Annotated in this window: 97 protein-coding genes and 1 pseudogene (1 of these 98 only partly in view); 47 read left to right on the top strand and 51 right to left on the bottom strand. The window is 67.0% G+C overall.

Going from position 1 to position 113,297, the window contains the following annotated elements:
* Positions 1-325: 325 nt before the first annotated feature.
* The 3 genes from QM470_RS16545 to QM470_RS16555 all read left to right on the top strand — a co-directional run bounded on the left by QM470_RS16545 (position 326) and on the right by QM470_RS16555 (position 4,791).
* The gene (locus QM470_RS16545) at positions 326-2,806 is read left to right on the top strand and encodes an adenosylcobalamin-dependent ribonucleoside-diphosphate reductase (protein WP_279997901.1); all 2,481 of its coding nucleotides are present in this window, start codon (positions 326-328) and stop codon (positions 2,804-2,806) included.
* A 135-nt stretch (positions 2,807-2,941) separates the two neighbouring features.
* Entirely contained in the window at positions 2,942-3,487 is a 546-nt protein-coding gene (locus tag QM470_RS16550) for a hemerythrin domain-containing protein (protein WP_283340009.1), read from the top strand.
* Between the two features lie 236 nt (positions 3,488-3,723).
* Positions 3,724-4,791 (top strand): AbrB family transcriptional regulator, encoded by a 1,068-nt coding sequence (locus QM470_RS16555; protein ID WP_066541222.1) that lies wholly within the window; start codon positions 3,724-3,726, stop codon positions 4,789-4,791.
* A gap of 148 nt (positions 4,792-4,939) precedes the next feature.
* Here QM470_RS16555 and QM470_RS16560 read toward each other — a convergent pair whose 3' ends face one another.
* The 5 genes from QM470_RS16560 to QM470_RS16580 all read right to left on the bottom strand — a co-directional run bounded on the left by QM470_RS16560 (position 4,940) and on the right by QM470_RS16580 (position 12,397).
* Complete coding sequence (locus QM470_RS16560; protein ID WP_283340010.1) at positions 4,940-7,117, bottom strand: c-type cytochrome; 2,178 nt, start codon at positions 7,115-7,117, stop codon at positions 4,940-4,942.
* 523 nt (positions 7,118-7,640) lie between these two features.
* The gene (locus QM470_RS16565) at positions 7,641-9,782 is read right to left on the bottom strand and encodes a TonB-dependent receptor family protein (protein ID WP_283340011.1); all 2,142 of its coding nucleotides are present in this window, start codon (positions 9,780-9,782) and stop codon (positions 7,641-7,643) included.
* 206 nt (positions 9,783-9,988) lie between these two features.
* Entirely contained in the window at positions 9,989-10,285 is a 297-nt protein-coding gene (locus QM470_RS16570; RefSeq protein ID WP_066541219.1) for a BTH_I0359 family protein, read from the bottom strand.
* Positions 10,286-10,439: 154 nt separating this feature from the next.
* Positions 10,440-11,570 carry a DUF3108 domain-containing protein gene (locus QM470_RS16575; RefSeq protein WP_283340012.1) on the bottom strand — a complete coding sequence of 377 codons (1,131 nt, stop codon included), beginning with the start codon at positions 11,568-11,570 and terminating at the stop codon, positions 10,440-10,442.
* Between the two features lie 11 nt (positions 11,571-11,581).
* Positions 11,582-12,397, bottom strand: coding sequence for an IclR family transcriptional regulator (locus tag QM470_RS16580; RefSeq protein WP_283340013.1), 816 nt, complete (start codon positions 12,395-12,397; stop codon positions 11,582-11,584).
* Between the two features lie 88 nt (positions 12,398-12,485).
* On the opposite strand from QM470_RS16580, the gene QM470_RS16585 reads away from it, so the two are divergent.
* From QM470_RS16585 to QM470_RS16595, 3 genes are all read left to right on the top strand, one after another.
* Positions 12,486-13,535 carry a fumarylacetoacetate hydrolase family protein gene (locus tag QM470_RS16585; RefSeq protein WP_066541209.1) on the top strand — a complete coding sequence of 350 codons (1,050 nt, stop codon included), beginning with the start codon at positions 12,486-12,488 and terminating at the stop codon, positions 13,533-13,535.
* A gap of 22 nt (positions 13,536-13,557) precedes the next feature.
* Positions 13,558-14,631 (top strand): TraB/GumN family protein, encoded by a 1,074-nt coding sequence (locus QM470_RS16590; protein ID WP_283340014.1) that lies wholly within the window; start codon positions 13,558-13,560, stop codon positions 14,629-14,631.
* A gap of 82 nt (positions 14,632-14,713) precedes the next feature.
* On the top strand, positions 14,714-15,712 hold the full coding sequence (locus tag QM470_RS16595; RefSeq protein WP_283340015.1) for a Bug family tripartite tricarboxylate transporter substrate binding protein: 999 nt from the start codon (positions 14,714-14,716) through the stop codon (positions 15,710-15,712).
* A gap of 219 nt (positions 15,713-15,931) precedes the next feature.
* On the opposite strand, the gene QM470_RS16600 is transcribed toward QM470_RS16595, so the two are convergent.
* Entirely contained in the window at positions 15,932-17,500 is a 1,569-nt protein-coding gene (locus QM470_RS16600; RefSeq protein ID WP_283340016.1) for a sensor domain-containing diguanylate cyclase, read from the bottom strand.
* 352 nt (positions 17,501-17,852) lie between these two features.
* Complete coding sequence (locus QM470_RS16605; RefSeq protein WP_283340017.1) at positions 17,853-18,860, bottom strand: zinc-dependent alcohol dehydrogenase family protein; 1,008 nt, start codon at positions 18,858-18,860, stop codon at positions 17,853-17,855.
* 176 nt (positions 18,861-19,036) lie between these two features.
* Between QM470_RS16605 and QM470_RS16610 the strand changes: the two genes are divergently transcribed.
* Positions 19,037-19,432, top strand: a complete 396-nt coding sequence (locus QM470_RS16610) for a winged helix-turn-helix transcriptional regulator (RefSeq protein ID WP_283340019.1) — start codon at positions 19,037-19,039, stop codon at positions 19,430-19,432.
* A gap of 112 nt (positions 19,433-19,544) precedes the next feature.
* Here the strand turns inward: QM470_RS16610 and ycaC are convergent, their stop codons facing one another.
* Positions 19,545-20,174: an isochorismate family cysteine hydrolase YcaC gene (ycaC, locus tag QM470_RS16615; protein WP_280014228.1), complete on the bottom strand. Its 630-nt coding sequence runs from the start codon at positions 20,172-20,174 to the stop codon at positions 19,545-19,547.
* 65 nt (positions 20,175-20,239) lie between these two features.
* Positions 20,240-21,142 carry a pirin family protein gene (locus QM470_RS16620; RefSeq protein WP_283340020.1) on the bottom strand — a complete coding sequence of 301 codons (903 nt, stop codon included), beginning with the start codon at positions 21,140-21,142 and terminating at the stop codon, positions 20,240-20,242.
* A 134-nt stretch (positions 21,143-21,276) separates the two neighbouring features.
* Here QM470_RS16620 and QM470_RS16625 point away from each other — a divergent pair, with 134 nt between their 5' ends.
* Complete coding sequence (locus QM470_RS16625) at positions 21,277-22,188, top strand: LysR family transcriptional regulator (RefSeq protein WP_283340021.1); 912 nt, start codon at positions 21,277-21,279, stop codon at positions 22,186-22,188.
* Between the two features lie 45 nt (positions 22,189-22,233).
* Here the strand turns inward: QM470_RS16625 and QM470_RS16630 are convergent, their stop codons facing one another.
* Positions 22,234-24,300, bottom strand: a complete 2,067-nt coding sequence (locus QM470_RS16630) for a molybdopterin-containing oxidoreductase family protein (RefSeq protein ID WP_283340022.1) — start codon at positions 24,298-24,300, stop codon at positions 22,234-22,236.
* Between the two features lie 497 nt (positions 24,301-24,797).
* On the opposite strand from QM470_RS16630, the gene QM470_RS16635 reads away from it, so the two are divergent.
* Positions 24,798-26,006, top strand: coding sequence for a M20 aminoacylase family protein (locus QM470_RS16635; RefSeq protein ID WP_283340023.1), 1,209 nt, complete (start codon positions 24,798-24,800; stop codon positions 26,004-26,006).
* Positions 26,007-26,189: 183 nt separating this feature from the next.
* Complete coding sequence (locus QM470_RS16640) at positions 26,190-26,444, top strand: acyl-CoA-binding protein (protein ID WP_280014232.1); 255 nt, start codon at positions 26,190-26,192, stop codon at positions 26,442-26,444.
* Between the two features lie 284 nt (positions 26,445-26,728).
* Here QM470_RS16640 and QM470_RS16645 read toward each other — a convergent pair whose 3' ends face one another.
* Together QM470_RS16645 and QM470_RS16650 are read right to left on the bottom strand one after the other, a co-directional pair.
* Complete coding sequence (locus QM470_RS16645; RefSeq protein ID WP_283340024.1) at positions 26,729-27,022, bottom strand: polyhydroxyalkanoic acid system family protein; 294 nt, start codon at positions 27,020-27,022, stop codon at positions 26,729-26,731.
* Positions 27,003-28,184 carry an aminopeptidase gene (locus tag QM470_RS16650; RefSeq protein WP_283340025.1) on the bottom strand — a complete coding sequence of 394 codons (1,182 nt, stop codon included), beginning with the start codon at positions 28,182-28,184 and terminating at the stop codon, positions 27,003-27,005. Before QM470_RS16650 ends, QM470_RS16645 begins: the two co-directional genes overlap by 20 nt.
* A gap of 67 nt (positions 28,185-28,251) precedes the next feature.
* Here QM470_RS16650 and QM470_RS16655 point away from each other — a divergent pair, with 67 nt between their 5' ends.
* From QM470_RS16655 to QM470_RS16665, 3 genes are all read left to right on the top strand, one after another.
* The gene (locus QM470_RS16655; protein WP_066541189.1) at positions 28,252-28,866 is read left to right on the top strand and encodes a hypothetical protein; all 615 of its coding nucleotides are present in this window, start codon (positions 28,252-28,254) and stop codon (positions 28,864-28,866) included.
* Positions 28,867-29,001: 135 nt separating this feature from the next.
* Positions 29,002-30,267 carry a class I SAM-dependent methyltransferase gene (locus QM470_RS16660; protein ID WP_283340026.1) on the top strand — a complete coding sequence of 422 codons (1,266 nt, stop codon included), beginning with the start codon at positions 29,002-29,004 and terminating at the stop codon, positions 30,265-30,267.
* A 14-nt stretch (positions 30,268-30,281) separates the two neighbouring features.
* Positions 30,282-30,629, top strand: coding sequence for a DUF1840 domain-containing protein (locus QM470_RS16665; RefSeq protein ID WP_066541187.1), 348 nt, complete (start codon positions 30,282-30,284; stop codon positions 30,627-30,629).
* Positions 30,630-30,742: 113 nt separating this feature from the next.
* On the opposite strand, the gene QM470_RS16670 is transcribed toward QM470_RS16665, so the two are convergent.
* The 8 genes from QM470_RS16670 to QM470_RS16705 form a co-directional block, all read right to left on the bottom strand.
* Entirely contained in the window at positions 30,743-31,729 is a 987-nt protein-coding gene (locus QM470_RS16670) for a tripartite tricarboxylate transporter substrate-binding protein (RefSeq protein WP_283340027.1), read from the bottom strand.
* A 390-nt stretch (positions 31,730-32,119) separates the two neighbouring features.
* Positions 32,120-33,367 carry a phenylacetate--CoA ligase family protein gene (locus tag QM470_RS16675; protein WP_283340028.1) on the bottom strand — a complete coding sequence of 416 codons (1,248 nt, stop codon included), beginning with the start codon at positions 33,365-33,367 and terminating at the stop codon, positions 32,120-32,122.
* Between the two features lie 110 nt (positions 33,368-33,477).
* Complete coding sequence (locus QM470_RS16680) at positions 33,478-34,287, bottom strand: ABC transporter ATP-binding protein (RefSeq protein ID WP_066541181.1); 810 nt, start codon at positions 34,285-34,287, stop codon at positions 33,478-33,480.
* 164 nt (positions 34,288-34,451) lie between these two features.
* On the bottom strand, positions 34,452-35,774 hold the full coding sequence (locus QM470_RS16685; RefSeq protein WP_283340029.1) for an ABC transporter substrate-binding protein: 1,323 nt from the start codon (positions 35,772-35,774) through the stop codon (positions 34,452-34,454).
* An 83-nt stretch (positions 35,775-35,857) separates the two neighbouring features.
* Positions 35,858-36,934, bottom strand: coding sequence for a branched-chain amino acid ABC transporter permease (locus QM470_RS16690; RefSeq protein ID WP_066541176.1), 1,077 nt, complete (start codon positions 36,932-36,934; stop codon positions 35,858-35,860).
* 34 nt (positions 36,935-36,968) lie between these two features.
* A complete protein-coding gene (locus QM470_RS16695; RefSeq protein WP_283340030.1) occupies positions 36,969-37,898 on the bottom strand; it encodes a branched-chain amino acid ABC transporter permease in 930 nt (309 codons plus the stop codon).
* Between the two features lie 25 nt (positions 37,899-37,923).
* Positions 37,924-38,709, bottom strand: coding sequence for an ABC transporter ATP-binding protein (locus tag QM470_RS16700; RefSeq protein WP_279997876.1), 786 nt, complete (start codon positions 38,707-38,709; stop codon positions 37,924-37,926).
* Between the two features lie 21 nt (positions 38,710-38,730).
* Entirely contained in the window at positions 38,731-40,665 is a 1,935-nt protein-coding gene (locus QM470_RS16705) for an AMP-dependent synthetase/ligase (RefSeq protein WP_283340032.1), read from the bottom strand.
* A 343-nt stretch (positions 40,666-41,008) separates the two neighbouring features.
* Between QM470_RS16705 and QM470_RS16710 the strand changes: the two genes are divergently transcribed.
* From QM470_RS16710 to QM470_RS16730, 5 genes are all read left to right on the top strand, one after another.
* Positions 41,009-41,803 carry a Crp/Fnr family transcriptional regulator gene (locus tag QM470_RS16710; RefSeq protein WP_172591762.1) on the top strand — a complete coding sequence of 265 codons (795 nt, stop codon included), beginning with the start codon at positions 41,009-41,011 and terminating at the stop codon, positions 41,801-41,803.
* Positions 41,804-41,810: 7 nt separating this feature from the next.
* Entirely contained in the window at positions 41,811-43,865 is a 2,055-nt protein-coding gene (locus tag QM470_RS16715) for a pseudouridine synthase (protein ID WP_283340034.1), read from the top strand.
* A gap of 263 nt (positions 43,866-44,128) precedes the next feature.
* Entirely contained in the window at positions 44,129-44,638 is a 510-nt protein-coding gene (locus QM470_RS16720; protein WP_283340035.1) for a sigma-70 family RNA polymerase sigma factor, read from the top strand.
* A gap of 24 nt (positions 44,639-44,662) precedes the next feature.
* Positions 44,663-45,727 carry a FecR domain-containing protein gene (locus tag QM470_RS16725; RefSeq protein WP_283340036.1) on the top strand — a complete coding sequence of 355 codons (1,065 nt, stop codon included), beginning with the start codon at positions 44,663-44,665 and terminating at the stop codon, positions 45,725-45,727.
* Between the two features lie 169 nt (positions 45,728-45,896).
* The gene (locus tag QM470_RS16730) at positions 45,897-48,380 is read left to right on the top strand and encodes a TonB-dependent siderophore receptor (protein WP_283340038.1); all 2,484 of its coding nucleotides are present in this window, start codon (positions 45,897-45,899) and stop codon (positions 48,378-48,380) included.
* 117 nt (positions 48,381-48,497) lie between these two features.
* Here the strand turns inward: QM470_RS16730 and aqpZ are convergent, their stop codons facing one another.
* Positions 48,498-49,202 carry an aquaporin Z gene (gene aqpZ, locus QM470_RS16735; RefSeq protein WP_280012492.1) on the bottom strand — a complete coding sequence of 235 codons (705 nt, stop codon included), beginning with the start codon at positions 49,200-49,202 and terminating at the stop codon, positions 48,498-48,500.
* A gap of 306 nt (positions 49,203-49,508) precedes the next feature.
* Here aqpZ and htpG point away from each other — a divergent pair, with 306 nt between their 5' ends.
* A complete protein-coding gene (htpG, locus tag QM470_RS16740; RefSeq protein ID WP_283340040.1) occupies positions 49,509-51,452 on the top strand; it encodes a molecular chaperone HtpG in 1,944 nt (647 codons plus the stop codon).
* Between the two features lie 86 nt (positions 51,453-51,538).
* Here the strand turns inward: htpG and QM470_RS16745 are convergent, their stop codons facing one another.
* The gene (locus tag QM470_RS16745) at positions 51,539-52,684 is read right to left on the bottom strand and encodes an MFS transporter (RefSeq protein WP_283340169.1); all 1,146 of its coding nucleotides are present in this window, start codon (positions 52,682-52,684) and stop codon (positions 51,539-51,541) included.
* Positions 52,685-52,756: 72 nt separating this feature from the next.
* Positions 52,757-53,245: a RidA family protein gene (locus tag QM470_RS16750; RefSeq protein WP_283340041.1), complete on the bottom strand. Its 489-nt coding sequence runs from the start codon at positions 53,243-53,245 to the stop codon at positions 52,757-52,759.
* Positions 53,246-53,425: 180 nt separating this feature from the next.
* Between QM470_RS16750 and soxR the strand changes: the two genes are divergently transcribed.
* Positions 53,426-53,932 (top strand): redox-sensitive transcriptional activator SoxR, encoded by a 507-nt coding sequence (gene soxR, locus QM470_RS16755; RefSeq protein ID WP_283340042.1) that lies wholly within the window; start codon positions 53,426-53,428, stop codon positions 53,930-53,932.
* A gap of 15 nt (positions 53,933-53,947) precedes the next feature.
* Here soxR and QM470_RS16760 read toward each other — a convergent pair whose 3' ends face one another.
* Positions 53,948-55,153, bottom strand: a complete 1,206-nt coding sequence (locus tag QM470_RS16760) for an MFS transporter (protein ID WP_283340043.1) — start codon at positions 55,151-55,153, stop codon at positions 53,948-53,950.
* Between the two features lie 146 nt (positions 55,154-55,299).
* Here QM470_RS16760 and QM470_RS16765 point away from each other — a divergent pair, with 146 nt between their 5' ends.
* Both QM470_RS16765 and QM470_RS16770 read left to right on the top strand, forming a co-directional pair.
* Positions 55,300-56,025 (top strand): TetR/AcrR family transcriptional regulator, encoded by a 726-nt coding sequence (locus QM470_RS16765; protein ID WP_283340044.1) that lies wholly within the window; start codon positions 55,300-55,302, stop codon positions 56,023-56,025.
* Between the two features lie 71 nt (positions 56,026-56,096).
* Positions 56,097-56,522, top strand: a complete 426-nt coding sequence (locus QM470_RS16770) for a hypothetical protein (RefSeq protein WP_283340170.1) — start codon at positions 56,097-56,099, stop codon at positions 56,520-56,522.
* A 10-nt stretch (positions 56,523-56,532) separates the two neighbouring features.
* Here QM470_RS16770 and QM470_RS16775 read toward each other — a convergent pair whose 3' ends face one another.
* From QM470_RS16775 to QM470_RS16795, 5 genes are all read right to left on the bottom strand, one after another.
* On the bottom strand, positions 56,533-59,358 hold the full coding sequence (locus QM470_RS16775) for an ATP-binding protein (RefSeq protein ID WP_283340045.1): 2,826 nt from the start codon (positions 59,356-59,358) through the stop codon (positions 56,533-56,535).
* A gap of 91 nt (positions 59,359-59,449) precedes the next feature.
* Positions 59,450-60,148, bottom strand: a complete 699-nt coding sequence (locus QM470_RS16780; protein ID WP_283340046.1) for a response regulator transcription factor — start codon at positions 60,146-60,148, stop codon at positions 59,450-59,452.
* Positions 60,149-60,224: 76 nt separating this feature from the next.
* Positions 60,225-61,229, bottom strand: coding sequence for a serine/threonine protein kinase (locus tag QM470_RS16785; RefSeq protein ID WP_283340047.1), 1,005 nt, complete (start codon positions 61,227-61,229; stop codon positions 60,225-60,227).
* Entirely contained in the window at positions 61,226-62,677 is a 1,452-nt protein-coding gene (locus tag QM470_RS16790) for a serine/threonine protein kinase (RefSeq protein WP_283340048.1), read from the bottom strand. Before QM470_RS16790 ends, QM470_RS16785 begins: the two co-directional genes overlap by 4 nt.
* The gene (locus QM470_RS16795; protein WP_283340049.1) at positions 62,674-63,429 is read right to left on the bottom strand and encodes a metallophosphoesterase family protein; all 756 of its coding nucleotides are present in this window, start codon (positions 63,427-63,429) and stop codon (positions 62,674-62,676) included. Before QM470_RS16795 ends, QM470_RS16790 begins: the two co-directional genes overlap by 4 nt.
* 205 nt (positions 63,430-63,634) lie before the next feature.
* On the opposite strand from QM470_RS16795, the gene QM470_RS16800 reads away from it, so the two are divergent.
* Positions 63,635-64,300, top strand: a complete 666-nt coding sequence (locus tag QM470_RS16800) for a 2'-5' RNA ligase family protein (RefSeq protein ID WP_283340050.1) — start codon at positions 63,635-63,637, stop codon at positions 64,298-64,300.
* 120 nt (positions 64,301-64,420) lie between these two features.
* On the opposite strand, the gene QM470_RS16805 is transcribed toward QM470_RS16800, so the two are convergent.
* The 4 genes from QM470_RS16805 to QM470_RS16820 all read right to left on the bottom strand — a co-directional run bounded on the left by QM470_RS16805 (position 64,421) and on the right by QM470_RS16820 (position 67,305).
* Complete coding sequence (locus tag QM470_RS16805) at positions 64,421-64,837, bottom strand: organic hydroperoxide resistance protein (protein ID WP_283340052.1); 417 nt, start codon at positions 64,835-64,837, stop codon at positions 64,421-64,423.
* 62 nt (positions 64,838-64,899) lie between these two features.
* Positions 64,900-65,364, bottom strand: coding sequence for a MarR family winged helix-turn-helix transcriptional regulator (locus QM470_RS16810; protein WP_066541143.1), 465 nt, complete (start codon positions 65,362-65,364; stop codon positions 64,900-64,902).
* Positions 65,365-65,482: 118 nt separating this feature from the next.
* On the bottom strand, positions 65,483-66,304 hold the full coding sequence (locus QM470_RS16815) for a crotonase/enoyl-CoA hydratase family protein (protein WP_066541141.1): 822 nt from the start codon (positions 66,302-66,304) through the stop codon (positions 65,483-65,485).
* Between the two features lie 152 nt (positions 66,305-66,456).
* A complete protein-coding gene (locus QM470_RS16820; RefSeq protein ID WP_218334165.1) occupies positions 66,457-67,305 on the bottom strand; it encodes a 3-hydroxybutyryl-CoA dehydrogenase in 849 nt (282 codons plus the stop codon).
* 119 nt (positions 67,306-67,424) lie between these two features.
* On the opposite strand from QM470_RS16820, the gene QM470_RS16825 reads away from it, so the two are divergent.
* From QM470_RS16825 to QM470_RS16850, 6 genes are all read left to right on the top strand, one after another.
* On the top strand, positions 67,425-69,023 hold the full coding sequence (locus QM470_RS16825; RefSeq protein ID WP_283340053.1) for a GMC family oxidoreductase: 1,599 nt from the start codon (positions 67,425-67,427) through the stop codon (positions 69,021-69,023).
* Between the two features lie 217 nt (positions 69,024-69,240).
* Positions 69,241-71,031, top strand: coding sequence for a PHA/PHB synthase family protein (locus tag QM470_RS16830; RefSeq protein ID WP_283340055.1), 1,791 nt, complete (start codon positions 69,241-69,243; stop codon positions 71,029-71,031).
* Positions 71,021-71,401 (top strand): hypothetical protein, encoded by a 381-nt coding sequence (locus QM470_RS16835; protein ID WP_218334168.1) that lies wholly within the window; start codon positions 71,021-71,023, stop codon positions 71,399-71,401. The genes QM470_RS16830 and QM470_RS16835 overlap by 11 nt, the downstream gene beginning before the upstream one ends.
* Before the next feature lie 112 nt (positions 71,402-71,513).
* Positions 71,514-72,293, top strand: a complete 780-nt coding sequence (gene fabI, locus QM470_RS16840; protein ID WP_218334169.1) for an enoyl-ACP reductase FabI — start codon at positions 71,514-71,516, stop codon at positions 72,291-72,293.
* A 69-nt stretch (positions 72,294-72,362) separates the two neighbouring features.
* Positions 72,363-73,802 carry a bifunctional enoyl-CoA hydratase/phosphate acetyltransferase gene (locus QM470_RS16845; RefSeq protein ID WP_218334170.1) on the top strand — a complete coding sequence of 480 codons (1,440 nt, stop codon included), beginning with the start codon at positions 72,363-72,365 and terminating at the stop codon, positions 73,800-73,802.
* Positions 73,803-73,867: 65 nt separating this feature from the next.
* Positions 73,868-75,106: an acetate/propionate family kinase gene (locus QM470_RS16850; protein ID WP_283340058.1), complete on the top strand. Its 1,239-nt coding sequence runs from the start codon at positions 73,868-73,870 to the stop codon at positions 75,104-75,106.
* Positions 75,107-75,253: 147 nt separating this feature from the next.
* On the opposite strand, the gene QM470_RS16855 is transcribed toward QM470_RS16850, so the two are convergent.
* Positions 75,254-76,708, bottom strand: coding sequence for an AMP nucleosidase (locus QM470_RS16855; protein ID WP_283340171.1), 1,455 nt, complete (start codon positions 76,706-76,708; stop codon positions 75,254-75,256).
* A 244-nt stretch (positions 76,709-76,952) separates the two neighbouring features.
* On the opposite strand from QM470_RS16855, the gene dtd reads away from it, so the two are divergent.
* Both dtd and dbpA read left to right on the top strand, forming a co-directional pair.
* Positions 76,953-77,417: a D-aminoacyl-tRNA deacylase gene (gene dtd / locus QM470_RS16860; RefSeq protein WP_283340059.1), complete on the top strand. Its 465-nt coding sequence runs from the start codon at positions 76,953-76,955 to the stop codon at positions 77,415-77,417.
* 95 nt (positions 77,418-77,512) lie between these two features.
* A complete protein-coding gene (gene dbpA, locus QM470_RS16865) occupies positions 77,513-78,922 on the top strand; it encodes an ATP-dependent RNA helicase DbpA (RefSeq protein ID WP_283340060.1) in 1,410 nt (469 codons plus the stop codon).
* 121 nt (positions 78,923-79,043) lie between these two features.
* Here the strand turns inward: dbpA and QM470_RS16870 are convergent, their stop codons facing one another.
* The 4 genes from QM470_RS16870 to QM470_RS16885 all read right to left on the bottom strand — a co-directional run bounded on the left by QM470_RS16870 (position 79,044) and on the right by QM470_RS16885 (position 82,713).
* Positions 79,044-79,538: a GlcG/HbpS family heme-binding protein gene (locus tag QM470_RS16870; protein WP_283340061.1), complete on the bottom strand. Its 495-nt coding sequence runs from the start codon at positions 79,536-79,538 to the stop codon at positions 79,044-79,046.
* Positions 79,539-79,692: 154 nt separating this feature from the next.
* Entirely contained in the window at positions 79,693-80,322 is a 630-nt protein-coding gene (locus QM470_RS16875; RefSeq protein ID WP_066541544.1) for a response regulator transcription factor, read from the bottom strand.
* Between the two features lie 8 nt (positions 80,323-80,330).
* Positions 80,331-81,836, bottom strand: coding sequence for a sensor histidine kinase (locus tag QM470_RS16880; protein WP_283340062.1), 1,506 nt, complete (start codon positions 81,834-81,836; stop codon positions 80,331-80,333).
* A gap of 97 nt (positions 81,837-81,933) precedes the next feature.
* The gene (locus tag QM470_RS16885) at positions 81,934-82,713 is read right to left on the bottom strand and encodes a sulfite exporter TauE/SafE family protein (protein ID WP_283340063.1); all 780 of its coding nucleotides are present in this window, start codon (positions 82,711-82,713) and stop codon (positions 81,934-81,936) included.
* Between the two features lie 234 nt (positions 82,714-82,947).
* Between QM470_RS16885 and QM470_RS16890 the strand changes: the two genes are divergently transcribed.
* The gene (locus QM470_RS16890; protein ID WP_283340064.1) at positions 82,948-83,931 is read left to right on the top strand and encodes a Bug family tripartite tricarboxylate transporter substrate binding protein; all 984 of its coding nucleotides are present in this window, start codon (positions 82,948-82,950) and stop codon (positions 83,929-83,931) included.
* 178 nt (positions 83,932-84,109) lie between these two features.
* Here QM470_RS16890 and ybeY read toward each other — a convergent pair whose 3' ends face one another.
* Positions 84,110-84,568 (bottom strand): rRNA maturation RNase YbeY, encoded by a 459-nt coding sequence (gene ybeY / locus QM470_RS16895; RefSeq protein WP_218334178.1) that lies wholly within the window; start codon positions 84,566-84,568, stop codon positions 84,110-84,112.
* A 134-nt stretch (positions 84,569-84,702) separates the two neighbouring features.
* Complete coding sequence (locus QM470_RS16900) at positions 84,703-85,647, bottom strand: PhoH family protein (RefSeq protein ID WP_283340065.1); 945 nt, start codon at positions 85,645-85,647, stop codon at positions 84,703-84,705.
* A 74-nt stretch (positions 85,648-85,721) separates the two neighbouring features.
* On the opposite strand from QM470_RS16900, the gene ruvA reads away from it, so the two are divergent.
* Positions 85,722-86,303: a Holliday junction branch migration protein RuvA gene (gene ruvA, locus QM470_RS16905; protein ID WP_280012470.1), complete on the top strand. Its 582-nt coding sequence runs from the start codon at positions 85,722-85,724 to the stop codon at positions 86,301-86,303.
* A 55-nt stretch (positions 86,304-86,358) separates the two neighbouring features.
* On the opposite strand, the gene QM470_RS16910 is transcribed toward ruvA, so the two are convergent.
* Positions 86,359-86,907 (bottom strand): peroxiredoxin, encoded by a 549-nt coding sequence (locus tag QM470_RS16910; protein WP_066541107.1) that lies wholly within the window; start codon positions 86,905-86,907, stop codon positions 86,359-86,361.
* A gap of 159 nt (positions 86,908-87,066) precedes the next feature.
* Here QM470_RS16910 and ruvB point away from each other — a divergent pair, with 159 nt between their 5' ends.
* Positions 87,067-88,134, top strand: coding sequence for a Holliday junction branch migration DNA helicase RuvB (gene ruvB / locus QM470_RS16915; RefSeq protein WP_066541105.1), 1,068 nt, complete (start codon positions 87,067-87,069; stop codon positions 88,132-88,134).
* Between the two features lie 42 nt (positions 88,135-88,176).
* On the opposite strand, the gene QM470_RS16920 is transcribed toward ruvB, so the two are convergent.
* Both QM470_RS16920 and QM470_RS16925 read right to left on the bottom strand, forming a co-directional pair.
* On the bottom strand, positions 88,177-88,866 hold the full coding sequence (locus tag QM470_RS16920) for a lysoplasmalogenase (RefSeq protein ID WP_283340068.1): 690 nt from the start codon (positions 88,864-88,866) through the stop codon (positions 88,177-88,179).
* 186 nt (positions 88,867-89,052) lie between these two features.
* Complete coding sequence (locus QM470_RS16925) at positions 89,053-90,402, bottom strand: MFS transporter (protein WP_280012467.1); 1,350 nt, start codon at positions 90,400-90,402, stop codon at positions 89,053-89,055.
* Between the two features lie 456 nt (positions 90,403-90,858).
* Here QM470_RS16925 and cyoA point away from each other — a divergent pair, with 456 nt between their 5' ends.
* The 7 genes and pseudogenes from cyoA to QM470_RS16960 all read left to right on the top strand — a co-directional run bounded on the left by cyoA (position 90,859) and on the right by QM470_RS16960 (position 97,886).
* Positions 90,859-91,905 carry a ubiquinol oxidase subunit II gene (cyoA, locus tag QM470_RS16930; RefSeq protein WP_066541099.1) on the top strand — a complete coding sequence of 349 codons (1,047 nt, stop codon included), beginning with the start codon at positions 90,859-90,861 and terminating at the stop codon, positions 91,903-91,905.
* Positions 91,906-91,966: 61 nt separating this feature from the next.
* Positions 91,967-93,970 (top strand): cytochrome o ubiquinol oxidase subunit I, encoded by a 2,004-nt coding sequence (gene cyoB, locus QM470_RS16935; RefSeq protein ID WP_272970966.1) that lies wholly within the window; start codon positions 91,967-91,969, stop codon positions 93,968-93,970.
* The gene (gene cyoC / locus QM470_RS16940) at positions 93,963-94,595 is read left to right on the top strand and encodes a cytochrome o ubiquinol oxidase subunit III (protein ID WP_280012466.1); all 633 of its coding nucleotides are present in this window, start codon (positions 93,963-93,965) and stop codon (positions 94,593-94,595) included. The genes cyoB and cyoC overlap by 8 nt, the downstream gene beginning before the upstream one ends.
* Positions 94,596-95,018: pseudogene (gene cyoD, locus QM470_RS16945) on the top strand (cytochrome o ubiquinol oxidase subunit IV); the annotation flags it as partial.
* Positions 95,019-95,086: 68 nt separating this feature from the next.
* Positions 95,087-95,875 (top strand): SURF1 family protein, encoded by a 789-nt coding sequence (locus QM470_RS16950; protein ID WP_283340069.1) that lies wholly within the window; start codon positions 95,087-95,089, stop codon positions 95,873-95,875.
* A 177-nt stretch (positions 95,876-96,052) separates the two neighbouring features.
* Complete coding sequence (locus tag QM470_RS16955) at positions 96,053-97,381, top strand: ATP-binding protein (RefSeq protein ID WP_227657834.1); 1,329 nt, start codon at positions 96,053-96,055, stop codon at positions 97,379-97,381.
* The gene (locus tag QM470_RS16960; protein ID WP_218334183.1) at positions 97,350-97,886 is read left to right on the top strand and encodes a response regulator transcription factor; all 537 of its coding nucleotides are present in this window, start codon (positions 97,350-97,352) and stop codon (positions 97,884-97,886) included. Before QM470_RS16955 ends, QM470_RS16960 begins: the two co-directional genes overlap by 32 nt.
* Positions 97,887-98,120: 234 nt before the next feature.
* Here QM470_RS16960 and cyoE read toward each other — a convergent pair whose 3' ends face one another.
* From cyoE to QM470_RS16980, 4 genes are all read right to left on the bottom strand, one after another.
* Complete coding sequence (cyoE, locus tag QM470_RS16965) at positions 98,121-99,026, bottom strand: heme o synthase (protein ID WP_066541085.1); 906 nt, start codon at positions 99,024-99,026, stop codon at positions 98,121-98,123.
* Positions 99,023-100,189, bottom strand: a complete 1,167-nt coding sequence (locus QM470_RS16970; RefSeq protein ID WP_280012463.1) for a COX15/CtaA family protein — start codon at positions 100,187-100,189, stop codon at positions 99,023-99,025. The genes cyoE and QM470_RS16970 overlap by 4 nt, the downstream gene beginning before the upstream one ends.
* A gap of 639 nt (positions 100,190-100,828) precedes the next feature.
* Positions 100,829-101,020 (bottom strand): YqaE/Pmp3 family membrane protein, encoded by a 192-nt coding sequence (locus QM470_RS16975; protein WP_066541081.1) that lies wholly within the window; start codon positions 101,018-101,020, stop codon positions 100,829-100,831.
* Positions 101,021-101,116: 96 nt separating this feature from the next.
* Positions 101,117-102,166 (bottom strand): alpha/beta hydrolase, encoded by a 1,050-nt coding sequence (locus QM470_RS16980; protein ID WP_283340072.1) that lies wholly within the window; start codon positions 102,164-102,166, stop codon positions 101,117-101,119.
* 265 nt (positions 102,167-102,431) lie between these two features.
* Between QM470_RS16980 and QM470_RS16985 the strand changes: the two genes are divergently transcribed.
* Positions 102,432-102,932 carry a YbhB/YbcL family Raf kinase inhibitor-like protein gene (locus QM470_RS16985; protein WP_283340073.1) on the top strand — a complete coding sequence of 167 codons (501 nt, stop codon included), beginning with the start codon at positions 102,432-102,434 and terminating at the stop codon, positions 102,930-102,932.
* Positions 102,933-103,045: 113 nt separating this feature from the next.
* On the opposite strand, the gene QM470_RS16990 is transcribed toward QM470_RS16985, so the two are convergent.
* A complete protein-coding gene (locus QM470_RS16990; RefSeq protein WP_066541073.1) occupies positions 103,046-103,687 on the bottom strand; it encodes a histidine phosphatase family protein in 642 nt (213 codons plus the stop codon).
* 489 nt (positions 103,688-104,176) lie between these two features.
* Here QM470_RS16990 and QM470_RS16995 point away from each other — a divergent pair, with 489 nt between their 5' ends.
* Genes QM470_RS16995 through QM470_RS17010 form a run of 4 tightly spaced genes read left to right on the top strand, consistent with a single transcriptional unit; the run spans position 104,177 to position 109,440 of the window.
* On the top strand, positions 104,177-105,766 hold the full coding sequence (locus QM470_RS16995) for an ABC transporter substrate-binding protein (RefSeq protein WP_066541070.1): 1,590 nt from the start codon (positions 104,177-104,179) through the stop codon (positions 105,764-105,766).
* 6 nt (positions 105,767-105,772) lie between these two features.
* On the top strand, positions 105,773-106,738 hold the full coding sequence (locus QM470_RS17000; RefSeq protein ID WP_283340075.1) for an ABC transporter permease: 966 nt from the start codon (positions 105,773-105,775) through the stop codon (positions 106,736-106,738).
* Between the two features lie 9 nt (positions 106,739-106,747).
* Positions 106,748-107,695 carry an ABC transporter permease gene (locus tag QM470_RS17005; protein WP_066541067.1) on the top strand — a complete coding sequence of 316 codons (948 nt, stop codon included), beginning with the start codon at positions 106,748-106,750 and terminating at the stop codon, positions 107,693-107,695.
* 2 nt (positions 107,696-107,697) lie between these two features.
* Positions 107,698-109,440: an ABC transporter ATP-binding protein gene (locus QM470_RS17010; RefSeq protein WP_283340077.1), complete on the top strand. Its 1,743-nt coding sequence runs from the start codon at positions 107,698-107,700 to the stop codon at positions 109,438-109,440.
* Positions 109,441-109,520: 80 nt separating this feature from the next.
* Here QM470_RS17010 and QM470_RS17015 read toward each other — a convergent pair whose 3' ends face one another.
* Positions 109,521-110,162 carry a TetR/AcrR family transcriptional regulator gene (locus tag QM470_RS17015; protein ID WP_283340079.1) on the bottom strand — a complete coding sequence of 214 codons (642 nt, stop codon included), beginning with the start codon at positions 110,160-110,162 and terminating at the stop codon, positions 109,521-109,523.
* Positions 110,163-110,306: 144 nt separating this feature from the next.
* On the opposite strand from QM470_RS17015, the gene fabF reads away from it, so the two are divergent.
* Entirely contained in the window at positions 110,307-111,590 is a 1,284-nt protein-coding gene (fabF, locus tag QM470_RS17020) for a beta-ketoacyl-ACP synthase II (protein WP_283340080.1), read from the top strand.
* A gap of 112 nt (positions 111,591-111,702) precedes the next feature.
* On the opposite strand, the gene QM470_RS17025 is transcribed toward fabF, so the two are convergent.
* Together QM470_RS17025 and QM470_RS17030 are read right to left on the bottom strand one after the other, a co-directional pair.
* Complete coding sequence (locus QM470_RS17025) at positions 111,703-112,224, bottom strand: YjjA family protein (RefSeq protein ID WP_283340081.1); 522 nt, start codon at positions 112,222-112,224, stop codon at positions 111,703-111,705.
* A 212-nt stretch (positions 112,225-112,436) separates the two neighbouring features.
* Positions 112,437-113,297 carry the 3' portion of a hypothetical protein gene (locus QM470_RS17030; RefSeq protein WP_283340082.1) on the bottom strand. It continues 285 nt past the right edge of the window, so only the last 861 of its 1,146 coding nucleotides appear in the window; its start codon lies off the right edge, out of view; its stop codon occupies positions 112,437-112,439.

Below are 113,297 nucleotides of genomic sequence, written 5' to 3' on the forward strand. Positions count from 1 at the left end.
GGCACTGGCCCGCGGCAGGTCAAACAGCGGCACAATAGCGGCATCATTTCAAGCCTTGCCCCCTGCTGCCTTCAGCAGGCCGGATGCAGGGCTTTTTCTCGTTCATTCCCCCTTGTTTGCCCCGCGTGCTCCGCTGTGAGCAGGCTGCGCCGCTGCGTTGCGGAAATGGTACAGGGCGGCCGGAAACGGCCCCTGCGCCCTGTATGGATTCGCAGATGTAGGCGCCCAAAACTTGGGGCATGATGGACAGAATTTGACGGTTATTTTGGTTTGGCAATCGCTGCAGGCCCCGGGCTTGCAGATCCCCTAAAGGGTGTGAGAAACAATGAAGCGCGAAGACATGAACGTGGCTGCACAAAACGGTTTGACGGAACAACCCATCAGCCTGGATGTGCTGAAGGAAAAGTACCTCAAGGCCGGTGAATCCGGCATGGAAGACCTGTTCCGCCGTGTGGCCCGTTCGCTGGCCTCGGTCGAGAACGAAGACCAGCGCGCCGCGCAGGAAGCCCGTTTCCTGCAGAACCTGCGTGCCGGCGGCATCGGCGCCGGCCGCATCATGAGTGCCGCGGGCACCAACATCCAGGCCACGCTGATCAACTGCTTCGTGCAGCCCGTGGGCGATTGCATCCAGGGTGTGGACGACGAGGGCTTCCCCGGCATCTACGAAGCGCTGCGCGAAGCCGCCGAAACCATGCGCCGCGGCGGTGGTGTGGGCTATGACTTCTCGCGCATCCGCCCCCGCGGTGCCGAGGTCAAGGGCACGGCCTCTATGGCTTCCGGCCCCTGCAGCTACATCAATGTGTTCGACCAGTCCTGCTCCACCGTGGAGTCGGCCGGTGCCCGCCGTGGTGCCCAGATGGGCGTGCTGCGCATCGACCACCCCGATGTGCAGGAATTCATCACGGCCAAGCGCACCCCGGGCCGCTGGAACAACTTCAACGTGTCCGTGGGCGTGACCGGCGGCTTCATGCAGGCCGTCGAGCAGGACGCCGACTGGGAACTGGTGCATGGCGCCAAGCCCGGTGCCGGCCTGATCGCCAAGGGCGCCCACCAGCGTGCCGATGGCCAGTGGGTCTACAAGACCGTCAAGGCCCGCGCCATGTGGGACAGCATCATGAAGTCGGCCTACGACTTCGCCGAACCCGGCATCCTGTTCATCGACAACATCAATACCGACAACAACCTGTCGTATTGCGAAACCATCAACGCCACCAACCCCTGTGGCGAGCAGCCCCTGCCGTCCTACGGTTGCTGCGACCTGGGTCCCATCATCCTGACGCGCTTCGTCAAGAACCCCTTCGGCATCCACGGCACGGCCGAGTTCGACTTTGCCGCCTTCGAAGAAGTGGTCGCCACCGAAGTGCGCATGCTGGACAACGTGCTGGATGCCACCTTCTGGCCGCTGCCCCAGCAGCGCGACGAAGCCATGGCCAAGCGCCGCATCGGCGTGGGCTTTACCGGCATGGGCAACACCCTGTGCATGCTGAAGCTGCGCTATGACAGCCCCGAAGGCCGCGACATGGGCGCCCGCATTACCGAAGTGATGCGCAACGCCGCCTACGCCGCTTCGGTGGAGCTGGCCAAGGAAAAGGGCGCCTTCCCCAAGTTTGACGCCAAGGGCTATCTGAAGGCCGGCACGTTCGCCAGCCGCCTGCCCAAGGCCCTGCAGGACGCCATCAAGAAGCATGGCATCCGCAACAGCCACCTGCTGTCCATCGCGCCCACGGGCACGGTGTCGCTGGCCTTTGCCGACAATGCCTCCAACGGTATCGAGCCGCCGTTCTCCTGGACCTACACCCGCCGCAAGCGCGAGGCCGACGGCTCCACCAGCGAGTACACGGTGGAAGACCACGCCTGGCGCCTGTACAAGGCCATGGGCGGTGACGTGAGCCAGCTGCCCGAGTACTTCGTATCGGCCCTGGAGATGAGCGCGGCCGACCACATCGCCATGATGCAGGTGGTGCAGCCCTTCATCGACACCTCGATCTCCAAGACCGTGAACATCCCCGAAGACTACCCCTTCGAGGACTTCAAGAACCTGTACCTGGGCGCCTGGAAGGCCGGCCTCAAGGGCTGTGCCACCTACCGTCCCAACTCCATCCTGGGTGCGGTGCTGGAAACCACCAAGCCCAAGGAAGAAGCCAAGCCGGCTGCCGCTCCCGCCAAGGAAGAAGTGCAGGTCGTGATCGACCCCATGCGCACGGTGATCGAAAGCCGTCCCAAGGGCTCGCTGTCGGCCGTGACCGACAAGATCGAGTACTGGACCCAGGAAGGCCAGAAGCGCCTGTACCTGATCGTCTCTTTCCTGCCCGTGGAACGCCCCGAAGGCGGTACCGTGGACCGTGCCATCGAGTTCTTCATGCCCGTGGGCCAGAACGGCGAATCGCAGCAGTGGATCACCTCCAGCATGCGCCTGCTGTCGCTGGCTGCACGCGGAGGCTTCCTGGAGCGTGCGCTGGAAGACATGCGCAAGGTGGTCTGGGATCGCGGCCCGGTGCGTCTGGGCACGTTCGAGCGCCCCGACGGCGCCCGCGTGCCCATGTGGCACGACTCGGAAGTGGCGGCCATCGCCTACGCCATCCAGCAGATCCTGGCCGAGCGCGCCCGCTCGCCCGAGCAGCTGCAACTGGCGCTGACCGATGCGCAGGAAGCCGTGACCCCCAGCGTGCACGAGCAGCACAGCGACAAGGCCGGTGCCCAGCTGATGGCCGGCAAGAAGTGCCCCGAATGCGGTGCCCACGCCATGATCCGCAAGGATGGCTGCGAATACTGCACCTCCTGCGGCCACCTGGGCAGCTGCGGCTAAGCCCGGGCCCGCGGTGAAGCCCCTGCGCGCAGTGGGCTTGTCGACACGAACGGCGGCTTGCATCAATGCAGCCGCCTTTTTTTTGTGCACCATGGCGGACAGCGGCGGATTGCAACCGCCCCGAAGGATGAACCCATGACCAGCCGTGTGGCCCTGCCCGGCCTGCGCTCCCCCGGTGCGGGCTTTGACCAGCCGTTCGAGATGCTGGGCGCCTGCCATGAGCGGGTGCAGCGCACCCTGGATCTGCTGCAGCGCCTGCAGACCTACCTGGCCGAACAGGGCGTGGACGACAGCGCCCGCCAGGCCGCGCGCGATGTGCTGCGCTATTTCGATGTGGCCGCGCCCCTGCACCATGAGGACGAGGAGCTGCACATCTTCCCGCCCTTGCTGCAGCCCGGTACCGACGCCGGCACCCAGGCCGTGGTGCGCCAGCTGCAGCGCGACCATGTGGCCATGGCCGCCTGCTGGGCCCAGGCCCGCGTGCCGCTGCAGGCCCTGGCCGGTGGGGGGGAACAGGCTTTTTCGGCGGCGGACCAGGCGCTGCTGCAGCGCTTTGCGGGTCTGTATGCCGACCATATCTGGCACGAGGAAGGGCAGGTCTACCCCGCGGCCCGGCAACTGGTGGACGCGGCGGGCCAGCAGGCCATGGGCCGTGAAATGGCGTCGCGTCGCGGGGGCTGAACCCCACCGTGCAGGGCCCGCCCTGCTGCACATGCGACAGGGCAGGGGCCGCGTACTTCGGTTTTGAGAGCGGCTTGTAACCAGGGTGCAGGCGCTAGAGAGCAATCCGGCGGAAAATTTGCTGCAGCGCACAAGCCGGTGATACTGGGCGCTTTGTTGCTTTCGCCACCCCGCGCGCTGCATGCCTGGGCATGCACGCCCTGCGCCGGGGCTGCTTTTCGCCCCGCCTACCTTCCATGCCCCGACTGAATTTTGCGACCCGCGCGGCGCTGACCCTGGCCCTGGCCTGGGCCGCCGCACTGCTGTGCACGGCGCTGCACACCCCGCTGCCCTGGATGATCGGGCCCCTGCTGGCCACGGCCCTGTGTTCCATGACCGGCGCCCCCACGGTCAGCTGGAACGTGCTGCGCAACCTGGGCCAGTGGACCATGGGCACGGCGCTGGGCCTGTACTTCACGCCCCAGGTGGCGCGCATGGTGGGCAGCCTGTGGTGGGCCATCGGCCTGGGCATTGTCTGGGCGCTGCTGCTGGGCTGGGCTTTCAGCGCCTGGCTGTACCGGCACAATGCCGCACGCATGCCCCAGGTGCCGGCGCCGCAGCTGCGCGCCACGGCTTACTTTGCCGGGGCCATTGGCGCGGCGTCCGAGATGACCTTGCTGGCTGAACGCGAACATGCCCGCACCGACCTGGTGGCCGCCAGCCACAGTCTGCGGCTGGTGATCGTCACGGTCAGCATTCCGTTTGCCTTGCAGTGGCTGGGCGCGCAGCCACTGCCCGACCTGATGCCGGCCGCCATCCGCACCGTGCAACCTCTGGGCCTGGCGCTGCTGGCGGGATTGACGCTGTGCGGGGTGGCGCTGATGCAGCGCACCGGCCGGCCCAACCCCTGGTTCCTGGGGGCGCTGGGCGTGTCCGTGGGGCTGACGGTGGCCGATGTACAGCTGTCAGCGCTGCCGGTCAGCTGGGTGAATGCCGCGCAGCTGGTGATCGGGGTCAGTCTGGGCGTGCGCTTTCGGCGGGAATTCCTGCGTGCCGCACCACAGTGGTTGGGGTCGGTCGCCGTGGGCACGGTGGGCCTGATGGTGGTGTGTGCCGGCTTTGCCTGGCTGCTGCACTGGGCTACGGGCCTGCCCTGGGTCACGCTGGTGCTGGGCACCTCCCCCGGCGGCATTGCCGAGATGGCCATCACCGCCAAGGTGCTGCAGCTGGGGGTGCCGGTGGTCACCGCCTTTCAGGTGTGCCGCCTGATTGCCGTGCTGCTGCTGGTGGCGCCGATGTACCGGCGTCTGTATCCGCAGCACTGAGGCCTTGTGAGCTCCGCGGGGCCGAATACCGCGCTTCGCGGGAGGATCTGGCGCCGCCCGGGGCGCAAAAAAGCCGCAGCAGCCCGAAGGCTGTGCGGCGGGAAGCCCATGCGGACATGGGCGGTACCGGATGGATCCGATGTGCTAATCAGTACCGTGCATCGGCAGGCTTCTTGCCGTTGGGCCAGTCCTTGAGCTTGGGGGCAAAGTCCGGGCGCGGCTGGTGGCTGAAGTACTCGGCCACGTCCACGGCGTCCTGGTCGGAGAGGCCGCCCTGGCCCAGCGGGAAGTTGCCGTGGAAGGCGATGGGCATGTTGCGCTTCACAAAGGCGGCGGCGGTATAGGTGCGGGCCAGGCCGGCGCCGATGTTGAAGGACTCATCGCCCCACAGCGGCGGATAGACCCACTGGCCCTTGGCGTTCTTGATGCCTTCGCCGTCGGCGCCGTGGCACAGCGCGCACTGCTGGGTGTAGATCTGCTTGCCGTTTTCCGCATTCGGGATGATCTGCTGGCTGATCTTGCCCACGCCCCGGCCTTCTACCTTGTCTTCGGGCTTGGTTTCGTTGCGCATCCAGTCGAACAGCGCGACCATGGCCTTCATCTCGTCCGAATCCAGCGGCAGCGGCTTGCCATTCATGGAACGCAGGAAGCAGCCGTTGATGCGGTCTTCCAGCGTGATCACCCGGCCGGCGCGCGGCGCGTAGCTGGGGAAGAAGGCCGAGATGCCGATGTAGGGCGAGCCGTCGGCCACGGTGCCTGCGTTCAGGTGGCAGCTGGCGCAGTTCAGCGCATTGCCCACGTTCTTGGGCAGCAGGTCCCGCGTTTCGATGTTCAGGCGCGCGCCATAGACCAGCTGGTCGGCGTTCTTCTCGTCCAGCATGCTGGCCAGGCGCGGGGTTTCGAAGGGGCGGCTGTTCTCGCCCTTGGCGTCCAGCGTCTTGCGCAGCGACTGCACGTCCTTGGCCTGGACCTCGGGCGCATCCTTGCGGCCCCAGTTGCGGCGGGTGAAGTTCAGGATGTCGGCAATCTCCTGGTTGCCCAGCTGGGCGAAGGCCGGCATGGTCAGCGGGCGGCTGTGGGCCTGGGTCACGGGGGTGGTCCAGCCGGTCAGCATGATATGGATCAGCGTGCTGGCGTTGTCCGACTGCAGCGAGCGGTTGCCGGCCAGCGGCGGGAAGATGCCGTCCACGCCCGCGCCGTCCGAGCGGTGGCAGTCCGCGCAGAACTGCAGATAGCCCAGGCCACCGCGGGTGCGGTACAGATCGGCCGGCACGTTGTAGTGCGCGGCGGCCGTGGTGGCCAGCGCCTCGGTGCTGCCCACGCTGCGTGCGGGAATGGCGATCACCGGCGCCGGGCCCTGGGCTACCTGCATGGGCAGGTCGTTCTTGCCGGCCGGCAGGGCCTTGAGGTAGGTGCCTATGGCCAGCAGATCGCCGTCGCTCATGTACTGGGTGCTGTGCTGCACCACGTCCACCATGTTGCCGGAGACCGAGCCATGGCGGTTGCGCCCGGTCTTCAGCAGCTCGGCCGTTTCCTGGGGCGTCCACAGGTCGCGCAGGCTCAGTGCGCGCCAGCCTTCCACGGTTTCACCGGCCAGGAACAGCGGTCCGTTCGGACCTTCGCCGCTCATGGTCTTTTCCTGGAAGGCGATGCCGCGCGGGGTGTGGCAGGCGCCGCAATGGCCCAGGCCCTGGACCAGGTAGGCACCGCGGTTCCATTCGGCGCTCTGGCCGGCCTGAGGCTGGAAGGGGGTGTCGTCCAGGAACAGCCAGTTCCACAGCGACAGGCCCCAGCGCTGGTTGAAGGGGAGGCCCATCTCCGACGGCTGGTTGGCCGCCTGCACTGGCGTCACGCCTTGCATCAGGTAGGCATACAGGGCCTGCATGTCGTCCTCCGTCATCTTGGCGTAGGAGGGGTAGGGCATGGCCGGGTAGAGGTTGCGGCCGTCGGCCGCCACGCCCTTGCGCATGGCGCGGTCGAACTGCGCAAAGCTGTAGCCGCCCATGCCGGTGGCCTTGTCGGGCGTGATGTTGGTGGAATAGAGCTTGCCGAAAGGCGTCTCCAGCGCCAGACCGCCGGCCATGGGGGCGGTCTTGCTGCCGGTGTGGCAGGCCACGCAGTCGCCCAGACGGGCCACATAGCGGCCACGCTCCACCAGGGTGCGCTGCTCGGCCGTCAGGTCGGCGGCGTAATCGGCGGGCAGGTCGTCAATGACCTGGGGTGCAGGGGCGGGGGCGTGTTCCTGCACGGCGGCGGTGGCCAGGTGCCAGCACACGCCCAGTACGGCGGCCAGGGGGACAAGGCCATATTTGTAGGTGATTTTCATGCCATTTTCTCCACGCGGGATAAGGTGGTGGGGTGATATTGCCTTCACTGCATGTCATAAAAATAAAATCATGCGTTGCCACGTTGATGTGCATCAGCCAAATAATGCATTTTTCACGTGCCATGAAAATCAGCCACCCAGGGCATCAACACCTCGCCGTGCTAATGGCAGGTTGTGCTGTGGGTGGCTTCGGAGGGCGCGCTGGAGGCACCGAATTCAGTGTGGATGCAACAGGGCTGTGCTTGGCGTGCTATGAAGAGTGAAGGCGTATCGCTCCCGATTATCGGCAGTCGGCGCGAGAATAAGGCGATTGGTGCAGCGATATTCTCAGAAAAATTGCATGCTTAATGTTTGGTTAATTATTCTGATTTAAGAAAATAAATAATACCTGTTTGAATATCCCAATGATTATTGGGCACGGGCGTGCCGACCGGTATCCCGGTAAATACGGGCGCCATGAAAAAAGCCACAGCCCCGGGATCGGGACTGTGGCCATGTGCAGTGGCTGGAAGGCGGCGCAGGCTCAGAAGCTGTAGGCCAGGTTCATGCCGGTGCTCCAGTTGCGGCCGGGGGCGCCTTCGTAGTAGCGGCTGTTGCCGTCGTTGACGATGACCGAGCCCACGTACTGGCGGTCAAACAGGTTGTCCACACGGGCAAAGGCACGCAGGGTCCAGGGGCCCATGACCTTGCGGTAGCCCACGCTGGCGGCGGCCACGGTGTAGCTGGGAGCGGCTTCGCTGTTGGCGTCGTTCACGAACACCTTGCCCATGTGCTCGGCGGACACGCCCACCGTCCATTCGGGGGTGATGCGGTAGTCCAGCCCCAGCCACAGGTGCTGCTTGGCCAGGCCGGGCAGGAAATTGCCGGCTGCGGCAGTGCCCGATGCCTGGCGGAACGTCGCGTCCAGGTAGGTGTAGGCGGCCTGCAGCTGCAGCTGCGGCGTCAGGCGCAGGTCGCCCTGCAGTTCCACGCCCTGGCGGCGGGTATCGCCGGCATTGCGGTAGCTGGTGCGGCCGTTGGCCGAGGCGGCGGTCACGATTTCGTCGCTGGTGCGGGACTGGAACAGCGCGGCGCTCCAGCTGCCCTTCAGCGCGCCGTTCAGGCGCTGGCGGTAGCCCACTTCGTACTGGGTGCTGACGCTGGGCTGCAGGCCCAGGTTCAGGCCGCCGATGCTGTCGGGGCGGTAGGACAGTTCGGCAAAGGTCGGCGTCTCGAAGCCGCGGCCCACGCTGGCGTACAACGTCTGGTCCGGCGTCAGCTGGTGCGACAGCGACACCACCGGCAGGGCCTTGCGGTGGGTCACATCGCCCGAATCGTCCGGGTTGCCGGCCACGATGTAGCGGTCATCCGATTCGAACTTCACGCGGCTGTAGCGCAGGCCGGTGTCCAGGTTCCAGCGGGGGGCCAGCGTCCAGGTGGCCTGCACATAGGGGTCGATGTTGGTGACGGTGTTCTTCTCGTCGCGGCGCAGCGCGCCCTTCACGCCCAGCTGCGTGGGGGCGGCAGCGCTGCCGGTGAAGCTGTTGTAACCCTGGCGGTCTTCCTGCACATAGTCCATGGCCAGACCGGCCGTCACCGTGACGGGAATCGGGGCCTCGCTGAACTTGCCGGTCCAGCGGGCATCCACGCCGGCGTAGTCGCGCGACATGTCGATCACGCCTCCGGCATGGCCGGCGGCTGCTTGCGTGGTGCTGGGGATGGACTGGTACTGCGCCATGGAGCGGTGGCCGGCATAGGCGGTCAATGCAATGCTGTGCACGGCGTCCAGGCGGCGTTCGTAGGTGGCTCCCACCTGGGTCTGCTTCAGCGACTTGCGGGTGTTGTACAGCTCGGCCACGGCCTGGCCGTTGTCGGCGCGGTAGGAGGCGCGGCGCGGGTCGGCCTGGTACTGCTTCCAGGTCAGGCCCTGCGGGTCCTGCGCATCCGACTCCATGGTGTTGGCGACGATGGTCAGCTGCGCGTCGTCCCCGATGGCGGTGCTCAGCTTGGCATTGGCGATGTTGCGGTCGGCAGCGCTGTGGTCGCGGTAGCCGTCGGTGAGAAAGCGGCTGGCGCTGAGCACATAGCTCAGGCCCTGGGCCGTCTGGCCGCTGGCCTTGGCCGACAGGCGCTTCTGGCCGTTGCTGCCCACGGCGAAGCCACCTTCCACGCTGGGTGCGCCGGTCGGGGTTTCGGTGTACATGCTGACCACGCCGCCGGCCGAGTTGCCGTACAGCGCCGAATACGGGCCGCGCAGCACTTCCACGCGTTCCAGGCTGGCAATGTCGATGTGCGAGAGCGAACCCTGGCCGTCGGGCATGGTGGCGGGAATGCCGTCCACATACAGGCGCACGCCGCGCAGGCCGAAGGTGGAGCGCGCACCGTAGCCGCGCACCGACAGCTGCAGATCCTGGGCGTAGTTCTGGCGGTTCTTGATCTGCAGGCCGGGTACGCTGGCCAGGCTTTCGGACAGATTGACCTGCAGCTGGCGGTCGCGCAGGGCTTCGCCGTCGAGCACAGTGGCGGAGGTGGGCAGGGCCTGCAGGCTGGGGCTGCCGGCCGCAGAGCGCACTTCGGTGGTGGCCATGACCGCGTCTGCGGTCGGGGGCGTGGTCTGGGCGGAGGCAGCGGCGCAGCACAGGGTGCAGGCGGCCGCAATCAGGGAGGGGGACGTGGTGAGGTGCATGGGGGAGTCAGGGTGGGCACCGCGCCATGCCTGCGAACCCCAGGCGGGCCGCTTGCCGCTGCCTTCATGGTAGTAACCCTTGGTCTTGTGTGCAGACGTTGCCCGCGATAAACGCGTTGCGGACAGGGTCGGTGCCTTGGCAGCAGGCCGGGTGCCGGGCATAAAAAAGGCCGCTGGTGCGGCCTTGGGGGAGGTGGAATCAGGGTTCAGTGCACCAGCACCGGGTTCTGGGCCAGGCCGGAATACAACTCCAGCGTGTCCTCGACTTCTTCCTGGGTGGGCGATTCACGCTGCCACTCCAGGATGACTTTCTGAAACATCTCGGCCCAGGAGCCGTCCAGGTAGACCTCCTTGCCCGAGCGTTTGTCCACGATCTCGAAGCCGTGGCGGGGCATGGGAGGTGCCGGGGTCTTGCCGTCGGCGAGGGTGATGGCGGAGGGTGTCTCCAGCTCGGGCTGCATGTGCAGGACCACAAAGGAATCCGAGTCGTAAAGCATTTGCATAAATAGCACCTCCTGTTGCCTGTTGCAGGCTCTAGATGGCCGCCGTGGCGGCGGTTTCAAGGGGGAGTCCCTTGGTCCGGTCGTCACAGGCCCAGTATTCCATGGAAATGCCCTGGCGCGCAGGGCGCATCGGCAACACCCTTGTGGGCGGTATTCAAGGGCTGCTGTGGGATTGCAGCCGCAGGTCGGCGTAGTCGCCGTTGCTTTCGCTCAGCCGGATGCGCACCGGCAGATAGCCCAGTGCCGGGGCCAGCCAGATTTCGGCTTTCTGGTCGCGGCCGTTGCGCGGCAGGCGTTCAAGGCGCAGCGTGTCCAGCGCGCCGCCCGGCAGCTCCAGTGGCTCGGCGCCGTGCATCTGGAAGGTCCAGGGTTCCACGGCCTTGGTGCTGGCCGTGGGCAGGGTGATTTCAGCGCCGGCGGGGTAGCGCTGCGGTGCGGCGGCCAGCAGGCCGGCCAGTTGCAGGAACACGCTGAGCCGGTCCTGCGTGCCGGGGGCAATGTGGGCCAGCGGGGCTTCAGGCTCGAAACGGGCCAGGCCGGCGACCCAGTCCATGCTGGCGGCGCGCAGCTTCTTGCGCGCCCGGTCTTCAAAACGGTCGGGCTGCAGGCCGCCGGCGGTGATCTGCCCGCGGCTGGCCTGGGAGCGTGTGCCCAGCAGAAAGGCACTGATCTCCTGGCTGGCCTGGTAGGACGGGCCCTGGGGCTGCCACCGCAGCCTGGCGCTGGCGCTGTAGCTGAAGCCCTTGACCTGGCCCTGCACCTGGAACACCAGCAGCTGGGCCGGAGGCGCCTGGTAGGCCAGATCGGTCTGCCGTGGCTGGCCGGGGGCGGCGCGCAGGCTGATGCCCTGGGGCGGGGCATTGGTGGTGCCCGGCTGGGGGCTGGCGCTGTCCTCGTTGTCTTCGTCGTCCGCCGGAGCGGGCGTGGTGGGCGGGGCTTCGGCGGGCGCGGGATCGGTTGCAGCCGCGTTCACCGCAGGATCCGGCACTGGCGCTGCCACCGGCTCCGGTGCGGGGTCCGGCACGGGTTCCGGCGCAGGCGGTGGAGCGGGCTGGGGGGCGGGTGCCGGAGGGCGTGGCTTGGGCGCCGGGGTGGGCTTGGGAGGCGGCGGCGGAGGTGGGGGAGGTGGGGGCGGTGCAATGCTGCGGGTGTCGAACACCGGCGCAGCGTCGGGGGTGGGGGCTTTGGCGGTGGTCTGCCCCCAGGGCAGATCGTTCAGCAGCCACCAGTGGGCGGCGCCCACCGCCACGGTCAGCAGCAGAATCACCAGGATGCGGCGGCGCATGCTCGGACCTTTCAACCGGCCGCCGTGGGCGTAGGCGGCACGGGCGACGCCGTGGCGCGGTGGCCGAGGTCGTGCGACAGCTGCTGCGCCATGGACTGCAGCGGGTTGTGCACGCTGCCGCCCCAGGCGGCGTCGAAACAGGCCGTGGCTCCCAGGCTGAGGATGCCCAGTGCCAGATGGCCGCTGGCGTTGAACACCGGGGCGCAGAACGCCGCAGTGCCCGGCAGCAGGGTGTCGATCACGCGGGCGCAGCCCTGCTGGCGCACGCCGGCCAGCAGCTGCTGCAGTGCGGCGTCGGTGCGGGGGAGGTCGCTGCGTGCGCTGCTGCAGGCCTGCTGCAGTTCGGCGGCCAGCAGCGGCGCGGTGAGGGCGGGGGGCATCCAGGCGGCAAAGCAGCGGCCGGTGGCAGAGCTGAGCAAGGGCATCACGTCGCCCAGGCGCAGATGGACCACCAGGGCCTGGGGGCTGGGCTCCCAGTGCACCAGTGTGGGGCCGTGGTTGCCCCAGACGGCCAGGGCCAGGGTGTGCGGAATCTGCGCCTGCAGTGCCGGCAGGCGTTCGCGGGCCAGGCGTACCGGGTCCTGGCGCTGCAGCGTGGCCAGGCCCAGGTGCAGGGCGGCGGGGCCCAGGTCGTAGCGGCCGCGTGCGTCCTGCACCACCAGGTCCAGGCGCAAAAAGCTCACCAGGTAGCGGTGGGCCTTGGCGGCACTCATGCCAGCGGCGCCCGCCAGGTCCTTGAGCATCAGCGCGCCGCCTGCGCCGGCCAGTGCCTGCAGCAGGGTGAAGCCAACTTCCACCGATTGGATGCCCGCGCGTTCCTTGTCCATTGCACTAGAATTTTTGTTTAGTTAAATCCATTTCACTGAACGTAATTCTGGCAGACCGCAGCGGTCTGCGGCATGGAGGCACAGGCCAATGAAACTCGCCACCTACAAAGATGGTTCCCGTGACGGCCAACTGGTCGTCGTCTCGCGCGATCTGCGGCTGGCCCATTATGCGACCGGCATCGCCAGCCGGATGCAGCAGGTGCTTGATGACTGGGCCTTTCTGGCCCCGCAGCTGCAGGACCTCTACCACCAGCTCAACCACGGCAAGGCCCCGCATGCCTTTCCGTTCGACCCGCAGCAGTGCATGGCGCCGCTGCCGCGCGCCTACCAATGGGCCGACGGCTCGGCGTACATCAACCATGTGGAGCTGGTGCGCAAGGCGCGCAATGCGGAGGTGCCGGCCAACTTCTACACCGACCCGCTGATGTACCAGGGCGGCAGCGATGATTTCATCGGCCCGTGCGACGACATCGTGGTGCCCAGCGAGGCCATGGGCATCGACTTCGAAGCCGAAATCGCCGTGGTCACCACCGATGTGCCCATGGGCAGCACGCCGGCCCAGGCGCTGGACGGTATCCGCCTGGTGATGCTGGCCAACGATGTGAGCCTGCGCAACCTCATTCCCAACGAGCTGGCCAAGGGCTTTGGTTTCTTCCAGGCCAAGCCGGCCACGGCCTTCAGCCCGGTGGCGGTGACGCTGGACGAGCTGGGCGACAGCTGGAAGAACGGCCGCCTGCACCTGACGCTGCAATCCACCTGGAACGGCCGCAAGGTGGGCATGTGCGATGCCGGTGAGGACATGACCTTCCACTTCGGCCAGCTGATTGCCCACATCTGCAAGACGCGCAATGTGCGGGCCGGCTCCATCATCGGCAGCGGCACGGTCAGCAACCCCGGGGTGGAAACCGGCAAGGGCAAGGCCAAGCGCATGGAATGGCCCAAGGGCTACAGCTGCATTGCCGAGAAGCGCTGCATCGAAACCATCCAGGACGGGGCGCCGCAGACCGAATTCATGAAGTTCGGCGACACCATCCGCATCGAGATGAAGGGCAAGGACGGGGCCAGCCTGTTTGGTGCCATCGACCAGAACGTGGTGCCGCCCGGTGCTGATCGGGGTGATGGTGCCGATGACGAATAAGCCCGAAAGGAAGCTACACCGCATGCAACACGGCAACCCGATGCGGTCCCCCTGGAAGCGCCGCATGGCGGCCGCGCTGCTGGCATGGGGCGCAGGCTGGGGGCTGGCACAGGCTGCTGCGCCCCCGTCCGGCAAACCGGCCCCCGCGGCGCAGGGCTGCCCGCCCACGCTGGTGGCGCCCAGCCAGCAGGAGCTGGTGCTGTTGCAGCGCCATGCGCGCGACCGCGGCATGCTCTGGAAGCTGGAGCATGAAGGCCGCACCAGCTGGCTGTACGGCACCATCCACGTCAACAAGCTCGAGTGGATGATGCCCGGTCCCCGCACCATCCGGGCGCTGATGGGCGTGGACCGCTTGGCGCTGGAGCTGAACCTGCTGGACCCGGCCGTGCTCCAGGCCTTGACCGAAGGCCTGCGCGCCCGCAAGGGGGCACCGCCGCTGCCGCCGGCGCTGCAGCAACGCCTGGACCGGCAGCTGCAGGCGGCCTGCATGCCCGAGGCCCTGGCCCCGCTGCGGCCCGAGGCCCAGCTGGTGACGCTGCTGACCATGGTGGGCCGCCACCAGGGCCTGGATCCGCAACTGGGGGTGGACCTGGTGCTGGCCGGTGCGGCCCATGCCCAGGGCAAGCCGGTGATCGGGCTGGAAACCCCGGAAACCCAGCTGCGTGAGCTGGTGTCCGATGACCCGGCCGAAGTGCAACGCAGCGTGGACAGCGGCTTGCGCCAGCTGGAGCGCGCAGATGCGTCACAGCAACTGGCGCGCCTGGTACAGGCCTGGGCCGATGGCGATGTGCGCCAGCTCGAACGCTATCCGCAGTGGTGCAACTGCCTGAACACGGCGGAGGAGCGCGCCGATTACGCCCGCCTGATCGACGGCCGCAACCCGGGCATGGCCCGCGCCGTTGCCGAGCAGCTGCGTGCCGGCCACACCCTGTTTGTGGCCGTGGGCGCCATGCACCTGGTCGGCCCCCAAGGCCTGCCTGCGCTGCTGGCGGCCCAGGGCTTTGACGTGCAGCCGGTGGCATGGGGCAGCAGGACGCTGGGCGGCGCTGCGGGCGCTGCTGGTGCTTCTGGCGCAAAAAAGGCGCCCGCGCAATAGCGGCAAGCGCGGGCGACGGGCCCGCGCGGATTGCGGCAGCATGGAGACCAGAGCGGCTTCCGCCGCCCACAGGAGGCAGAGCATGGATCGCAGACAGTGGCTGGCCGGCACCGCAGCGGTGGCGGCCGGTGGACTTCTTGGTACACGGGCGCTGGCGCAGACTGCTGCCCCCGGCCCCTCCGGCTGGCCGCGCCAGAGCATCCGGTGGCTGGTGCCCTATCCGCCGGGCGGCGGCACCGATGTGCTGGCCCGCACCGTGGCCGAGGCCATGCGCCCCGCACTGGGCCAGCCCATCGTGATCGAGAACAAGCCCGGCGCCTCCACCAACATCGCGGCCCACCAGGTGGCCACGGCGCGGGCGGACGGCTACACCCTGATGTCCGCCGACAACGCCGTGCTGGCCTTCAACGAACACCTGTTTCGCAAGCTGCCGTTCGAGCCGGCCCGGGACTTCAGCTACATCGGCGGCATCAGCCGCTTTCCGCTGGTGCTGGTGGTGAACCCGGCCTTCCCGGTGCAGACCGTGGCCCAGCTGCTGGAGCGGGCCCAGGCCCAGCCGGGCGGCATCCATTACGCCTCACCGGGCAATGGGTCCCCCCACCACCTGGCCATGGAGCTGTTCAAGCAGCGCACCGGGGCACAGCTGACCCATGTGCCCTACAAGGGCGCGGCCCCTGCCGTGGCGGATGTGATGGGCGGGCAGGTGCCGTGCATGTTTCTGGACCTGGCCGCCGGCCTGCCGCTGATGCAGACCGGCAAGGTGCGCCCGCTGGCCAGCGGCTCGGCCCAGCGCCTGGCCGCACTGCCCCAGGTGCCCACGCTGGCCGAAGCCGGGGTGAGCGGTGCCGAGGTCTATGCCTTTCAGGGCGTGCTGGGCCCGGCCGGCATTCCCACGGCGGTGGTCGAGCGGCTCAATGCCGAGCTGAACCGCGCCCTGGCCAGCCCGGCGGTGGCGCTGCGCCTCAAGGAACTGGGCATGGATGCGCTGGCCGGCAGCCCCACCCAGTTCTACACCCAGGCGCGCGAAGAGGCCCGGCGCTGGGGCGAGATCATCCAGCGGGCGGGCGTGCAGCTGGATTGAGGGAGCAAGGCCTGCCGCCCTGGGCGCTGGAACGCCCAGTCCTGTGGTGGCCGCGCTTGAAAAATTCTTTGCAGCCGCGGGCCGGTGAAGGGCGGTGGCGCCAGGGCGTGCACGCTCCGGTCTGGCGGGGCTGCAAAGCGCTTTTCAAGGTGTGCACTGCCGCAGCGTCGCAGGGGGCGGGCGCTGCGCACGGGCCACCACGCGCCGGGGGCTGCCGGCCTAGACGGTCTCCGCCACTTTCCTGCCCGGCATGAAGACTTCCACCCGGTTGCGGCCGGCGCGCTTGGCGGCGTAGAGCATGTCGTCGGCCTGCTTGAAGACCGTGGGCATGTCGGTGCTGCCATCGGGCCAGCTGGAGACGCCCTGCGAAATGGTGATGCGGCCCACATTGGGCAGTTCGGTGCTCTCCACCAGCAAGCGCAGGCGTTCGGCCACCTGGGCGGCAATGTGGCGGGGCGCACCGGGCAGCAGGATCACGAACTCTTCGCCGCCCACGCGGCAGGGCAGATCGTCGATGCGGGAGACATCGCGCATCTGCAGGGCCAGGTGCTTGAGCACGGTGTCGCCCACGTCGTGGCCGAAGCTGTCGTTCACCCGCTTGAAGTGGTCGATGTCGATGGCCAGCACCGCAAACGGCGTGCGGTTGGCGGCAAAGCTGGCCAGGGCGGTATCCAGGTGGCGGCGGTTGCCCAGGCCGGTCAGCGGGTCGGTGTGCACGTCCTGGCGCAGCTTGGTGATGTTCTTGTGCAGCAGGCCCAGGCCAACCAGCATGGCTTTCTTCAGTTCCTGGGCCTCGTAGTACCAGGACTGGACGGACTGGATGTTCTGCGCCGTCTCCGGGTGGTCCATGGTGTGGGCGCCGTTGGCCAGCTGGCGCAGCGGCTGGGCGATGCGGCGTGCACCCCACCAGATCAGCAGCAACAGCAGCACGGTCAGCGGCAGCGTCTTGTAGAGCATGGTGCGCATCAGCGCATCCAGCGGTGCCAGGGTGGCGCTTTGCGGGCGCTGGGCCACGATGCCCCAGCCCGCGGACGGCACGGGGGCGTAGCCGGCCAGCATGGACACGCCCTGGCTGTTGACGACGGCAATGCGCCCGGAATGGCCGCTGAGCACTTGGTCGATGGCTTCGTTGCCGGTGACCGTATCGCCCACCCGCTGGCTTTGGGGGTGGTAGATGATGCGCTTGGTCTTGTCCACCACGTAGAGGTAGGAGCCGTCTTCGTAGAAATGCTCGCCCAGCAGCTTGTCCAGCATGCTTTCCTGCTTCAGGTAGATGCTGCCACCCACGGCACCCAGGTACTCGCCCTGGGCGGAAAAAATGGGCTGGGACAGAAAGACGATCAGATTGCCCGCGGTGGACATATAGGCCTGGCTGATCACCGGGCCCTGGGTGCGCAGCGAGTCCTGCACGGCGGTGCTGGTCAGTGTCTTGCCCTTGATCTGCAGCGTCTCCGGTGAGGTGGCCAGCACGGTGCCCAGCGGGTTGTAGATGGTGACGGAATTGAAGCTCTTGGTCTGCAGGCGCAGGCGCGTGGCTTCGTCCATCAGCTGGCGCTCATCGTCCATGTGCTCGGCCAGCAGCTTGGCCGTGTAGGCCAGCTGCTGCAGCGCGGACTGCAGAAAATCCTCGGTGCTCCCGGCGAGCTTGCGGGCGTAGGCCGCATTGCCGTCCTGGGTGGTGTCGATCAGCTGCTGGCGCTGCACCGTGTAGCCCGCGTAGAAGGTGTTGGCAAACGGCAGGAGGGCGCTGCACAGTGTCAGGCCCAGGATGAGGCGGCGTAAGTCCATGGCGGAGGGGCAGGGCGAAGGTCCTGCCCGTCAAAAAGCGGCTACACGGTAGCCAGACGGAGGCTGCGACAGGCAGCGTGTGCGGGGGGCGGAGCGACCTGGGCCGTGTCTGCGGAACGCAGTCCCCGCCGATGAACGGATTATGCGGGGGACCGGCGACGAACGGTGTCGGCTTGCCGCCACGCCGGTGCGGCATTGGGCTGCGGCCGGGTGCGCTGCGCAGATGCAGGTATGCACGCGCGCACGGGACGTGCCCTGCCGCCGAGGGGCACCCCCGTCGCGGGTCGTGAAAGCGCTTTCCGAAGCACCACCCCGGCAGCGTGCCCGCAGGCTGCCGGGGTGGTGGGGCCGATCAGTAGTGCACGACGATCTTGCCGAAGTGCTGGCCGGACTGCTGGTGGGCAAAGGCGGCAGGCAGTTGCTCCAGCGGGTAGCGGCTGTCGATCACCGGCTTCCAGGCAAACTGCTCCAGCGCACGCACCATGTCCTGCTGGTGTTCGCGGCTGCCCACGATCAGGCCTTTGAGCGTTTGCTGCTTGCCCATCATCTCCGCCGTGGGCACGGCGCCGGCAAAGCCGGTGAGCACACCGATCAGTGCGATGTGGCCGCCGGGCGCACAGGCGCGGATGGACTGCGGCAGCGTGCCGGGACCACCCACTTCCACCACGATGTCCGCACCGCGCCCGCCGGTGGCGGCCAGCACGGCATTGCCCCATTCGGGCTGGTCCTTGTAGTTGATGACCACATCGGCGCCCAGGGCCGTGAGCTGTTCGGCCTTGGCGTGGCTGGAGGTGGTGGCAATCACGCGCGCACCCATGCTCTTGGCCATTTGCAGCGCAAAGATGGAGACTCCGCCCGTGCCCAGCACCAGCACGGTCTGACCGGCCTGCAGGCCGCCATCCACCACCAGGGCGCGCCAGGCCGTCAGGCCGGCCGTGGTCAGAGTGGCCGCTTCTTCGTGGCTCCAGCCGCGGGGGGCATGGGTGAAGGCGGTGGCCGGCAGGGTGACGGATTCGCGTGCAAAGCCGTCTACGCCGTCGCCGGGCACCAGCTTGAAGTCGGATGGGACATGGCGGCCGGCCAGCCACTGCGGGAAGAAGGTGGAGACCACGGCATCGCCCACGGCGAACTCCGTCACGCCCGCGCCCACGGCGGTGACCACGCCCGCGCCGTCGGCCATGGGGATGCGACCGTCGGCTGCGGCGCCGGGCCGGCTGGCGACCAGCAGGTCGTGGTAGTTGAGCGAGCTGGCGTGCACGCGCACCTGGATCTCGCCGGCGGCAGGCGCGGCAGCAGCGGGCAGTTCCACGGGGACCAGGTGGTCGAGGCCGCCGGGGGCGGCAATGTGCATGGCTTTCATGGCAATCCTTGGGTGAGAAATACGATGGGGTGTATGGTGCAATGCAGCGGCTGACAGCGCCAGAACCGACATATTTGTGGGGTAGTATTAAAAATGTAAGTAATGCGCCAGCACAGGCTTTGCGCTACGCTGCCGGGCTGCGGCATGCCTGACCCGCACCACCCAGGAGGACCGTGATGAAACGTTTGAATCGCAAGAGCGGCTGCGCCGTGGAGGTGACGCTGTCCGTGATGGGTGGCACCTGGAAGCCCATCATCCTGTTCCATCTGCTGCATGGCAAAAAACGCTTCAGCGAGCTGGACCGCCAGATCGGCGGCATCACCCAGCGCATGCTGACGCTGCAGCTGCGCGAGCTGGAAGAGGCCGGGATTGTGGAGCGCACGGTGCACGCCGAAGTGCCGCCGCGCGTGGACTACGCGCTGACCGCGCTGGGCCAGACGCTGCAACCGGTGCTGCTGGCCATGCGCCACTGGGGCGAGACCTATGCGCGCGAGCACCTGCAGGAAGATGCCGTCCCTGCGCACTGCACCATGGACACCGAGGCCGCCGCGCCGCTGCAGCGCGCGGCATAGGCGCCAGAGGGCCAGCGGAACAGAGGCCAAAGAAGCGCGCAGGAACGCTGGCTCCTGCGCGCTGGCTGGATGGGGGGAGGACCGAGGGCCGCCCCGTGGGGGCGGCATTGGCTTACTTGCCGGCGGTCAGCGTGGTGTAGCTGTGGATCAGGTTGCGGTAGTCGGGGATGTGGTTGCTGAACAGCTGGCCCAGACCCTCGATGTCATTGCGCCAGTCGCGGTGCAGCTCGCAGGCCGCGCCGAACCAGGTCATCAACTGGGCACCGGCCTGCTCCATGCGGCTCCAGGCGGCCTGCTGGGTCATGCTGTTGAAGGTGCCCGAGGCATCGGCGATGACGAAAACCTCGAAACCTTCTTCCAGGGCCGACAGCACCGGGAAGGCCACGCAGACTTCGGTCACCACACCGGCGATGATCAGCTGCTTCTTGCCGGTGGCCTTGACGGCCTTGACGAAGTCTTCGTTGTCCCAGGCGTTGATCTGGCCAGGGCGGGCAATGTAGGGGGCGGTGGGGAATTTTTCCTTCAGCTCGGGCACCAGCGGGCCGTTGGGGCCGGTTTCAAAGCTGGTGGTCAGGATGGTGGGCAGCTTGAAGTATTCCGCCATGTCGGCCAGGGCCAGGACATTGTTCTTGAACTTGTCCGGGTCGATGTCGCGCACCAGGGACAGCAGGCCGGTCTGGTGGTCCACCAGCAGCACGGCGGCATTGTCTTTGTCGAGGCGAACGTAAGGCTTGTTGCTCATGGGAGTCTCCTTGGGAACGGGGGGAAGAATCCGGCGGGCGGGCCCGCCGGAGGAAAAAAGGATGGTCAGTGGGCCAGGGTGGCGCCGGGGCTGCGTGCGGCTGCCGGCATCCGCCCGAAGCGGCCGCTGCGGAAGTCGTCCAGGGCCTGGTCAATCTCGGCCTCGGTGTTCATCACGAACGGGCCATGGCCGACCACGGGCTCGTCAATGGGCTCACCCGACAGCCACAGCAGCGTGACTTCGTTGTTGGCCTCCAGCTGCAGCACATCGCCGGCACGGTCCATGTGCACCAGCTGGCCGGCACGCACCACGTCCTGGCCGTTGACCATCACCGTGCCGTGCAGCACCACCAGGGCCAGCGTGTGGCCGGGCTGGGCCTGCAGCTGCGTGCTGGCTCCGGCATTCAGGCGCACATCCCACACATTGATGGGGGTGAACGTGCGGGCCGGTCCATGGGCGGCGGCAAAGTCACCTGCAATCACGCGCACCGAACCGGCACCGTCGGGCAGCGCCACGCGGGGAATGTCGGCGTTCAGCAGGGTCTGGTAGCCGGGGGCGGACAGCTTGTCCTTGGCCGGCAGATTGACCCACAGCTGCACCATCTCGAAGGCGCCGCCCTGTGCGGCATAGGCTTCGGAGTGGTACTCCTCGTGCAGGATGCCCGAGGCCGCCGTCATCCACTGCACATCCCCGGGGCCGATGGTGCCGCCGGCGCCGGTGGAGTCGCGGTGGGCGACTTCACCGTCGTAGACGATGGTCACGGTCTCGAAGCCCCGGTGCGGGTGGGTGCCGACGCCGCGGCGGCCGGTGGTGGGCGTGAACTGGTGCGGGCCGGCATGGTCCAGCAGCAGGAACGGGCTGAGGGCGCGGCCGTGGTCGCCGTAGCTGAACAGCGAGCGCACCGGGAAGCCATTGCCCACCCAGTGGGGACGGGGGCCGTCGTATACACCCAGAATCTTCTTCAGCATGGCGCTCTCTCCTTGGTCGGTACCGCTGCAGCGTGGGGCTGTCGGCGGTGCGTTGAACATGGGTGAAGTATGGAATCGGAACGATGTTCGCGGTAGACTGCAAAAAATCACTGCAGCGTTCTATTTTTGAAACGATGAAACTGCCCGACCTCAACGACCTGTACTACTTTGCCCTGGTGGTGGAGCACGGCGGCTTTGCACCCGCCAGCCGTGCCCTGGGCATCCCCAAATCCAAGCTCAGCCGCCGCATTGCCCAGCTGGAAGAGCGCCTGGGCGCCCAGTTGCTGCTGCGCTCCACGCGCAGCTTTGCCGTGACCGAGGTGGGCAAGCGCTACCACGAGCACTGCCGCGCCATGCTGACCGAGGCCGAGGCGGCCGAGGAATCCGTGGCCATCACCCATGCCGAGCCCTGCGGCGTGGTGCGCATGAGCTGCCCGGTGGCCCTGCTGGCGGCCCAGGTGGGCAAGATGCTGGGCGCGTTCATGGTGCTGCATCCGCGCGTGCAGCTGCAGGTGGATGAAACCAACCGCCGCGTGGATGTGGTGGCCGAAGGGCTGGATCTGGCCATCCGCGTGCGTCCGCCCCCGCTGCAGGACAGCGATCTGGTGCTGCGCACCCTGGCCGAGCGGGGCCAGTGCCTGGTGGCCAGTCCGGCGCTGCTGGCGCAGTGCGGCCAGGCCGCAGGCCCCATGGATTTATCGCACTGGCCCAGCCTGGAGATGGGGCTGCCCCAGGAGACCCACCGCTGGGTGCTGCTGGGGCCGGGGGGAGAGCGCGCCGAGGTGCGCCACCAGCCCCGGCTGGTGACCCAATCCATGCTGGCGCTGCGCGATGCCGCCCTGCAGGGCGCGGGCGTGGTGCAGCTGCCTCGCATGTTCATCCAGGCCGAGCTGGACAGCGGTGCCCTGGTACAGGTGCTGCCGGGCTGGGCACCGCGTGTGGAAATCATCCACGCTGTCTATGCCTCGCGCCGGGGCCAGCTGCCGGCGGTGCGGGCACTGCTGGATTTTCTGGTGCAGCAGTTCCAGGCGCTGGAAGAGGGCTGAGACAGGTTGCACGCACCTTCTGGTGCGTGGGCCGGGTGCGGTGCGTTACGCTAGCCGTTCGACCTGCACGGCACAGTCGTAGAAGCAGGGCGCGCGGCCGATGTCGGTCAGCTGCTGGTGTGTCAGCTCGTTCACATTCGTGCCATTGGCGCCGTGCTTGCGCCACCACAGGCCCAGCCCCACCACCACGCCGACACGGGCGCGGCCGTTCAGGCTGGCGTGGCAGACATGTTCGCCCCGGGCGTTGAAGACGCGCAGGGCATCGCCGTCGGCAATGCCGCGCGTGGCGGCATCATCCGGATGCAGCTCCAGCAGCGGGCGTTCTTCCATGCGCTGCAGGCTGGCCACATTCGCAAAGCTGCTGTTCAGAAAGTTGCGCGCCGGGGGCGAGATCATGGCCAGCGGGTAGGCGGCAGTCGGGGTCTCGTAGTTGGGCAGGTAGTCCGGCAGGGTGTTGATGCCCCGCTGGGCCAGCAGCGGGTTGTCGAATTCGCACTTGCCGGAAGGCGTGGCAAAGCCGCCTTCGGCAAACGGCGCATCGGCCACCGGAATGCGGGCAAAGCCGTGCTGCAGCAGGGCGTCGAAATCCACCGCCGTCTGTGCGACGGCCGTGCGGCACAGCGCTTCATCGGAGGCCTGAAAGTGCGGGGCGGCAAAGGCCGGGTCGAGCCGGGCCATGTGGGTGGCCAGGGCGCTGAAGATCTGCGCATTGCTGCGCGCCTGGCCTTCGGGGGCAATGGCCGGGCGGTTCAGCAGCACATCGGTGTGGCCGTAGCTGCCGTGGATGTCCCAGTGCTCCAGCTGGGTGGTGGCGGGCAGCACATAGTCGGCATGGTCGGCGGTGTCGGTCAGGAAATGTTCCAGCACCACGGTGAACAGGTCTTCGCGGGCAAAACCGGCGGCCACCTTGGCCGACTCCGGGGCCACCGCCACGGGGTTGCTGTTGTAGACCACCACGGCCTCGACCTGGGGGCCCCAGTGTGCGTCGCCCGGGTGCAGCAGCACATCGCCGATGGTGCTCATGTTCAGCGTGCGCGGACGGCGGTCACCCAGCAGCTGCGGCAGCTGCAGCGCTGCCTTGTGGAAGGGGGACACGCCCGAGCTGGACAGCAGCAGGCCGCCGGCACGGTGGCGCCAGGCGCCGACCAGGGCCGGCAGGCAGGCGATGGCGCGCACGGCATTGCCGCCTCCGCGCGCACGCTGCATGCCGTAGTTCAGGCGGATGGCGGCGGGCCGGGCGGTGCCGTAGGCGCGGGCCAGCGCCGTGATCTGTGCTTCCTGCAGACCGCAGATGGCGGCGGCGCGTGCGGGCGGCCATTCCAGGGCCCGGGCCTTCAGCGCATCCCAGCCCAGGGTGTGCTGGGCGATGTAGTCGTGGTCCAGCCAGTCGTTGCGGATCAGCTCGTGCATCAGCGCCAGGGCCAGCGCGGCATCGGTGCCGGGCAGCAGCTGGAGGTGCTCATGGCATTTGTCGGCGGTCTCGCTCTTGCGCGGGTCGATGCAGACCAGTCGGGCGCCGTTGCGCTTGGCCTCCTGGGCGTAGCGCCAGAAATGCAGGCTGCTGGTGATGGCGTTGCTGCCCCAGATCAGGATCAGCTGGCTCTCGGCAAAGAACTCCACCCGCATGCCCAGCTTGCCGCCGTAGGTGGCGGTCAGGGCCTCGCTGCCGGCGCTGGCGCAGATGGTGCGGTCCAGCAGACTGGCGCCCAGTTGGTGGAAGAAGCGCCGGTCCATGCTTTCGCCCTGTACCTGACCCATGGTGCCGGCGTAGCTGTACGGCAGGATGGCTTCGGGGTTGCGCTGGGCAATCGTGTGCAGGCGCCGTGCGATGTCGCCCAGGGCCTCATCCCAGCTGACCGGGGTGAACTGGCCGCTGCCTTTGGGGCCGCTGCGCTTGAGCGGCTGGCGCACCCGGTCCGCATGGTAGGTGCGCTCCGTGTACTTGCTGACCTTGGCACAGAGTACCCCGCCGGTGTGCGGGTGGTCCGCATTGCCCTGCACCCGCGTGGCCACACCGTCGATCACGGTGGTGCGCAGCGAGCAGGTGTCCGGACAGTCGTGGGGGCAGGCGCCGGTGACGGTGGTGACAGCAGAGTCGGGGAGAGCAGACATGGCGGTGGGGGCGGTCGTGGGGAGGAGGCGGGGCAGGCCGGGGCGGTCTGGCCCTGCACAGGTTTTTTGCGCATTTCACCACGTCCTGTGCCGTGCGCCGTGCATATGCATATCTGCTGCAGTGCAGCAGGCTGGCGCGGTGCACAGCCGTGGCCGCATGCCACGCAGCACCCGGGCTTGGGCTGTGGCCCGGGCGGCGGCGGAAGGGGCGATACTGTGCGGAACCGGAGGCGGTTCCTCCGCAGGGGAGTGGTGAGATGGGCAAAGCCATGCGCATTCTGGCGCTGCTGGGCGTGCTGGCGGCGGCCTATTTCGCGTACCGCTACGGCGTGCGCTGACGGTCGTGCGGTACACGATGGCATGAAACATGCACGCAGCGTGCGCAGGGTGAACCGGTGCTGCTATGCTTTTTGTCGCAGGCCCTGCCCGCTGTGCGGGTGGCAGTCCCTGGCTGTGTGCCAGCGCTGCCCGCCCTGGATTTTTGGAAAGACCGCTGTATGTCCCTGACCGCATTCCTGGCCGACCAGGCCCCCCAGATCACTGCCATCCGCCGTGACCTCCACGCCCACCCCGAGCTGTGCTTCGAAGAAGTGCGCACCGCCGATGTGGTGGCGGCCACGCTGACGCAGTGGGGCATTCCCGTGCACCGCGGCCTGGGCACGACCGGGGTGGTCGGCATCCTGCATGGCAGGGACGGAGGCACCAACGGCAAGGCGATCGGGCTGCGCGCCGACATGGATGCCCTGCCCATGCAGGAGTTCAACACCTTCGCCCACGCCAGCCAGCACGCCGGCAAGATGCACGCCTGCGGCCACGATGGCCACACTGCCATGCTGCTGGCCGCAGCCCAGTACCTGGCGGCCCACCGCGACAGCCTGGACGGCACGGTGTACCTGATCTTCCAGCCGGCCGAAGAGGGCGGTGGCGGCGCGCGCGAGATGGTCAAGGACGGGTTGTTCACCCAGTTCCCGATGCAGGCAGTGTTCGGCATGCACAACTGGCCCGGCATGCGCGAAGGCACGATGGCGGTGGGCCCCGGCCCGGCCATGGCGTCCAGCAACGAATTCAAGATCGTGGTGCGCGGCAAGGGCGGCCATGCGGCCATGCCACACATGGTGCTGGACCCGGTGCCGGTGGCGGCGCAGATCATCACTGCGCTGCAGACCATCGTCAGCCGCAACGTCAAGCCCATCGAGGCGGGCGTGGTGTCGGTCACCATGGTGCATGCCGGCGAGGCGACCAATGTGGTGCCTGACAGCGTGGAACTGCAGGGCACGGTGCGCACCTTCACGCTGGAAGTGCTGGACCTGATCGAGCGCCGCATGGAAGAGGTGGTGCGCGGCACCTGCGCCGCCCATGGCGTGCAGTGCACGTTCGAGTTTGTGCGCAACTACCCGCCGACCATCAACACTGCGCCCGAGGCCGACTTTGCCCGCCGCGTGATGGCCCAGGTGGTGGGCGAGGCCAATGCCCTGCCCCAGGAGCCTTCCATGGGCGCGGAGGACTTTGCCTTCATGCTGCTGGAAAAGCCCGGCGCCTACTGCTTTATCGCCAATGGCGACGGCGATCACCGCGCCCTGGGCCATGGCGGCGGTCCGTGCACCTTGCACAACCCCAGCTATGACTTCAACGATGCGCTGATCCCGCGCGGTGCGGCGTTCTGGGTGCTGCTGGCCCAGCAGTGGCTGGAGCAGCCCACACGCTGAGTATCGGCGCTGCCCGCAGATGCAGTCTGCCCATCTGCCCTGGCGGTGGGCGGTCCTGCGGGGCGGAGGCGGCCGGAGCATCCTAGGGTAAAGCCGGATATGGTGAATGTGAACGACCGTGCTTTTTAAGCCGGTTTGTCGCTACACTGCAGGTATTCCATGACCCGCGAGGAGATGCTTTCCATGTCCGATCTGAACGCCACGTTCGAAGCCGCCGTTGCCAATTCCAAGACCCTGAGCGAGCGTCCCGACAACGCCACGCTGCTGAAGATCTACGCGCTGTACAAGCAGGCCACCGATGGCGACAACGAAGCCAAGAAGCCCAGCTTCTCCGACATGGTCGGCCGCGCCAAGTGGGATGCCTGGGAAAAGCTCAAGGACACCTCGTTGGACGATGCCAAGCAGCAGTACATCGACCTGATCGAATCGCTGCGCTGAGCAGCGGCGTCCCCGCACTGCACACACAGCTTCAAGGTAGGCGGCCCGCCCGGGCCGCTTTTTTTATGGCCGCCGCAAGGGGGGCGGGTTGGGGGGCGGGTGGCTGGACCGGCATCGGTGAGCCAGGCCTGACCGCATGCGGGCGCCGAGGACCGGAAAGCCAGTATGACCCCAGCGCCCCTGCTGCGTTGAAAGGGCCTGCGGTGCAGGCCATGGTGCGGGTGTCCGGCCAGCCGCCGCGTGGTAGGGCGGCACGGCGGCAGCGGCCCTGGCCCCGATATCGCTCAGGCCGCGGCGGCCATGTCGTCGAACTGGGCGCGGAGCTTGGCTTCGATCTGGTCCTTGAACATGGCGGCCAGAAAGCCCAGCGAGGCGCGCAGCTGCAGCGCATCGGCGCTCACCTGCAGCTGGCCGTCGATGCCGTTGCCGCTGAAGTGCAGCACATCGCGTTCGGCCCCTTCCTCGTAGCGGCATTCCACCCCGAACTTGGCCTGGGCCTTGTCGGCCCACAGACGGGCGTGCTGGCGGGCGGTGGGCAGGCCCAGGGTGTGGGGGCGGTCAATCTGGATGTCGGACACAGTCGGGATGCGGTGAAGTGGGGGGAAGCGCGGCGCACAGCGCCGCCTGGCGTTGCGCCGCAGGCAGCCGGGCCAGCGCGCGCACGGCATCATAAAAGCGCGGCCAATCCCCGCCGGCCTGCTGGTGCATGGATACGAAGGCCGGCACCCAGTCCTCGTAGGCGCCCAGTGCGGCAAAGCTGGCATTGTTGGCCTGGGCCACCCAGGCATCGGTCAGTGCCCAGGGATCGGTGGGCGTGGCCACGGCCGGTGCCGCAGCGGCGCGCTGGGCCAGCACGGCCTGCCATTCCTGTTGCCAGCCGGCCCGCAGCCGGGCGTAGTGCTGGTGAAAGTCCGCCAGCACCATCTGTTTGCGTGCCGCCAGGGATTCGGCCGTCCACGGAGAGCGGGCGTGTTCGGCATAGAGCTCCACCAGGGCGGCGCGGGTGCTGCGTGTCAGTTCGCGCCACTCCTGGCGGCGCAGTTCGGCCGCCGCAAAGGCGGCCTGCAGCGCGGGGGAGGCCTGCGTGCTCAGCCACTGCTGCGTGCCCAGGCGCTGCACGGCGGTGGCGAAAGATTCGTTGAAGGCCGTGTCGTTCTGCACATACAGCAGCTGGTGGGCCAGCTCGTGGAAGACCAGTCCGGCCAGTTCGGGCTCGCTCCAGCGGATGAAGGTGTTCAGCAGGGGATCCCCGCCCAGCCAGTTGAACCAGCCCAGCGTGGAATAGGCGGGCACGCCATAGACGTGCACCTCCAGCCCCTGCTGGCGCAGCCGGGTGGCGTGTCGCTGGGCGTCGGCTTCGGCAAAGTAGCCGCGGTAGCCGACGCAACCCAGCACCGGGTAGCACCAGCGGTGCAGCTCCAGCGCATCGACGGGGGCGGCCACCACGTTCCACACCGCGCTGCTGCGGCCCAGATCGGCGTAGCGGCGGTAACTGGCGTTGTCGGGCAGGGCCAGCTGCTGGCTGGCAAAGCTGCGGATCTGCTGTGTGCGCAGCAGGCGCTGGCGCAGGGCGTCGGGCAGCAGCGGGTCTTGCGCGGCCTCGGCCACCGGGCGGGCTGCGGCCAGCATCCGCACCTGGCCGGCCGCTGCCTGCCAGTAGTAGCCCAGCGGGCTCTGGGCGGCACAGCCCGCCAGCAGCAGTGCCGCAGCCAGGCTGGCGCCACTGCGCCGCCAGGGCATCGTGCGGCAGGGTCGGTCCGGGCTGACTACACTCTCAGCTTTGTTGCTTTGCGTATGGCGCACTCTGATGGATTGGTTCACGCTGTTTTTGGTGGTTTCGGTAGCTTTGTACCTGCTCAAGGTGCAGGAGCAAAGGCAGCGGGTTTTGCTGCTGGCCTCGTTTCTGGGCGGCACGCAGATTGAAAAGCTGCTGGGCACCTTGATGGATGGCTATCTGCGTGCGGCCGGAGAGCAGGATCCGCAGCGCCAGGCCCAGGTCTGGGCCGTGCTGGCGCAGAACGAAGAGAAGCTGGTGGGCCAGTTTCAGCGCTTTGCCGACGATTTTGCCCAGGTGCCGGACAACCGGGCCCGGGTCAGCACCCTGCCGCTGGCCTTGCCCTATTTCGACCGCATCGTGCCGGCGGCGTCTTTCGACATGCGCGAGGCGCTGCAGCTGCACGCCCAGGCCATCCGCGCCGCCTGTGGCGACGAGAGCATGACGCCGCAGCAGCGCAAGGAACGCGCCTTCACCATGACGGCCGAGCTGATGCTGATGCAGCACACCTGCCACTGGTTCTGCAAGTCGCGCACCGTGGCATCGGTGCGGCTGATGGCTCGCCACAAGAGCAGCTACGAACAGGTGTTGCAGTCTGTCGCACCCCAAACGTTGTACGCTTACAAAAAGTTGCTTAAAACTGCATAAGCTGCAGAATGGGTGCAGCCTGTGCCGCACCCGCATCCGCCAAGGCTGCGCAGCCGGAAATGTGCGCCTGCGCAACACGGCCGGGTCGGACATTTGCCATTGACGCACTGCAATGCGTGCGAAGAATGGAGCGCCATGAAAGTCATGCTCTCCCAGCTGGAGGCGCGTCTGGCCTCACTCTCCACTCCCGTCTACGTACAGCTGCCCGCCGGGCAGTGGATCGGACCGGAGGATGCCCCGGTGCGCGTGCGCGTGCATTCGGCCCTGGCCCTGCCGTTCCTGACTGATGGGCAGATCGGTTCGCTGGGCACGGCGATCGTGGAAGGACAGGTCGATGTGGAAGGCACCATGCGCGACGTGATGGATGCCGCCGCCGGCCTGCTGGACGGGGAGGACCCTCTCAAGCCGCAGCCCGGGCGCTGGACCAGCGCGGTCGGCAAGATGCGCTCCATGGCCATGCACACGCTGGTGCGGGATGCGCAGCAGATCGAGTTCCACTACGACCTGTCGGATGACTTCTACGCGCTGTGGCTGGACCCGCGCCGGGTCTATTCCTGCGCCTACTACCGCGACCCCGGGATGACGCTGGCCCAGGCCCAGGAGGCCAAGCTGGACCATATCTGCCGCAAGCTGCAGCTGCAGCCGGGCGAGCGCTTTCTGGACATAGGTGCGGGCTGGGGCGGGCTGCTGCTGTGGGCGGCCGAGCATTACGGGGTGGAGGCGCATGGCATCACGCTGTCGCACAACCAGTACCGCCATGTGCAGCAGCTGATTGCGCAGAAAGGCCTGCAGGGCCGGGTGCACGTGGAGCTGTGCGATTACCGCCAGAAGTCCGCGGCGGACCCGTTCGACAAGGTGGCGTCGGTGGGCATGTTCGAGCATGTGGGCCGGGCCAACATGCCGGAGTACTTCCAGACCGTCAAGAAACTGCTGCGGCCCGGCGGCATGGCCCTGATCCACGGGATCACGGCCGGCGGGGTGGACAACCACGAACTGGGCGCCGGCATGGGCGAGTTCATTAGCCGCTACATCTTTCCCGGCGGGGAGTTGCTGCATGTGAGCACCGTGCTGCACGACATGGCCGGCAGCGGCCTGGAGATGGTGGACACCGAAAACCTGCGCCCGCACTATGCGCGCACGCTGTGGTCCTGGTCGGACGCGCTCGAGGCGCAGCTGGCGCAGGCGGCGCAGATCCTGCGGCAGCAGGTGGCGCCCGAGCGAGCGGACAAGGCCTTGCGTGCCTACCGCCTGTATCTGGCAGGCTGCGCCATGGGATTCGAGCGCGGCTGGATGGCGCTGTACCAGATGTTGGTCATCCATCCGGACGGTGATTTGCGTCAAGGCAAGCTGCGTGGAGCACAATCGGCTTACCCTTTCCAGCGTGACTATATGTACCGATAAAAGGAGCAAGCACCATGGCCTATAAATTCAAATCTCGCGCAACCGCCGACCTCACCATGCTGGATGCCCCCGGCAAGCAGATCCTGCTGGTCCTGGGCAAGACACCCGGCGAGCCCGGCATCGTGACCGTGGAACAGATCCCCGGCGCCATCAGCGCCCTGGAAACTGCGGTAGTGGAAGACGAAAAACGCCGCAAGGCCCTGGAGGAAGAGGTCAAGAACGGCAACCCCAAGGCCGGCGAGGCCCTGGCCAAGCTCAGTGACGAGCTGGGGGCCGTCAGCCTGCGCCAGCGCGTCAAACCGCTGGTGGACATGTTCCGCGCCAGTGCCCAGGAGGGCAAGGACGTGACCTGGGAGCGTTGACCCGGGTTTTCCCCGCCTGTGCACCCGGATGCACAGGCCCAAAAAAAACGGTGCCAGAGGCACCGTTTTTTGATGGTGGCAGGCTCTGCGAGGGCAGACCTGCCATGCCTGGCTTAGTCGGCAAACTGGCCGGCGGCCTTGATGACCTTGCCCCAGGCGTCGATTTCCGACTTCACGAATTCCTTGTGGCCGGCGCGTTCCACGCGGTTGTCGGTGGCAACGATAGCACCCAGGCCTTCTTGCTTCTGGATGAAGGTGGGGTCCTTCAGGGCGGCCTTCAGCGCCGTGTTGATCTGGGCCAGGACGGCTTCCGGCGTACCCTTGGGCGCGTACAGGCCATGCCAGACGGTGACGTTGAAGCCCTTCACGCCCGACTCGTTCAGGGTGGGCAGGTGCTTCAGGGCCGGGGTCGTCAGGCGTTCCTTGGTGGTGACGGCGTAGCCCTTGACCTTTTTGGCTTCGATCTGCGAGCTGGTGTTGGTCGTCTGGTCGCACATCAGGTCGATGGTGCCGCCCATCAGGTCGGTGATGGCAGGCGCCGCGCCCTTGTAGGCCACGGTGGTCATCTGCACGTTCACGGCGCTCTGGAACATCAGGCCGCACAGGTGGCCGGCCGAACCCAGACCGGAGTGGCCCAGATTGACCTTTTCCTTGTTGGCATTGATCCACTTGCTCAGCTCGGCGTAGTTGGCGGCTTCCAGCGTGGGGCGGCCCACCACGGTCATGGGCACGTCGTTGACGATGCCCAGGTACTCGAAGTCGTTGAGCACATTGAACGACAGCTTGCGGTACAGCGAGGGGATGGTGGCCATGCCGATGTGGTTCAGCAGCAGGGTGTAGCCATCGGGCTGGGCGCGGGCCACCTTGGCGGCTCCGATGGTGCTGCCGGCGCCGGCAGCGTTCTCGATCACCACCGTGGCGCCACCCAGGGGCTTGCGCAGGGCTTCGGCCAGATCGCGTGCGACACGGTCGGTCGGGCCACCGGCCGCGAAGGGCACCACGATGGTGATGTTCTTGCCAGCAGGGAAAGCTTGGGCGTGGGCACCGCAAGCGGCAGCGGCGGCAACGGCCAAAGTGGCCAGACGGATGGTGTTTTTCATTGACTCAACTCCTACGAAAACAAGGGCGCCATGGTGTCGAACATCTGCCGTTATCGGCCTAGTACTAACCCGAGCGATTCAGGGGCTGGTTTTAAGAACTACAAGCCGTTACACATTGCGCTGCAAGCCTCGAATGCTCCTTTTTTTGAAGTCAAGAAATTGGAAGAAAGCAGGGGGTAGCACCACCGTGCGTCAGCAAGTTGTCAACAACTGTCGCATTTGCGTCAGCAGTGGCCGGGTGTTGATCTGGGGCATTGCGCAGCGGCCGTTGCAGCGTGCGGATTGGGTGCGGAAAACGGCCGGTATGGCCTGTGGGGCCAGGGATGGGCTAAAAAAAACAGCATGGAACCCGCCTGGGGGCGGTCTCCATGCTGCCGGGCGGACCGGGGTTCAGCGGTAGCTGCGGGCGTCCTCGATCACTTTGCCGTCATTGGGCAGGCTGCCGGGCGGCAGCAGCTGCACATCGCCGCGCAGCTTGGTCACGTCGCGGATGGCATCGCCAATCAGCCGGGCCAGGCCGTCGGCGGTCTCGGTGGTTTCCACCTGCAGCGCCATCTGGTCGTTGGCCATCTCGCCGCTGACCACCAGGCGTGCTTTCAGAATCTGCGGGAAGCGCTTGGCCACCTCGGCCACCTGGGCGGGATGCACGAACATGCCGCGCACCTTGGTGGTCTGGTCGGCACGGCCCAGCCACCCTTTGATGCGGGTGGCGGTGCGGCCGGTGGGGCAGTGGCCGGGCAGCACGGCCGACAGGTCACCGGTGCCGAAGCGGATCAGCGGGTAGTCGGTGTTCAGCGTAGTGATCACCAGCTCGCCCACTTCGCCTTCGGCCACCGGGTCGCCGGTGCCGGGGCGCACGATTTCCACGATCACCCCTTCGTCCAGCACCAGGCCTTCGCGTGCGCTTGTTTCATAGGCGATCAGCCCCAGATCGGCCGTGGCATAGGCCTGGTAGGCGGCCACGCCCCGCTCGGCCAGCCAGTCGCGCAGCGAGGGCGGGAAGGCCTCGCCGCTGACCAGGGCCTTGGTCAGCGTGGGCAGCGGCACTGCCTGTTCGGCGGCCTTTTCCAGAATGATCTTCAGAAAGCTGGGCGTGCCGATGTAGCCGGCCGGACGCAGCTCGGCCATGGCCTGCACCTGCTGCTCGGTCTGGCCGGTGCCGCCGGGGAAGACGGTGCAGCCCAGGGCATGGGCACCGGTCTCCATCATCGAGCCGGCGGGCACGAAGTGGTAGGAGAAGCAGTTGTGGATCAGCTCGCCGGGGCGAAAGCCCGCCGCGTAGATGGCGCGGGCCATGCGCCAGTAATCGCCCCGCGTGCCTTCGGGCTCGTAGATGGGGCCGGGGCTGCTGAACACGCGGGGCATCTGCCGACCGAAGCCGTGCGTGGCAAAGCCGCCGAAAGGGCTGTGGGCGAGGTGGTCGCGTTGCCGTTGCAGCAGCTCGTACTTGCGGGTCACGGGCAGCTGGGCCAGCGCTGCGCGGCTGGTGATGCGGCTGGCATCCACGCCGGCCAGGATCTGCGCAAAGGCCGGGGAATGCTGCTGGGCCTGGGCAATCTGCGTGGGCAGACGGGCCAGCAGATCGGCCTCGCGCTCGGCGGGGCTGCGGGTTTCCAGGGCGTCGTAGAACGAACTCATCTCAGGCTCCTGCATGCGGGAAGAAGTTTTCGGAAAAAACAGGCTCTACCGCCGAAAGCAGGCGCGGTAGCAGCGGTGGATGCAGCCGCGGTGCCCGGCACCGCTGCGGATCAGGCCAGCCAGCGCTTGCGGCGCTTGTAGCTCTTGGCGTCCTTGAAGCTCTTGCGCTGGTCGCCGCCCACGCCCAGGTAGAACTCCTTGACGTCTTCGTTGCTGGCCAGATCGCTGGCCGATCCGTCCATCACGATGCGGCCGCTTTCCATGATGTAACCGTAGTCGGCGTACTTCAGCGCCATGTTGGTGTTCTGTTCGGCCAGCAGGAAGGTCGTGCCTTCCTTGGTGTTCAGGTCTTTGACGATGTTGAACACCTCTTCCACGATCTGCGGCGCCAGGCCCATGGAGGGCTCGTCCAGCAGCACGATGTTGGGGTTGCTCATGATGGCGCGGCCGATGGCACACATCTGCTGCTCTCCCCCCGAGGTGTAGGCCGCCTGGCTGGTGCGGCGCGTCTTGAGGCGGGGGAAGTAGTTGTAGACCTTCTCCAGGTTGGCCGCGATCTCGCCCTTGTCGGTGCGGGTGTAGCTGCCCGTCATCAGGTTTTCTTCGATGGTCAGGTGGGCGAAGCAGTGGCGGCCTTCCATCACCTGCACCACGCCGCGCTGGACCAGTTCGGCGGGCGACAGGTTCTGGATCTGCTCGCCGCGCAGCTCGATGGAGCCTTTGGTGACCTCGCCACGTTCCCCCTTGAGCAGGTTGGAGATCGCCCGCAGCGTGGTGGTCTTGCCTGCGCCGTTGCCGCCGAGCAGGGCGACGATGCCCTTTTCCGGCAGTTGCAGCGAGACGCCTTTGAGCACCAGGATGACGTGGTTGTAGATGACTTCAATGCCGTTGACATTGAGGACGATGTTCTTGGGTTCCATGTGCGTGCCTTTCAACCAATCGGCAGGCCTGCATGCCGCCGGAATGCGGGGAGCGAGCAGGACTGTCGGCTGGGCACTGCCGCACGGGGGCGGGCAGTGCCGGTGCGCAAGCGCGGGCGGCCGCGGCATGCAGCACAGAGGGCCGCATGCCGGGCCGGAGGCCCTTACTTGCAGTCAGCCGCGGCGCGGCGGGTGTGCTTCTTCTCGGCCAGGTACTTGTCGCCCTGTTCCTTGATCAGCGGCTCGATCACCTTGTCGTCGGACTGGTACCAGTCGGTGCCCATGTTCCACTTCTTGCCGTCCCAGGTGTGGATGCGGGCCGAGGTGGAGCCCATGTGGTCGGCACAGCTGGTCTTCAGCGGGCGCATCACCTGGTCAAAGCCCAGTTCCTTCAGGCGGGCTTCGGTCAGGTTCAGGTTTTCATAACCCCAGCGCACCTGCTCGCCGGTCATGGGCTTGCCCTTGCCGAACTTCTCCTGTGCCGTGCGGATGGCTTCCACCGTCAGCATGGAGATGATCATGCCGCGGGTGTAGAGCACGGAGCCGACTTCGTCGCGCGGGCCGGTGCCGACCTTCTTGTCGTGCACATGCTTGAGTACGTCCAGGGCCACCTTGGTGCTCTGGCCGTAACCGTTCAGTGCCAGGGTCTGGTAGCCCTTGGCGCCTTCGCCCACGTCACGGACATCGGGTTCGGCGCCGGCCCACCACACGCCATACAGCTTGTCACGCGGGAAACCGGTGGCCTGGGCTTCCTTCAGCGCGGTGGAGTTCATCACGCCCCAGCCCCACAGCAGGGCATAGTCGGGACGGCTCTGGCGCAGTTGCAGCCAGGTGGCCTTCTGCTCCACGCCCGGGGCGGTCACGGGCAGCAGCTGCAGCTCGAAACCATGCATCTTGGCGCGCTGCTGCAGCACCGGGATGGGTTCCTTGCCGAAGGGGCTGTCGTGGTAGATCAGCGCGATCTTCTTGCCCTTGAGCTTGTCCAGGCCGCCGGCCTTCTTGCCGATGTGCTGGATCAGGATGTCGGCGCCGGTCCAGTAACTGCCCATGAAGGGGAAGTTCCACTGGAAGGCGTTGCCGTCCTTGGCGATGGACAGACCGTAGCCCAGCGTGATCAGCGGGATCTTGTCCACGGGTGCTTTTTCGGTCAGCGCAAAGGTGATGCCGGTGGCCTGGGGGTCGAAGGCAGCGACATTGGGCTTGCTCTTCAGGCGTTCGTAGCATTCCACGCCGCGGTCGGTGGCGTAGCCGGTTTCGCATTCTTCGTAGGTGATCTTCACGCCATTGATGCCGCCATCGCGCTCGTTGATCAGCTTCAGGTAGTCCTGCTTGCCGTTGGCCCATGGAATGCCATTGGGGGCGTAGGCGCCGGTGCGGTAGGACAGCAGGGGGATGAACTGCTCATTGGCCTGGGCCGATGCGCTGCCGGCAAAACCGGCGCCTGCTGCAACCAGGGTGGCCGCCAGGGCCAGACGGGTGAACTTCATGGTTTGTCTCCTTGAATGGAATCGATCTAACGTCACCGAAAGCGCGCTGTGCGCGCACACACACCTTGCAAACTCAATCCGCATCAATGCGGGAAAGGCCAGACACGCATCTTTTGCTTGCCAATCGACCACAGCTTGGCCAGACCATGGGGCTCCACAATCAGGAACCACACGATCAGCCCGCCGAAGATGATGAATTCCGCGTGCGACACACCGGCCGTGGAGATTTCAAAGCCGAACAGACCGGCCACGGCAGGCAGCAGCAGGCTCAGGAAGATGGGCAGCACCACGATGAAGGCCGCACCGAAAAAGCTGCCCATGATGGAGCCCAGGCCGCCGATGATCACCATGAACAACAGCTTGAAGGACACGTCCACCGAGAAGGCGGCGGGCTCCCAGGCCCCCAGGTGCACAAAGGCCCACAGCGCACCGGCCACGCCGATGATGAAAGAGCTGACGGCAAAGGCGCTGAGCTTGGCGTACATGGGGCGGATGCCGATCACGCTGGCGGCCACGTCCATGTCGCGGATGGCCATCCATTCGCGGCCGATGGCGCCGCGCACCAGGTTCTTGGCCAGCAGCGCGATCACCACCAGCACCGCCAGGCAGAAGATGTACTTGGAGGTGGCCGATTCGATGGGCATGCCGAACACCTGAAGATTGCTCACCGACACCGAGCCCGAAGGCGAATCGTTGGTGAACCACTTGATGCGCAGGAACATCCAGTCGCTGAAGAACTGCGCCGCCAGCGTGGCCACGGCCAGGTACAGGCCCTTGACCCGCAGGCTGGGCAGGCCGAACAGGATGCCGAAGAAGGTCGCGCACAGGCCGCCCAGGATCAGCGCCGGAATCAGCGGCATGCCGGGAATGCGCACGATGAAGTTGTAGGCGCCGTAGGCGCCCACGGCCATGAAGGCGCCCGATCCCAGCGAGATCTGGCCGCAGTAGCCCACCAGGATGTTCACGCCCAGTGCGGCCAGCGACATGATGACCAGCGGAATCAGGATGGCGCGGTAGAAGTAGTCCGATGCAAACATCGGCACCACCAGGAAGGCCGCGGCGATCAGCAGCAGGATCGCCACCTTGTCCTGGCGGATGGTGAAGATCTGCTGGTCCGCCCGGTAGCTGGTCTTGAACTGGCCGTTCTCACGATAGAACATGTATGTCTCCTAATTGTTCTTGGGGGGAGCCCGGTCAGACGCGGTCGATGATCTTCTCGCCGAACAATCCCTGGGGACGGAACAGCAGGAACACCAGGGCCAGCACATAGGCGAACCAGATTTCGATACCGCCGCCCACATAAGGGCCCAGGTAGACCTCGGACAGCTTTTCGCCGACGCCGATGATCAAGCCGCCGATGATGGCGCCGGGGACCGAGGTCAGGCCGCCCAGGATGACCACCGGCAGCGCACGCAGCGCCACGGTGGTCAGCGTGAACTGCACCCCCAGCTTGGAGCCCCAGATCATCCCGGCCACCAGGGCCACGATGCCGGCCACGCACCACACGATCACCCAGATGCGGTTCAGCGGAATGCCGATGGACTGGGCGGCCTGGTGGTCGTCAGCCACGGCGCGCAGGGCCCGGCCGGTGCTGGTCTTCTGGAAGAAGACGGACAGGGCGGCCACCAGGCAGGCGGCGATCACGGCAGCGATCACGTCTTCCTGGTTGACCATCACGCCGCCGTCGAACACCGAGTCCAGCAGGAACACCGGGTCCTTGGGCATGCCGATGTCGATCTTGTAGATTTCGCTGCCGAACAGCGTCTGGCCCACGCCTTCCATGAAGTAGGTGATGCCCAGCGTCGCCATCAGCAGGGTGGCGGCGTCCTGGTTCACCAGGTGGCGCAGCACCAGGCGCTCAATCACCCAGGCGCAGACGAACATGATCGCGGCGGCGATGATGAAGGCGGCGATGTTGGAGACGATCTTGTTCTCGATGCCGGTCCACTGCGGAATCCATTCCGCAAAGCGCGCCATCGCCAGCGCGGCGAACAGCACCATCGCGCCCTGGGCGAAGTTGAAGACGCCCGAGGCCTTGAAGATCAGCACGAAGCCGAGTGCCACCAGCGCGTAGAGCATGCCGGCCATCAGGCCGCCAAACAGGGTTTCCAGAAAGAATGCCATTGCGGGTCTCCCGTGTTCCGTGGTGTCAGTGGCTGGTGCCCAGGTAGGCACGGATCACGTCTTCGTTGCTGCGCACTTCGTCGGGGGCGCCGTCACCGATCTTCTTGCCGTAGTCCAGCACCACCACGCGGTCGGAGATGTCCATCACCACGCCCATGTCGTGCTCGATCAGCACGATGGTGGTGCCGAACTCGTCGTTCACGTCCAGGATGAAGCGGCACATGTCCTGCTTCTCCTCCACGTTCATGCCGGCCATGGGCTCGTCCAGCAGCAGCACCTGCGGCTCCATGGCCAGGGCGCGGCCCAGGTCCACGCGCTTTTGCAGGCCGTAGGGCAGCTGGCCCACCGGCGTCTTGCGGTAGGCCTGGATTTCCAGGAAGTCGATGATGTGTTCGACGAATTCGCGGTGGGCGATTTCTTCCTTCTCGGCCGGACCGATGCGCAGCGCCTGCATCAGCAGATTGCTTTTGATCTTCAGGTTGCGGCCGGTCATGATGTTGTCGATCACGCTCATGCCCTTGAACAGCGCCAGGTTCTGGAAGGTGCGGGCCACGCCCATTTCTGCGACCTGGCGGCTGTTCATGTGGTCGAACTTGTGACCCCGGAAGGTGATGGAGCCTTCCGACGGGGTGTAGACCCCGTTGATGCAGTTGAGCATGGAGCTCTTGCCGGCGCCGTTGGGGCCGATGATGGAACGGATCTCGTGCTCACGCACATTGAACGAGATGTCCGTCAGGGCCTTCACGCCACCGAAGCGCAGGCTGATGTTTTGGATGTCCAGGATGACATCGCCGATCTTTTTGTCTGTCATGGCTGCTTGCCTCGTTGCGGGTCAGGCGGCGGCGCGCGCGGCCGGGTAGGTCTTGACATCCAGGATCTGGAGCGTGGCGCTGACGCTGCCGGTGCGTCCGTCCTCGAACTTGACCAGGGTCTCGATGAACTGCTCCTTTTTGCCGCCATACAGCGCATCCACCAGCACGCCGTATTTGTCGGCGATGAAGTTGCGGCGGACCTTGCGGGTGCGGGTCAGCTCGTCATCGTCCGGGTCCAGCTCCTTGTGCAGCACCAGGAAGCGTGCGATCTGGGTGTCGGCCATGCCGGGCTCGGTGGCCAGATCGGCATTGACCTGGCCCAGGCATTCGGCCACCAGCTCCAGCACCTTGGGCTTGGAGGCCAGGTCCACATAGCCGCCGTAGGGAATGTTCTGGCGTTCGGCCCAGTTGCCCACGGCTTCGTAGTCGATGTTGATGAAGGCACAGACTTCGTCGCGGGCATTGCCGAAGCACACGGCTTCCTTGATGTGCGAGAAGAACTTGAGCTTGTTCTCGATGTAGTTGGGCGCAAACATGGCGCCGGTGTTCATTTTGCCCACATCCTTGGCGCGGTCGATGATGCGCAGGTGGCCGTCGGCATCCAGCACGCCGGCGTCGCCGGTGTGGAAGTAGCCGTTGTCATCGATCACCTCGGCGGTGGCGTCGGGGCGCTTGTAATACTCCTTGAGCACCGACACGCCCTTGACCAGCACCTCGCCGTTGTCGGCGATCTTCAGCTCGATGCCGGGAGCGGCCTGGCCCACGGTGTTCAGCTTGACATGGCCGTTCTTCTGGATGCAGACATAGGCGCAGGTTTCGGTCTGGCCATACAGCTGCTTGAGGTTGATGCCGATGGAGCGGAAGAAGCGGAACAGGTCCGGGCCGATGGCCGCACCGGCCGTGTAGGCCACGCGGATGCGCGACAGGCCCATCACATTGCGCAGCGGCCCGTAGATCAGCAGATCGCCCAGCTTGTACTTGATGCGGTCCAGCGCGCTCACGGGCTTGCCGTCCAGGATGTCGGCGCCCACCCGCTTGGCCAGCTGCATGCACTTTTCATACAGCCACTGCTTGCCCTTGGCGGCATCTTCCATGCGGATGGAGACCGAGGTCAGCATGCCTTCGAACACCCGGGGCGGGGCGAAGTAATAGGTGGGGCCCACCTCGCGCAGGTCGATGGTGACCGTGCTGCCGGATTCCGGGCAGTTGATGGTGAAGCCCGCCACCATCCACTGCGCCAGCGAGAACAGGTGGTCGCCCACCCAGGCCGGAGGCAGGTAGGACATCACATTGTCCGCAGGGTTCAGGCCGTCGACTTCCACCGCGCCGCGGGCCGAGCCGATGAAACTGCTGTGTGTCTGGCACACGCCCTTGGGTTTGCCGGTGGTGCCCGAGGTGTAGAGGATCACCGAGACATCGGAGGCCTTCACCTGCTGCACCATGCTGTCCCAGACCCCGGGATGGGCCTGGTCCCAGGCGCGGCCGCGCTCCATCAGCTGGGCGGTGCTGATCAGGCCGGGCTGGTCGTACTTGCGCAGACCGCGGGGGTCGTCATAGATGATGTGGCGGATGCTAGGCACGGTCTCGCGCACTTCCAGCAGCTTGTCCACCTGTTCCTGGTTTTCGGCAAAGGCGAAGGCCACTTCTGCATCCTGCATGACGAAGGACATTTCCTGGGCCACGGCATCCTGGTAGAGCGGAATGGGGACGCCGCCTATGCTTTGCACCGCCACAAAGCCCATGTACAGATGGGGCCGGTTGTCGCTGATGAACGCCAGGTTCTGGCCCTTGGCCAGGCCCAGGTCGGCCAGACCGCAGGCCAGGGCGCGCACATCGCGAGCGACTTCGCCCCAGGTCCAGGTTTGCCAGATGCCGTACTCTTTCTCACGCAGGGCGGGCGCGTCGGGGCGCTCGGCGGCGTGCTTCAGGAGCAGATGCGGGAATGTGTTGCTCATTCCGGGTCCTCACAGGATGCTGGTTTCAGGCCGTTCCACCGGGCACAAGCCCCATGGAGTGGTGGTGTTGCAGCGATGGTAGGAAGCGGTTTGACGCCGGGTTGTCTTTGCGATGACTTTCCGGGGGAAACTCCTTATCGGGAAAACACGCGCCGTCTGTCGGACGATCGCTGAAGTGCAGGCCTGTCGCCTTGCGGCACGTCACGGACGCTGGGCCAGGGGCGTAAATTTGTCGCCCGGAAGGCCGCTTTTGCACATTTGTCTGCCATGGCGCAAAGCCTGCTTACAAGCCTGGGGAAAACCCAATATTTTTGTAACCACAGATCGGGAGATGCTTGCAGCCATGAGTTCGCCACCGTCCCTCCACCAACGCCGCCGCTCCCCTTTGCCCCATGAACTGGACGAGATCCCCTGGCTGCGCCTGCTCCAGTCGCCCGAGCGCGAGCGGGCCATTGCCGATCTGCAGGTGGGCGAGGCCGAGGCCGGCGAGCTGATCTGTGCCGTCGGTCGCCCGGTCACCTACTGGTTCGGCCTGGTCGAAGGCCTGCTGAAGATGAGTGCCGACAACGCGCAGGGCATGACCATGACCTTCACGGGCGTGCCCCCCGGTGGCTGGTTCGGCGAAGGCACGGCCCTCAAGCGCGAACCCTACCGCTACAACATCCAGGCCCTGCGCAAAAGCGTGGTGGCGGGCCTGCCCGTGGACACCTTCCACTGGCTGCTGGACCACTCCATCGGCTTCAACCGCTTTGTGATGAACCAGCTCAACGAGCGGCTGGGCCAGTTCATTGCGGCGCGGGAGATCGACCGCCTGAACAACCCCGAGGTGCGGGTGGCACGCAGTCTGGCTGCGCTGTTCAACCCCGTGCTGTACCCGGGCGTGGGGGTGGTGCTGCGCATCACCCAGCAGGAGCTGGCCTATCTGGTGGGCCTGTCGCGCCAGCGCGTCAACGAGGCGCTGGCGGCGCTGGAAGCCGAAGGCGTGATCCAGGTGGAGTACGGCGGGCTGCGGGTGCTGGACCTGGCGGGCCTGCGCGGGCGGGTGTTCGAGCCCGGTGGCAGCGCGGCAAAGCCCCGTGCTGCCGAGGTGCACAAGAGCCAGTCGAACGGCGGGGAATCGGCAGTGGCGCGACAATAGCGCCCCCATGTCCTCGACACCACCCAAATCCAACGATGCGGACATTTCCGCATCCCGGGCCACGCTGCGCGTGAAAGCCCCTGCCGCCGCGCCTGCCGCGGCGCCCGCTGCCCGCAAGCCCGGCCCCCGTGCCGGCGGCAAAGATTCCGGCGCGCCCCGTGGCGGTGCCGGCCGCCGTGACGACCGTCCCCGCCGGGATGACAGCCGTGGCGACCGCGAGGGCTATGCGCCCCGCGCAGACCGTGGCGACCGTTTTGAACGCAACGACCGTCCCAGCCGTCCCTACGCACCGCGTGACGGCCAAGGCGGCGGCCGCGACAGCCGTGGCGAAGGCGGCTTTGGCCGCCCGGACCGTCCCTACCAGCCGCGCGGCGAGCGCAGCGAAGGCTTCCGTGGCGACCGCGAAGGCTACGCACCCCGCGGTGACCGAGGAGATCGCGGCGGTGAGCGTTTCGAGCGTTCGGACCGTCCCAGCAGCCCCTACACCCCGCGTGACGGCCAAGGTGGCGGCCGCGACAGCCGTGGTGAAGGTGGTTTTGGCCGCCCGGACCGCCCCTACCAGCCGCGCGGCGAGCGCAGCGAAGGCTTCCGTGGAGACCGTGAGGGCCATGCGCCCCGCGACCGTGGCGACCGTTTCGAGCACAACGACCGTCCCAGCCGCCCCTATGCCCTGCGTGACGGGCAAGGCGGTGGCCGCGACAGCCGTGGCGAAGGCGGCTTTGGCCGTCCGGACCGCCCCTACCAGCCGCGCGGCGAGCGCAGCGAAGGTTTCCGTGGCGACCGCGAGGGCCATGCGCCCCGCGGCGACCGTGGTGACCGCGGCGGTGAGCGCTTCGAGCGTTCGGACCGTCCCAGCCGCCCCTATGCCCCACGTGATGGGCAAGGCGGTGGCCGTGACAGCCGTGGCGAAGGTGGCTTTGGCCGTCCGGACCGTCCCTACCAGCCCCGCGGCGAAGGCCCGCGCGGTGAGCGTGGCGGCGAGCGCTTCGAGCGTTCGGACCGCCCCAGCCGTCCCTACGCCCCGCGCGACGGGCAGGGCGGTGGCCGTGAAGGCTTTGCCCCCCGTGGCGATCGGCCGGAGCGTGGCGACCGCGAGCGCCGCCTCCAGGGTGACGACCGCGCTGCCCGCACCGACCATCGCACCCGCGACGATTTCCGTGCCGAACGCCGTGCCGGCCCACAGCCGGGCGAAGAGCGCTCCTACGGTGGCATCCGCACCTACCGCGCACCCGAAGCGCTGGGTGGCAAGGCCGCCCCGGTGAAGATCATCCGTCCCGAGCCCGCCGCACCGCGCGAAGATGCGCGTCCCGGCGACGCCCGCATCAACAAGCGCATGGCCGAGATGGGCATGTGCTCGCGCCGCGAGGCCGATGAGTGGGTGGAAAACGGCTGGGTCAAGGTCAATGGCGTGGTGGCCGTGATGGGCCAGCTGGTGGTGCCCAGCGATCGCATCGAGATCGACCGCGCCGCCCAGGACCGCCAGGAGCAGCAGGTCACCATCCTGCTGCACAAGCCCATGGGCTATGTCAGCGGCCAGGCCGAAGACGGCCATGAGCCCGCCGTGGTGCTGATCAATCCCCAGACGCGCTGGAACCACGACACCAGCAAGACCCACTTCAACTTCAGCCAGCTCAAGGGCCTGGCGCCTTGCGGCCGTCTGGACATCGATTCCGTGGGCCTGCTGGTGCTGACCCAGGACGGCCGCGTGGCCCGCCAGATCATTGGCGAGGACTCCACCATGGACAAGGAGTACCTGGTGCGCGTGACCTATGGCGACCGGGAAGTGGACATCCAGTCCGTCTTCCCGCTCGACCAGCTGGCTCGCCTGCGCCACGGTCTGGAGCTGGACGGCGAGCCGCTGCAGCCCGCGCAGGTGGACTGGCAGAACCCCGAGCAGCTGCGTTTTGTGCTGACCGAAGGCAAGAAGCGCCAGATTCGCCGCATGTGCGAACAGGTGGGCCTGCACGTGGTGGGCCTGAAGCGCATCCGCATCGGCAAGGTGGTGCTGGGCAATCTGCCGGTGGGCCAGTGGCGCTACCTGGGTGCCAACGAGCAGTTCTGATCCAGAAAAAGTGAGCGCCCTGGGCGCTTGCAGAGCCGGTGGGGACGGACCCCCGGCCTGACACCCCAAAGGAGCGCCTGGTGCGCTCCTTTTTTCATGGCCGTGTCGGCGGCGGGCCGGGCGTGACCGGTGCGCAGGGACCGAGGGCAGGGATGCCCTGCGTGCCGGTGTGGGGTGTGACTGGCAGGGGAAGGCCGTCGTGTATAGAATGCGAATAATTCTCAAATACAACATGTCCACCGCCTGGCTGCGGTCCCTCGTCCGTGACTGCTTCTCCCTCTCCCCCTGCCGATCCGGTCCGCACCCTGTACGTTGAACACCACAGCTGGTTGCAGACATGGCTGCGCGGCAAGCTGGGAAACGCCTTTGAAGCGGCGGACATTGCGCACGACACCTTTGTCAATGTCATCAGCTCGGGCATGGCGGCGCGTATCGAGCAGCCGCGGCCTTTTTTGGCCACGGTGGCCAAACGCCTGGTCATCGGCCATCACCGCCGCCGTGTGCTGGAGCGCGCCTACCTGGATGCGCTGGCCTTGCTGCCCGAAGACCTGGCGCCTTCCCCGGAAGAGCGCCTGATCGCTGTCGAATCCCTGCAGGCGGTGGACCAGGTGCTGGACGCCCTGGCCCCCAAGGCCCGCGAGGCCTTTCTGCTGGCGCACCTGGAAGGGCTGAGCTACGCCGCTATCGCCGAACGGCTGGGGGTGTCGATGACCTCGGTCAAGCGCTATCTGATGCAGGCGCACCGCCAGTGCTTTTTGCTGGCGCTGGCCTGACCGGCTGCACACACCCGCTCTGCCATGCGATCCCGTGCACCAGCTCCTCTGACCACCTCCGCGCCCGGTACCGAGGCGTTGCCGCGCGCAGGCGGCATGCCCATCGATGCCGCCGTGGCCGAAGCGGCCGCGGACTGGTTCACGCGCTGGCATGCCGGCGGTTTCAGCACCGCCGAGCAGGCACGCTGGCGCCGCTGGCACGATGCGCATGCCGACCACGCACGGGCCTGGCAGCATCTGCAGTCCATCACCGGTGCACTGCCGGGGCTGAATGCCGGCGGGCTGGGCTACCGGGTGTTGCACGGCGCGCCTGCGTCGGCCTCCCGCCGTCGCCTGCTGGGCGTGGCGGCAGGTGTGGGGACGGCGGTCGGCGCCGGCTGGATGGCGGCGCACACGCCGCAGTGGCAGCAGATGGCGGCGGACTACCGCAGCGGCACGGGCGAGCGCCGGCAGTTCCAGCTGCCCGATGGCACGGTCCTGCTGCTGGGCACCCGCAGTGCCGTGGCCCTGCATTTCACGGCCACCGAGCGCCGCGTGCGGCTGCTGCAGGGCGAAGCCCTGTTCACCACCGGGCATCCGGATGGGGCACTGGGCGCTCTGCCGTTTGTGGTCGAGACCGCCGAAGGCCATGTCCGGGCGCTGGGCACCCGCTTTACCGTGCGCCAGCACGACGGCATGACCCAGGTGGCCGTGCTGGAAGGCGCGGTGGAAGTCCATGCTGCCGATGCCCCTCCAGGCACGGTCCCGCTGCGGCTGGATGCCGGCCAGGCCACGTCCTTCGAACGCATGCGGGCCCTGCCACCATCGACCGCCGGTGAGCGCGAGCTTGCCTGGAGCCGGGGCCAGCTGTGGGTGGACAACCAGCGGCTGGACGATTTTCTGGCCGAGCTCGGGCGTTACCGCAGCGGCTGGCTGCGCGTGGACCCCGCGGTGGCGGGGCTGCGCTTTTCCGGGCTGTTCCCTGTGGGCGCGGTCGATGGCCAGGCCGATGCCGACGCCATTTTGTCCATGCTGCCCAATTCGCTGCCGGTGCAGGTGCGCTGGCGTACGCGCTGGTGGGTGGTGGTGGAGACCGCGACGGGCCGGTGATGCGGCCTGCGGAGGGCGCGGACTTTTGCGGCTTTCGCTGTCATGACCCACCCCAGTGGATTTTTTTGAAGAAAATGCGGCACAGGGTGACCCGATTGCGCGTTCCAGGCGTCCTGGTTTCTGAGAGCTTTCATTGATTGCCATCGGATTCCACAGACTGTTTCACGCCATGTACCCTTCTTCCTTCCCGCGCCCCGTGCGCCATTCTCTCGCGCCGACCGTGATCGCCCGTGCCGTGCACTGGGCCTTGTGCGCCGGCACCATCGCCGCGCTGCCGCTGGCTGCCACGGCGGTGCACGCCCAGGTGGCGGACCTGCGCAGCTACGACATTCCGGCCGGCCCGCTTGACACGGCCTTGCGCAGTGCCGCGGCCCAGGCGGGCGTGGCACTGACCTTCACGCCCGAGCAGACCGCAGGCCGGAACAGCCCCGGCCTGCGTGGCCGCTACACGGTGGACGGCGCCCTGGGGGCGCTGCTGGCAGGCACCGACTGGCAGGCGGTGCGCCAGAGCAATGGCGGCTGGGCCCTGCGCCGGGTGGAACCAGCCCGTCCGGCCGCCGGTGCCGAGGCGCTGGCCCCGGTGACCGTCACCGCGGCCGCGCTGAACGGCCCGGTGGCCGAGCAGGCCTATACCCCCAGCGGACCGGTGTCCACCGCTACGCGCATGGGCCTGACGCTGCGCGAGACGCCGCAGTCGGTGAGCGTGGTGACGCGCCAGCTGATGGACGACATGGCACTGACCGCCATGCCCGATGTGCTGGAGAAGACGCCCGGCATCACCGTGGGCCGCAATGACAGCGAGCGCTACACCTTCTATTCGCGTGGTTTCACCATCGAGAATTTCCAGTTCGACGGTGTGCCCAACACCATGGACTCGGCCAACCAGTACACCACCTCGCTGGCCGACAGCGCCATCTATGAGCGTGTGGAGATCGTCAAAGGTGCCACCGGCCTGCTGACCGGGGCGGGCAACCCCTCGGCCGTGGTCAATCTGGTGCGCAAAAAGCCCACCAAGGATTTCGCTGCGTCGGTGGAAGTAGGGGCCGGCTCGTGGAACCGCTACCGCTCGACCGCCGATGTGTCCGGCTCGCTGAACGCGGCCGGGACGGTGCGCGGACGTGTCGTGGTGGCCGGCCAGAATGCCGAGTCCAACGTGGACTACTACAGCCGGGACACGCGCAACTTCTACGCCATCGTCGAGGCCGACCTCACGCCCGATACGCTGCTGAGTGTGGGTTTTGACTACATGCAGTCCAAGGCCGATGGCGCCACCTTCGGCCACCTGCCGCTGTTCTACAGCGATGGCACGCGCACCGATTTCAGCCGATCGGTCAACCCGGCGGCACGCTGGTCCTACTGGAACAACGACAGCCGCAACCTGTTTGCCAGCCTGAAGCATGACTTTGGCGGTGGTTGGGTGCTGGATGCCTCGGCCAGCCACCTCAAGCAGTCGCGCGATGTGGTGTATGGCGCGGCCTACAACGGCACGGTGAACCCGGTGACGGGCGCGGGCATCCGCATGATTGCGGGCACCATCCCCACGCAGACCGACGTCAACACCTTCAACGCGGCATTGAATGGCAAGTTCGAGCTGCTGGGCCGCACGCACGATGTGATGCTGGGCGCGGGCACTTCACGCCAGCACCGGGCGGCCCAGATGTCGGGCACGGTCTGGACGAACATCCCCAACTACTTTGAATGGGACGGCAACATTGCCCAGCCCGCGTTCACGCGCACTGCGGACCGCGAGATCGTGGTGGTGGAAAAAGGCCTGTCGGCGGCCACCCGGCTGCGGCCCACGGACGATCTGTCGGTGATTCTGGGCGCCCGCGCCAGCTGGTACGACATGATGGACACCAACATTGCGCTGGCCACGGGCAAGACCAGCCTGAACAACGACCTGCAGGTCAAGCACAAGATCACGCCCTATGCCGGCGTGGTGTATGACCTGAACCCGCAGTGGTCGGTGTACGGCAGCGTGACCAATATCTTCAACCCGCAGACTTACTACAAGGACGCGGGCGGCAATCCGCTGTCGCCGCTGACGGGGCTGAGCAAAGAGGTGGGCGTGAAGGGCGAGCTGCTGGACGGCAAGCTCAACACCAGCCTGGCGCTGTTCCACATCAAGCAAAAGAATGCGGCGCAGTACGAGGGCGTGAACGGCAGCACCGGCGAAGAGATCTACACCGCCATCGACGGCATCACCAGCCAGGGCCTGGAGGCCGAGCTGTCCGGCAGCATCGTGCCGGGCTGGAACGTGTTCGGGGGCTATACCTACCGCACGTCCAAGGCGCCGGCACAGCCGGATGTGGTGACGCCGGCGGTGAACACCAACCAGCCGCGCCACCTGCTGAAGCTGGGCACCACCTACCGCCTGCGCGGTGACTGGTCGCGCTGGACCGTGGGTGGCAATGTCACCTGGCAGAGCGAAACCTACTACCAGCAGCCTGCCGCACCGTACTGGCGTGCCATCCAGCCTGCGTACGCGGTGGTGGGCCTGATGGCGCGCTATGAGCTGGACAAGCACTGGTCGATGTCGGTCAACGTCAACAACCTGTTCGACAAGACCTATATGCCGGGCCTGGGGTCCTATGGCACGGGGGTGTATGGCGATCCGCGCAATGTGCTGGTGACGGCGCGCTACAACTTCTGAGTGCCCAGGGGGCCTCGGCCAACCCGGCGGGAGCTGGGGGCCGGCCATCCCATCAAAAAAGGAGCGCGGTGCGCTCCTTTTTTGCTCGCTGCGGCCAGGCCGCGAGGCGGTGGACGCTCAATCGTCCTTGCCGTTGCTCAGCAGGGCCTTGTAGATCACCGCGCCGACGATGGCGCCCACGATGGGAGCCACCCAGAACAGCCACAGCTGGCTGACGGCGATGTCCGGGCCGAACACGGCCACGCCGGTAGAGCGGGCGGGGTTGACCGAGGTGTTGGTCACGGGGATGGAGATCAGGTGGATCAGCGTCAGGCACAGGCCGATGGCCAGGCCGGCAAAGCCGGCGGCAGCGCGCTTGGCGGTGGCGCCCAGGATCACGATCAGGAAGATGGCGGTCATCACCACCTCGGTCACGATGGCGGCGGTGATGTTGTAGCCGCCGGGGGAGTGTTCGCCGTAGCCGTTGGTGGCAAAGCCGCCAATGGCCGCGCCGGCCTTGCCGGTGGCAATCACATACAGAATGCCGCCGCCCACGATGGCGCCCAGCACCTGCGAAATCACATAGCCCGGCAGTTCACCCCAGGAAAAGCGCCCACCCACGGCCAGACCCACGGAGACGGCCGGGTTGAAGTGCCCGCCCGAAATGGGACCCAGCGCATAGGCCCCGGTGACCACCGTCAGGCCGAAGGCCAGCGCCACGCCGGCCAGGCCGATGCCGACCTCCGGAAATGCGGCGGCCAGTACGGCGCTGCCGCAGCCACCCAGCGTGAGCCACAGGGTGCCGATGAACTCGGCCGACCATTTCTTCAGATTGCTGTGCATGCGCATCCTCCATTTGCAGTTGCCACAAAAACGCCGGTCCATGCAGGTGGTTGCCGGTACTGGCGCGGATCATAGGAAGTGGCCGCTCTTCGCGGGAGGGGCCAACTGTCAAGAAACGTCCCCATCGTGGAAGCCCAGGCTAGCGCATGTTGGTGTCAGCGTGTAGCAGCCAGCGTCTTGAAACTGTGGCGGCAGACCCTAAATGTGGCTGCGTCGTGGTCTATCGACACCAGGGCGTGGCGGTCATGCCACACTTGAGGGCTCGGTGGACCCCCACCCCGATTTCGCATTCACCAGAAGAATCCTATGAGCAAGCAAACCCATTCCTTCCAGGCTGAAGTGGCCCAGCTGCTGCACCTGGTCACGCATTCGCTGTATTCCAACCCCGAGATCTTCGTGCGCGAGCTGGTCTCCAACGCCTCGGATGCCTGCGACAAGCTGCGCTTCGAAGCGCTGAACGACAGCAGCCTGTACGGCGATCAGCCCAACCTGGAAGTGCGCATCGCCTTCGACGACAAGGCCAAGACGCTGACCATCACCGATACCGGCATCGGCATGAGCGCACAGGAAGCCATCGAGCACCTGGGCACCATCGCCAAGAGCGGTACCAAGGCCTTCATGGACAAGCTCTCGGGCGACCAGAAGACCGATTCCCAGCTGATCGGTCAGTTCGGCGTGGGCTTTTATTCCGGCTTCATCGTGGCCGACAAGATCAGCGTGGAATCGCGCCGTGCCGGCCTGGCCGCCAGCGAAGGCGTGCGCTGGACCAGCACCGGTACCGGCGACTTCGAGGTGGAGCAGATCACCCGCGAGCAGCGCGGCACCAGCGTGATCCTGCACCTGCGCGAAGACGCACAGGAATTCCTGAACGGCTGGAAGCTCAAGCAGCTGATCACCAAGTACTCCGACCACATCAGCCTGCCCATCCTGATGGAAAAGGAAGAGTGGAAGGACGGCGAGAACGACCAGCCCGGCGCCATGGTCAAGACCGGCGAATGGGAAGCCGTGAACAAGGCCAGCGCGCTGTGGACCCGTCCCAAGAAGGACATCACGGACGAGCAGTACGTCGAGTTCTACAAGGCCATCAGCCACGACTTCGAAGCCCCGCTGACCTGGAGCCACAACCGCGTCGAAGGCAATACCGAGTACACGCAGCTGCTGTACATCCCGGCCAAGGCCCCGTTCGACCTGTACCAGCGCGACAAGCACGCCGGCATCAAGCTGTATGTGAAGCGTGTCTTCATCATGGACGACGCCGAAGCGCTGATGCCCCAGTACCTGCGCTTTGTGAAGGGCGTGATCGACTCCGCCGACCTGCCCCTGAACGTGAGCCGCGAGCTGCTGCAGGAAAGCCGCGACGTGAAGCTGATCCGCGACGGCTCGGTCAAGCGCGTGCTGTCCATGCTGGAAGACCTGGCCCGCCACGACAAGCACGAAGCCGCGGCCGATGCCGAGGTGACCGATGTGGTCAGCGATGAAGACAAGGCCAAGGAAGGCAAGTACAGCCAGTTCTATGCCGAGTTCGGCGCCGTGCTGAAGGAAGGCCTGGGCGAGGACCATGCCAACAAGGACCGCATTGCCAAGCTGCTGCGCTTTGCCTCCACCACGCACGACGGTCTGTCCACTTCGCTGGCCGACTACAAGGCGCGCATGAAGGAAGGCCAGGAGGCCATCTACTACATCACCGCCGACACCCTGGCCGCCGCCAAGAACAGCCCGCAGCTGGAAGTCTTCAAGAAAAAGGGCATCGAAGTGCTCCTGATGACCGACCGCGTGGACGAGTGGGCATTGAACTACGTGCAGGACTTTGACGGCACGCCGCTGCAGTCCGTGGCCAAGGGCGCCGTGGACCTGGGCAAGCTGCAGAACGAAGAAGAGAAGAAGGCGGCAGAGGAAGCCGCCGAAGCCTTCAAGCCGCTGCTGGCCAAGCTCAAGGAAGCGCTGAAGGACAAGGCCGAAGACGTGCGCGCCACCAGCCGGCTGGTGGATTCACCCGCCTGCCTTGTGGTGCAGGACGGCGGCATGAGCCTGCAGATGGCCCGTTTGTTCAAGCAGGCCGGTCAGGCCATGCCGGAGAGCAAGCCGGTGCTGGAAGTGAACCCCGAACACCCGCTGATCAAGAAGCTGGACGGATCGGTGCACTTCCACGATCTGGCGCAGATCGTGTTCGACCAGGCGGTGCTGGCCGACGGCGGCATGCCGGAAGACCCGGCAGCCTATGTGAAGCGTGTGAACGCGCTGCTGGTCTGAGCCTACGGGCAGGCCGTCCGGCCTGCCCCGTGGATCCCCGACCCCGGCCCCTTGGGTGCCGGGGTTCTGTTTTTTGGCGGGCTGTCCTAGCCCGCCCGCGCCAGCCGCCGGTCCCACAGCACCACGGCCAGGGTGAGCAGGCCCAGCATGGCGCCGGCCAGGCTGGCGCCGCCCCAGCCGGCCTGCAGCCAGGCCCAGGCACCCACGGCCGAGCCGCTGGCCGCGCCCACGAAGTAGGTGGTCATGTAGACCGCGTTGATGCGCGAGCGCGCCTGTGGTGCCAGGGCATAGACCACGTTCTGGTTGCTGATGTGCAGCGCCTGCAGTGCGCCATCCACCACCAGAAAGCCCAGCAGAAAGGCCCACAGGCTGTGACCACCCTGCCACAGCAGCGCCCAGCCCAGCAGCATCAGCATGCCGCCAGCCAGGGTGGTGGCCTGCTCCCGGCCCTGGTCGGCCATGCGGCCGGCCACATTCGCCATCAGGGCGCCGGCAATGCCGACGATACCGATCAGACCGATCTGCGTGTCGTTCAGCCCATAGGCCGGACCGGCCAGCAGCAGGGCCATGGTGGAAAACAGCACGCTCACCGTGGCAAAGCCCAGCCCGCCGATCAGCGCCCGGCTGCGCAGGCGCGGGTACTGGCGCCAGAGCTGGCCCAGCGACCGCAGCACGGCGCCATAGCCCAGCCGCACCGCCACCGGGGCCATGGGCAGGGCACGGGCCAGCAGCACGGCCATGGCCAGGGTGGCCACGGCGCCCACGCCGTACACCGCATTCCAGCCGCCCAGGCCCGACAGCACACCGGCCACACTGCGCGCGGCCAGAATGCCGATCAGCAGGCCGCCCATGACCAGGCCCACGGCGCGGCCGCTGGTGCCTGGCGCCGCCAAGCTGGCCGCCATGGGCACCAGCACCTGGGCAGCCACGGAGAACAGCCCTGTCATCCCCGTGCCCAGGGCCAGCAGCGCAAAGCTATGGCTGGGGCCGCTGAGTCCGGACAGCGCCATGCCGATGGCGGCCAGTACCATCAGGCTGAGCACCAGGCGCCGGCGCTCCAGCATGTCGCCCAGGGGAACGAGCAGCAGCAGGCCGAAGGCATACGACACCTGGGCCAGGGTGACGATGCTGGCGGCCTGGCCGTCATGCACGCCCAGCTCCTGGGCGATGGAGTGCAGCAGCGGCTGGTTGAAGTAATTGGCCCCGGCGCACAGGCCGCAGGTGGCGGCCATCAGCACCAGCGTGCGGGTGGACAGGGGCGTGGGGGGCGTGGCGGCAGACACGGGGGCGGCGCTCACAGCCACTCACAAAGGGCGCACGGCCGTGGCTTCCACCTCGATCAGCATGCCCGGCAGGGCCAGCTTGGGCACGGGAATCAGCGTGCAGGCCGGAAACGGCAGCGGCGGCTGGTGGGCCTCGCCCCAGTACTGGCGCAGTGCCTGCTGCCACAGGTGAAAGCGCTCCAGCGAATGGTCCACGATCAGCACCGTGAGCTTGGCCACATCGGCCATGTCGGCATGGGCGGCATGCAGGGCGGTCTGCACGTTGGCCAGGGCCTGGTGGGCCTGGGCCGCAAAGTCGTCCGGCAGTTCGGCGGCCATGTTTTCGCCCCCCTGGCCGGAGACAAAGACCCAGCGCAGCGGCGATTCCACCCGCACCACATGGGTGTAGCCGTTGGGGGCGGCGTCATACAGCCCGGGGGGCTGCAGGTGCTGCAGGTGGCCGCTCTGGGGGATGGGCAGGGTGGCGGGAGAGGGGGAAGACGGAGCAACAGCGGCAAGGGCCTGGGCCATGGAGGAGATTCCGAATCAAGAAGCGCGGGATGGGGGAGAGGGTGCCGTGGTGCCACAGCAAAGCAGCACCAAAACGGGTTACATTCTTCAACCTCAAGTTCACTTGAGGTCAATAGCCTGGGCCCATGTTTTGCAAGGCTTTTACGTACCGAAATCGACACATGCGAAAGGCTGTTAGCGATGTGGGAATCTACCGGCGCGCCGCGCCGCAGCTGTACGCAGCAGGCCGTGCCTGGCGAGAAAGCGGACGACAGTGGCACCGACGGCACGCTGCTGGCCGTGGGCGAGGTGGCCCGGCGCAGCGGCCTGCCGGTGTCCACGCTGCATTTCTACGAATCCAAGGGCCTGATCCACAGCGTGCGCACCGCCGGCAACCAGCGCCGCTATGCGCGGGTGGTGCTGCGGCGGGTGGCGGTGGTCAAGGTGGCGCAGCGCATGGGCGTGCCACTGGCCGAGATTGCGGCGGCACTGGATGCGCTGCCCCGCTGCACGCCCACCGCCCAGGACTGGCGGGCCTTGTCGGAACGCTGGCGCGGCGATCTGGATGACCGCATCCGCCAGCTGACGCAGTTGCGCGACCAGCTCGATGGCTGCATCGGCTGCGGCTGCCTGTCGCTGCAGGACTGCCCGTTGCGCAATGACAGCGACCAGCTGGCCCATGCCGGGCCGGGACCGCATTTCCGCTGAGTCCCCGCAGGGGGATCAGGCGGCAGCTGCCACGGCCATGGGCGGCAGGCGGTAGATGCGCCACAGCACCCACAGCGTGAGCGTGCCCATGGCGGCGCAGTACAGCGGCAGTGCGGTTTCCAGCCCCATGTGGTCGGCCATGCTGCCCAGCACCATGATGGGCAGCATGGAGCCGATGTAGCCAATCACCAGGTAGGTGGAAATCAGGCCGGAACGGTTGTGGGCCTGTGCCACGCGGTTGACCAGCGACATGCCGCCGATGTTGCACAGCCCGTGGCCCAGCGCCACGGTGAGCACGCACAGCGCAAACAGCAGGCTGGAGCCCAGGTAGTTGTTGACCAGCAGGATCAGCATGCTGGCGGCCAGTGCACCCAGCCCGGCCTGTGCGCACCAGCGGCTGCTGCGGGCGCGGGACAGGAACTGAAACCCGGCGGACAGAAACAGAATCATGCCCAGTGCCAGCCCGGACACGGCCGGTCCGTGCCAGGGCACCATGCGGGCCATGAAGCTGGGGGCCAGCGAGGCAAACAGGCTGAAGGCGCCAAAGGCCAGAAACACGCACATGCTGGCCAGCAGGTAGCGGCGGCGGTGCTCCGGTGCGGGCAGCGTGATCTGCGGCATCCAGCTGGGGGCTGCCAGGGCGGGGTTGGGGGTGGGTACGGGAACCTGGTGGCGGATGCGGCCCAGCGCCACCACGGCCAGCACCCCCAGCAGCAGCGAAGGCACATAGGCCGTCAGCAAAGGCTGTGGCAGCCACTGCGCCACCACGCCGCCCAGCACCGGGCCCAGGCCAAAGCCGAAGGCAATGGTCAGGCTGGCCATGGCGGCGGCGCGCTGCAGATCGCCCTTGTTGTTGAGCTGGGTTAGCCCCAGCGAAGCCGAGGTGGTGATCATGCCGGAGGCCAGCCCGACCAGCACCCGCGCCACGGCAAAGCTGGCGTAGTTCCAGGCCAGCGCACTGAGCAGCGAGCCGGCCGTGACGATGACCAGCCCCCAGCGCAGCACGCGGACAAAGCCGTGCCGGTCCGACAGGCTGCCCAGGGTCAGCAGGCTGAGCATGGCGCCGGCCATGTACATGGCATAGACCAGGGTGATGTCACTGGTCTGCAGCTGCCACAGGGTTTGGTAGAGCGGGTAGAGCGGGCTGGCCAGGGCGGTGCCCATGACGCCCACGCACATGGAGAAGCACACCCAGGGATAGGGGGCCCATTTGATTTGCATGATCGGACAGTGAGTAAGGGAGGCGGCAGGTGCATTTCCATGGCCCTGCGCCGGGTATGGAGGCGGTCGGTCGGTGGAAGACCGGTGCCTGCATACAATTAAAAATGACTTTTCGGTCAATTTTGTGAATTCTAAGGAGAAAACCCGTGTCTGTGCCGCGCACTGCTGTTTGCAGCCCTGATGCCGTCCCGGAAAAGGACGGTGCGCCCGTGGCCGAGGCGGCGTGCCGCCGGCGCGGGCCCAGTCTGGACAAGACGGCGCAGACGCAACGCCAGATCACCGAAGCCGCGCTGGCCATTTTTCTGGAGCAGGGCATCACCCGCGCCACCATGGCGCAGATCGCAGCACGGGCCGGCGTGGCCAAGGGCACGATCTACACCTACTACCCCTCCAAGGAGGCCTTGCTGCGCGGCGTGGTGCTGCAGGCGCTGGCGCAGTCGGCGGCCTACCAGCCGCTGCGGCGCCGGCCGGGCGAAACCGTTCAGGCCTTGCTGCGCCGCAGTCTGCTGCCGACCATGGAGGCCATCGAGCGCAGCGACCGTGGGAGCCTGGCGCGCCTGATACTGACCGAAGCCAGGCAGCACCCCGAACTGGCGCGGCTGTACAAGGAACTGGCATTCGACCCCTGGCAGCAGCATGTGCTGGGGATCTTGCGGCTGGCCTGTGAAGAAGGCGAGCTGCAGAGCCAGTCCCCCGAAGACTATGCCCGCTTGCTGGCCAGTCCGTTCTGGATGGGGATGGTGCACAACGGCCTGCTGACGGACGACCCGCAGCAGCACGTGGCTATCGCGCCCTTGATGGAACAGCTGATTGCGTTACTGTTTGCCTCACCCTTGCCTTCCTCCTCCCAGCCTGTCCGGAGCCTGCCATGACACCCCACACCACCTTTGCCATTCAAGACGCACAGACGGCCAAGGCCCGGCCGCATGCCGCCCGTTCTCTGATGACTGTGCTGGGGCTGGCGGCGGCTGCGCTGCTGGCGGGCTGCGGCTCGGTGGGTGCCGGGGTGGGCGTGGGCATTCCTGTGGGGCCGGTGTCGGTGGGCGTCGGCATGGGCAGCGGCGGCGTGAGTGCCGGGGTCGGCACCGGCTGGGGCCCGTTGGGCGTGGGGGTGGGGGTCAACCAGCGCGGTCAGGTGACGGGCAATGCCGGTGTGGGGCTGTCCACGGGCGTGGGCGGCGCGCGCGTGGGGGCCGGGGTCGGCACCTCGACCGTGCTGCATGACCCCGCCCGCGCGCCGGCACCAGCGGCGGCCACACCTGCCGGGGCTGCCACGGCAGAGCACCCTGCACCGGCCGAGGCGCCGATGCAGTGGCGCGATTCCAGCGGGCAGGTGGTGCCCACCTGCCGCGTCGAAGGGCGTTGCTGAGCAGCCTGCGTCAGAGGGTGTCGGTCTGCAGCAGGGCGTGCAGCTGGGCCAGGCCGCTGCGGGCACTGGATTGCAGCGCCGGCAGCAGCGCGAGGGCCGATGGCAGATCGGTTGTATCGGCCAGTTGAGCGGCCAGTTGGCCCAGGCGCTCCAGCCCGAAGGTGGCGACGCTGCCGGCCACCAGGTGGCCCTGCTGGCGCAGCAGGGCAAGATCGCCACAGGCCTGCTCCAGGGTGTCCAGGCGGTGTTCGAGGTCTGCGCTGAACTGTTGCACCAGGGGGGCCAGGCGCGCGTCCGGCACATGGCGGCGCAGCACCTCGATGGCCGCCGCAGCAAAGTCGGGGGCGGGCGCAATGCCGCAGGGCTGCAGCGCTTCCGGCGCCAGCGCGGAGGCACCAAGGCCCTGCTGCAAGGGCGTGGCGCTTTCCCCCAGCGTGCGTGCCAGGGTCTCCCACAGCGTGGCTTCCACAATGGGTTTGGCTACCAGCCCGTTCATGCCGACGTCCTGGCAGTGGCGCAGGTCTTCCGGGCGGGTGTGCGCCGTCATGGCCAGCACGGGCACATGGCGGTAGAGCGGGTGGGCACGCAGGCGGCGGCAAAAGCTCCAGCCATCCAGCCGCGGCATCTGCAAGTCGATCAGGATCACGTCGTAGTGGCCCGGGGCGTGCTGCAGCAGCCGCTCCCAGGCGAATTCGCCATCGCTGCTGCAGTCCAGCTGTGCGCCGCTGGGGCGCAGAAAGCCCTGCAAGACCTCGAGGTTCAGGGCATGGTCATCCACCAGCAGCATGCGCCGCCCCTGCAGTGCCGGAATGGACGGCAAGGCCGAGGTGGTCGCGGCGGTGTCCGGGGCCGTGGCCACCGCCAGGACCGTGGTGAACCAGAAGCAGCTGCCCTGGCCGGGGCGGCTGTGCAGGCCCGTCTTGCCATGCATCAGCTGTGCCAGCCGGTGCACGATGGCCAGGCCCAGGCCGGTGCCGCCAAAGCGCCGGGAGATGGAGGCATCTACCTGAAAGAATGGGCGGAACAGGTGCGCCGCATCGGCACGGGTCAGGCCGGGGCCGGTGTCGGACACGCTCCAGCGCAGCAGCACCTTGGCAGTGGAGGCGGTCGGCAGGGCCGTCACCCGGATGCGGATACGGCCCCGGGCCGTGAACTTGATGGCGTTGTGCACCAGGTTGAGCAGGGCCTGGGTGAGGCGGTACGGATCGCCGCAGATCCAGGGCGGGACCAGGGGGGCGACCTTGCAGTCCAGCTGCAGGCCCTTGGCATGCAGGTCTTCCTGGCACATGCGGCGCACATCGTCGATCACCTGGTCCAGCGCGAACACCGTGTGCTCCAGCGTGACCCGGCGGGCGTCGAGCTTGGAGAAGTCCAGCACGTCGTTGGCCAGGCTGCGCAGCAGCCGGCCGGCGCGGTCCAGGTTGTCCAACTGCTGCTGCTGTGCCTGGGGCAGGGACGCGCGCTGCAGCAACTGGGTCATGCCCAGCATGGCATTCAGGGGGGTGCGGATCTCGTGGCTGATGGTGGCCAGAAAACGGGACTGTTCCAGCGCAGCGGTTTCCGCGGCCTGCTTGGCCTGGGCCAGCGCCAGGGACTGGTTCTTTTCCTGGGTGATGTCCAGCCAACCGCCGTTGAACAGGACGCTGCCATCCGGCAGCCGCCGGGTGCTGGCCAGGATCTTGAACCAGGTGGCGCCGGGCAGCCGTGGCGGGGCCACCAGCAGGTCGTGCGTGACCGATTCCAGCGTGTGCACGCTGCGCATGAACTGCTCCCACAGCGCCGGTTCCTGGTGGGGGGTGAGTGCGTGGCGCACCACCGCTTCCCAGCGCGGTGTGACAAAGCGCAGATCACTGAGTCCCTCCCGCGTGAGGTGCAGCTGGAAGATGGCCACCGGCACCGCGCCGGTCAGCTCCAGCAGCTGCTCCGAGAGCAGCTGCGAGGCCTGGGCTTGCAGCACCTGCGCCGACAGCATCTCGTTGTGGAGCATGCTGTCGCGAAAGCCCTGCAGCGTCATGGCCATGGTGCCCACTTCATCCTGGCGCTGCTGGGGCAGGGGAGGGAGGTGGTAGTCCCGCCGCAGCAGGCGCTGCATGCTGCGCGTCATCTGCGCAATCGGCTGGGAAATCCAGCGCACGGCGGAGGCTGCGGACAAGGCGCTGACCAGGCAGATGGCGGACACCACGGCCAGAATGATCAGCACGATGGCTTCCTGGCGGGCCACGCGCTGGGCTTTGCCCAGGTCGGTATAGAGCTTCTGGGTGAGGTACTGCAGCCGCTCGATGTCCTGGCGCAGGATGCGCATGGCGGGCGTGAAGTTGTATTCGATCAGTCCCTGGGTCAGATCGTGGTCGTCGGTAGATGCGGCATCCACCACGGCATGGCCCAGCAGGAACAGGCGCTGGGAGCGCTGGTCCAGAAACTCGATTTCCAGGGCCAGCTCCGGGGAGCGGCGGGCAATGCTGCTGAGCTCGTGGCGCAGGTCCATCTGGATCTGCAGCAGCTGCTGGCGGATCTGCGACAGGTCGAACAGCTCCTGCGCGGCAGGGGCGCTCAGGATCTCGCGCGTGGCATCGCTGAGGTAGACCGCAATGGTGGCCAGCTGCAGGGTGTTCTGGGTCTCCTGGTTCAGCCGCGTGTAGTAGCGCGCGTCCACCTTCTGCCAGAGCAGCATGGCGCTGATGGCAATCACGGCGGAGAGCGTGCCCGTCAGGCCGACCAGGGCCGCCGTCTTGGTGGCCAGGGGCAGATTGGCCAGCCACCGGCCCAGGCGCTGGCGTGCCGACCACCGCATCTGCGCAGCGCGCTCTGGCAAGGCCATGGGATCCGGGGCTTTCATGCGGTGCGGAGGGGGAGGATGGGTTGGGGGGCGGCAGCCAGGGCACCCCGGTGGCAGCACCGTGCTGCGGTACCGGCCGATTCTGCCGTGCTTACAGCCGTTCCAGGCGGTAGCCGGTGCCGTAGACCATCTGCAGGGCGAACCGGCAGGGGTGCTGGGGGTCATGGCTGAGGCCCAGCTGCAGCTTGCTGCGCAGCTGGGAGATGTGCGTGTCCAGCGAGCGGGTTTCCACCGCCGGCTTGCCTTGCCAGAACAGCTGGTGCAGTTGCTGGCGGGTGACCAGCTGGCCGGAGTGGCTGAACAGGTGCTGGGCGATGGCGTATTCCCGTCCCTTGAGGGCGACACGCTGGGCGCCGAATTCGACGTGGCGGCCATCCGGGTCAAAACGGTAGGGGCCGAACTGCGGCGTGTGCGGGCGGCCCGCGCGGTAGGAGCGGCGCAGCAAGGCCTGGACCCGGGCCATGAAGACCGGCAGCTGCAGCGGCTTGGACATGAAGTCGTCGGCACCGGCTTCCAGGGCCTGCACCAGGTCGCGCTCCTGCTGGCGCTGGGTGGCAAACAGGATGGGCAACTGGGCGCCATAGTGCTGCCGCGCCGCCCGGACCAGCTCCGGGCCCTGCATGTCGGGCAGCAGCCAGTCCACCACCAGCATGCCCAGATCCGGGTTGCAGCCCGGCTCCAGGAAGGAATGGGCATCGGGGAACAGGCGCACCTGGTGGCCCGCGTGTTCCAGTGCTGCCTGCAGCAGACACTGCATGCTGCTGTCGTCATCCACTATGGCTATCAGCATGGTGTCCTCGGATGGAAAGCCCAGAGCGTACCGCTGTCTGGTGAACGTTGAAACAAAATGTTTCAATATCCGCCATTCAAATCGCCAATGGTTCTTCTTCCATGGTCAGGACCTGGGACAGCAGGATAGAAGTTTGTTCCAGCCAGTAGGCTTCGGTTCCAAACCAGGGGAAGGCGCGGGGAAACGCCGGGTCCTGCCAGCGCTGGGCGAGCCAGGCGCTGTAGTGGATCAGCCGCAGCGTGCGCAGCGGCTCGATCAGGCGCAGCTCGCGCCGGTCGAAGTCGCGCAGCTGCTCATAGCCTTCCACCAGGGTGGACAGCTGCTGGCTGCGCTGGCGCCGGTCGCCGGACAGCAGCATCCACAGATCCTGCACGGCCGGGCCCATGCGGGCATCGTCCAGGTCCACGAAATGGGGGCCGCCCTGGCCGTTGTCGCCCACCGGCGTCCACAGGATGTTGCCGGGGTGGCAGTCGCCATGCAGGCGGATGGCGCGCAGCGGGGTCTGCGCCAGCGCGTCGCGGGCCATGGCCAGTGCTGCCTCGCAGGCCGCCTGCCAGCGCGGCCGCACATGGGGCGGGATGTCGCCATGGGCCAGCAGCCATTGCAGCGGGGCGGTGCCCATCTGCTGGGCATCCAGCGTCGGCCGGTGGACAAAGTCCTGCTGCGCCCCGACGCTGTGCAGGCGGGCCAGAAAGCGGCCAATCCATTCCAGTGTGTCCCAGTCGTCCAGCTCCGGCGTGCGCCCGCCGCGCCAGGGGCTGACGCTGAAGGCAAAGCCTGCATGCTGGTGCACGGTGCGGCCCTGCAGCTCCAGCGGGGCGACCACGGGGACTTCGGCCTGCACCAGCTGGCGCGAGAAGTCATGCTCCTCGGCGATCTGTGCTGCATTCCAGCGCCCGGGCCGGTAGAACTTGGCCACGACTTTGCTGCCATCGTCCAGACAGGCCTGGTAGACGCGGTTTTCGTAGGAGCCCAGGGCCTGCAGGCGGCCGTCGGGCCACAGCCCGGTGCTGGACAGGGCGTCCAGCACGCAGTCGGGCGTCAGCTGCGCATAGGGGTGGGCGGATTCGGTGGTGCTCATGCGACCACATTGTCGTGCGCGTTCAGGGCCGCAAATGGCAGATGTTGTTTCACCAGGATGACGGTGCAGGGTGCATCGCGGGCCACGCGCATCGGCACGGTGGCCACCAGACGCTGCATCTGCAGGCCGTGCGTGGCGGCCCCCAGGATCATCAGCCCCACGTTGTTGCCTGCGGCATAGCGCACCAGGGCCTGGGCCACGTCGGTGGCTTCCAGCACGTGGTAGCTGACACCATGGCCGTGCAGGTCCAGCGGCTGTGCCCACTGCTTGAGGCGCGAGCGGTGCTGCCGGTGCAGCGTGGTTTCGCTGCGCTGGGCATCGGTGCTGCTGCTGGCCGAGGGGGAAATCACCGTCACCACGGCCAGCCGGGCGCCGGGGCGTATGCCCAGCGAACGGGCCACGGCCTGGCGCAGCGAGTACAGCGTGGCGTCCGTCACGTCCTGGTGGGGGACGGCCACCATCAGGATGGGGCGTTCGCCGATCTGCTCGCTGGGCAGGGGGCTGGGGCGGTATTCCATGCCCGCCGCGCGCACCCAGCGCCGCAGCTTGGCGCCCAGGGACAGGCCGTGCAGCCGCTGGCTGCGTTCGGTCAGCGGCACCTGTTCGGGGTGCTGCAGGTCGAAGGCCAGCTGGGCGGCCGTGGGGTAGCGCTGGGCGGCCTCGGGCTCCAGGCAGCGCAGGATGATTTCCTGCATCCATTCCGGCAGGTCGGGGCGCAGCGCGCGCGGCGGCTCGGGCGCCATCCACATGCGCTGGCGCAGGCCGCCGCTGGTGGCCGGATTGCCAAAGGGCAGCTCGCCGGTGACCAGCTCGTACAGCATCACGCCGATGGCGAAGATGTCGCTGCGCAGGTCCCCGCGCACGCCCACGATCTGTTCGGGTGCCATCCAGGCGGGCGAGCCCACGGCCTTGCGCAGCTCTTCGGCCAGCAGGTCGGGGTAGTGGGCGTGGCAGGACAGGCCAAAGTCCAGCAGCACGGCGGCCCCGTCTTCCTTGATCAGCACGTTGCCGGGCTTCAGGTCCAGGTGGCAGCAATTCTGCTGGTGCAGGCTGTGGGCGGCCTGGGCCATGGCCGTTCCCAGCTGGGCCACCTGGTGCAGGCTGGGGCGCTCGGGCTGGTCCAGCCAGTGCTGCAGCGTGTGGCCGTGCACCTGCTCCATCACGATGTAGGGCAGGCGCAGCAGATCGCCTGCGGCCACAAAGTGGGGCACATGCGGGCCGGTCAGCACGGGGTGGATCTGCAGCTCGACCTCGAAGCTGACGATGTTCTCGGCCCCGTCCCCGGCCGTCATGCGCGGGATCTTCATCACCAGCGGAAAGCCGGGGCCGCTGGCGGCCTGGCGCGCACTGGCGTATTCCACGGCATAGATGTGGGCCATGCCGCCTGCGTGGATGCAGTCGAGGATGCGGAAACCGTCGACTTCGGTGCCGGGTGCGAGTTTTTTCATCGTCCCTCCTGCAGGCGCAGGGCAAATGCTTCGGGCAGGGGCGTGGCGCGCACCGCGCGGGCGGCGGCCTCGTGGTCGTAGGCCACGCGGTGGAATGTCAGGGTGAAGGCCATTTCGTCGAACAGCGCGTACATGGCGCGCGTGTCCCCATCGCGGGGCTGGCCGCAGGAGCCGACGATGGCCAGCCATTGGCGGTAGGGCGGCACAGGCACGGGCACGCCGGGCTGGGGCGTGAAGCGCATCAGCTTGGCCGTCGGGGTCAGAAAGTACAGCGCCTGCTCGTGCACATGGCCGCTGAAGACATAGCGGATATTGGGATCCAGCTGGGTGGCGGCACTCATGCTGCGCTCGGCCGCTGCGCTGTTGTCCACGTAGTGCCAGCGCTGCGGGCCGTCGGCACTGGCATGCACCAGCAGCACCTGGCCGGCCTGGAAGGTCAGCGGCAGTGCGCCCAGAAACTGGCGCTGCGCAGGGCTGAGCTGGTCGTGGGTCCACTGCGCGCCCTGGGCGCCCACATGGGTCACCTGTTCGGGCGGGTTCACGGCAAGGGCATCGTGGTTGCCTTGCACGGCCCAGGCGCCTTGCGCCACTTCCTGCATCACCTGTTCCAGCACGGCCGCGGGTTCGCCGCCATAGCCCACCAGATCGCCCAGAAAGGCGACGCGCGTGGCGCCCTGGGCCCGCGCGTGCGCGAGGCAGGCCGTCAGGGCCTGGCGGTTGGCATGGACATCGGAGATCAGTGCGAGCTTCATGCCGCCCATCTTGGGCGCCCAAGCTGGCGGTGGGCTTGCAAGCGGCCTACGGGTTTGACCTAGGGTGCAGGCGAAGGGATGCAAAAAAGTGAGCGGCAGGGTTCTGTGCTTCCAATGCGCACACCATGAACAGCTTGGAACATCGGGCGTAACGGATGCCGGGGGCGGCTGTGTGAGGCGGGGCCTGCACTGGCACACTGCGGGCATGTCCGATGCTTTCCCTTTGTCCCAGCCCTGCGAAGACCGCGACTTTGCGGACTGGCACCAGAACTGCCCCTGGTGCGCCGTGTGGGTGGTGTGGATTGCCTCCGAGGCCGTGGATGCCACCATCCAGGCGGCCCGCCACGCGCTGGGCGATGCGTTGCTGCCGCGCTACGCCCGCCAGCCCCACCTGACCGTGGCCTACCGCGGGCTGTGCGACGAAATGGCCCATGTGGCGGCCGAATTCGGCCCTGCCCAGCTGCAGGCCGATCTGGCGGCCTTGCAGGCGCTGGCCCAGCTGCCGTTTGCCGTGCAGCTGCAGGGCGTGGGCAGCTTCACCACCGTGCCCTATCTGGGCGTGGGGCAGGGGGCGGACATCCTGGCGCGCTTGCACGACGCGCTGGTGCCCTGGCCGCCGGCGCCGGGCTGGCATTACGTGCCGCATGTGACGCTGGGACATTACGCACGGGCCCTGCCGCTGCTGTGGGCCGTGGACCAGTTGCATACCGTGGGCGTGGGCCAGCCCCTGCTGCCGCTGGAGGTGCAGCAGCTGGCGCTGGTGCGCTATGCCAGCCATGACATTGCCGGGCCGCTGGTGCTGGAAGGGCTGTGGGATCTGCAGCAGCAGCGCTACCTGCCGCAGCCCGGTGCACTGTGGGGAGCAGGCTGACGCGCCCATGAAAAAACCGGGCGCCAGGCCCGGTGGGGTTGCGGAGCGGCAGACACTCCACGCCCTTTGCCGCGCGCTGGCTCTGCGGCGAAGTGCCACAGAGCCAGCTTCAGGCGATCTTCAGGCGATCTTCAGCGTCACGTCGATGTTGCCGCGCGTGGCGTTGGAGTAGGGGCAGACCTGGTGGGCGGTGTCCACCAGTTGCTGGGCCTGGGCCGGGTCCATGCCGGGCAGGTGGATGGTCATGCGCACGGCAATGCCATAGGCCTGGCCCACGGGGCCCAGGTCCACTTCGGCGTCCACGGCCAGATCCTGGGGCAGTGCCAGTTTCTGGCGTGCCGCCACGGCCTTCATCGCGCCGATGAAGCAGGCGGAATAGCCGGCGGCAAACAGCTGCTCGGGGTTGGTGCCTTGGCCGGCACCGCCGGGGGAGGACAGGGCAATGTCCAGGCGGCCATCGTCGGTGCGCGAAGCGCCATCACGTCCGCCCGTGGTGTGGGCATGGGCGGTGTAGAGAACTTTGTCGAGCTTTGCCATGGTGTCTTCCTATGCAAGAGTGTCCGGCAGTGCGGACGGGTGGAGGAAATCGTCTCTCTTCATTACCGGCGCGGCACCAGCTGTGCACGCAGGGCGTGGAGCTGGCCGGTGAGCGCCTGCAATTCGGGCAAGGTGCACTGCGTGCTCTGCAGCACGCAGGCGGGGATTTTTTCTGCCGCACTGCGCAGCGCGCGGCCGGCGTCGGTCAGCGCGATGCGCACGCGGCGCTCGTCCTGCGCATCGCGCAGGCGTGTCAGCAGGCCCGCCGATTCCAGCCGCTTGAGCAGCGGGGTCAGCGTGCCGGAGTCCAGGTACAGGCGTTCGCCCAGTTCCGACACCATGAGCTGGTCGCCTTCCCAGAGCACCAGCATGACGAGGTACTGCGGGTAGGTCAGGCCGATGTCTTCCAGCAAGGGCTTGTAGAGCTTGGTCATGGCCAGCGATGCCGAGTACAGCGCAAAGCAGACCTGGTTGTCCAGCTGCAGCAGTCGGGCACTGTCGGGGAGGAGGTCGGAGTCGGAACGCATGGGTAAATTATTGCCTGCAATTAAATTGTGCGCAATTTAATTGCGATGCCCATGCTGCCAGCAGGGCGGAATGCCGGCCACGCCACGCCACACCACGCTGCGGCCGGCATGGCTGCGGCTAGGTTCCGGTGAACCGTGCCGGACGCTTTTCGATGAAGGAGCGCACGCCTTCGGCCGCGTCGTCGCTGTGGGCCAGGCGCTGCTGCACGGGGATGAAGTCCGCCACGGCCGCAGCCTGGCCCAGCTCGATGGCCTTGAGCACGTTCTGGCGCGTGGCCACCACGGCCTGCGGGGCCTGCTGGGCAATACGTTCGGCAATGCGCAGGGCTTCGGCCAGTTCCTGGCCGGCGGGCAGCACTTTCTGTACAAAGTTGCAGCGCAGGGCTTCGGCACTGTCGAACTCGTCCCCGGTCAGCAGGTGCAGCATGGCATTGCCCACCCCGGCACGTTCGGCCATGCGCAAGGTGGCACCGCCCGTGGGCATGATGCAGCGCTGCACTTCCAGCTGGGCAAAGCGGCAGTTGTCGGCCGCCACCACGATGTCGGCGCCCAGCATCAGTTCGATGCCCACGGTGAAGCAGATGCCCTTGACCGCGGCCACCATGGGCTTGGCGCGGCGGCGGTAGCCCACCAGGCCATAGTCGTGTGGCTCCACCAGCCCGGGCGGGATGGCTTTCTTGCCGCCCTTCAGATAGGCCGACATGATGGGCAGGTCCAGGCCGGCGGTGAAGTGCTCGCCAAAGGCGTGCAGCACGCCCACGCGCAGCGCCGGCTCGTCGTCCAGCCGGGTGTAGGCCTCGGCCAGCTGCTGGAACATGGCGGGCGTCCAGCCATTGCGTTTGGCCGGGCGGTTGATGCCGATCAGCAGCACATGGCCGCGCACTTCGCAGTGGATGCTGCCCTCGGGTGGGGGCGTCGGGGTTTCGATGGCAAGGGGCATGACAGGTCTCCTGCGCCGCACCTTAGGGTGCCCCACGGCCGGGCGCAGTCGCCCAGAAGACGAAAAGCCCGCGACCTGTCTCGCAGGTGTCGCGGGCTTGGCAGCGAAAACCGGCGGTGGCGCTGCGTCAGCGCACACCGGCCAGGGTCGCTTTAGTAGGTGTACACACCCTGGCCGGTCTTGCGGCCCAGGCGGCCGGCGGCCACCATTTCACGCAGCAGGTAGCTGGGGCGGTACTTGCTGTCGCCGAACTCTTCCAGGTAGACCTCCATCACGGCCAGGCACACGTCCAGACCGATCATGTCGGCCAGGGCCAGCGGGCCGATGGGCTGGTTGCAGCCCAGCTTCATGCCGGCGTCGATGTCTTCGGCGGAGGCCGTGCCTTCGCTCAGCACCTGGAAGGCTTCATTGATCATGGGCACCAGAATGCGGTTGACCACAAAGCCGGGGGCGTTCTTGACGGTGATGGGCGACTTGCCCAGCTTTTCCGACAGGGCCTTGACGGCGTCGTGCGTGGCGTCGCTGGTCTGCAGGCCGCGGATGATTTCCACCAGCGCCATCATGGGCACGGGGTTGAAGAAGTGCATGCCGATGAACTTGTCGGCGCGCTGGGTGACGGCACCCAGCTTGGTGATGGAGATCGACGAGGTGTTGGTGGCCACCAGCACGTCGTCATCCAGCAGCGCGTCCAGCTGCTTGAGGATCTTGACCTTCAGCTCGTAGTTTTCGGTCGCGGCTTCGATCACCAGCTGGGCGCCCTTGAGGTCGTCATAGCTGGTGGAGGTCTTGATCAGCGACAGGGCCTTTTCCTTGTCGGCGGCGGTGATCTTTTCCTTCTTGATCAGGCGGTCCAGGCTGCCGGACACGGTGGCCACGCCTTTTTGCACGGCGGCTTCGGAAATGTCCACCATCACCACGTTGATGCCCGACACGGCGCATGCCTGTGCGATGCCGTTGCCCATGGTGCCTGCACCCACGATGCCCACTGTCTGGATTGCCATATGAAAAGTCTCCTGAGAAAGAAAAAAAGCTCGGGCGAGATGGTATCGAAATTCCGTGGCATCCCCGTTAATGTGTAGCCCACTGTGCTGCTCGACAAGGCACGGATGGGACATATCCAATGCGAGACTACATCGTGATCGGGGGAGGGGCTGCGGGCTCGGTGCTGGCCGCGCGGCTGAGCGAGGAGCCTGGCACCCAGGTCTGCCTGCTGGAAGCGGGGCCGGAAGACGCCAGCCCGCTGCTGCGCTGCCCGGCAGGCCTGGCGCTGCTGCCCAAGACGGGGCAGTACAACTGGGGGTTCGCCACCACCCCGCAGTCCGGTCTGAACGGGCGGCGCGGTTACCAGCCCCGGGGCAAGGTGCTGGGCGGCTCCAGCGCGATCAACGCCATGATCTATATCCGGGGGCTGCCGTCCGATTTCGACTTCTGGGAGTCCGCAGGCAACCCGGGCTGGGGCTGGGACGACGTACTGCCGTATTTTCTGCAGGCCGAAGGCAACAGCCGGGGCGCAGACTGCTGGCATGGCGCAGAGGGGCCGCTGCAGGTGAGCGATCTGCAGTCGCCCGACGCGCTGAGCCAGGCGTTTGTGCAGGCCGGCATGCAGGCGGGCTACCCGCGCAACACGGACTTCAATGGCCACAGCATGGAGGGCGTGGGCCTCTACCAGGTCTTCCAGCGCCAGGGCGCACGCTGCAGCGCCTACCAGGCCTATCTGGCGCCGCACCGCAGTCGCCCGAATCTGGAAGTGCGCACCGGCGCCCAGGTGTTGCGCATTCTGCTGGACGAAAACCGCCGCGCCTGCGGGGTGGAGGTGCTGTGCGGCGGCCGGCGCGAAACCCTGCACTGCCGGCGCGAGGTGCTGCTGTGCGCCGGCGCGCTGCAGTCGCCGCAGCTGCTGATGCTCTCCGGCATCGGGCCGGGGGCGCATCTGCACGCACTGGGTGTGCCGGTGCAGGTGGACCTGCCCGGCGTGGGGGCGCACCTGCACGACCACCCGGATGTGACGGTGGTGCACAGCCTGCCGGGCACGGCGCTGGGCGTGGGGGTGTCGTTGCCCGGCCTGCAGCGCATTGCCCGGGGCGCATGGGAGTGGCGCCAGCACCGCACCGGCATGCTGACCAGCAATCTGGCGGAAGCGGGTGGCTTCATCCGCAGCCGGCCTGCAGAGCCGGAAGTGGACCTGCAGCTGCATTTCCTGCCCGGCAAGCAGGCCGACCATGGCCGGGGTCACACCTGGGGGCATGGTTTCAGCTGCCATGTCTGTGTGCTTCAACCCGCCAGCCGGGGCCAGCTGCGGCTGGCCAGCCCGGACCCGCTGGCGGCGCCGTTGATCGACCCGCAGTTCCTGTCCCATCCCGACGACATGGCGCGCCTGGTGCGCGGGGTACAGCGGGTGCGGGAGATACTGCGCCAGCCGGCGCTGGCGCAGCTGGGCGGACGGGAGATGGCGGAGCTGGACGCGGTGCAGGACGAGCGCGCCATCGCAGACTGGGTACGCAAGCGGGCCGATACCATCTACCATCCGGTGGGCACCTGCCGCATGGGGGTGGGTCCGCAGGATGTGGTGGACAGCCAGCTGCGCGTGCATGGCGTGCAGGGGCTGCGGGTGGTCGACGCCTCGGTGATGCCGCGCATCACCAGTGGCAACACCCAGGCCCCGACGGTGATGATTGCCGAGCGTGCCGCTGCGCTATTGCGCCATTTCGCCGCAGCGTGAAGCGCCGAGGTGAGCGCCTGCTTGGGGTGCAGGGCTGGCAGGGGTGTCCGGAATTGTTGCAGCGCAATAATTTATCGGGGTATAAAGCGTCATAGTCGTTTTGCGCAGCTTTGACTTGTGTCAAGCAGGGCGGAGTTGCTTTTGGTTTTCCGGGGCTTATTGCCGAGAATCGGTGCTTGTGCATCCATTTGTAAACCCGAGACACTGAGGCCATTTCATGGAGAACACCCCCTTCGCCGTGCCGGCGATCGATCCCAGCAAACAGCTTGATGACCAGGTGCAGGCGCAACTGAGCCGCCTGTGCATGGGCTTGTCGCCCATTGCCCTGGGGCTGGCGGCCGCCGACTGGGCCATGCACCTGGCGGCGTCGCCCGGCAAGCAGATGGCGCTGGCACACAAGGCGGTGGAACTGTCGCGCGAAGCGGTGCAGCGCAGCCTGACGCCCGCCAATCCCGAGACCCCGGAAAAAGACACCCGTTTCAAAGACTCCGCCTGGTCGCAGTGGCCGTACAGCGCGCTGAAGGAAGGCTTCAAGGCCAGCGATGCCTGGTGGCGCGAGGCCACCAAGGTCGACGGCATGACCCGCCACCACCGCCACATGGTGGATTTCTTTGCCCGCCAGGGCCTGGATGCGATGTCCCCGTCCAACTGGGCGGCGACCAATCCCGAGGTGCTGGCCAAGGCCCGCGAAACGCAGGGCGAAAGCCTGCGCAAGGGCTTTGAGCATTTCACCCAGGACCTGAAGGCCCTGCGCAAGGCCAAGGCCGATACGCCCGCCGAAGCGCTGGAGCCGCTGGAATTTGCCGTGGGCAAGGATGTGGCCTGCACGCCGGGCAAGGTGGTGTTCCGCAACCACCTGATCGAGCTGATCCAGTACCTGCCCACCACGGCCAAGGTGCAGGCCGAGCCGGTGCTCATCGTGCCGTCGTGCATCATGAAGTACTACATCCTGGACCTGTCGCCCGGCAACTCCATGGTCAAGTACCTGGTGGACCAGGGCCACACGGTGCTCATCGTCTCCTGGCGCAACCCCGATGCTTCGGACCGCGACCTGAAGATGCAGGACTACCTCTCCAGCGGTGTGCTGGCGGCGCTGGAAGCCACCAAGGCCCGCACCGGTGCGGCACGCGTGCACACCATGGGCTATTGCCTGGGCGGCACCTTCCTGGCCATCGTCGCGGCCACCCTGGGCCGCCTGGCGCGCAAGAAGCCCGGCGCCTGGAGCGCCAAGGAAAAAGCCCTGGTGCCTGCCGACCTGCCGGAGCTGGCCTCCGTCATGCTGCTGGCGGCGCAGACCGATTTCTCCGAACCCGGCGAGCTGGGGGTGTTCATCGACGACGACCAGCTGGAGAGCCTGCGCCGTTCCATGGCGGAAAAAGGCTATCTGTCGGGACGGCAGATGGGCGGCTCCTTCCAGTTCCTGGCCTCCAAGGACCTGGTCTGGTCGCGCAACACCAGCCGCTATCTGCTGGGCGAGGAAGACAGCAGCTTCGATCTGATGAGCTGGAATGCCGACCAGACCCGTCTGCCGGCGCGCATGCACACCGAGTACCTGACCTCGCTGTTCCTGAATAACGCGCTGGCCAACGGCCAGTACCGCTTTGCCGGGGCCACTGTGGCGCTGATGGACATCAGCGCGCCGATGATGGTGGTGGGAACCACGCGCGACCATGTCTCGCCCTGGAAGTCTGTCTACAAGATCCATCTGCAGACCGATACGCACGTGACCTTTGTGCTGGCCGCCGGCGGGCACAACGCGGGCATCGTGTCGGAGCCCGGCCGCCCGCGCCGCAGCTACCAGATCGCCAGCGTGGAAGATGGCCAGGGCTGGATCGATCCCGACGACTGGGTGGCCCAGGCTCCGGTGATCCAGGGTTCCTGGTGGGAAGCCATGCACGCCTGGATCAGTGCCCGCTCCGGCGCGGCGATCCAACCTCCCGCCATTGCGGCGGAAAACGTGGTGTGTGATGCACCCGGTGACTATGTGATGGTGCGCTATGCAGACTGAAAACACGACAACCGAACTGGCCCTGCAGGAACATGTGGAGCGCCTGAGTGCCTCCATCGAGCGGCTGAACGCCCGCATTGCACGCCTGGCCACTGCGCTGGATGTGTCGCTGGACAAGGACAGCGAGGTGGAGCGGGTGCTGCAGCGCGAAACCAGTGCGCCCGGCGACACCCGCCAGCACCGCATGCGGGAAGAGCTGCGCGGCCTGCTGGTGCTGCGCTACGGCGTGACCACGCGCTTCACCCAGAAGCTGGGTGCGGAAGTGACGCGCGACCTCTTCATCTACGCCGAAGAAAAGCTGCTGCGCGAGGGCTTCCGCCCCGGCGCCGACGGCATCGATCTGCGCGCGCTCGAAGCAGAAGCGGCCTGATTCCCCATTTTTGATAGCGGCCTGCGCGCACTCAAGCGGCGTGCAAGGCGAGAAATCACCAAAGCGCCAGAGAGCGCTGCGGCCCGGCTTTACCCCGAAAGATCCTCTGACCATGACACAAGCGTCTTCCTCTTTCACTCTGCAAGGCAAAAAAGGCCTGATTCTGGGCATTGCCAACGACCACAGCATCGCCTGGGGGTGCGCCAAGATGGCCGTGCAGCAGGGCGCCCAGGTGGTGGCATCCTGCCTGAACGACAAGGCCCGCAAGTATGTGGAGCCGCTGACCCAGCCGCTGGGGATTGATCTGGTCAACTGCAATGTGGAAACCGAAGGCGAGCTGCAGGCCCTGGTGGACCATGCGGTCAAGACCATGGGGCAGATCGACTTCGTCATCCATTCCATCGCCTGGGCGCCCATGGAGGACCTGCACGGCGATGTGGTGGACAGCTCGCGCGAAGGCTTTGCTCGCGCCGTCAGCGTGTCCTGCCACTCGTTCGCCGAAGTGGCCAAGCTGTGCGCGCCGCACATGCCCAATGGCGGCAGCATGCTGTCCATGACCTACCTGGGCTCCGGCGAAGCTGTGCCCAACTACGGCCTGATGGGGCCGGTCAAGGCGGCGCTGGAATCGATGGTGCGCTACATGGCCATGGAGCTGGGCCCCCGGAACATCCGCGTGCATGCGGTGTCGCCCGGTCCCATCCTGACCCGTGCGGCCTCGGGCATTGCCGAGTTCGACAAGCTGATGCAGACCGCCATCGACAAGGCGCCGCTGCAGCGCCTGGTGACGCTGGAGGAAATTGCCAGCCTGTCGGCCTTTTTGTGCACCGACGCCGCGTCGGGCATGACCGGCCAGACCATCTATGTGGACGCCGGCGTCCACGCCATGGACTGAGTGCGTCCCTCTCCGCCAACAGCGCGGGCGCCGCGCCGCCTTTTTCGTACAGTTTGACCGAGGTATCCCATGAACATGCAGAACCCGCACATCGACGAATGGATGGAAAACGTCACCTATGACGAGCTGAGCGTGGGCCAGAGCGCCCGCCTGGTGCGCACGGTGACGGTGGAGGACATCCAGGCCTTCGCGGCCGTCTCGGGCGACATCAACCCCGCCCACCTGAACGCCGAATACGCCGATGCCACCATGTTCCACGGCGTCATCGCCCACGGCATGCTCGGTGCGGCACTGATCTCGGCCCTGTTCGGCACGCAGTTCCCCGGCCCCGGCACCATCTACCTGGGCCAGGAACTGAAGTTCACCAAGCCGGTGCGCATTGGCGATACGCTGACCGTGCTGGCCACGGTGACGGAAAAGGACGACGAGAAAAAGCGCATCGCCGTCGACTGCCAGGTCAGCAACCAGAAGGGCGAGGTGGTGCTCAAGGGCGTGGCCCGTCTGATGCCGCCCACGCAGAAGGTGCGTGTGCCCCGGGTCAACGCCCCCCAGATTCAGCTGTTCGACCCTGAAGCGCGTCAGAAGGCGCTGCTGGCCCGCACCGAAGGGCTGGACGCCGTGCGCTGCGCCGTGGTCCACCCCTGTGATGAAGGCTCGCTCAGCGGCGCATTGGACGCGGCACAGCATGGCCTGATCGTGCCGGTGCTGATCGGCCCCGAAGGCCGTATCCGCCGCGTGGCCGAAGAAGCCGGCCTGAGCCTGGAAGGCGTGGAGATCCTGCATGTGGAGCACAGCCATGCGGCGGCCCAGCTGGCGGCCGAGATGGCCGCCAACAAGGACGTGGAAGTGCTGATGAAGGGCAGTCTGCACACCGACGAGCTGCTCAAGGCCGTTCTGGGTCAGCCTGCGCTGCGCACCGGACGCCGCCTGTCGCATGTCTTCCGCTTCGATGTGCCGCTGTATGCCAAGCCGTTGCTGATCACCGACGCGGCGATCAACATCCGCCCCACGCTGCCGGAGAAGGCGGACATCATCCAGAACGCCATCGACTTTGCCCGCATCATGGGCACGGAAGCGCCCAAGGTGGCGGTGCTGTCGGCCGTGGAAACCGTCACGCCGACCATTCCGTCCACCATCGATGCGGCAGCGCTGTGCAAGATGGCCGACCGGGGCCAGATCAAGGGCGGGCTGCTGGACGGTCCGCTGGCCTTCGACAACGCCATTTCGCCCGAGGCCGTGCGCATCAAGGGGATTGACTCGGCCGTGGCCGGGCAGGCCGATATCCTGGCCGTACCGGACCTGGAAAGCGGCAACATGGTGGCCAAGCAGCTGGAGTACCTGGCCGGCGCTTCCGGCTCGGGCCTGGTGCTGGGCGCGCGTGTGCCCATTGCGTTGACCAGCCGTGCCGACGGCCCCACGGCCCGCGTGGCGTCTGCCGTGCTGGCCGTGCTGGCCGCGCACGACAGCCGCAAGAAGCAGGAAGCCGACGCGTGGAAGAGCGGACACTGAACCGCTGACTGATGGGGCCAAGCGGCCGCTGAGCCGCCGCCCGACCGCCATCCAAGGAGAAAACAATGGCCATTCTTGCCGTCAATGCCGGATCGTCCTCGCTGAAGTTCTCGCTGCACCCGCTGCAGGGCGGACAGGTGCAGCCCCATGTGCTCTCGGGCAACATCCAGGGGCTGGAGCCTGGTGGCACGCCGGCCATGGGGTGGACCTATCTGGGCAAAAAGCACCAGGAAGCCCTGGTGGTGCCTGCCGGCACCGTCCCTTTTGTTGCCGCACTAGAGAGCCTGCGCGCCCTGGTGCAGAAGCTCGAAGCCGCGCCCGACATCGAAGCGGTGGCCCACCGCGTGGTGCATGGCGGTGGCGTATTCACCGAAAGCGTGCTGGTGACCGAGGAGGTGCTGGAACGCCTGGCCTGCTTCAATTCGCTGGCGCCGCTGCACCAGCCGCACAATCTGGAAGGCATACGCCGCTTTCAGGCCGCCTTCCCGCAGCTGCCGCAGATTGCCTGTTTCGACACCGCCTTCCATGCCACCATGCCCGAGGTGGACTACGCCTTTGCCCTGCCCAAGGCGCTGCAGGAAGAAGGCGTGCGCCGCTATGGCTTTCACGGCCTGTCCTACCAGTACATCATGGGCATGTTGCTGGAGCACACCCTGCGCGGCCGTGGCCGCGTGGTGATGGCCCACCTGGGCAACGGTGCCAGCCTGTGCGCGGCGCTGGCCGGCTCCAGCGTGGCCACCACCATGGGCTTTTCGGCCCTGGACGGCTTGATGATGGGCACGCGCAGCGGATCGCTGGATGCCGGGGTGCTGCTGTACCTGATGGAGCAGGGCTGGACCCATGCCCAGATGGAAAAGCTGCTCTACAAGCAAAGCGGCCTGCTGGGGGTGTCCGGCATCTCGGCCGATATGCGCACGCTGCGCGCCAGCGACAGCCCGGATGCGGAACGTGCCATCCTGCAGTTCACCCACCGCGTGATCCGCGAAAGCGGTGCGCTGATGGCCTGCCTGGGCGGTCTGGATGTGCTGGCCTTCAGTGGCGGCATCGGCGAGAACGACGCGGTGCTGCGCGAGCAGGTCTGCAACCGCCTGGCCTGGACGGGGCTGCGCATCGATGAAGAGCGCAACCGCAATGCCGATGGCAAGGCGGCTTACGCCATCCATGCGCCCGACAGCCGCGTCGAAATCTGGGTCATTCCCACCGATGAAGGCCGTGTGGCGGCGCGCGAAGCGGCGCAGCTGCTGCAGACGCTGAAGGCGGGTGGCCAGACCACGCCGTCGCTGGCTCCGGCTTCCGTGGCCTGAGGCGGCATGCCCCACCGTGCGGAGGGGCCGCGGGGGCCCATGCGCGCCAGCGTGCGCAGCGGATGGCGCAGCACAGCGCCCGCTGCGCCGCCCGACGGGGAGGCCTGACAGCCTGGGCGCCAGGCGCCCGGTCCGGCAGGTTCTTGCTTACTGGAATGCTACTTCGTCGAAGCTGCGCAGCTTGCGGCTGTGCAGGCGTTGCGAGCCGCCCTGGCGCAGCAGTTCCACCGCGCGCATGCCGATGCGCAGATGCTGGTCCACACGCTCGCGGTAGAAGTGGTTGGCCATGCCCGGCAGCTTGATCTCGCCGTGCAGCGGCTTGTCGCTGACGCACAGCAAGGTGCCATAGGGCACGCGGAAGCGGAACCCGTTGGCGGCGATGGTGGCGCTTTCCATGTCCAGCGCCACGGCGCGGCTCTGGCTGAAGCGGCGCTGGGGCAGGTTGTCGGGCAGCAGTTCCCAGTTGCGGTTGTCGGTGCTGGCCACGGTGCCGGTGCGCATGATGCGCTTGAGGTCGGGCCCTTCCATGGCCGTCACATCGGCCACAGCCTGCTGCAGCGCCTGCTGGATCTCGGCCAGGGCGGGAATCGGCACCCACAGCGGCAGTTCTTCGTCCAGCACATGGTCCTCGCGCACATAGGCGTGCGCCAGCACATAGTCGCCCAGCTCCTGGCTGTTGCGCAGGCCGGCACAGTGGCCCAGCATCATCCAGGCATGGGGGCGCAGCACGGCAATGTGGTCGGTGATGGTCTTGGCATTGGCCGGGCCCACGCCGATGTTGACCATGGTGATGCCGCTGTAGTCCTCGCGCACCAGGTGGTAGGCCGGCATTTGCGGCAGGCGGGGCGGTGCGGCACCCAGTTCGTCGATGGCCTGGGTCGGCAGCCCCGTCCGGCGGGTGACCACGTTGCCGGGCTCGATGAAGGCGATGTATCCGCTGTCTTCCTTGGCCATTTCGGCATGGCCCAGGCGGATGAATTCGTCGATGTAGAACTGGTAGTTGGTGAACAGCACAAAGTTCTGGAACCACTCCGGCGCGGTGCCGGTGTAGTGGCGCAGGCGGTGCAGCGAATAGTCCACGCGCGGCGCGGTGAACAGCGACAGCGGGAACGCCTGGCCCGGCTGGGAGCGCCAGGTGCCGTTGGCAATGCCGTCGTCCATGGCTTCCAGGTCGGGCAGGTCGAACACATCGCGCATCAGGATGCGGCGTTCGGGGGACAGGCTGCCTTCCACATGGTCGTTGTCGGCGAACGAGAAATGGATGGGAATGGGCTGCTGGCTCAGTCCCACCTGGATGTCCACCCCATGGTTCTTGCGCAGCAGACGGAACTGCTCCTGCAGGTAGCGCGCAAACAGGTCCGGGCGGGTGATGGTGGCGTCGTAGCGGCCCGGGCCCTCGACAAAGCCGTAGGCCAGCTTGGTGTCGGCGCGCGCCACGGTATGGGTTTCGATGCGCACCAGCGGGTAGTAGGCGTGCACCGGTGCGGAGAGCTGCTCGCCCGCGACAAAGCGGCGCATGGCATCGCGCAGGGTATCGACCTGCTCCTGGTAGAGCGCCTGGACGCAGGCCAGTGCAGCGAGCGGGTCGTCAAAACGGCGCATGCGCGCCGCAGAAGAGGTGTCTGGGGCAGGGTAGGGCATACCTTATTGTGCGACATTCGTGTGACAGCTGCGTGGCTGGGCTGGCGCAGCGGTGCGTGCCGACAACGGCCGTGCCAGCGGTTCGCCATGGTCCACGGCAGGGTAGGCGGCGCGGCACAATGCAGCCGCCAGCCTGCGCACGCAGGCCAGGCCATGGCCGGTCAGGTGACGGGTGCAGGCCGGATGGAGCAAGGAAGATACGGAAATGCTGAGCGTGGTACAGCGCGTCAAGACGGCGCGGGTGGAAGTGGACGGCCGGATCACCGGCCAGATTGAACAGGGCCTGCTGGCCTTGGTGTGCGCCGAACAGGGCGATACCGAAGCCGAGGCCGACAAGCTGCTGGCCAAGATGCTCAAGCTGCGCATCTTCCAGGACGATGCCGGCAAGATGAACAAAAGCCTGCAGGATGTGGGAGGCGGCCTGCTGGTGGTCAGCCAGTTCACCTTGGCGGCCGACACCAGGGGCGGCAACCGCCCCAGCTTCACCGGCGCGGCCGCTCCGGCCGAGGGCCAGCGCCTGTACGACTATTTCGTGGCGCAGGCGCAAGGCAGCCACCCGGTGGTCCAGACCGGCATTTTTGCCGCCGACATGCAGGTGCACCTGGTCAACGACGGGCCGGTGACCATTCCGTTGCGCATTGCGCCGGCGGCGGCCGCAACCGGTAACTGAGCCGGACCGCTGTCGGCGGTGGCGTACCCGGGCGGGGTGCTGGTTCACTGCGTGGCGGCCCTGCACAAAGCCCGGGTGCCCGGGATAATCGCGGCATGAACACTTCCTCCAGCGCCGCCCAGGCCACCGCACCCACCGCTTTCTCGGCGCTGCCCCTGTCCCCCGAGATGCTCGCCAATCTGCAGCAACTGGGCTATGCGCAGATGACGCCCATCCAGGCGGCCAGCCTGCCGCTGACATTGCAGGGCAAGGACCTGATCGCCCAGGCCAGCACCGGCAGCGGCAAGACCGCCGCCTTCGGCCTGCCCATGGTGGACCGCCTCAATCCGCGCTGGTTTGCCGTGCAGGCACTGGTGCTGTGCCCCACGCGCGAACTGGCCGACCAGGTGGCCACCGAGGTGCGCCGCCTGGCCCGTGCCCAGGACAACATCAAGATCGTCACCGTCTATGGTGGCGTGCCGTCGCGCAACCAGATCGCCTCGCTGGAAAACGGGGCCCACATCGTCGTCGGCACGCCCGGCCGGGTGATGGATCTGATGGAGCGCGGCAAGCTCGACATCAGCAACCTCAAGACCCTGGTGCTGGACGAGGCCGACCGCATGCTGGACATGGGCTTCCTGGCCGATATCGAGACCGTGGTGCGCCAGTGCCCGGCCGATCGCCAGACGCTGCTGTTCTCGGCCACCTACCCGGACGGCATTGCCAGCCTGGCCACCCGCTTCATGCGCGACCCGCAGACCGTGAAGGTCGCCACCCAGCACAGTGCCAACAAGATCGTCCAGCGCTGGTACGAGGTGGATGCCAATGACAAGATCTACACCGTGCCCAAGCTGCTGGCGCATTTCCGCCCTGAGTCGAGCATTGCTTTCTGCAACACCAAGCAGCAATGCCGCGAGGTGGTGGCCGAACTGCAGGCCCAGGGCTTCAGCGCACTGGCGCTGTTCGGGGAGCTGGAGCAGCGCGAGCGCGACGAGGTGCTGGTGCAGTTCGCCAACAAGAGCTGCAGCGTGCTGGTTGCGACCGACGTGGCGGCACGGGGCCTGGACATTGCCGACCTGTCCGCCGTCATCAATGTGGATGTGACCCCGGATCCCGAGGTGCACATCCACCGCATCGGCCGCACCGGCCGGGGCGACGCGGAAGGCCTGGCGCTGAATCTGGTGTCCATGGACGAAATGGGCAGCGTGGGCAAGATCGAGCAGCTGCAAAGCCGTGCCTCGGAGTTCTTCCCGCTGGAGGGGCTCACGCCCGCCGCAGGCGGTGAGCTGCTGCCGCCGATGGTGACCATCCAGATCATCGGCGGGCGCAAGGAGAAGATCCGTGCCGGTGACGTGATGGGTGCCATGTGCGCCGACTTCGGTTACACCCGCGAGCAGATCGGCAAGATCAGCGTGAACGACTTTTCCACCTATGTGGCGGTGGACCGCCACATCGCCTCGGCGGCCTGTGCCAAGCTCAATGCGGGCAAGGTCAAGGGCAAGACGGTGAAGGCGCGCCTGCTCTGATCCCCTGGCCCCATGGGCCTTGGACCACCCTCTGGAGGCGGGTGGTACGCGCAGGCCGGGCAACAAAAAGGCCTGGCAGCACGGCCAGGCCTGGGGAAAGCGGCAGGTGCTGCCGGGGCGCTTATTTCAGCAGGCCTTGCACCTTGGCCAGCGCGGCCTGGCCGCACTTGTCGTCCAGGTGGCCGCCGGGGGCGCCGGCAATGCCCACGGCGCCGATGACTTCGTCACCGGCCTTGACTGGCAGGCCACCGCCCAGCAGCAGGTAGCCCGGGATATGCACCAGATTGGCGGCGCCGGGGTTCTTTTGTGCGCCTTCCATCATCGCCAGGGTGTTGTTCTTGGCGGATGCCGAGGTGAAGGCCTTGAGGCGGCTGCCTTCCAGCGTGTGGGGGCCGGCGTTGTCGGCACGTTGCACGGCACGCACGGTGCCGGCGCGGTCGACCACGGTGGCGGTGACGGCATAGCCATCGGCCGCGCAGGCGGCCACGCTCTGGACCGCGATCTGGTTGGCCAGTTCCAGCGACATGTTTTTTTCCACGCGCACAGCCTGTGCATGGGAGGCGCTGGCGATCAGGCCCAGGCCCAGAACGAGTGCGGAAGAGAAGGTGCGGCGCATAGCAATTTTTCCTCAGTGAAAAGTGGCGCGCAGACAGTGCAGCGCTCGGGTATCACTGTAAAAATTGCAGCAGCCAGGCGCCATTCGTGCGGCTACGCCCGGGCCTGCGTAGAACTACGGAGCGGGCGGCTTCGGCGCCTGCCGGCCGTGCGCGCTACAGCTCCGTCAGCGGGGCATAGCGGCGAATCAGCCAGGCCAGCGAGGGCGCCTGCAGCTTGGCAAACAGATTGGCCCGGTGGGTTTCCACGGTGCGGGGTGACACATCCAGCGCACGGCCGATTTCCTTGTTGGTCAGCCCCTGCACGATCAGGGCCAGCACCTCGCGTTCCCGGGGCGACAGCTGGGCGTAATGCTCCTGGGCTGCGCGGTCGGCCTGGGTCCGGGCGCGCAGGCGCACGTGCTGGCGCACCGCCGTCTGCAGGGCTTCCAGCAGCACTTCGTCATCGACGGGCTTTTCCAGGAATTCGGCCGCACCACCCTTGAAGGCCCGCCGGCACATATCGACCGTGCCATGGCCGGTGAGCAGGATGACGGGCTGGTCCACCCCTTGCTCCATCAGCTGCGCCAGCAGGGCCAGGCCGCTGACGCCGGGCATGCGCACATCCAGCACGATGGCGCCGATGGACTGGCGGTCGAACTGCGCGGCGAACAGCACCGGATCGGCCCAGCTTTGCACCCGCAGGCCCACGGTGCTGATCAGCAGCGCCAGGCTGTCGCGCACGGCCTGGTCATCGTCCACCAGGTGGATCAGCGGGGAGTGTTGGTGGTCACCGGATTCGGGCATGGAAGACATCAAGGGGTATCCGCAGCGTGGGTGGGCATGGCAGGCAGCTGCAGCTCGAAGCAGGCGCCGCGCAAGGGGCCGCCGTCCACCTGCCGCAGCTGGCCGCCCATGGATTCGGCCAGACCCTGGCTCAGCGTCAGCCCCAGGCCCAGACCCTGGGCGCGCGTGGTGGCAAAAGGGGTGAACAGGCGCTCGCGCAGCTCCGGGGCAATGCCGGGGCCGTTGTCCTGCACCGTCAGCAGCAGGTGCCGGCCCTGCGGGCGGTGTTGAATCAGCAGCTGCCGCTCGGCCACGGGCAGCTGCTCCATGGCCTGCAGGGCGTTCAGCAGCAGGTTGTGCAGGATTTGCTGCAGGGCAATCGGGTCGGCCTGGGCGGCCGGCAGCGGCGGCGTGGGCACCGGCGCCTGGCATTGCACCTGGCGCTGGCGCAGTTCGGGCTCCAGCAGGTGCAGGGCATCGGCCACGGCCTGTGGCAGCGGCACGGCCTGGGACTGTGTGGCGGTATCGGGCCGCTCCACCAGACGGCGCAGGCGACCGATCACGGCCGAGGCGCGCTTGGCCTGCTCGGCGGCCTGCTGCATGGCCTGGCGCGCGGCGTCCACATCCGGCTCGGCGTCATCCAGCAGGCGGCGTGCGGCCTGGCTGTTGGAGAGGATGGCGGTCAGCGGCTGGTTCAGCTCATGGGCCATACCGGCGGCCAGTTCGCCCAGGGTGTTGAGGCGCGCAATCTGGCCGTATTGCAGCAGCTGTTCGGCCCGCTGGCGTGCGGCACGTTGCTGCCAGGCGGCGCGCAAGGCCGCCACTGCCAGTGCCCAGGCCAGGGCCCAGACCAGCATGCTGGGCCACGGCAGCAGGCGTGGGTGCAGCTTGTAGCGTTCGTGCAGCTCCAGCACCTGGCTGGGGGAGGACAGCGTCTTGCTGACGGACAGGGCCCAGCCGGGCGCCTGGGCATCGTCCGCGCCGTGCTGCAGCACCAGGCTTTGCGTGCCTTGCGCCAGCCAGATGCGCACCGGGCTGTGGCTGGCGGGATAGGGCCATTCGTCCGTGGGCACGGTGGCGTGCAAGTCCAGTTTCAGCGCATAGCTGGCGGGCTGGCCGGCCTGGACCACAAACAGCTTGCCCTGGGCCAGGCGGCTGGCGTCCATCTGCGCATGGCCGCTGGCGGCGGACTGCTGCTCCAGCGCCTGCAGGTCAGCCGGCCAATGGGCAGGCCAGGGCTGGTCGTCGCGCCGCTGGGCCACGCCCAGCACCTGGGGGTACAGCGTGGAGAGCCCGCTGCTGCCGGCATTGGCCGCGGCATCGCCGGACAGGGCCGGCTGCAGCAGCGACAGCGTGGCCAGAATGGCATCGTGCTGCGCCAGCTGCTGGCTCAGCAACCGGTGGGCCACGCGGGCATTGGTGGTGAAGGTTTCGTGCAGTTCCTGCAGGCGTTGCTGGGCCAGCCACGCGGCGCCGCCGCCTGCGGCGAGTGCCCAGGCCAGCAGCCATCCAAGCCATGGGCGCGTCCAGTTCATGGCGCGGATTGTGGCATCCGAAAGGATCCTCCGGCACGGGTGGGGGCGTCCATGCCCGCCGCGCCGCCGTGGTCCCGGGCGCGCGGATGCGGCCGGGTCAGCCCTTGGCGAAGAACAGGCCGGCCATCACCAGGCCGGTGGCCACAATGCCCCAGCGCAGCACGGGCGCAGGGATACGGCGCGCCACGCGGGCGCCGCCATAGCCGCCGGCGGTGGCCGCCACCATCATCAGCAGGGCCTGCGGCCATTCCACAATGCCGCCGACGGCGTAGATGGCCACGGCAATGGCCGTCAGCAGGGCGGAGACCACGTTCTTCATGCCGTTCATGGCGTTCAGCTGGGTCTGGCCCAGCAGGCCGAACAGGGCCAGCAGCAAGATGCCCAGGCCGCCGTTGAAGTAGCCGCCGTAGATGGCCACGGCCAGCATGCCCAGGGCGGCCTTGCCGGTGGACGGGGCGGCGTGCGCGGCATTTTTGCCGGCGGCCCAGGTGCGCAACTGCGGACCGAAGGCAAACAGGGCGGTGGCGGCCAGCAGCAGCCAGGGCACCACCTTGCGGAAGGTCGCGTCGGGCGTGAACAGCAGCAGCGCGGCGCCGGCCGATCCGCCCAGCAGCGACAGCACCACCACCTGCCGCATGGACAGACCGGGGGGCGGAGCCATGTCGTCCTTGAAGCCCCAGGCCCCGGCGGCGTAGCCGGGCAACAGGGCCACGGTTCCGGTGGCATTCGCCACCACGGGCGGCACGCCGGTGAAGACCAGGGCGGGCAAGGTCAGAAAGCTGCCGCCGCCTGCCACGGCGTTCAGCGCGCCGGCCACAAAAGCGGCGGCCAGCATAAGTGCGATATGGCTCGCAGGGCCCAGGCCCAGAGCTTCCATGCAGTTGTCTCCCTATCGGTGTTGTTGTGCGGTCGGTGCTCCGGGGCGGTCTGCAGCCAGTACCCCGTGGCGCGATCTTAGGGGGAGGTGCGGCGCGGTTTGGCTCGGCTGCAGCAAAGCAGTTTTGCGCGAACCACTCAAAAGCTTATTTGGAAATAAAGAAGTTGTTAAATATTCTTTTGAGGAATAAAAAAGACTTCGCAGAATGCGGCTCCTGCCTTCAAGGAGTGTCCCGTGAACCTGCACCGCCATCTTTTCCGCACCGCCTGGGCCGCCTGGGCCATGGTGGCCGTGCCGCTGACTGCCCTGGCGCAGGGGCCGGACTACCCCGCCCGCGCGGTGAAGCTGCTGGTGGCGAACGGTCCGGGCAGTGCCCCGGACATCCTGGCCCGCCAGGTGGGCCAGCAACTGTCCAAAGGCTGGGGCCAGCCGGTGCTGGTGGAGAACAAGGGCTCGGCCGGCGGTGTCTCGGCGGTCGATGCCGTGGTCAAGTCCGCGCCGGACGGCCACACCTTGCTGGTGGGCGGGGACGGCGCCATCACCATCATGCCCCACCTGCAGCAGCACCTGCCGTATGACGTCAAGCAGGACCTGGTGCCCATCATCAAGCTGGGGCAGGTCGACTTTGTGCTGGTGGCCCACCCGCGCCATGGCTTCAAGACCGTGCAGGACCTGGTGAAGGCCGCGAAAGCCAGGCCGGGCGGGTTGAATTACGCGTCGGCCGGTACGGGCAGCGCCCTGCACCTGTCGATGGAGCTGCTCAAGCAGCGTGCGGGCTTTTTTGCCACCCACATCCCCTACCGGGGCGGCCCACAGGGGCTGCAGGATGTGCTGGCCGGGCAGGTGGATGCCATGTTCATTGCCGTGGCGCCGGCGCTGGCGCATATCCAGAGCGGCAAGCTGGTGGCGCTGGCCGTGTCGGGCGCGCAGCGCAATCCGCTGCTGCCCCAGGTGCCCACCGTGGGCGAGACCTATGCGGGCTACCAGTCCGCCACCTGGTTCGGCCTGTTTGCCCCCAAGGGCACGCCCCAGCCGGTGCTGCAGCAACTGGCGCGCGATGCCGGCCAGACCCTGGCCGACCCCCAGCTGCGCAGCCAGCTGGCCCAGCAAGGCATCCAGACCACTGGCGAGACGCAGCAGGCATTTGCCCGGCAGGTGCAGGGCGACTATGTGCGCTACGCACAGCTGGTGCAGGCGATTGGCTTGAAGCTGGAGTGAGCGGCGGCGCCCGAAGGCGCCGTCCTGGCCCGGGCTGTGCGTGCAGCGCCGGGCTGAGAGCGGCTGGCATGACCCAGAAAACCAAAGGTTTGCGGTGGAGACGAGGCACGAAGCCGCAGACAGTACCGTCGTACGGCAAGGCGAAGCAACGACGTATCAAGGGTCGTAGTAGCCGCTCCTATTTGGCGTACGGGTCGGCGTAGCCCAGCTCGGCCATGATGTCGGTCTCGTAGGCCTCCATCTCGTCGGCATCGGCCTCGCTGGTTTCGTGGTCCCAGCCCTGGGCGTGCAGCGTGCCGTGCACCAGCAGGTGGGCGTAATGCTCTTCCAGGGTCTTGTTCTGTTCCTGCGCCTCGCGCTCCACCACCGGGCCGCAGATCACCAGGTCGGCCATCACCGTGGGTTCCTGCTGGTAGTCGAAGGTCAGCACATTGGTGGCGTAGTCCTTGTGGCGGTACTCGCGGTTGAGCTGCTGGCCTTCTTCGGTGCCGACGATGCGCACCGTCATTTCGGCATCCACTGCCAGCGCATGGCGGATCCATTTCGTGACCAGGCTGCGGGTCAGCAGGGCGCGGTGGGCGGCCAGGTTGTCGAACTTGCCAAACTGCAAGGAGAGTTCTAGTTGGTTGAGAGCCATATCAAATGTCCAGTGTGCGCGCTCCGCCCGGGCGCCTGGCGCCGCCCATGCCGTGGAGCAGACGTTCGGCAGCGCCGGTCCGCCGCCGGGGCGGCCGGGTCGATTGAGGCCAGGGCGCGAAGCGGTGCGGGAGGTCAGCGGGCGCGGCCGGTCCCGTTGGCGTCGTAGGCATCCACAATGCGCGCCACCAGCGGGTGGCGCACCACGTCGGCGCTGGTGAAGCGGTTGATGGAGATGCCCTTGACCCGCTTGAGCACGCGCTCGGCGTCGATCAGGCCGCTCATCGCCCCCTTGGGCAGGTCGATCTGGCTCACGTCGCCCGTCACCACGGCCTTGGCGCCAAAGCCGATGCGGGTGAGGAACATCTTCATCTGCTCGGGCGTGGTGTTCTGCGCCTCGTCCAGGATCACAAAGGCGTTGTTCAGCGTGCGTCCGCGCATGAAGGCCAGCGGCGCGATCTCCAGCGCATTGCGCTCGAAGGCCTTCTGCACCTTGTCATAGCCCATCAGGTCATACAGCGCGTCGTACAGCGGGCGCAGATAGGGGTCGACCTTCTGTGTCAGGTCGCCGGGCAGAAAGCCCAGACGCTCGCCGGCTTCCACGGCCGGGCGGGTCAGCACAATGCGCTGCACGGCGCTGCGCTCCAGCGCGTCCACGGCGCAGGCCACGGCCAGGTAGGTCTTGCCGGTGCCGGCCGGGCCAATGCCGAAGGTGATGTCGTGCTTGCCGATGTTTTCCAGGTACATGGCCTGGTTGGGCGTGCGTGCGCGCAGGTCGGCGCGGCGGGTGGTCAGCTGCACGGCCGTGGCGTCGGGCTCCAGCATCTCGGCGTCGCCGGCCAGCATCAGCTGCAGCGTGTCCTCGGAGATGGGGGCGTCGGCCATTTCATACAGGGCCTGCAGCAGCTCCATGGCCTGCTGGGCCTTGGCCTTGGGGCCGTCCACCTTGAATTGCTCATGGCGGTGGGCGATCTTGACCTGATGGCCCACTTCGATGGTGCGCAGGTGGGCATCGGCCGGGCCGCAGAGATTGGCCAGGCGCAGGTTGTTGTGGGGTGTGAAGGTGTGGCGCAGTATCACGCGGATAATTCCATCCAATGTGCCGCTACCACAGCGGCGAAAGTAGCGGTAAAAGCAGCGGCTTAAGGAAACCAATGATAGGCAAACTGACGGGCACCCTGATCGAGAAGAACCCTCCCGAGGTCCTGCTGGACGTGCATGGCGTGGGCTACGAGGTCCAGGTGCCCATGAGCACGTTCTACAACCTGCCCGGGCTGGGCGAGAAAGTCAGCCTGTTGACGCACTTTATCGTGCGCGAGGATGCGCAGCTGCTGTATGGGTTTGCCACCCCGCAGGAGCGTCAGACTTTTCGCGAGCTGATCAAGGTCAGCGGCGTGGGGCCGCGCACCGCGCTGTCGGTGCTGTCGGGCATGGGGGCCGACGATCTGGCCCAGGCCGTGACGCTGCAGGAGGCCGGTCGCCTGGTCAAGGTGCCAGGCATCGGCAAGAAGACGGCAGAGCGCCTGCTGCTGGAGCTCAAGGGCAAGCTGGGCGATGCGATCGGCGGCAGCGGTGCGGCGGCCCAGGTCAAGAGCGATGCCCAGGGCGACATCCTGCAGGCCCTGGTGGCGCTGGGCTATTCCGACAAGGAGGCCACCGCCAGCCTCAAGGCGCTGCCGGCCGATGTCGGCGTTTCCGAAGGCATCAAGCTGGCGCTCAAGGGCCTGACCAAGTAGGCACGACCGCCCGTCCATGCCCGCCGTGGTGAGGAGTGTCGAGGGGCGGTGGGGCTTATTTGCGGGCCGCGGCCTGCAGCTTTTCGACTGCGGCCCGGGTCTGCGCTACATGGGCCTCGGGGTCGGAGCCGATGTGCACGAACTTCACCTTGCCGTCCTGGCCGATCACGTAGGAGATGCGATCGGCACGCGCTGGATTGGCGGCGGCTGCGGCGTCGTAGGCCCGTATGGTCTGGGCCTGGGGATCGGAGGCCACGGCAAACTGGTCACGACAGGCTTCGGTGGAAAAGCGCTGCAGCGTGGCGATATCGTCGTGCGACATGCCCACCACGGTGGCGCCCAGCGCTGCGAACCGGGGCGTGGCCTCGGCAAAGGCATGGGCCTCCAACGTGCAGCCCTGGGTGAAGGCCTTGGGAAAGAAGTACAGCACTACCGGGCCTTTTTTCAGCGTGGCGGCCAGGTCGAACGTAAAAGGCTTGCCTGCCACGGCTGCGGGCGTGGTGAATGCAGGTGCGGCGTCGCCCACCTGGAGGGCCGCCTGGGCCTGGGCGGCGCACAGCAAGGCCAGTGCGGCCGCCGTCTTCAGCACGCGGGGAAAGGTCATGGCAGTTCCTGAAAAAGGGTGCAAAGGGGCTGCCAGCATGCCACGGCCGGCCACGCTGGCATAGCGCAGACCGCACGCCCTGCAGGGCGGCAGGGCCATGCAGCGGCCCAATCCCGCCACGGCGTTGCAGGGTGGTGCAGACACGGCACAATCCCTGCCATGACCATTGTTGTTGAAGATCTGGGCCCGGCATCGGAGCCTGCGCCGCGCATGGTGTCGGCGGGTGCTGTTTCCAAGAGCGAGGAACAGCTGGAGCGCGCCCTGCGGCCCAAGATGCTCGAGGAGTACGTGGGCCAGCAAAAGGCGCGCGAGCAGCTGGAAATCTTCATCGGCGCGGCCCGCAAGCGCGGCGAGGCACTCGACCACGTGCTGTTGTTCGGCCCGCCCGGCCTGGGCAAGACCACGCTGTCCCACATCATTGCGGCGGAGCTGGGGGTGAACCTGCGACAGACCAGCGGTCCGGTGCTGGAAAAGCCCAAGGACCTGGCGGCCCTGCTGACCAACCTCGAGGCCAACGATGTGCTGTTCATCGACGAAATCCACCGGCTCAGCCCCGTGGTGGAAGAAATTCTCTACCCGGCGCTGGAGGACTACCAGATCGACATCATGATCGGTGAAGGCCCGGCGGCGCGCAGCATCAAGCTGGACCTGCAGCCTTTCACGCTGGTGGGCGCGACCACGCGGGCCGGCATGCTGACCAACCCGTTGCGGGACCGCTTCGGCATCGTGGCGCGGCTGGAGTTCTATACGCCGGAGGAGCTGGCGCGCATCGTCACCCGCAGCGCCGGCCTGCTGGGTGCGCCCATTGATGTGCCGGGGGCACAGGAGATTGCCAACCGCTCGCGCGGCACGCCGCGTATCGCCAACCGCCTGCTGCGCCGGGTGCGCGACTATGCCGAGGTCAAGGGCGACGGCAGCATCACCCAGGACATGGCGCGCAAGGCGCTGTCCATGCTGGATGTGGACCCGCGCGGCTTTGACGTGATGGACCGCAAGCTGCTGGAAGCCGTGGTGCACCGCTTTGACGGCGGCCCGGTGGGGGTGGACAACATCGCCGCCAGCATCGGCGAGGATGCCGGCACCATCGAGGACGTGATCGAACCCTATCTGATCCAGCAAGGCTATCTGCAGCGCACGCCACGGGGGCGCATTGCCACCAAGGCGGCCTACGCCCACCTGGGCCTGGTGCAGCCGCCGTCGGTGGCGGGCGGCCTGTTCGGCGACTGAACGCCGCCCTGGGTGTCCCCGGCGGCGGTGCCGGCCTGTGCCTCAGGCCTGCTGGCTGGTTTGCAGCATGCCGTGCACGATCAGCCACTGGGCGGCGTAGTAGGTGCCCAGCACGCCCAGCCCCGCCCAGGCCAGCGGGTGTACAAAGCGGTCGACGGCCAGCAACGTGTCGCTGAGCATGAACAGCAGCGCCCCATAGGCCACACAGCGCGCCGCGCGGCTGGCGCGCACCAGGGCCCGGCCCACGGCCTGCGCGGCCATCAGCGCGATCACCAGCACATAGGCGCCCACGGGCAGGCGCAGTTCCGCCGGCAGATGGCCCCACAGCACGCTGTAGACCCCGCCGCCCAGCAGCAGACTGGCCACCAGCGGGATGCGTCGCGGTAGCCAGGGGGCATCCAGCGCAAACAGCCGGATGTAGCAGACATGGGCGCACAGGAACGCCACCAGGCCGGGGATGAACAGCCCGTCCAGCATCAGGCAGACATCCCCCGCCAGGCTGAAGGCCAGGGCCGCCAGCAGCCAGTGGCGTGCCCGCAGCCGCCGGGCGCTGCGCGGGGCAAAACGCGGGGCGCACACCGCCAGCAGCGCCGCCACCATGGCCAGCGGCTTGAACAGCCGGTGCAGCTCCACCCAGCCGGCCTGGGCCGTGAGCATGGCGCCAGCTCCCAAGGCCAGCAGAACCCATTGCCAGACATGGATGCGGCCTGGGGGCATGAAGATGGTGCGCATGGTGGGCAAAGCAAGTGGCAATGGCCGCAGTGTGCCGCGCAGCGGCGGGGGCGGCATGGGGTGCTTTCCCCGTGGTGCGCCGCTGCAACGCGTGACGGCAGTTCCGCTCCGCCCGCTCGGCCCGCTCCGGGTGTGCGCGGGCATGAAAAAGGCTGCCGAAGCAGCCTGTGTGCGGTGCGACCGTCTTCAGTTGTCGCTGCCCCGCGCTTCGATGGCGCGGTTGATGCCCAGGGCCGCCAGCGTGCAGAGGGCGCCGGACAGCAGGTACAGGCCCACGGCCACCGGGCCGAAGCGCGAGGACAGGCCCAGTGCCACCAGCGGCGCAAAGGCGGCGCCCAGCAGCCAGGCCAGATCGGACGAGTAGGCCGCGCCCACATAGCGCAGGCGGCGGGAGAAATTGGCCGTCACGGTGCCGGACGACTGGCCGTAGGACAGGCCCAGCAGCACAAAGCCCACCAGGATGAAGGTGTTCTGCCCGGCGCTGCCGCCATCCAGCAGGAAGGGTGCGGCAAAGCTGAACAGGCCGATCAGCACCGCCATGGTGCCCAGGGTGTTGCGGCGGCCAAAGCGGTCGGCCAGCTTGCCCGACACCAGAATCCCCAGGCCGGCCAGCAGGCCGCCCAGCACCTGGGTCCAGAGAATGCTGGTGACGCTGTCTTCGCCGAACATGGTCATCCAGGACAGCGGGAACACCGTGACCAGGTGGAACAGGGCAAAGCTGGCCAGGGCCGCCAGGGCGCCGATCAGCACATTGCGGCCTTCACCGCTGCGCGTCAGCTCGAAGGTGGGTACGGGCTCCAGCTCCAGCTTTTCCAGCAGGCGGGTATAGGACTGACCCACTACCAGCCGCAGGCGTGCGAACAGGGCGACCACGTTGATCGCGAAGGCCACGCAGAAGGGGTAGCGCCAGCCCCATTCCACAAACTCTTCATGGCTCAGCGCCTTGTAGAGGTAGGCAAACAGCGCCGCTGCCACCACAAAGCCCAGCGGGGCGCCCAGCTGGCCGATCATGGAATACCAGCCGCGTTTTTCGGGTGGGGCGCTCAGTGCCAGCAGCGACGGCAGGCCATCCCAGGAGCCGCCCAGGGCCAGCCCCTGCAGGATGCGGAACAGCACCAGCAAGGCGATGGCGTAGCGGCCCAGGTCGACATAGCCGGGCAGCAGTGCCATGCCCACCGTGGCGGTCCCCAGCAGGAACAGCGAGATGGTCAGCTTGGTGGCACGGCCCCAGCGCTGCTGGATGACCATGGAGATGGCGGTGCCGATGGGGCGGGCGATGAAGGCCAGCGAGAACACCGCAAACGACGCCAGCATGCCGTTGAGCAGGGTGTAGTGGGGGAAGAACACGTGCGGGAACACCAGCACGCAGGCAATGCCGAAGACGAAGAAGTCGAAATACTCGGACGACCGGCCGATGATGACGCCGGCAGCGATTTCGCCGGGAGAAGCCTCTTCGTGCGTGTCGGCGTCGGACAGGTCTTCCGAGCCATGGAAACCGCCAGCAGGTGCGATGTTCGGATAAGCGAGGCCACTCATGAAACACACTCCTATGAGGTTGGTGTGCCTCCCTTCTACGCCCTTGGGCAGGGGCTCGCAATCGGATAAACGGCTTTTTAGGGGAAGTTCCCGATCTTGACGGCCATCAAGTGGCGACAGGCGGCCGCTGGAGGGCGGTCAAGACCCGGCTGCCAGCAGGGTTAGTGGCCAAAGTGCGCTGCCCGGGGGCGGGCCAGGGTGCGTCCTGGGGTTAGTGTGTAAGCGTTAACCCGTGCCGTTCGAACAGAAAAAAATGCCGTGGAAACAAAGAGTTAAGGACTTTTTGCCGCGAAGGGCATAAAACGCCTAACTGATGTGCTTCGGCCTTGCAATGACCCAGCGCAGGGCTGCGGTGGACAAAATGTCCAATCGCAAAAAACCTTGATCGAAGTAAATTCGCAACGTCTTGTAATCCGCGCCGGCACCCGTCTGCGCGTGTCTTTTTGCGTCTATAGCATGTTTCAATCCAAGGAAATCCGTGGGCCCGCGTGGCTCGCGGCGGCCGCCTTGATAGCCAGTCTGACTGGTTGCAGCAAGGCCGTCGTACTCAATCCCGCAGGTGACATCGCAGCCCAACAGGGCCAGCTGGTGGTGACTGCCACCCTGCTGATGTTGATCATCATCGTGCCGGTGATTCTGTTGACGCTGTTGTTCGCCTGGAAGTATCGCCAGTCGAACACCGAAGCCGAATACGATCCCGAATGGCACCATTCCACGGCCCTGGAGCTGGTGATCTGGAGCGTTCCGCTCATCATCATCATCGCCCTGGGCGCGCTGACCTGGATCAGCACCCACAAGCTCGACCCCTACCGTCCGCTGGACCGTGTGTCTGAAACTAAGGCCTTGGCGCCCGAAATCAAGCCCCTGGAAGTGGAAGTGGTGGCCATGGACTGGAAGTGGCTGTTCTTCCTGCCCGAGCAAGGCATCGCCACGGTGAACGAGCTGGCTGCACCGGTGGATCGCCCGATCCGCTTCAAGCTGACCGCCACCTCCACCATGAATGCGTTCTATGTGCCTGACCTGGCCGGCATGATCTATGCCATGCCCGGCATGGAAACCCAGCTGAATGCGGTGATCAACAAGGAAGGCGTGTTCCACGGCCTGGCATCGCACTACAGCGGCGCCGGTTTCGCCGGCATGACCTTCAAGTTCCACGGTCTGAGCAACGAAGGCTTCGACGCCTGGGTTGCCAAGGCCAAGGCCGAAGGCCAGCCCCTGACCCGTGACGCCTACCTCGACCTGGCCAAGCCCAGCGAGCGGGATCCCGTGAAGCGCTTCTCCAGCGTGGAAGACGGCCTCTACAGCAAGGTGCTGAACCGTTGCGTGGAAGACGGAAAGATGTGCATGCACCACATGATGGCCATCGACGCTGCCGGCGGCGAAGCCTACATGAAGGCCGCAGGTCTGAACCTGCCCCAGGACGTGTGCACGGTCCAGAACGCTGACCGCGTGGTGGCCCTCCTGGACCAACGCGATCAACCGGGTGCTGTGGCACAGCAGTAAGCATTGACGGCGGTCTGGCCTGCGTCTGCAAGCGGGGCCGCCACTTAGCAAGAGACTCGATATGTCTGGAAATACAACCTTGCCCAACGATCCGCTCATCGGGCGGATCAGCTGGGACGCCGTACCGATGGCGCATGAGCCCATCGTGTTATGGACTTTCATCGCCGTGGTCCTGGGCGGCCTGGTGATGATGGCGGCACTGACCAAGTTCCGCCTCTGGGGCCCTCTGTGGCGCGACTGGATCTGCTCGATCGACCACAAGAAGATCGGCATCATGTACATGATCCTGGGTCTGGTCATGTTCCTGCGCGGCTTTGCCGACGCGGCCATGATGCGTCTGCAGCAGGCCATGGCCTTCGGCGACAACCTGGGCTACCTGCCTCCGCACCACTACGACCAGATCTTCACCGCCCACGGCGTGATCATGATCTTCTTCGTGGCCATGCCTTTTGTGACCGGCCTGATGAACTATCTGGTGCCGCTGCAAATCGGTGCGCGTGACGTGTCCTTCCCGTTCCTGAACAACTTCAGCTTCTGGATGACCACGGCCGGCGCCGTGCTGGTGATGATCTCCCTGTTCCTGGGCGAGTTCTCCACCTCGGGCTGGCTGGCACTGTCCAATCTGGGCAACCAGAGCGGAAGCACCGGTCTGGATTACTACATCTGGGCATTGCAGATTGCCGGTGTGGGCACGACGCTGTCGGGTATCAACCTGATCGTCACCATCATCAAGATGCGCGCGCCCGGCATGAACCTGATGAAGATGCCCGTCTTCGTCTGGACCTCGCTGTGCACCAACGCCCTGATCGTGGCGTCCTTCCCCATGCTGACCGCAGCCCTGGTGCTGATGTCGCTGGACCGTTACCTGGGTACCCACTTCTTCTCGAACGACTTCGGTGGCAACGCCATGTTGTACGTGAACCTGATCTGGATCTGGGGTCACCCTGAGGTGTACATCCTGGTGCTGCCGGCTTTCGGCGTGTTCTCGGAAATCGTGGCCACCTTCAGCAAGAAGCGTCTGTTCGGCTACACCTCCATGGTGTACGCGACGGTGTGTATCACCATCCTGTCCTACCTGGTGTGGCTGCACCACTTCTTCACCATGGGTTCGGGCGCCAGCGTGAACACGTTCTTCGGCATCACGACGATGATCATCTCGATCCCGACGGGCGCCAAGATCTTCAACTGGCTGTTCACCATGTACAAGGGCCGCATCAAGTTCGATCTGCCCATGATGTGGACCGTGGCCTTCATGTGCACCTTCGCCATCGGCGGCATGACCGGCGTGCTGCTGGCAGTGCCTCCGGCCGACTTCGTGCTGCACAACTCGCTGTTCCTGATCGCGCACTTCCACAATGTGATCATCGGCGGCGTGGTGTTTGCCGTGTTCGCCGCCATCAACTACTGGTATCCCAAGGCCTTCGGCTACAAGCTGGACGTGTTCTGGGGCAAGTGCTCGTTCTGGCTGTGGCTGGTGGGCTTCTGGGTGGCCTTCACGCCCCTGTACATCCTGGGCCTGATGGGTGTGACCCGTCGCGCCAACCACTTCGAAGATCCTTCGCTGCAGATCTGGTTCATCATCGCTGCGCTGGGCGCCGCCATGATCGCCGCCGGTATCGGCTGCTTCCTGATTCAGATCGTCGTCAGCTTCTTCAAGCGCGACCAGCTGCGTGACGAGTCCGGTGACCCATGGGGTGGCCGTACGCTGGAATGGGCCACTTCCTCGCCCCCTCCCCAGTACAACTTTGCCTTCACCCCCGTGGTGCATGACATCGATGCCTGGTGGGACATGAAGAAGCACAGCTACCAACGTCCGCTGACGGGCTTCCAGCCCATCCACATGCCTGCCAACACCGGCGCCGGCGTGGTGATCTCGGGCCTGTCGCTGGTATTGGGCTTTGCGCTGATCTGGCACATCTGGTGGCTGGCAGGCGTGTCGTTCGCAGCCGTGATCGTGGCTTCGATCATCCATACCTTCAACTACAAGCGTGACTTCTACATCCCGGCCGCCGAAGTGGTCGCCACGGAAGAAGCCCGCACTCTGCAGCTCGCTCGCCATGTCTGATATCCGTCATAACGCAGGCGCCGCAGGCGCCCTGGCTCCGCGGGAATACCACCTCGCGCACGAGCCCCATCCAGAGAACGGCACCTCGCTGGGCTTCTGGCTCTACCTGATGAGCGACTGCCTCATCTTCGCTGCCCTGTTCGCCACCTTTGGCGTGCTGGGTCGCAACTATGCCGCCGGCCCCACGGGCAAGGAACTGTTCGACCTGTCGCTGGTGGCCATCAACACGGCCTTCCTGCTGCTGTCGTCCATCACCTTCGGCTTTGCCATGCTGCAAAAGCAGAAGAAGAACGTCAGCGGCACGCTGACCTGGCTGGCCATCACCGGCGTGCTGGGTCTGTGCTTCCTGGGCGTGGAACTCTATGAGTTCCACCACCTGATCCACCAAGGTGCCACGCCCCAGCGCAGCGCCTTCCTGTCGTCGTTCTTCACGCTGGTGGGCACCCACGGCCTGCACGTGACCTTCGGCCTGATCTGGCTGGTCACGCTGATGGTCCAGATCAGCAAGCACGGCCTGATCGAAGCCAATGTGCGTCGCATCAACTGCCTGTCGATGTTCTGGCACTTCTTGGACGTGGTCTGGATCGGTGTGTTCACCTTTGTGTATCTGATGGGGGTGCTGTAAATGAGCGCACACGACCTTCACGCCGGTCATGGCGACCATCATGACCACGATGATCTGCACGTCACCATGGGTGACTACGTCAAGGGCTTCATCCTGGCGGTGATCCTGACGGTGATTCCGTTCTACCTGGTGATGAGCGGCGCCATCGAGGATCGCGCCACCGGTCTGGTGGTGCTGGGTGCCTTTGCCATCGTTCAGGTGGTGGTGCACATGGTGTACTTCCTGCACATGAACGGCAAGATCCAGGGTGGCTGGACCATGCTGTCCACCGTCTTCACCGCGGTCTTCCTGGCCATCGCCGTGGCCGGTACGCTGTGGGTGATGTACCAGATGAACGCCCACATGATGCCGACGCACGAGAGCGCTCCGGCGGTCAGCCAGCCCGCTGCAGCGGAAACGGCTGCGCCTGCCGTGCAAGCGCCTGCCGCAAGCGATGCGGCTGCACCGGCTCCTGCCGAGCAGCCTGCCCATGGTGCCCATGGCAGCAACTAATGACGGTTGAAACTTCGGGGGCGCGCAAGCGCACCCGTTCCACCTTCACGAAGGCGGTGCTCGCGTTAGCGGGCATCGCCCTTTTTATTTCCTTCCTCAGTCTGGGGACGTGGCAGGTGCAGCGGCGCGCATGGAAGCTCGATCTCATCGAGCGCATCGACCAGCGCGTGCATGCCCAGCCGGTGGCCGTGCCGGCACCGGCCGACTGGCCCCGGATCAGCAAGGAAACCCACGAATACCTGCCGGTGTCCGCGCAAGGCCAGTGGCTGGAAGGGCGCAGCGTGCTGACCCAGGCGGTGAGCGAACTGGGTGCCGGCTTCTGGCTGCTGACGCCGCTGCAGCAGGCCGATGGTTCCCAGGTGCTGGTGAACCGCGGTTTCGTGCCGACCGCAGAGCGCAAGGCGTTTGCCGACCGCATTGCGGCCGCTGCACCCGGTGCCGCCGCCGAGACGGTGGCCGTCACCGGCCTGCTGCGCCTGAGCGAGCCCAAGGGCGGCTTCATGCGCGAGAACGCTGCGGCCGAAGACCGCTGGCATTCGCGCGATGTGGCGGCCATTGCCGCTGCCAAGGGGCTGGCGCAGGCCGCGCCGTTCTTCATTGACCAGGGTCTGCCCGGCCAGCCTGTGGCCGAGAACCAGTGGCCCCGCCCCGGCATGACGGTGATCCAGTTCAGCAACACCCACGCGGTGTACGCGCTGACCTGGTACGGCCTGGCGCTGATGGTGCTGCTGGCCGCCTGGCTGGTGGTGCGCCATGAGCGCCGCGCGCGCGAGGACGCCGCGCCGTAAGCCAGTGGGCCGCCTGCGGCCTTGTACCGCCCTGCCGGGGGGATTCCCAACGGCAGGGTGGGTGGCAAGGGCACAGGCAGCGCTGCTTTTTGCAGTGTTGGCGCAATAGCCGTATGCACAGCGCCCCCAACCGGCACAGGGACAACGGGCGCTGGCGCACCTGGGCACAATCTCCTGGTGCTGTTTGCTGCCGAACCTTCCTCCTCCCGCGTTGAACGCAACACGGAACGCAAGAACCTGCGCCTGCTGATCCAGCTGCGCTGGCTGGCCGTGGTGGGGCAGGTCATCACCATTTCGCTGGTGCATTCGGGCATGGGCATTGCCTTGCCGCTGCTGCCCATGATGGCCGTGGTCTCGGCCCTGGCGCTGACCAATCTGGGCTATATGCTGTGGCTGCAGTGGCGCCCGGCCACCGTCACGCCCCGGGTGCTGTTCGGGGCCTTGCTGGCCGATGTGGTGGCCCTGGCGCTGCAGCTGTATCTGAGCGGGGGGGTGAACAACCCCTTCATCTACCTGTTCCTGCTACAGGTGATTCTGGGCACGGTGCTGCTGCGCCCGCAGTACGCCTGGGCCATGGTGGGCATCACCGCCGTCTGTGTGGTGGCGCTGGCATTTTGCTACCAGCCGCTGCCGGTGGTGCTGGGTGGCGGTTTGCCCAATCTGTACACCCTGGGCCTGCTGATCTGCTTTGCGCTGACCACCATCCTGATGGTGGTGTTCATCACCCAGGTGGTGTCCAACCTGCGCCAGCGCGACAGCCGCCTGGCCGACATGCGCCAGCGCGCCAGCGAGGAAGAGCACATCGTGCGCATGGGCCTGCTGGCCACCGGCGCTGCCCATGAGCTGGGCACGCCGCTGGCCACCATGTCGGTGATCCTGGGGGACTGGCAGCACATGCGCCAGGTGCGCGAGGATGCCGACATGATGGCCGATCTGGCCGAAATGCAGGAGCAGCTGCTGCGCTGCAAGGCCATCGTCAACGGCGTGCTGCTGTCGGCGGGCGAGACGCGGGCGGCCGGGCTGGAATCGACCACGCTGTTGCAGTTCCTGGAGCAGCTGGTGGCGCGCTGGCGCCAGCACCACGAGCCCGAGAAATTCTTCTTCACCCACCAGCTCGAACGTGATGTGCCCATCCTCTCGGATACCGCGCTGGAGCAGGTGATTTGCAATGTGCTGGACAATGCTTTCGAGGCATCGCCGCAGGAGGTGCACCTGCACCTGGAACGCAGCGACGACCAGCTGGAACTGGTGGTGCGCGACCTGGGCCCCGGCTTCACCGAGGCCATTCTGGCCAACCTGGGCAAGCCCTACCAGTCCACCAAGCAAGGCCGTCCGGGCCGGGGCGTAGGGCTGTTCCTGGTGGTGAACGTGGTGCGCTCCCTGGGCGGCAGCGTGCAGGCCGGCAACCGCATGCACGGCGGTGCCGAGGTGCGCATCCGCCTGCCGCTGGCATCCATCACTCTGGAGAACGACCATGGACACCCCACGCCAATTGCTGCTGGTTGAAGACGATGCCGCCTTCGCCCGTACGCTGGCGCGCTCGTTCGAGCGGCGTGGCTACCAGGTGATCCAGGCTTCCAGCGCGGAAGAGGTGGCCGAGCTGCTGCAGGTGCACCGCCCGCAGTATGCGGTGATGGACCTGAAGCTGGCGGGCAATGCCTCGGGCCTGAGCTGCGTGCAGATGCTGCACCAGCACAACCCCGAGGCGCTGATCGTGGTGCTGACGGGCTTTGCCAGCATTGCCACCGCCGTCGAAGCCGTGAAGCTGGGGGCCTGCCACTACCTGGCCAAGCCGTCCAACACCGACGACATCGAAGCCGCGTTCGGCCGCCTGGAAGGCGATGCCGAGGTGGAGCTGACGGCGCGGGCCACCAGCATCAAGACGCTGGAGTGGGAACATATCCACGAGACCCTGGCCGAGGTGGATTTCAACATCTCCGAAGCGGCACGCCGGCTGGGCATGCACCGCCGCACCCTCGCCCGCAAGCTGGAAAAACGCAGGGTGAGCTGAGGCTGCAGGTCTGCGCGTCGCAGCGTACAGCACAACAGCCCAGGTCGCCGCTGGGGCAATGCCGGTCTGCCCCGGTGGATCGGCCCGCCGGGAGGCGTTGGCGATCTGCCGCACAGCCCCCTGCCTGCGCGTTGACCACCCCGGTACAGAGACCGAAGCTGGCGGCCCACAAAAAAGCCCGCTGCGGCTGCAGCGGGCTGGGTGTCTGTCGGTCGGCGACCTTTTTTCGGTGTGTCAGTACACCGTGCCCACCAGATAGTGGTCGATCAGCAGGGCGGCAAACACGCCGCTGAGGTGGATCAGCGAGAAGCGGAAGGTCTTGCGTGCCAGCGCGTCGGAATAGTTCATCCACAGGCGCAGCGCATACCAGCTGAAACCCAGGCACAGCACGCTGGCCACGGCCAGGTAGAGCCAGCCACTCATGCCGAAGATGACGGGCAGCAGGCAGCCGGCAAACAGCACCAGCGTGTACAGCAGGATCTGCAGCTGGGTGTAGCGCGGGCCGTGGGTCACGGGCAGCATGGGCAGGCCGGACTTCTTGTAGTCTTCCACGCGGTACAGCGCCAGGGCCCAGAAGTGGGGCGGGGTCCACAGGAAGATGATCAGGAACAGGATCAGCGCTTCGGGGCCCACATCGCCGGTCATGGCGGCCCAGCCCAGCACCGGGGGCATGGCACCGGAGGCGCCGCCGATCACGATGTTCTGGGGGGTGGCGGGCTTGAGTACCACGGTATAGATCACGGCGTAGCCAATGAAGGTGGCCAATGTCAGCCACATGGTCAGCGTGTTGGTGAAGGCCAGCAGGATGGCCGCACCCACGGTGCACAGCAGGGCCGAGAAGGCCAGCGCCTGCTGCGGCGAGAGCTCACCCTTGGCCGTGGGGCGCCAGCTGGTGCGCTTCATCCGCGCATCGATATGGCGTTCCACCAGGCAGTTGAAGGCGGCGGCCGCGCCGGCCACCAGCCAGATGCCGATGCAGGCCACAGCCATGTGCACCCACTGGGCGGCGGTGGGCAGGCCGGGGACGGCCAGCACCATGCCGATGAAGGCGCAGAACACGATCAGCTGCACCACGCGGGGCTTGGTCAGGGCGTAGAACTGGGTCCACCGCGACGGGGAGGTAAGGACTTCGGCATTCATGCGCGAGCTCTCCGGGCGCCTTGGGGCGCATGCAAAACAGAAACAGAAGGGGCGGTGCGGGTGGCGGCCAGCGACCAGGTCAGCACCAGCACCAGGGCGGCGGCGCCGCCGGTGTGCAGCACGGCGGCCACCAGGGGCCAGTCCAGCACCACGTTCGACAACCCGGTGGCCACCTGCAGGGCCAGCAGGCCCAGCAGCCATTTGCGCTGCACGGCCAGTGCGGGCTGCTGACGCAGCTTCCAGGCCAGGGTCAGCAGGGCCACCACCACGGCATAGGCCAGCAGACGGTGGACGTAGTGGATGGCGGTCAACGCCTCGAAGTGGATGGGATTGCCATTGGCCTGCAGGCCCAGCGGGCGCCACAGTTCGAACGCCTGGCTGAAGTCCATGGCCGGCCACCAGCTGCCCTGGCACTGCGGGAAGGTGGTGCAGGCCAGCACGGCGTAGTTGGTGCTCACCCAGCCGCCCAGGGCCGCTTGCAGAAACACCAGGGCCAGGCAGGCCATGGCGCCGTGGCGCAGGGCGGCGGGCAGCGGGGCGGGTGGGGTGGCGTTGCCAAACTGCTGGTGGGCCACGGCCTGCACGCACAGCAGCATCAGCAGCACCGTGCCACCCAGCAGGTGCAGGGTGACGATGGCGGGGAAGAGCTTCATGGTCACCGTCAGCGCGCCGAATGCGCCCTGCAGGCAGACCCAGAACAGCGTGAACGAGGCCCAGGCCGGGTGCATGGCCCCGCGCAGCGGGCTGCGCAGGTGCTGGCGCCAGGCCAGCACGGTGAGGGCGATGATCAGCACACCCACGCCGGTGGCCAGGTAGCGGTGGATCATTTCCACCCAGGCCTTGCCATGGGTGACCGGGCCGGTGGGCATGGCCGTCTGGGCGGCGGTGATTTCGGCGTGTGCGCCCAACGGGCTGGCGTTGCCGTAGCAGCCGGGCCAGTCGGGGCAGCCCAGGCCGGAGTCGGTCAGCCGGGTGAAGGCGCCGAACAGCACCAGATCGAAGGTGAGGAACAGCGTGAGCACCGCCAGCGCCTGCCAGCGGCGCTGGGCCCCGGCATGCCGGTTGCGGCGCCAGACCCACAGCAGCGGCACCAGGGCGATGAGGGTGCCGAGCAGCATCAACTCCAGCACGGGTGCCAGATCGTAGAGTGCCTGCTCGGTCATCAATGCTCCTTGCCTGATAGCTACAACTGCAGGTGGTTCAGACCTGCAGCACGAAATTCGCCCTGGCCGGCCAGCGGTCCAGGGTGGCCGGTGAGGGCCGGGGTGGGTGTCGCAGAGAAAGGTGGCATGCACCCATCATGGCGTGGGCCCGACAGGCTGTGTGCTGGGGGCAACCCCGCCACGGCCGCACCTTCTGGGACGAAGGTGGTGGCAACCCGGACACGGCAAAGCCGCACCATCCACGGCACGGCGGCACCAAAAAACTGCGCGTTGTTTGATGTGTCGCAATTTTACCGGGCTGCATTGGTGCTTGGTGTGGGCGTGGACAATCTGTCCACACCGGCGCCCTCGAAAAAGGGACTCCACGGTGCGGTCCGGCGCATGCGCCCAGGCCGCAGCGGCCCATGCCGTGGCGGTGCGGCGGCGGTTTCTGGAGCAGGTTGTCGAAGAGGGGTTGAAAAAATCTTTTCAACCAGGCGGGGCGCCATCCCTGAGACAACGCAAGCAGGGCCGCGCGGTATGCGCGGATTGAAAAAATCTTTGCAACCCGTTGGGTGCCGCACACCGGACTGCGTCCTGGTGTTCCACCCGCCACCGTCGCAGGATGCGCCGCAGCTGCGCGTGCGCGCAGCGCCAGGGTCAGCGCTTGCCCAGCGCGTCCTTGATCTTCTGGTCGGTCTTGTACTGGCTCAGCGCGTAGACGGCCCAGATGGCCGCAGGAATCCAGCCGATCACCGTGATCTGCAGGATCAGGCACAGCAGGCCGGAAAACGGACGGCCGATGGTGAAGAACACGGAGAAAGGCAGCAGCAGGGCCAGAAGCAGTCGCATGGCGTATTCAGTCGGGTCGAAAGGGCAAAGGCGGCCGCAGGGTGCGGCCACCGCTGTGCATTATCGGCAGCGGCGGGGTGCGCCGCCGGCGCAAGGTCATCCCTGGGCGGTGTCCCAGGCGGTGCCTACCTGCGCGGCCTGCATGCAGGCGTAGAGCTGGGTGCCGCCATGGTTGGCGCCGGGCCAGACCTGGTAGCTGCAGTCCAGACCGCGCACGGCCGCCAGGGCCGCAGGCAGATCGGCCGTGTTGCCCAGGCCCAGCGCACGCGCTGCCTGGGCGGCGGCTTCGCGCTCGGGATTGGCCGGGCGGTTGGCAGGGCGGCGGCCGGCCAGCTCTTCGCTGCCCTGGCTCAGGTGCAGGCTCAGGGCGCCGGGCAGCGCCTGGCCCTGCTGGCCGTAGCGCGCAATGAAGCGCTGGCATTCCTGCACCACCACCCCATCGCCCCACCACAGCGAGGGGCTGGCCGCCACATGGCGCTGGAACATGCCGGGGCGCGTGAACAGGGCGTGCAGCGTGCACAGTCCGCCATAGGAGTGGCCGACCAGGGTCTGCCGCTGGGGATGGATGGGTAGGGCGGCGCGCAGCAGCGGTTGCAGCTGCTGGGTGATGAAGTCCAGGAACACATCGGCCCCGCCCTGGGCGCGGCCCTGGCTGTCGGGTCCCACGCCGTCGTACGGCAGGGTGTAGTCGTAGGTGCGGGCGGTGCGGTCGTGCACCTCGCCACTGTGCTCCGGCAGTGCGTGGCCCAGGCCCACGACGATGGCGCTGCCGCTGCGCATCTCGGGTCCACGCGCACTGCGGTTGTGCACCAGCTGGGCGATGAAGGGGAACATCAGATTCCCGTCCAGCACATAGATCACCGGCCAGCCGCCAGCCGGTGCCGTGCCCTCCGGGACATACACCAGCACGCGGTGCTGGCGTGCAGCGTTGCTGCCCGGCAGCGGGGCGGCCGGCAGGTCGAAGCTGCGCACCCCCGGCATGGACCAGGGCTGCCAGTGTTGCGCGTTGGACGAAGGCGTCATGGATGCTGTCGATTCCCCCTGGGTGGCACAGCCCGCCAAGGCCAGGGCCGGGGCGGCGAGGGCACCGGTGAGCCAGTCACGGCGGGAAGGGGTATACGGGCTGGAGGCAGGCAGTTCAGACATGGAGAGCGATCACGGCAAGAGCGAAATACGGGCGCACGGCAGCAGAGGCCGTGCATCCGTTCGAGTGTAGTTGATATTCATTCGCAATAAGAGCGGCGGGCGATGGCGCTGCAGGTGGAGCGACAGCGCGGCGGTACGCCTCTGCAGCGGGCATGCCGTGTGCGCCAGCGACCATGCCGGCGCTGCCCGGACCCGTCGCCCAGGCGGTTGGACGCTGCGGCCCCGGCGGGCATACTCAGGCGCTTGTGATAAGGAGTTTCCAAACATGACCACTTTCACCCTGAGCAGTCCCGACATTCCCGCTGGCGGCAGCGTGCCCGCCCACTTCGAGGCCGATGTGTTCGGCTGCGGCGGTCGCAACGAATCGCCTGTGCTGCAGTGGACCGGTGCCCCGGCGGACGCCCAGAGCTTTGCCGTGACCGTGTACGACCCGGACGCGCCCACCGGCAGCGGCTGGTGGCACTGGCTGGTGGTGGACCTGCCGGCAAGCACCAGCGAACTCTCGGCCAATGCCGGCGCCAAGGGCAGCAGCACCTTGCCCGCTGGCGCGCGCCAGATGCGCAACGACTATGGCTCCTTTGCCTGGGGCGGCATGTGCCCCCCGCCCGGTGACAAGCCGCACCGCTACATCTTTACCGTGCACGCGCTGTCCGTGCCCAAGCTGGACATCCCGGACGACGCCACGGCCGCGCTGACCGGCTTCATGGTCAACGCCACCACCATCGCCAAGGCGTCGTTCACCTCGACCTACGCCCGTCCGGCGTAAGGGATCGGTTCAGCCGCCCTGCACCGGGCGGCCCATGGCAGACGGCCGGGCTGGTGGATCCATCCCGGCTGTTTTTTTGTGCGTGGTGCACGCCGGGTGGCGGCCGCTCGCGTTCAGCTGAAGACTTCGTCGCGGGCGCTGTCGGCCAGGTGGGAGACATCGCCCCAGCCGACCAGGCTCAGGCCGCCCGGGGTCCACAGCAGGCGGTTGATGGCGGCGTTGCCGAGCTCCCAGGTGCGCGGGGCCTGCAGGTCCTGGTGGGTGGCCAGGCGGTACAGAACGTCCATCACGCCGCCGTGCGCCACCAGCGCAATCTGGCCGCCGGTGTGCTGGGCGGCCAGCCGCTCCACCGTGTGCTGGATGCGGCTTTTCAGCATGGCCAGCGATTCGCCCCCGCCATCGGGCACGAAGTCCGGGTCGCGTTTGCGCCAGCGCAGCGCCTGCTCGGGCTGCTCGGCCTCGATTTCCTTGAAGGTGCGGCCTTCGAAGCTGCCGAAGCAGCGTTCGCGCAGACCGCTGTCCAGCACCAGGGGGGCACCGGTGGTGCCGGCCACGGCCTGGGCCGTGGTCTGGGCGCGGGCCAGGTCGCTGCTGTAGATGGCGTCCAGCCGTTCGCCCGCCAGTGCCTCGCCGGCGCGTGCCGCCTGCCACAGGCCGATGTCGTTGAGCGGAATGTCCAGGTGGCCCTGGATGCGGGCGTCCACGTTCCAGGCGGTTTCGCCGTGGCGGATGGCAATGATGCGGGTGGCTTGCATGCGGAAAAGCCCTGGCACACAGCAGGCTGCGCCGAGGCGGGAAAACCAAGGATCGGTGCGCACCCGCAAGGGTGGCCCGGCGTTCGGCCCATGGGCCTGTCAAACCATTGTCACGCAAAAGCGGCAGGGGGGCTGCGGTCGCGGTTTTGCTGCACTGCATGAGCGAGCGCCGTGTAGGGAAATAGCCCGCATGCAGACCTTTCCGCTAGCCTTGTCTGACATCTGTGGCGGCGCTGCCAGCCTTCGTGGCCTGCGATGCTGTCAGCCGGTGGTCAGCTTGCACGGATGGCACGGCTGCCAAGCCTGCTACAAATAAAAAAGCGTGCAGCGGCCTAGGGAAACTCCCAAAAGCTAACTACTAATTCGAATAAAAAACAAGATATAACATCGTTCTGGTTATATGTTGCACTGGCCGGGTACGCATCTTGCTGCCGGCTGCATTCCCTCTCGACTGCCCGTTGCGGGCACTGACCTTTCTCGGAGACTTCCATGACCTTGAAGACCCTGGGCACTGCCCTGCTGGCCGCTGGCCTGTTGACTTCGGTGGGCCTGGCCCAAGCGGACACCGTGCGCTGGGCACGTTCGGCCGACGTGACCACGCTGGACCCCCATGTGTTCAACACCGGCACCAACTTCGTGCTGATGCACCAGATGTATGAAACGCTGGTGAACCGCAGCGCCGACGGCAAGCTGGAGCCCACGCTGGCACTGTCGTGGAAGATGACCAGCGACCCCAGCGTGTGGGAGTTCAAGCTGCGTCCGAACGTGAAATTCCATGACGGCACGCCGTTCACCGCCAAGGATGTGGTGTTCTCGCTGAACCGTGCCCGGGGCCCGAATGCGCAGGTGAAGTCGCTGCTGGCTTCGGTCGAAGACATCAAGGCCGTGGACGACCTGACGGTGCACGTGAAGACCAAGGGCCCCAACCTGATCTTCCCGAACAACCTGACCAATCTGTTCATCATGAGCGAGAAGTGGTCCAAGGACAACGGCGCCGTGGATACGCAGGACGCCACCAGCAAGACCGAAAACGGTGCCACGCGCGCCGTCAACGGCACCGGCCCCTATGTGCTGGCCAGCCGCGAAGTCGATTCCAAGACGGTGATGAAGCTCAACCCCAACTACTGGGGCAAGGGCAAGGCCCCGCTGCAGGTGACCGAGCTGGTCTATCTGCCCATCAAGTCGCCCGCCACCCGTGTGGCCGCGCTGCTGTCGGGTGAGGTCGACTTTGCGCAGGACATTCCTGCGCAGGACGTGGCGCGCCTGAAGCAGGACAGCAAGCTGCGCATCAACGAAGGTCCGGAAAACCGTTCCATCTTCCTGGGCCTGAACGTGGGTGCGCCCGAGCTCAAGAGCAGCAATGTGAAGGGCAAGAACCCGTTTGCCGACCCCAAGGTGCGCCAGGCGGTGGAGCTGGCCATCGACCGCGACGCCATCAAGCGCTCTGTGATGCGCGGCCTGTCCATCCCTTCGGGCGTGATGGCGCCGTCGTTCGTGAATGGCTATGAAAAGGCCATGGCCGCCTATCCCAAGGCGGATGTGGCCAAGGCCAAGGCCCTGCTGGCCGAAGCCGGCTACCCCAACGGCTTTACCGTCACGCTGCACACTCCCAACGACCGCTATGTGAACGATGAAGCCATCAGCACGGCCGTGGCCGGTTTCCTGGGCCGCATCGGCATCAAGACCGAAGTCTCGGCCCGTCCCATCGCCATGCACAGCGTGGGCATCGTGAAGGCGGAAAGCGACTTCTACCTGTACGGCTGGGGCGTTCCCACTTATGACTCGGCCTATATCTTCGACTTCCTGGTCGCCACCCGCGGCAAGGAAGGCCGTGGCGCCCAGAATGCCACGCACTACAGCAATGCCGAGCTGGACAACAAGATCATCTCGCTCTCGTCCGAAAGCGACAAGGCCAAGCGCGATGCCACGATCAAGCAGATCTGGGACGTGGTGCAGAAGGAGCGTTTCTACATTCCGCTGCATGACCAGGTGATCCACTTCGCGTCGGTCAAGAAGATCAACGTGCCGGTGCACCCTGACAACGTGCTGCACTTCAAAGACGTCAAGTTCGTGAAGTAAAAGTCTATGCTGGTCCATCTGCTGCGCAGGCTGGGCCAGTCAGTCTTGGTACTGCTGGCCGTCTCCTTTATTTCCTTCATGGTGTTCCGCCACATCGGCGATCCCACCATCAGCCTGCTGGGCGAGGACGCAACGCTCGAAGAGCGCGAAGCGCTCACCGAAGAGCTGGGTTTCAACAAGTCCGTTCCCCTGCAGTACCTGCACTATGTGGGCAAGGTGCTGCAGGGCGATCTGGGCATTTCCTACCGGCTCAAGCGGCCGGTGGCCGACATCATTGCCGAGCGCCTGCCCGCCACGCTGGAGCTGGCGCTGACCGCCGCGGTCTTTGCGCTGCTCATCGGTGTGGTGCTGGGGGTGTACACCGCGCTGCGGCGCGAGGGTTTCTTCAGCCGCGCCATCATGACGGTGTCGCTGGTGGGGGTGTCGCTGCCCACCTTCCTGATCGGCATCGGCCTGATCTACCTGTTCGCGGTGGAGCTGCGCTGGCTGCCCTCGTTCGGACGGGGCGAGACGGTGAGGATCGGCGGCTGGGAAACCGGGCTGCTGACCGCCTCTGGCCTAGCGGCCATCATCATGCCCGCCATCACGCTGGGCTTCTACAACATGACCTTGATCATGCGGCTGGTGCGGGCCGAGATGCTGGAGGTGCTGCGCTCCGACTACATCCGCTTCGGCCGTGCACGCGGCCTGAAAGAGAAGGATCTGTATTTCGGCCATGCGCTGCGCAACACGCTGATTCCCGTCATCACCATTGCCGGTCTGCAGATCGGCTCGCTGATCGCCTTTGCCATCGTCACCGAAACCGTATTCCAGTGGCCGGGCGTGGGCCTGCTGTTCATTTCCTCCATCCAGGGCGTGGACGTGCCCTTGATCGCCGCCTACCTGATGTTCATTGCGCTGCTGTACGTGGTGATCAATCTGCTGGTGGACTTTTTGTACGTGCTGGTGGACCCCCGCCTGCGAAAGAAATAAGGGGGCAGCATGACTGACACCGTGAAACAAGAAGTGGCGCAGCCGCTGCCGCGCGGCTGGAAGGCCAGCGATTCGCCGGTCAAGCGCGCCTTTGCCAAGTCGCGCCTGGTGCAGGTGGCCTGCGGCACGCTGCTGCTGATCGTGCTGGCCACCATCTTTGCGCCTTTGCTGGCCTGGCAGAACCCGTTCGATCCGGCCAACCTGGATTTGATGGATGCCTTCACCGCCCCCTGGAGCCAGGGCATGGGCGAGGCCTTCTACCCATTGGGCGCGGACGACCAGGGCCGCGATGTGTTCAGCGCCATCCTGTATGGCCTGCGCATGTCGGTCTTTGTGGGCGTGTCCGCCGTGGCGCTGTCGCTGATCATCGGCGTGCCGCTGGGGCTGATCGCCGGCTACGCCGGTGGCTGGTTCGACACGCTGTTGATGCGCATTGCCGACATCCAGCTCACCTTCCCGGTGATCCTGGTGGCCCTGCTGATCTTCGGCATTGCCCGCGGCCTGCTGCCCGAGGGCTACCGCGACGATATGGCGGTGTTCGTGATCATCGTAGCGATTGGCCTGTCCGACTGGGTGCAGTACGCCCGGACCGTGCGCGGTGCGGTGATGGTGGAAAAGCAGAAGGACTATGTGCTGGCCGCCCAGCTGATCGGTCGTTCGCAGACCGCCATCCTGACCAAGCACATCCTGCCCAACCTGCTGGCGCCGATCCTGGTGATCGCGACCATCAGCTTTGCCCACGCCATCGTGGCGGAATCCACGCTGTCCTATCTGGGCGTGGGCTTGCCGCCCACTTCGCCTTCGCTGGGGACCTTGATCCGCATCGGCCAGGGCTTTCTGTTCTCGGGGGAGTGGTGGATCCTGCTGTTCCCCTCGCTGGTGCTGCTGGCACTGGCGCTGTCCGTCAACCTGGTCGGCGACTGGCTGCGTGACGCCCTGAACCCCAAGCTGCAATGACCATGACCACTGACACCATCCCTACCGTGCCTGACGGTGATGTGCCCGTGCTGCGGGTGCGCAACCTCAGCGTCACCTTCGATACCTACAAGGGCCCGGTGCATGTGCTGCACGACGTGTCCTTCGACATTGCGCGCGGCGAAATCCTGGGCGTGGTGGGCGAATCGGGCGCGGGCAAGTCCATGACCGGCTCGGCCGTCACCGGCTTGATCGAGTCGCCGGGCCGCATCTCCGGCGGCACGGTCGAGCTGTTCGGCCAGCGCATCGACCAGCTCACCGGCGAAGACCTGCGGCGCATCCGCGGCAAGCGCATCGGCACCATCTTCCAGGACCCGCTGACCAGCCTGAACCCGGTCTACACCGTGGGCCGGCACCTGGTGGAAACCATCCGCACCCATTTGCCCGTCAGCGAGAAAGAGGCCGAGGCCCGCGCGCTGGCGCTGCTGGAGGAAGTGGAGATTCCCCATGCCAAGGAACGCCTGGCGCAGTACCCGCACCAGTTTTCCGGCGGCATGCGCCAGCGGGTGGCGATTGCGCTGGCGCTGTGCGCCGAGCCCGAGCTGATCATTGCCGACGAGCCCACCACGGCGCTCGACGTGTCCGTGCAGGCGCAGATCATTGCCTTGCTGCGCAAGGTCTGCAAGGAGCGCGGTGCTGCGGCCATGCTGATCACCCACGACATGGGCGTGATCGCCGAGACGGCCGACCGCGTGATGGTGATGTACCAGGGCCGCGTGCTGGAAACCGGCCCGGTGCGCCAGGTGCTGGATGCGCCGCACGAGCCCTACACCCAGGTGCTGATGGCGGCCATCCCCAGCGTGCACCAGCGCGTGATGCGTCTGCCGGTGCCCGAAGTGGGCGGCGGACCCGTGCCGGCCGCCGTGCCGTGGACACCCAAGGCGAGCGCTGCCGATACCGTGGGCGCGAATGTAAAGCCGCTGCTGGAGGTGCAGAACCTGGGCAAGGACTACGACCTGTCCAGCGGCTGGCTGGCCCGGCTGCTGGCGCGCGAGGAGAAGAAGATTCTCAAGGCCGTGGACGGTGTGTCCTTCAACATCCGCAAGGGCACGACGTTTGGCCTGGTGGGCGAGTCTGGCTCGGGTAAGTCCACCGTGGCACGCATGGTGGCGGGGCTGACGCCGCCCACGCGCGGCACCATCCTGTTCGACGGCGTGGACAAATGGAGCCCCGCGGCACAGACCGTGGCCATGCGCCGGCGCTTCCAGATGATCTTCCAGGATCCGTATGCCAGCCTGAACCCGCGCTGGACGGTGGAGGAGCTGATTGCCGAGCCGCTGCAGGTGCTGGGTATCACCCGCAGTCCGGACGAAACGGCAGCGCGTGTGCAGGAGGCGCTGCGCCGCGTGCGCATGAAGCCGGACGACGCCAAGAAGTACCCGCACCAGTTTTCCGGTGGGCAACGCCAGCGCATCGCCGTGGCGCGTGCCCTGGCCAGCCAGCCGGAATTCATCATCTGCGACGAGCCCACGTCCGCGTTGGACGTGTCGGTGCAGGCCCAGGTGCTGAACCTGATGCGCGATCTGCAGGACGAGTTCGGCCTGACCTATCTGCTCATCAGCCACAACCTGGCCGTCATCCGCCACATGTGCGACGACATCGGCGTGATGCAGCGCGGTAAGCTGGTGGAAGCCGGTGAGGCCGCGGCTGTGCTCGACGCCCCGCAGCATGCCTACACCCGCGAACTGATGGCGGCGATTCCGGACATTGCCCACGTGCATGCCTGAACCTGGTGCCCGTCATGGACGGGCACCGCTGCCAGCCCCCTCCAACGAGGCTCCGGCCTGCGGCTGCAGCGCCGCGCGGGTCAGTCCTGTGCGCTGTCCTGTGTGGCGGCGGCCCCGGGGTGGACGAGCTGCGTGCGCAGCGTGGTCAGGATTTCTTCGGACAGCGCCGGGTTGCCGGCCGCCGTGGCGCGCGCCAGCACCAGTGCGCCCACCATGCTGGACAGCATGGTGATGGTGCGTGCGCGTTCCTCGGGCGTGGCAGGACGTTGGTCGCGTGCGCTGGCAGACATCAGGGCGCGTGCAAAGCGCTGGATGTTCTGTTCCACCCCCTGGGCAAACACCGCTGACATCTCCGGCCCGGCGCGGGCCGCATCCACGGCCAGCGCCGCAGCAGGGCAGCCGTTGCCAGGGTGGTCGCGGTGGGTGGTGGACAGGTAGCTGTCCACCAGGGACTGCAGCAGCTGCTCGGGCCCGGCGTCAGCGCGCGGTGTGTCCAGCGCCTCCAACGGCGTGATGGTCCAGTCGAAGGCCCGCAGGCAGGCCTCGCGCGCCAAGGCATCCTTGGATTCGAAATGGCGGTACAGCCCGCCGTGGGTCAGGCCGACGTCGCGGGTGATGTCGGCCACGCCAACGCCGGCCAGGCCGTGCTCCCGGTACAGGCGGGCGGCGGCATCGACGATGCCGGCGCGGTTCTCTGCAGCTTGTGCCTTGGATACTTTCATGGTTTTAGATGATGCTAATCATCAAAACAATTATGATGATGCCTCTCATCATAAGTGCCGGGCCTCCCGGCTGCCTACCATGAAGCAGTTTTCCCTCTCCATTGCCCTCCCGTTTGTGGCGCCGATGCTGGCCGGAGGCCAGGCATGAGCCGCCGCGTCGTGATTACCGGCCTGGGGCTGGTCTCGCCCCTGGGCTGTGGCGTGGAGCTGGCCTGGCAGCGTCTGCAGGCCGGGCAGTCCGGCATCCGTGCGCTGGATGCGGCCGTGTGCGACGGCATCGACACCCGCATCGGCGGGCGCGTCCCGGGTCTGGAAGAAGACCCCGAAGGAGGCTGGAACGCCGATGCCGTGGTGTCGGCCAAGGACCAGCGGCGCATGGACCGTTTCATCACGTTCGCCCTCGGGGCGGCGGACCAGGCGCTGGCCCAGGCCGGCTGGCACCCGCAGGACGAGGCGGCGCGGCAGCGCACGGCCACGGTGATTGCATCCGGCATTGGCGGCTTCGGGGCGATTGCCGACGCCGTGCGCACCACCGACACCCGGGGACCGGGGCGGTTGTCGCCCTTCACGGTGCCGTCGTTCCTGGTGAACCTGGCGGCCGGTCATGTGTCGATACGCCATGGTTTCAAGGGACCGATTGGCGCGCCTGTCACCGCCTGTGCGGCCAGCATCCAGGCCGTGGGCGATGCGGCGCGGCTGATCCGGGCGGGCGAGGCCGATGTGGCCCTGTGCGGCGGCAGCGAAGCCTGTATCGACCGGGTCAGCCTGGGCGGCTTTGCGGCAGCCAAGGCGCTGTCCAGCGGCTTCAACGACCAGCCCGACAGGGCGTCGCGCCCCTTCGATGCAGCACGGGACGGCTTTGTGATGGGCGAGGGCGCCGGCATGCTGGTGCTGGAATCGCTGGGGCATGCACTGGCCCGTGGTGCCCAGCCGCTGGCCGAAGTGCTGGGCTACGGCACCTCGGCCGACGCCTACCACATCACCGCCGGCCCCGAGAGCGGGGAAGGTGCGTTGCGGGCCATGCAGGCGGCGCTGGCCCAGGCCGGTCTGCAGCCTGAGCAGATCCAGCACCTGAACGCCCATGCCACGTCCACCCCGGTAGGGGACCGGGGCGAGCTGGCGGCCATCCGGACCCTGTTTGGCGCCGCCATGGCGCAAGGCCAGGGGCCAGCCATCACTGCCACCAAGTCCGCCATCGGGCATTTGCTGGGTGCGGCAGGGGGCGTGGCCAGTGTGTTCACCGTGCTCGCGCTGCGCGATCAGACCGTGCCGCCGCTGCTGAATCTGGCGCAGCCCGATGCCTGGGCCGAAGGCATGGACCTGGTGCGTGGCCAGGCACGGCCGGTGGCCATGGCACATGCGCTGCTCAACGGTTTTGGCTTTGGCGGTGTCAATGCCTCGCTGGTGCTGGGGCACTACCCGGCCTGAGCCCCGGCTCGGTACACGGCCATGAAAAAAGGCTTGCCGTAGGGCAAGCCTTTGGTTCCTCTGGCCCCATCCGGCAGCGCTGGCGCAGCGGTCTGCGCCAGTGCGCCGAGATTCAGAGCAGCGACTGGGCGTGGTCCAGCACAAAGTCGCAGGCCTTTTCCTTCACATTGCTCTTGACCTTGTCCAGGCTGAAGCTCTTACCGTCCGAGCCGGTGACCATGCCCATCAGACCGTTCTGGTAGCCCTGGTCCTTGGGCTCTTCCTTCTGGCCCAGGCCCAGCTTGCCCAGCAGCTGGTCTTTCACCTGGCTGGCCTTGTCGGCGTTCAGGTAGTTGTTCTTCATGCAGTAGGTGATCACGCCGGCGGCGTTGCTGGCCGTGCCCGATCCGGTCAGGCCGCCCAGCCCCAGGGCCGACAGTCCGGCCGCACTGCCGGTGCTGCCGCTGTTGCTGCCCAGCAGCCCGCCCAGACCGGAACTGCTGCCTTCGCTGGCTGTACTGCCCGAGCCACTTCCCAGCTTGGAGGCGCCGTCGCGCAGTGCATCGCCCCAGCCGGCGGCCTGGGCGGGCAAGGTGGCGGCGGCGAGGGCGGCGAGGGCGGCGGTCAGCAAGGCGGTGGCAAATGCGGTTTTCATGGTGTGTCCTTTGCAGCAGCGCCCGGCAAGGTGGTGGGAGCGGAAGCTCGGCGCGGGCAAGGACTGCAAGGTAGCACGCTGCCACGGCGACGGCATGCCGCAAATGTGGAAGATTGCAACGCCGTTGTCACAGTTTGTGAACCCCCGCGCGCGTCGGCGCCCTGGCACGCCAGGGCGGGGCGCAGCGACGGGCGGCCCCGGACGGCCGCCGCTCAGTCGAGCAGGGCCGCCACTTCCTGGGGGGTGAGGTAGCGCTGGAACTCCACATGCGGATCCTGGGCGGCGTGGCAGGCGCTGGTGAAACCGGACCAGCGGCGGCTGCAGCCGCCTTCGCTATCCAGCGCGATCAGCACGCGCAGGCCCTGGCGGGAGGCAAAGCTGCGCAACGGGGCCTCGCCCCAGGCCCAGGCCATGGGGTTGACCAGCTGGCCCCCGGCATAGGCCGTGGCCTGCAGCCACTGGAAGGCCGCAGTGTCCGAATCGGCGGTGTCCTCGTCGTCCCCATCGCCGTCTACATCGCTGTCCATATCGGCAGTCGGGGCACCATCGGATGCATCGGATACAGCGTTCGCGGCGTCCCAGATCTCCGGGCGCACGCGCAGTGCCTGGCCGTGGTGGCGGATCAGCCGCTGCAGCATTGAAAACGCATGAAAGCCGTTGTTGGCGGCATGCACGCGGGCGATGAAGCCCGTGCCCGATGCTGGCAGCACCACGGCCAGCGCGTCCTCGTAGCTGATGTCGGCAGCCAGCACCAGGTAATACAGCTGCTCGAAGGGCAGGCTGTCGCTGCGGTGCAGGGTGGCCAGCAGTGCTTGCAGTGCGCTGTGGGCCAGAAAATCGGCATGGTTGCGGCGTTCGCGCAGCACCATGGTCATCAGCGGCAGCACCAGCAGGTCGGCTGCCTGGTGCAGCAGCTCCACTTCCCAGCGCTGGTCGCGGGGGACGGCGGCCATCTGTGCCTGAGCATCTTCCCAGGCCTGCAGCGCCGCGGGGTCGGGGGGCTCCGTGTCGTCCTCTTCCACCGCTTCGGCGCAGTAGGGCTGCAGCTGCTGCAGCCAGCGGTGCAGCAGGTC

It is taken from the genome of Comamonas sp. 17RB, assembly GCF_030056555.1.
GTDB classification, from domain to species: Bacteria; Pseudomonadota; Gammaproteobacteria; order Burkholderiales; family Burkholderiaceae_C; genus Comamonas; species Comamonas terrigena.

Bases quoted from the DNA above. Each gene is read 5' to 3' on its own strand.
- QM470_RS16545 (WP_279997901.1), top strand. From the start codon at position 326: ATGAAGCGCGAAGACATGAACGTGGCTGCACAAAACGGTTTGACGGAA.
- QM470_RS16550 (WP_283340009.1), top strand. From the start codon at position 2,942: ATGACCAGCCGTGTGGCCCTGCCCGGCCTGCGCTCCCCCGGTGCGGGC.
- QM470_RS16555 (WP_066541222.1), top strand. From the start codon at position 3,724: ATGCCCCGACTGAATTTTGCGACCCGCGCGGCGCTGACCCTGGCCCTG.
- QM470_RS16560 (WP_283340010.1), bottom strand. From the start codon at position 7,117: ATGAAAATCACCTACAAATATGGCCTTGTCCCCCTGGCCGCCGTACTG.
- QM470_RS16565 (WP_283340011.1), bottom strand. From the start codon at position 9,782: ATGCACCTCACCACGTCCCCCTCCCTGATTGCGGCCGCCTGCACCCTG.
- QM470_RS16570 (WP_066541219.1), bottom strand. From the start codon at position 10,285: ATGCAAATGCTTTACGACTCGGATTCCTTTGTGGTCCTGCACATGCAG.
- QM470_RS16575 (WP_283340012.1), bottom strand. From the start codon at position 11,570: ATGCGCCGCCGCATCCTGGTGATTCTGCTGCTGACCGTGGCGGTGGGC.
- QM470_RS16580 (WP_283340013.1), bottom strand. From the start codon at position 12,397: ATGGACAAGGAACGCGCGGGCATCCAATCGGTGGAAGTTGGCTTCACC.
- QM470_RS16585 (WP_066541209.1), top strand. From the start codon at position 12,486: ATGAAACTCGCCACCTACAAAGATGGTTCCCGTGACGGCCAACTGGTC.
- QM470_RS16590 (WP_283340014.1), top strand. From the start codon at position 13,558: ATGCAACACGGCAACCCGATGCGGTCCCCCTGGAAGCGCCGCATGGCG.
- QM470_RS16595 (WP_283340015.1), top strand. From the start codon at position 14,714: ATGGATCGCAGACAGTGGCTGGCCGGCACCGCAGCGGTGGCGGCCGGT.
- QM470_RS16600 (WP_283340016.1), bottom strand. From the start codon at position 17,500: ATGGACTTACGCCGCCTCATCCTGGGCCTGACACTGTGCAGCGCCCTC.
- QM470_RS16605 (WP_283340017.1), bottom strand. From the start codon at position 18,860: ATGAAAGCCATGCACATTGCCGCCCCCGGCGGCCTCGACCACCTGGTC.
- QM470_RS16610 (WP_283340019.1), top strand. From the start codon at position 19,037: ATGAAACGTTTGAATCGCAAGAGCGGCTGCGCCGTGGAGGTGACGCTG.
- ycaC (WP_280014228.1), bottom strand. From the start codon at position 20,174: ATGAGCAACAAGCCTTACGTTCGCCTCGACAAAGACAATGCCGCCGTG.
- QM470_RS16620 (WP_283340020.1), bottom strand. From the start codon at position 21,142: ATGCTGAAGAAGATTCTGGGTGTATACGACGGCCCCCGTCCCCACTGG.
- QM470_RS16625 (WP_283340021.1), top strand. From the start codon at position 21,277: ATGAAACTGCCCGACCTCAACGACCTGTACTACTTTGCCCTGGTGGTG.
- QM470_RS16630 (WP_283340022.1), bottom strand. From the start codon at position 24,300: ATGTCTGCTCTCCCCGACTCTGCTGTCACCACCGTCACCGGCGCCTGC.
- QM470_RS16635 (WP_283340023.1), top strand. From the start codon at position 24,798: ATGTCCCTGACCGCATTCCTGGCCGACCAGGCCCCCCAGATCACTGCC.
- QM470_RS16640 (WP_280014232.1), top strand. From the start codon at position 26,190: ATGTCCGATCTGAACGCCACGTTCGAAGCCGCCGTTGCCAATTCCAAG.
- QM470_RS16650 (WP_283340025.1), bottom strand. From the start codon at position 28,184: ATGCCCTGGCGGCGCAGTGGCGCCAGCCTGGCTGCGGCACTGCTGCTG.
- QM470_RS16655 (WP_066541189.1), top strand. From the start codon at position 28,252: ATGGATTGGTTCACGCTGTTTTTGGTGGTTTCGGTAGCTTTGTACCTG.
- QM470_RS16660 (WP_283340026.1), top strand. From the start codon at position 29,002: ATGAAAGTCATGCTCTCCCAGCTGGAGGCGCGTCTGGCCTCACTCTCC.
- QM470_RS16665 (WP_066541187.1), top strand. From the start codon at position 30,282: ATGGCCTATAAATTCAAATCTCGCGCAACCGCCGACCTCACCATGCTG.
- QM470_RS16670 (WP_283340027.1), bottom strand. From the start codon at position 31,729: ATGAAAAACACCATCCGTCTGGCCACTTTGGCCGTTGCCGCCGCTGCC.
- QM470_RS16675 (WP_283340028.1), bottom strand. From the start codon at position 33,367: ATGAGTTCGTTCTACGACGCCCTGGAAACCCGCAGCCCCGCCGAGCGC.
- QM470_RS16680 (WP_066541181.1), bottom strand. From the start codon at position 34,287: ATGGAACCCAAGAACATCGTCCTCAATGTCAACGGCATTGAAGTCATC.
- QM470_RS16685 (WP_283340029.1), bottom strand. From the start codon at position 35,774: ATGAAGTTCACCCGTCTGGCCCTGGCGGCCACCCTGGTTGCAGCAGGC.
- QM470_RS16690 (WP_066541176.1), bottom strand. From the start codon at position 36,934: ATGTTCTATCGTGAGAACGGCCAGTTCAAGACCAGCTACCGGGCGGAC.
- QM470_RS16695 (WP_283340030.1), bottom strand. From the start codon at position 37,898: ATGGCATTCTTTCTGGAAACCCTGTTTGGCGGCCTGATGGCCGGCATG.
- QM470_RS16700 (WP_279997876.1), bottom strand. From the start codon at position 38,709: ATGACAGACAAAAAGATCGGCGATGTCATCCTGGACATCCAAAACATC.
- QM470_RS16705 (WP_283340032.1), bottom strand. From the start codon at position 40,665: ATGAGCAACACATTCCCGCATCTGCTCCTGAAGCACGCCGCCGAGCGC.
- QM470_RS16710 (WP_172591762.1), top strand. From the start codon at position 41,009: ATGAGTTCGCCACCGTCCCTCCACCAACGCCGCCGCTCCCCTTTGCCC.
- QM470_RS16715 (WP_283340034.1), top strand. From the start codon at position 41,811: ATGTCCTCGACACCACCCAAATCCAACGATGCGGACATTTCCGCATCC.
- QM470_RS16725 (WP_283340036.1), top strand. From the start codon at position 44,663: ATGCGATCCCGTGCACCAGCTCCTCTGACCACCTCCGCGCCCGGTACC.
- QM470_RS16730 (WP_283340038.1), top strand. From the start codon at position 45,897: ATGTACCCTTCTTCCTTCCCGCGCCCCGTGCGCCATTCTCTCGCGCCG.
- aqpZ (WP_280012492.1), bottom strand. From the start codon at position 49,202: ATGCACAGCAATCTGAAGAAATGGTCGGCCGAGTTCATCGGCACCCTG.
- htpG (WP_283340040.1), top strand. From the start codon at position 49,509: ATGAGCAAGCAAACCCATTCCTTCCAGGCTGAAGTGGCCCAGCTGCTG.
- QM470_RS16745 (WP_283340169.1), bottom strand. From the start codon at position 52,684: ATGGCCGCCACCTGCGGCCTGTGCGCCGGGGCCAATTACTTCAACCAG.
- QM470_RS16750 (WP_283340041.1), bottom strand. From the start codon at position 53,245: ATGGCCCAGGCCCTTGCCGCTGTTGCTCCGTCTTCCCCCTCTCCCGCC.
- soxR (WP_283340042.1), top strand. From the start codon at position 53,426: ATGTGGGAATCTACCGGCGCGCCGCGCCGCAGCTGTACGCAGCAGGCC.
- QM470_RS16760 (WP_283340043.1), bottom strand. From the start codon at position 55,153: ATGCAAATCAAATGGGCCCCCTATCCCTGGGTGTGCTTCTCCATGTGC.
- QM470_RS16770 (WP_283340170.1), top strand. From the start codon at position 56,097: ATGACTGTGCTGGGGCTGGCGGCGGCTGCGCTGCTGGCGGGCTGCGGC.
- QM470_RS16775 (WP_283340045.1), bottom strand. From the start codon at position 59,358: ATGAAAGCCCCGGATCCCATGGCCTTGCCAGAGCGCGCTGCGCAGATG.
- QM470_RS16780 (WP_283340046.1), bottom strand. From the start codon at position 60,148: ATGCTGATAGCCATAGTGGATGACGACAGCAGCATGCAGTGTCTGCTG.
- QM470_RS16785 (WP_283340047.1), bottom strand. From the start codon at position 61,229: ATGAGCACCACCGAATCCGCCCACCCCTATGCGCAGCTGACGCCCGAC.
- QM470_RS16790 (WP_283340048.1), bottom strand. From the start codon at position 62,677: ATGAAAAAACTCGCACCCGGCACCGAAGTCGACGGTTTCCGCATCCTC.
- QM470_RS16795 (WP_283340049.1), bottom strand. From the start codon at position 63,429: ATGAAGCTCGCACTGATCTCCGATGTCCATGCCAACCGCCAGGCCCTG.
- QM470_RS16800 (WP_283340050.1), top strand. From the start codon at position 63,635: ATGTCCGATGCTTTCCCTTTGTCCCAGCCCTGCGAAGACCGCGACTTT.
- QM470_RS16805 (WP_283340052.1), bottom strand. From the start codon at position 64,837: ATGGCAAAGCTCGACAAAGTTCTCTACACCGCCCATGCCCACACCACG.
- QM470_RS16810 (WP_066541143.1), bottom strand. From the start codon at position 65,364: ATGCGTTCCGACTCCGACCTCCTCCCCGACAGTGCCCGACTGCTGCAG.
- QM470_RS16815 (WP_066541141.1), bottom strand. From the start codon at position 66,304: ATGCCCCTTGCCATCGAAACCCCGACGCCCCCACCCGAGGGCAGCATC.
- QM470_RS16820 (WP_218334165.1), bottom strand. From the start codon at position 67,305: ATGGCAATCCAGACAGTGGGCATCGTGGGTGCAGGCACCATGGGCAAC.
- QM470_RS16825 (WP_283340053.1), top strand. From the start codon at position 67,425: ATGCGAGACTACATCGTGATCGGGGGAGGGGCTGCGGGCTCGGTGCTG.
- QM470_RS16830 (WP_283340055.1), top strand. From the start codon at position 69,241: ATGGAGAACACCCCCTTCGCCGTGCCGGCGATCGATCCCAGCAAACAG.
- QM470_RS16835 (WP_218334168.1), top strand. From the start codon at position 71,021: ATGCAGACTGAAAACACGACAACCGAACTGGCCCTGCAGGAACATGTG.
- fabI (WP_218334169.1), top strand. From the start codon at position 71,514: ATGACACAAGCGTCTTCCTCTTTCACTCTGCAAGGCAAAAAAGGCCTG.
- QM470_RS16845 (WP_218334170.1), top strand. From the start codon at position 72,363: ATGAACATGCAGAACCCGCACATCGACGAATGGATGGAAAACGTCACC.
- QM470_RS16850 (WP_283340058.1), top strand. From the start codon at position 73,868: ATGGCCATTCTTGCCGTCAATGCCGGATCGTCCTCGCTGAAGTTCTCG.
- QM470_RS16855 (WP_283340171.1), bottom strand. From the start codon at position 76,708: ATGCGCCGTTTTGACGACCCGCTCGCTGCACTGGCCTGCGTCCAGGCG.
- dtd (WP_283340059.1), top strand. From the start codon at position 76,953: ATGCTGAGCGTGGTACAGCGCGTCAAGACGGCGCGGGTGGAAGTGGAC.
- dbpA (WP_283340060.1), top strand. From the start codon at position 77,513: ATGAACACTTCCTCCAGCGCCGCCCAGGCCACCGCACCCACCGCTTTC.
- QM470_RS16870 (WP_283340061.1), bottom strand. From the start codon at position 79,538: ATGCGCCGCACCTTCTCTTCCGCACTCGTTCTGGGCCTGGGCCTGATC.
- QM470_RS16875 (WP_066541544.1), bottom strand. From the start codon at position 80,322: ATGCCCGAATCCGGTGACCACCAACACTCCCCGCTGATCCACCTGGTG.
- QM470_RS16880 (WP_283340062.1), bottom strand. From the start codon at position 81,836: ATGAACTGGACGCGCCCATGGCTTGGATGGCTGCTGGCCTGGGCACTC.
- QM470_RS16885 (WP_283340063.1), bottom strand. From the start codon at position 82,713: ATGGAAGCTCTGGGCCTGGGCCCTGCGAGCCATATCGCACTTATGCTG.
- ybeY (WP_218334178.1), bottom strand. From the start codon at position 84,568: ATGGCTCTCAACCAACTAGAACTCTCCTTGCAGTTTGGCAAGTTCGAC.
- ruvA (WP_280012470.1), top strand. From the start codon at position 85,722: ATGATAGGCAAACTGACGGGCACCCTGATCGAGAAGAACCCTCCCGAG.
- QM470_RS16910 (WP_066541107.1), bottom strand. From the start codon at position 86,907: ATGACCTTTCCCCGCGTGCTGAAGACGGCGGCCGCACTGGCCTTGCTG.
- ruvB (WP_066541105.1), top strand. From the start codon at position 87,067: ATGACCATTGTTGTTGAAGATCTGGGCCCGGCATCGGAGCCTGCGCCG.
- QM470_RS16920 (WP_283340068.1), bottom strand. From the start codon at position 88,866: ATGCGCACCATCTTCATGCCCCCAGGCCGCATCCATGTCTGGCAATGG.
- QM470_RS16925 (WP_280012467.1), bottom strand. From the start codon at position 90,402: ATGAGTGGCCTCGCTTATCCGAACATCGCACCTGCTGGCGGTTTCCAT.
- cyoA (WP_066541099.1), top strand. From the start codon at position 90,859: ATGTTTCAATCCAAGGAAATCCGTGGGCCCGCGTGGCTCGCGGCGGCC.
- cyoB (WP_272970966.1), top strand. From the start codon at position 91,967: ATGTCTGGAAATACAACCTTGCCCAACGATCCGCTCATCGGGCGGATC.
- cyoC (WP_280012466.1), top strand. From the start codon at position 93,963: ATGTCTGATATCCGTCATAACGCAGGCGCCGCAGGCGCCCTGGCTCCG.
- QM470_RS16950 (WP_283340069.1), top strand. From the start codon at position 95,087: ATGACGGTTGAAACTTCGGGGGCGCGCAAGCGCACCCGTTCCACCTTC.
- QM470_RS16960 (WP_218334183.1), top strand. From the start codon at position 97,350: ATGGACACCCCACGCCAATTGCTGCTGGTTGAAGACGATGCCGCCTTC.
- cyoE (WP_066541085.1), bottom strand. From the start codon at position 99,026: ATGAATGCCGAAGTCCTTACCTCCCCGTCGCGGTGGACCCAGTTCTAC.
- QM470_RS16970 (WP_280012463.1), bottom strand. From the start codon at position 100,189: ATGACCGAGCAGGCACTCTACGATCTGGCACCCGTGCTGGAGTTGATG.
- QM470_RS16975 (WP_066541081.1), bottom strand. From the start codon at position 101,020: ATGCGACTGCTTCTGGCCCTGCTGCTGCCTTTCTCCGTGTTCTTCACC.
- QM470_RS16980 (WP_283340072.1), bottom strand. From the start codon at position 102,166: ATGTCTGAACTGCCTGCCTCCAGCCCGTATACCCCTTCCCGCCGTGAC.
- QM470_RS16985 (WP_283340073.1), top strand. From the start codon at position 102,432: ATGACCACTTTCACCCTGAGCAGTCCCGACATTCCCGCTGGCGGCAGC.
- QM470_RS16990 (WP_066541073.1), bottom strand. From the start codon at position 103,687: ATGCAAGCCACCCGCATCATTGCCATCCGCCACGGCGAAACCGCCTGG.
- QM470_RS16995 (WP_066541070.1), top strand. From the start codon at position 104,177: ATGACCTTGAAGACCCTGGGCACTGCCCTGCTGGCCGCTGGCCTGTTG.
- QM470_RS17000 (WP_283340075.1), top strand. From the start codon at position 105,773: ATGCTGGTCCATCTGCTGCGCAGGCTGGGCCAGTCAGTCTTGGTACTG.
- QM470_RS17005 (WP_066541067.1), top strand. From the start codon at position 106,748: ATGACTGACACCGTGAAACAAGAAGTGGCGCAGCCGCTGCCGCGCGGC.
- QM470_RS17010 (WP_283340077.1), top strand. From the start codon at position 107,698: ATGACCACTGACACCATCCCTACCGTGCCTGACGGTGATGTGCCCGTG.
- QM470_RS17015 (WP_283340079.1), bottom strand. From the start codon at position 110,162: ATGAAAGTATCCAAGGCACAAGCTGCAGAGAACCGCGCCGGCATCGTC.
- fabF (WP_283340080.1), top strand. From the start codon at position 110,307: ATGAGCCGCCGCGTCGTGATTACCGGCCTGGGGCTGGTCTCGCCCCTG.
- QM470_RS17025 (WP_283340081.1), bottom strand. From the start codon at position 112,224: ATGAAAACCGCATTTGCCACCGCCTTGCTGACCGCCGCCCTCGCCGCC.